Source organism: Algibacter ulvanivorans, from assembly GCF_048381495.1.
GTDB lineage: Bacteria > Bacteroidota > Bacteroidia > Flavobacteriales > Flavobacteriaceae > Algibacter_B > Algibacter_B ulvanivorans.
In genome coordinates, this window is record NZ_JBLWGD010000002.1 from 519042 (window position 1) to 634384 (window position 115343).

Annotated in this window: 101 protein-coding genes (2 of these 101 cut by a window edge); 55 read left to right on the forward strand and 46 right to left on the reverse strand. The window is 30.2% G+C overall.

The features are described from left to right. The 9 genes in view from ACNG5D_RS07775 to ACNG5D_RS07815 are tightly spaced (at most 52 nt apart) and all read right to left on the reverse strand, a layout consistent with a single transcriptional unit that may run on beyond the window. Positions 1 to 100: the beginning of a serine O-acetyltransferase gene (locus tag ACNG5D_RS07775; RefSeq protein WP_418182932.1), read on the reverse strand. The gene continues 476 nt to the left of window position 1, outside the view; 100 of the gene's 576 nt are visible here — the first part of the coding sequence; its start codon is at positions 98 to 100; the stop codon falls past the left edge of the window. Next, a complete protein-coding gene (locus ACNG5D_RS07780) occupies positions 97 to 1299 on the reverse strand; it encodes an O-antigen ligase family protein (RefSeq protein WP_418182933.1) in 1203 nt (400 codons plus the stop codon). Before ACNG5D_RS07780 ends, ACNG5D_RS07775 begins: the two co-directional genes overlap by 4 nt. A 5-nt stretch (positions 1300 to 1304) precedes the next feature. Continuing rightward, on the reverse strand, positions 1305 to 2375 hold the full coding sequence (locus tag ACNG5D_RS07785; protein WP_418182934.1) for a glycosyltransferase family 4 protein: 1071 nt from the start codon (positions 2373 to 2375) through the stop codon (positions 1305 to 1307). A 3-nt stretch (positions 2376 to 2378) separates the two neighbouring features. Further along, positions 2379 to 3347 carry a glycosyltransferase gene (locus ACNG5D_RS07790; protein ID WP_418182935.1) on the reverse strand — a complete coding sequence of 323 codons (969 nt, stop codon included), beginning with the start codon at positions 3345 to 3347 and terminating at the stop codon, positions 2379 to 2381. Between the two features lie 12 nt (positions 3348 to 3359). Beyond that, positions 3360 to 4319: a glycosyltransferase gene (locus ACNG5D_RS07795; protein ID WP_418182936.1), complete on the reverse strand. Its 960-nt coding sequence runs from the start codon at positions 4317 to 4319 to the stop codon at positions 3360 to 3362. Next, on the reverse strand, positions 4316 to 5860 hold the full coding sequence (locus ACNG5D_RS07800) for a lipopolysaccharide biosynthesis protein (protein ID WP_418182937.1): 1545 nt from the start codon (positions 5858 to 5860) through the stop codon (positions 4316 to 4318). The genes ACNG5D_RS07795 and ACNG5D_RS07800 overlap by 4 nt, the downstream gene beginning before the upstream one ends. Before the next feature lie 52 nt (positions 5861 to 5912). Then, the gene (locus ACNG5D_RS07805) at positions 5913 to 7193 is read right to left on the reverse strand and encodes a nucleotide sugar dehydrogenase (protein ID WP_418182938.1); all 1281 of its coding nucleotides are present in this window, start codon (positions 7191 to 7193) and stop codon (positions 5913 to 5915) included. Between the two features lie 9 nt (positions 7194 to 7202). Continuing rightward, a complete protein-coding gene (locus tag ACNG5D_RS07810) occupies positions 7203 to 8582 on the reverse strand; it encodes a nucleotide sugar dehydrogenase (RefSeq protein ID WP_418182939.1) in 1380 nt (459 codons plus the stop codon). A gap of 4 nt (positions 8583 to 8586) precedes the next feature. Next, positions 8587 to 9570: an SDR family oxidoreductase gene (locus tag ACNG5D_RS07815; protein ID WP_418182940.1), complete on the reverse strand. Its 984-nt coding sequence runs from the start codon at positions 9568 to 9570 to the stop codon at positions 8587 to 8589. A 477-nt stretch (positions 9571 to 10047) separates the two neighbouring features. On the opposite strand from ACNG5D_RS07815, the gene ACNG5D_RS07820 reads away from it, so the two are divergent. Continuing rightward, positions 10048 to 11877: an Ig-like domain-containing protein gene (locus tag ACNG5D_RS07820; protein WP_418182941.1), complete on the forward strand. Its 1830-nt coding sequence runs from the start codon at positions 10048 to 10050 to the stop codon at positions 11875 to 11877. 54 nt (positions 11878 to 11931) lie between these two features. Here the strand turns inward: ACNG5D_RS07820 and ACNG5D_RS07825 are convergent, their stop codons facing one another. The 3 genes from ACNG5D_RS07825 to ACNG5D_RS07835 all read right to left on the reverse strand — a co-directional run bounded on the left by ACNG5D_RS07825 (position 11932) and on the right by ACNG5D_RS07835 (position 15506). Further along, entirely contained in the window at positions 11932 to 12828 is an 897-nt protein-coding gene (locus ACNG5D_RS07825; protein ID WP_418182942.1) for a glycosyltransferase family 2 protein, read from the reverse strand. 147 nt (positions 12829 to 12975) lie between these two features. Beyond that, positions 12976 to 14493 (reverse strand): O-antigen ligase family protein, encoded by a 1518-nt coding sequence (locus ACNG5D_RS07830; protein WP_418182943.1) that lies wholly within the window; start codon positions 14491 to 14493, stop codon positions 12976 to 12978. 38 nt (positions 14494 to 14531) lie between these two features. Beyond that, entirely contained in the window at positions 14532 to 15506 is a 975-nt protein-coding gene (locus tag ACNG5D_RS07835) for a glycosyltransferase family 2 protein (RefSeq protein ID WP_418182944.1), read from the reverse strand. Positions 15507 to 16054: 548 nt separating this feature from the next. Here ACNG5D_RS07835 and ACNG5D_RS07840 point away from each other — a divergent pair. The 4 genes from ACNG5D_RS07840 to ACNG5D_RS07855 are packed head-to-tail and all read left to right on the forward strand — an operon-like array spanning position 16055 to position 22375. Further along, positions 16055 to 17185, forward strand: a complete 1131-nt coding sequence (locus ACNG5D_RS07840; RefSeq protein WP_418182945.1) for a DegT/DnrJ/EryC1/StrS family aminotransferase — start codon at positions 16055 to 16057, stop codon at positions 17183 to 17185. Next, a complete protein-coding gene (locus ACNG5D_RS07845) occupies positions 17182 to 19140 on the forward strand; it encodes a polysaccharide biosynthesis protein (RefSeq protein ID WP_418182946.1) in 1959 nt (652 codons plus the stop codon). Before ACNG5D_RS07840 ends, ACNG5D_RS07845 begins: the two co-directional genes overlap by 4 nt. A 43-nt stretch (positions 19141 to 19183) precedes the next feature. Continuing rightward, on the forward strand, positions 19184 to 19960 hold the full coding sequence (locus ACNG5D_RS07850) for a polysaccharide biosynthesis/export family protein (protein WP_418182947.1): 777 nt from the start codon (positions 19184 to 19186) through the stop codon (positions 19958 to 19960). A 6-nt stretch (positions 19961 to 19966) separates the two neighbouring features. Then, positions 19967 to 22375: a GumC family protein gene (locus ACNG5D_RS07855; RefSeq protein ID WP_418182948.1), complete on the forward strand. Its 2409-nt coding sequence runs from the start codon at positions 19967 to 19969 to the stop codon at positions 22373 to 22375. Positions 22376 to 22420: 45 nt separating this feature from the next. Here the strand turns inward: ACNG5D_RS07855 and aroB are convergent, their stop codons facing one another. Then, positions 22421 to 23488 carry a 3-dehydroquinate synthase gene (aroB, locus tag ACNG5D_RS07860; protein WP_418182949.1) on the reverse strand — a complete coding sequence of 356 codons (1068 nt, stop codon included), beginning with the start codon at positions 23486 to 23488 and terminating at the stop codon, positions 22421 to 22423. A 96-nt stretch (positions 23489 to 23584) separates the two neighbouring features. Here aroB and ACNG5D_RS07865 point away from each other — a divergent pair, with 96 nt between their 5' ends. Continuing rightward, entirely contained in the window at positions 23585 to 24760 is a 1176-nt protein-coding gene (locus tag ACNG5D_RS07865) for a proline dehydrogenase family protein (RefSeq protein WP_418182950.1), read from the forward strand. 13 nt (positions 24761 to 24773) lie between these two features. Here the strand turns inward: ACNG5D_RS07865 and ACNG5D_RS07870 are convergent, their stop codons facing one another. Genes ACNG5D_RS07870 through ACNG5D_RS07880 form a run of 3 tightly spaced genes read right to left on the reverse strand, consistent with a single transcriptional unit; the run spans position 24774 to position 26984 of the window. Further along, positions 24774 to 25367, reverse strand: coding sequence for a sugar transferase (locus ACNG5D_RS07870; protein ID WP_418182951.1), 594 nt, complete (start codon positions 25365 to 25367; stop codon positions 24774 to 24776). A 4-nt stretch (positions 25368 to 25371) separates the two neighbouring features. Beyond that, positions 25372 to 25746: a hypothetical protein gene (locus tag ACNG5D_RS07875; protein ID WP_418182952.1), complete on the reverse strand. Its 375-nt coding sequence runs from the start codon at positions 25744 to 25746 to the stop codon at positions 25372 to 25374. A 35-nt stretch (positions 25747 to 25781) separates the two neighbouring features. Continuing rightward, positions 25782 to 26984, reverse strand: a complete 1203-nt coding sequence (locus tag ACNG5D_RS07880; protein ID WP_418182953.1) for an alanine dehydrogenase — start codon at positions 26982 to 26984, stop codon at positions 25782 to 25784. Between the two features lie 162 nt (positions 26985 to 27146). Between ACNG5D_RS07880 and ACNG5D_RS07885 the strand changes: the two genes are divergently transcribed. After that, entirely contained in the window at positions 27147 to 29564 is a 2418-nt protein-coding gene (locus ACNG5D_RS07885) for a TonB-dependent receptor domain-containing protein (RefSeq protein WP_418182954.1), read from the forward strand. A 6-nt stretch (positions 29565 to 29570) separates the two neighbouring features. Here ACNG5D_RS07885 and ACNG5D_RS07890 read toward each other — a convergent pair whose 3' ends face one another. From ACNG5D_RS07890 to porX, 4 genes are all read right to left on the reverse strand, one after another. Further along, a complete protein-coding gene (locus ACNG5D_RS07890; RefSeq protein WP_418182955.1) occupies positions 29571 to 29798 on the reverse strand; it encodes a hypothetical protein in 228 nt (75 codons plus the stop codon). A gap of 256 nt (positions 29799 to 30054) precedes the next feature. After that, the gene (locus ACNG5D_RS07895; RefSeq protein WP_418182956.1) at positions 30055 to 30198 is read right to left on the reverse strand and encodes a hypothetical protein; all 144 of its coding nucleotides are present in this window, start codon (positions 30196 to 30198) and stop codon (positions 30055 to 30057) included. A gap of 192 nt (positions 30199 to 30390) precedes the next feature. Next, complete coding sequence (gene tsaE / locus ACNG5D_RS07900; protein WP_418182957.1) at positions 30391 to 30801, reverse strand: tRNA (adenosine(37)-N6)-threonylcarbamoyltransferase complex ATPase subunit type 1 TsaE; 411 nt, start codon at positions 30799 to 30801, stop codon at positions 30391 to 30393. Positions 30802 to 30894: 93 nt separating this feature from the next. Next, on the reverse strand, positions 30895 to 32442 hold the full coding sequence (gene porX / locus ACNG5D_RS07905; RefSeq protein ID WP_418182958.1) for a T9SS response regulator signal transducer PorX: 1548 nt from the start codon (positions 32440 to 32442) through the stop codon (positions 30895 to 30897). An 89-nt stretch (positions 32443 to 32531) separates the two neighbouring features. Between porX and ACNG5D_RS07910 the strand changes: the two genes are divergently transcribed. From ACNG5D_RS07910 to ACNG5D_RS08015, 22 genes are all read left to right on the forward strand, one after another. Then, the gene (locus ACNG5D_RS07910; protein ID WP_418182959.1) at positions 32532 to 33752 is read left to right on the forward strand and encodes an HD domain-containing protein; all 1221 of its coding nucleotides are present in this window, start codon (positions 32532 to 32534) and stop codon (positions 33750 to 33752) included. Positions 33753 to 33808: 56 nt separating this feature from the next. Continuing rightward, on the forward strand, positions 33809 to 34834 hold the full coding sequence (gene lpxD / locus ACNG5D_RS07915) for a UDP-3-O-(3-hydroxymyristoyl)glucosamine N-acyltransferase (protein WP_418182960.1): 1026 nt from the start codon (positions 33809 to 33811) through the stop codon (positions 34832 to 34834). After that, positions 34821 to 36227, forward strand: coding sequence for a bifunctional UDP-3-O-[3-hydroxymyristoyl] N-acetylglucosamine deacetylase/3-hydroxyacyl-ACP dehydratase (locus tag ACNG5D_RS07920; RefSeq protein ID WP_418182961.1), 1407 nt, complete (start codon positions 34821 to 34823; stop codon positions 36225 to 36227). The genes lpxD and ACNG5D_RS07920 overlap by 14 nt, the downstream gene beginning before the upstream one ends. Before the next feature lie 2 nt (positions 36228 to 36229). Continuing rightward, complete coding sequence (gene lpxA / locus ACNG5D_RS07925) at positions 36230 to 37015, forward strand: acyl-ACP--UDP-N-acetylglucosamine O-acyltransferase (RefSeq protein WP_418182962.1); 786 nt, start codon at positions 36230 to 36232, stop codon at positions 37013 to 37015. A 4-nt stretch (positions 37016 to 37019) separates the two neighbouring features. Beyond that, positions 37020 to 37586 carry an elongation factor P gene (efp, locus tag ACNG5D_RS07930; RefSeq protein WP_418182963.1) on the forward strand — a complete coding sequence of 189 codons (567 nt, stop codon included), beginning with the start codon at positions 37020 to 37022 and terminating at the stop codon, positions 37584 to 37586. Between the two features lie 2 nt (positions 37587 to 37588). Then, positions 37589 to 38521, forward strand: a complete 933-nt coding sequence (locus tag ACNG5D_RS07935) for a UDP-3-O-(3-hydroxymyristoyl)glucosamine N-acyltransferase (protein WP_418182964.1) — start codon at positions 37589 to 37591, stop codon at positions 38519 to 38521. 66 nt (positions 38522 to 38587) lie between these two features. Continuing rightward, positions 38588 to 39460, forward strand: coding sequence for a succinate--CoA ligase subunit alpha (sucD, locus tag ACNG5D_RS07940; RefSeq protein ID WP_418182965.1), 873 nt, complete (start codon positions 38588 to 38590; stop codon positions 39458 to 39460). 89 nt (positions 39461 to 39549) lie between these two features. Further along, the gene (locus tag ACNG5D_RS07945) at positions 39550 to 40014 is read left to right on the forward strand and encodes a hypothetical protein (RefSeq protein ID WP_418182966.1); all 465 of its coding nucleotides are present in this window, start codon (positions 39550 to 39552) and stop codon (positions 40012 to 40014) included. A gap of 183 nt (positions 40015 to 40197) precedes the next feature. Next, positions 40198 to 40944 (forward strand): 3-oxoacyl-[acyl-carrier-protein] reductase, encoded by a 747-nt coding sequence (gene fabG, locus ACNG5D_RS07950; protein ID WP_418182967.1) that lies wholly within the window; start codon positions 40198 to 40200, stop codon positions 40942 to 40944. Positions 40945 to 41016: 72 nt separating this feature from the next. After that, on the forward strand, positions 41017 to 43050 hold the full coding sequence (locus ACNG5D_RS07955; RefSeq protein WP_418182968.1) for a VWA domain-containing protein: 2034 nt from the start codon (positions 41017 to 41019) through the stop codon (positions 43048 to 43050). Positions 43051 to 43060: 10 nt separating this feature from the next. Continuing rightward, positions 43061 to 43873 carry a prohibitin family protein gene (locus tag ACNG5D_RS07960; RefSeq protein ID WP_418182969.1) on the forward strand — a complete coding sequence of 271 codons (813 nt, stop codon included), beginning with the start codon at positions 43061 to 43063 and terminating at the stop codon, positions 43871 to 43873. A gap of 323 nt (positions 43874 to 44196) precedes the next feature. After that, positions 44197 to 45054 (forward strand): ATP phosphoribosyltransferase, encoded by an 858-nt coding sequence (hisG, locus tag ACNG5D_RS07965; RefSeq protein ID WP_418182970.1) that lies wholly within the window; start codon positions 44197 to 44199, stop codon positions 45052 to 45054. Between the two features lie 56 nt (positions 45055 to 45110). Then, entirely contained in the window at positions 45111 to 46394 is a 1284-nt protein-coding gene (gene hisD / locus ACNG5D_RS07970; protein ID WP_418182971.1) for a histidinol dehydrogenase, read from the forward strand. Beyond that, the gene (gene hisC / locus ACNG5D_RS07975) at positions 46391 to 47443 is read left to right on the forward strand and encodes a histidinol-phosphate transaminase (protein ID WP_418182972.1); all 1053 of its coding nucleotides are present in this window, start codon (positions 46391 to 46393) and stop codon (positions 47441 to 47443) included. Before hisD ends, hisC begins: the two co-directional genes overlap by 4 nt. Before the next feature lie 10 nt (positions 47444 to 47453). Beyond that, on the forward strand, positions 47454 to 48590 hold the full coding sequence (gene hisB / locus ACNG5D_RS07980; RefSeq protein WP_418182973.1) for a bifunctional histidinol-phosphatase/imidazoleglycerol-phosphate dehydratase HisB: 1137 nt from the start codon (positions 47454 to 47456) through the stop codon (positions 48588 to 48590). Further along, on the forward strand, positions 48590 to 49177 hold the full coding sequence (hisH, locus tag ACNG5D_RS07985; protein ID WP_418182974.1) for an imidazole glycerol phosphate synthase subunit HisH: 588 nt from the start codon (positions 48590 to 48592) through the stop codon (positions 49175 to 49177). The genes hisB and hisH overlap by 1 nt, the downstream gene beginning before the upstream one ends. Positions 49178 to 49186: 9 nt before the next feature. Then, positions 49187 to 49921 (forward strand): 1-(5-phosphoribosyl)-5-[(5-phosphoribosylamino)methylideneamino]imidazole-4-carboxamide isomerase, encoded by a 735-nt coding sequence (gene hisA, locus ACNG5D_RS07990; protein ID WP_418182975.1) that lies wholly within the window; start codon positions 49187 to 49189, stop codon positions 49919 to 49921. Positions 49922 to 49951: 30 nt separating this feature from the next. After that, positions 49952 to 50707, forward strand: a complete 756-nt coding sequence (hisF, locus tag ACNG5D_RS07995) for an imidazole glycerol phosphate synthase subunit HisF (RefSeq protein WP_418182976.1) — start codon at positions 49952 to 49954, stop codon at positions 50705 to 50707. Between the two features lie 43 nt (positions 50708 to 50750). Next, on the forward strand, positions 50751 to 51344 hold the full coding sequence (gene hisIE / locus ACNG5D_RS08000) for a bifunctional phosphoribosyl-AMP cyclohydrolase/phosphoribosyl-ATP diphosphatase HisIE (RefSeq protein ID WP_418182977.1): 594 nt from the start codon (positions 50751 to 50753) through the stop codon (positions 51342 to 51344). Positions 51345 to 51583: 239 nt separating this feature from the next. After that, the gene (locus ACNG5D_RS08005; protein ID WP_418182978.1) at positions 51584 to 52837 is read left to right on the forward strand and encodes a hypothetical protein; all 1254 of its coding nucleotides are present in this window, start codon (positions 51584 to 51586) and stop codon (positions 52835 to 52837) included. 24 nt (positions 52838 to 52861) lie between these two features. Continuing rightward, positions 52862 to 54709, forward strand: a complete 1848-nt coding sequence (locus ACNG5D_RS08010; RefSeq protein WP_418182979.1) for a WG repeat-containing protein — start codon at positions 52862 to 52864, stop codon at positions 54707 to 54709. After that, positions 54709 to 55878, forward strand: coding sequence for a hypothetical protein (locus tag ACNG5D_RS08015; RefSeq protein ID WP_418182980.1), 1170 nt, complete (start codon positions 54709 to 54711; stop codon positions 55876 to 55878). Before ACNG5D_RS08010 ends, ACNG5D_RS08015 begins: the two co-directional genes overlap by 1 nt. Positions 55879 to 55955: 77 nt before the next feature. Here ACNG5D_RS08015 and ACNG5D_RS08020 read toward each other — a convergent pair whose 3' ends face one another. Beyond that, the gene (locus ACNG5D_RS08020; protein WP_418182981.1) at positions 55956 to 56375 is read right to left on the reverse strand and encodes a hypothetical protein; all 420 of its coding nucleotides are present in this window, start codon (positions 56373 to 56375) and stop codon (positions 55956 to 55958) included. Positions 56376 to 56473: 98 nt separating this feature from the next. Between ACNG5D_RS08020 and ACNG5D_RS08025 the strand changes: the two genes are divergently transcribed. Then, positions 56474 to 57250: a tRNA pseudouridine synthase A gene (locus ACNG5D_RS08025; RefSeq protein ID WP_418182982.1), complete on the forward strand. Its 777-nt coding sequence runs from the start codon at positions 56474 to 56476 to the stop codon at positions 57248 to 57250. Between the two features lie 90 nt (positions 57251 to 57340). Next, on the forward strand, positions 57341 to 58024 hold the full coding sequence (locus tag ACNG5D_RS08030) for a DUF2461 domain-containing protein (protein ID WP_418182983.1): 684 nt from the start codon (positions 57341 to 57343) through the stop codon (positions 58022 to 58024). On the opposite strand, the gene ACNG5D_RS08035 is transcribed toward ACNG5D_RS08030, so the two are convergent. After that, a complete protein-coding gene (locus ACNG5D_RS08035; RefSeq protein WP_418182984.1) occupies positions 58025 to 58441 on the reverse strand; it encodes a glyoxalase in 417 nt (138 codons plus the stop codon). It lies immediately after the preceding gene. Between the two features lie 122 nt (positions 58442 to 58563). On the opposite strand from ACNG5D_RS08035, the gene ACNG5D_RS08040 reads away from it, so the two are divergent. The 6 genes from ACNG5D_RS08040 (at position 58564) to leuB (ending at position 64839) form a co-directional block, all read left to right on the forward strand. After that, a complete protein-coding gene (locus ACNG5D_RS08040) occupies positions 58564 to 59451 on the forward strand; it encodes a DUF72 domain-containing protein (RefSeq protein ID WP_418182985.1) in 888 nt (295 codons plus the stop codon). Between the two features lie 3 nt (positions 59452 to 59454). Beyond that, complete coding sequence (locus ACNG5D_RS08045) at positions 59455 to 59838, forward strand: acyl-CoA thioesterase (RefSeq protein WP_418182986.1); 384 nt, start codon at positions 59455 to 59457, stop codon at positions 59836 to 59838. Between the two features lie 179 nt (positions 59839 to 60017). Further along, positions 60018 to 61412 (forward strand): 3-isopropylmalate dehydratase large subunit, encoded by a 1395-nt coding sequence (gene leuC, locus ACNG5D_RS08050; protein WP_418182987.1) that lies wholly within the window; start codon positions 60018 to 60020, stop codon positions 61410 to 61412. A 103-nt stretch (positions 61413 to 61515) separates the two neighbouring features. Beyond that, on the forward strand, positions 61516 to 62112 hold the full coding sequence (gene leuD / locus ACNG5D_RS08055) for a 3-isopropylmalate dehydratase small subunit (protein WP_418182988.1): 597 nt from the start codon (positions 61516 to 61518) through the stop codon (positions 62110 to 62112). A gap of 3 nt (positions 62113 to 62115) precedes the next feature. Further along, on the forward strand, positions 62116 to 63636 hold the full coding sequence (locus ACNG5D_RS08060; protein ID WP_418182989.1) for an alpha-isopropylmalate synthase regulatory domain-containing protein: 1521 nt from the start codon (positions 62116 to 62118) through the stop codon (positions 63634 to 63636). A 147-nt stretch (positions 63637 to 63783) separates the two neighbouring features. Beyond that, positions 63784 to 64839: a 3-isopropylmalate dehydrogenase gene (leuB, locus tag ACNG5D_RS08065; RefSeq protein WP_418182990.1), complete on the forward strand. Its 1056-nt coding sequence runs from the start codon at positions 63784 to 63786 to the stop codon at positions 64837 to 64839. 62 nt (positions 64840 to 64901) lie between these two features. On the opposite strand, the gene ACNG5D_RS08070 is transcribed toward leuB, so the two are convergent. The 3 genes from ACNG5D_RS08070 to ACNG5D_RS08080 form a co-directional block, all read right to left on the reverse strand. Next, entirely contained in the window at positions 64902 to 66149 is a 1248-nt protein-coding gene (locus ACNG5D_RS08070) for a mechanosensitive ion channel family protein (protein WP_418182991.1), read from the reverse strand. A 1-nt stretch (position 66150) separates the two neighbouring features. Beyond that, positions 66151 to 66441, reverse strand: coding sequence for a DUF3817 domain-containing protein (locus tag ACNG5D_RS08075; protein ID WP_418182992.1), 291 nt, complete (start codon positions 66439 to 66441; stop codon positions 66151 to 66153). Positions 66442 to 66530: 89 nt separating this feature from the next. Then, positions 66531 to 67142 carry a YqaA family protein gene (locus tag ACNG5D_RS08080; RefSeq protein ID WP_418182993.1) on the reverse strand — a complete coding sequence of 204 codons (612 nt, stop codon included), beginning with the start codon at positions 67140 to 67142 and terminating at the stop codon, positions 66531 to 66533. 944 nt (positions 67143 to 68086) lie between these two features. Here ACNG5D_RS08080 and ACNG5D_RS08085 point away from each other — a divergent pair. Then, complete coding sequence (locus ACNG5D_RS08085) at positions 68087 to 68542, forward strand: hypothetical protein (protein ID WP_418182994.1); 456 nt, start codon at positions 68087 to 68089, stop codon at positions 68540 to 68542. Between the two features lie 258 nt (positions 68543 to 68800). Here ACNG5D_RS08085 and ACNG5D_RS08090 read toward each other — a convergent pair whose 3' ends face one another. From ACNG5D_RS08090 to ACNG5D_RS08110, 5 genes are all read right to left on the reverse strand, one after another. Continuing rightward, complete coding sequence (locus ACNG5D_RS08090) at positions 68801 to 69772, reverse strand: HNH endonuclease (protein ID WP_418182995.1); 972 nt, start codon at positions 69770 to 69772, stop codon at positions 68801 to 68803. Continuing rightward, on the reverse strand, positions 69750 to 71993 hold the full coding sequence (locus tag ACNG5D_RS08095; RefSeq protein WP_418182996.1) for a hypothetical protein: 2244 nt from the start codon (positions 71991 to 71993) through the stop codon (positions 69750 to 69752). The genes ACNG5D_RS08090 and ACNG5D_RS08095 overlap by 23 nt, the downstream gene beginning before the upstream one ends. A 144-nt stretch (positions 71994 to 72137) precedes the next feature. Beyond that, positions 72138 to 76346 carry an NACHT domain-containing protein gene (locus tag ACNG5D_RS08100; RefSeq protein WP_418182997.1) on the reverse strand — a complete coding sequence of 1403 codons (4209 nt, stop codon included), beginning with the start codon at positions 76344 to 76346 and terminating at the stop codon, positions 72138 to 72140. Between the two features lie 521 nt (positions 76347 to 76867). Then, entirely contained in the window at positions 76868 to 80152 is a 3285-nt protein-coding gene (locus tag ACNG5D_RS08105) for an ABC transporter permease/M1 family aminopeptidase (protein ID WP_418182998.1), read from the reverse strand. Between the two features lie 2 nt (positions 80153 to 80154). Beyond that, positions 80155 to 81042, reverse strand: coding sequence for an ABC transporter ATP-binding protein (locus tag ACNG5D_RS08110; RefSeq protein ID WP_418182999.1), 888 nt, complete (start codon positions 81040 to 81042; stop codon positions 80155 to 80157). Between the two features lie 211 nt (positions 81043 to 81253). Between ACNG5D_RS08110 and ACNG5D_RS08115 the strand changes: the two genes are divergently transcribed. Both ACNG5D_RS08115 and ACNG5D_RS08120 read left to right on the forward strand, forming a co-directional pair. Next, positions 81254 to 82045: a sensor histidine kinase gene (locus ACNG5D_RS08115; protein WP_418183000.1), complete on the forward strand. Its 792-nt coding sequence runs from the start codon at positions 81254 to 81256 to the stop codon at positions 82043 to 82045. Beyond that, positions 82042 to 82746, forward strand: a complete 705-nt coding sequence (locus ACNG5D_RS08120; RefSeq protein ID WP_418183070.1) for a LytR/AlgR family response regulator transcription factor — start codon at positions 82042 to 82044, stop codon at positions 82744 to 82746. The genes ACNG5D_RS08115 and ACNG5D_RS08120 overlap by 4 nt, the downstream gene beginning before the upstream one ends. Before the next feature lie 37 nt (positions 82747 to 82783). Here ACNG5D_RS08120 and ACNG5D_RS08125 read toward each other — a convergent pair whose 3' ends face one another. The 7 genes from ACNG5D_RS08125 to nfsB all read right to left on the reverse strand — a co-directional run bounded on the left by ACNG5D_RS08125 (position 82784) and on the right by nfsB (position 89369). Next, positions 82784 to 83257 (reverse strand): thioredoxin family protein, encoded by a 474-nt coding sequence (locus ACNG5D_RS08125; protein ID WP_418183001.1) that lies wholly within the window; start codon positions 83255 to 83257, stop codon positions 82784 to 82786. 7 nt (positions 83258 to 83264) lie between these two features. Continuing rightward, positions 83265 to 84281 carry a serine hydrolase domain-containing protein gene (locus ACNG5D_RS08130; protein WP_418183002.1) on the reverse strand — a complete coding sequence of 339 codons (1017 nt, stop codon included), beginning with the start codon at positions 84279 to 84281 and terminating at the stop codon, positions 83265 to 83267. 386 nt (positions 84282 to 84667) lie between these two features. Further along, positions 84668 to 86557 carry a monovalent cation:proton antiporter-2 (CPA2) family protein gene (locus ACNG5D_RS08135; RefSeq protein ID WP_418183003.1) on the reverse strand — a complete coding sequence of 630 codons (1890 nt, stop codon included), beginning with the start codon at positions 86555 to 86557 and terminating at the stop codon, positions 84668 to 84670. A gap of 3 nt (positions 86558 to 86560) precedes the next feature. Further along, positions 86561 to 87154, reverse strand: coding sequence for an NAD(P)H-dependent oxidoreductase (locus ACNG5D_RS08140; RefSeq protein WP_418183004.1), 594 nt, complete (start codon positions 87152 to 87154; stop codon positions 86561 to 86563). Positions 87155 to 87168: 14 nt separating this feature from the next. Further along, on the reverse strand, positions 87169 to 87474 hold the full coding sequence (locus ACNG5D_RS08145) for a hypothetical protein (RefSeq protein ID WP_418183005.1): 306 nt from the start codon (positions 87472 to 87474) through the stop codon (positions 87169 to 87171). A 381-nt stretch (positions 87475 to 87855) separates the two neighbouring features. Then, the gene (locus tag ACNG5D_RS08150; protein ID WP_418183006.1) at positions 87856 to 88692 is read right to left on the reverse strand and encodes a DUF4437 domain-containing protein; all 837 of its coding nucleotides are present in this window, start codon (positions 88690 to 88692) and stop codon (positions 87856 to 87858) included. A gap of 17 nt (positions 88693 to 88709) precedes the next feature. Next, on the reverse strand, positions 88710 to 89369 hold the full coding sequence (gene nfsB / locus ACNG5D_RS08155; RefSeq protein WP_418183007.1) for an oxygen-insensitive NAD(P)H nitroreductase: 660 nt from the start codon (positions 89367 to 89369) through the stop codon (positions 88710 to 88712). A gap of 253 nt (positions 89370 to 89622) precedes the next feature. Here nfsB and ACNG5D_RS08160 point away from each other — a divergent pair, with 253 nt between their 5' ends. Both ACNG5D_RS08160 and ACNG5D_RS08165 read left to right on the forward strand, forming a co-directional pair. Then, positions 89623 to 89970 (forward strand): winged helix-turn-helix transcriptional regulator, encoded by a 348-nt coding sequence (locus tag ACNG5D_RS08160; RefSeq protein ID WP_418183008.1) that lies wholly within the window; start codon positions 89623 to 89625, stop codon positions 89968 to 89970. 57 nt (positions 89971 to 90027) lie between these two features. After that, positions 90028 to 90933, forward strand: coding sequence for an EamA family transporter (locus tag ACNG5D_RS08165; RefSeq protein ID WP_418183009.1), 906 nt, complete (start codon positions 90028 to 90030; stop codon positions 90931 to 90933). Between the two features lie 24 nt (positions 90934 to 90957). Here ACNG5D_RS08165 and ACNG5D_RS08170 read toward each other — a convergent pair whose 3' ends face one another. From ACNG5D_RS08170 to ACNG5D_RS08195, 6 genes are all read right to left on the reverse strand, one after another. Further along, on the reverse strand, positions 90958 to 91572 hold the full coding sequence (locus ACNG5D_RS08170; protein WP_418183010.1) for a hypothetical protein: 615 nt from the start codon (positions 91570 to 91572) through the stop codon (positions 90958 to 90960). 123 nt (positions 91573 to 91695) lie between these two features. Beyond that, positions 91696 to 92742: a glycosyltransferase family 9 protein gene (locus tag ACNG5D_RS08175; RefSeq protein WP_418183011.1), complete on the reverse strand. Its 1047-nt coding sequence runs from the start codon at positions 92740 to 92742 to the stop codon at positions 91696 to 91698. Between the two features lie 72 nt (positions 92743 to 92814). Then, the gene (locus ACNG5D_RS08180; RefSeq protein WP_418183071.1) at positions 92815 to 93627 is read right to left on the reverse strand and encodes a DMT family transporter; all 813 of its coding nucleotides are present in this window, start codon (positions 93625 to 93627) and stop codon (positions 92815 to 92817) included. Positions 93628 to 93643: 16 nt separating this feature from the next. After that, positions 93644 to 94558 (reverse strand): EamA family transporter, encoded by a 915-nt coding sequence (locus ACNG5D_RS08185; RefSeq protein ID WP_418183012.1) that lies wholly within the window; start codon positions 94556 to 94558, stop codon positions 93644 to 93646. A 51-nt stretch (positions 94559 to 94609) separates the two neighbouring features. Then, a complete protein-coding gene (locus ACNG5D_RS08190; protein WP_418183013.1) occupies positions 94610 to 95062 on the reverse strand; it encodes a cold-shock protein in 453 nt (150 codons plus the stop codon). Positions 95063 to 95226: 164 nt separating this feature from the next. Beyond that, positions 95227 to 96786 (reverse strand): DEAD/DEAH box helicase, encoded by a 1560-nt coding sequence (locus tag ACNG5D_RS08195; RefSeq protein ID WP_418183014.1) that lies wholly within the window; start codon positions 96784 to 96786, stop codon positions 95227 to 95229. Between the two features lie 187 nt (positions 96787 to 96973). On the opposite strand from ACNG5D_RS08195, the gene mgrA reads away from it, so the two are divergent. After that, positions 96974 to 97987, forward strand: a complete 1014-nt coding sequence (gene mgrA, locus ACNG5D_RS08200; RefSeq protein ID WP_418183015.1) for an L-glyceraldehyde 3-phosphate reductase — start codon at positions 96974 to 96976, stop codon at positions 97985 to 97987. A gap of 20 nt (positions 97988 to 98007) precedes the next feature. Here the strand turns inward: mgrA and ACNG5D_RS08205 are convergent, their stop codons facing one another. Then, a complete protein-coding gene (locus ACNG5D_RS08205) occupies positions 98008 to 98673 on the reverse strand; it encodes a hypothetical protein (protein WP_418183016.1) in 666 nt (221 codons plus the stop codon). Positions 98674 to 99246: 573 nt separating this feature from the next. On the opposite strand from ACNG5D_RS08205, the gene ACNG5D_RS08210 reads away from it, so the two are divergent. Next, complete coding sequence (locus ACNG5D_RS08210; protein ID WP_418183017.1) at positions 99247 to 99381, forward strand: hypothetical protein; 135 nt, start codon at positions 99247 to 99249, stop codon at positions 99379 to 99381. 252 nt (positions 99382 to 99633) lie between these two features. Here the strand turns inward: ACNG5D_RS08210 and ACNG5D_RS08215 are convergent, their stop codons facing one another. After that, positions 99634 to 101637: an alpha-ketoacid dehydrogenase subunit alpha/beta gene (locus tag ACNG5D_RS08215; RefSeq protein ID WP_418183018.1), complete on the reverse strand. Its 2004-nt coding sequence runs from the start codon at positions 101635 to 101637 to the stop codon at positions 99634 to 99636. A gap of 134 nt (positions 101638 to 101771) precedes the next feature. Between ACNG5D_RS08215 and ACNG5D_RS08220 the strand changes: the two genes are divergently transcribed. The 6 genes from ACNG5D_RS08220 (at position 101772) to ACNG5D_RS08245 (ending at position 107257) form a co-directional block, all read left to right on the forward strand. Then, a complete protein-coding gene (locus tag ACNG5D_RS08220) occupies positions 101772 to 102719 on the forward strand; it encodes an isopenicillin N synthase family dioxygenase (RefSeq protein ID WP_418183019.1) in 948 nt (315 codons plus the stop codon). A gap of 68 nt (positions 102720 to 102787) precedes the next feature. Then, the gene (locus ACNG5D_RS08225; RefSeq protein ID WP_418183020.1) at positions 102788 to 103117 is read left to right on the forward strand and encodes a translation initiation factor; all 330 of its coding nucleotides are present in this window, start codon (positions 102788 to 102790) and stop codon (positions 103115 to 103117) included. A 4-nt stretch (positions 103118 to 103121) separates the two neighbouring features. Then, complete coding sequence (locus tag ACNG5D_RS08230; protein ID WP_418183021.1) at positions 103122 to 104066, forward strand: DUF1835 domain-containing protein; 945 nt, start codon at positions 103122 to 103124, stop codon at positions 104064 to 104066. Continuing rightward, positions 104056 to 104925 carry a nucleoside phosphorylase gene (locus ACNG5D_RS08235; RefSeq protein ID WP_418183022.1) on the forward strand — a complete coding sequence of 290 codons (870 nt, stop codon included), beginning with the start codon at positions 104056 to 104058 and terminating at the stop codon, positions 104923 to 104925. The genes ACNG5D_RS08230 and ACNG5D_RS08235 overlap by 11 nt, the downstream gene beginning before the upstream one ends. 11 nt (positions 104926 to 104936) lie before the next feature. Next, on the forward strand, positions 104937 to 105791 hold the full coding sequence (locus ACNG5D_RS08240) for a substrate-binding domain-containing protein (protein WP_418183023.1): 855 nt from the start codon (positions 104937 to 104939) through the stop codon (positions 105789 to 105791). A gap of 92 nt (positions 105792 to 105883) precedes the next feature. Then, positions 105884 to 107257: a TlpA family protein disulfide reductase gene (locus ACNG5D_RS08245; RefSeq protein ID WP_418183024.1), complete on the forward strand. Its 1374-nt coding sequence runs from the start codon at positions 105884 to 105886 to the stop codon at positions 107255 to 107257. 56 nt (positions 107258 to 107313) lie between these two features. On the opposite strand, the gene ACNG5D_RS08250 is transcribed toward ACNG5D_RS08245, so the two are convergent. Beyond that, on the reverse strand, positions 107314 to 108861 hold the full coding sequence (locus tag ACNG5D_RS08250) for an NAD(P)H-hydrate dehydratase (RefSeq protein WP_418183025.1): 1548 nt from the start codon (positions 108859 to 108861) through the stop codon (positions 107314 to 107316). Positions 108862 to 109201: 340 nt separating this feature from the next. On the opposite strand from ACNG5D_RS08250, the gene thrA reads away from it, so the two are divergent. From thrA to gcvT, 5 genes are all read left to right on the forward strand, one after another. Next, on the forward strand, positions 109202 to 111646 hold the full coding sequence (thrA, locus tag ACNG5D_RS08255) for a bifunctional aspartate kinase/homoserine dehydrogenase I (RefSeq protein ID WP_418183026.1): 2445 nt from the start codon (positions 109202 to 109204) through the stop codon (positions 111644 to 111646). A 38-nt stretch (positions 111647 to 111684) separates the two neighbouring features. Next, positions 111685 to 112605 (forward strand): homoserine kinase, encoded by a 921-nt coding sequence (locus ACNG5D_RS08260; protein ID WP_418183027.1) that lies wholly within the window; start codon positions 111685 to 111687, stop codon positions 112603 to 112605. Between the two features lie 3 nt (positions 112606 to 112608). Beyond that, positions 112609 to 113901: a threonine synthase gene (thrC, locus tag ACNG5D_RS08265; RefSeq protein ID WP_418183028.1), complete on the forward strand. Its 1293-nt coding sequence runs from the start codon at positions 112609 to 112611 to the stop codon at positions 113899 to 113901. Positions 113902 to 113909: 8 nt separating this feature from the next. Next, on the forward strand, positions 113910 to 115037 hold the full coding sequence (locus ACNG5D_RS08270; protein ID WP_418183029.1) for a putative porin: 1128 nt from the start codon (positions 113910 to 113912) through the stop codon (positions 115035 to 115037). Between the two features lie 128 nt (positions 115038 to 115165). Beyond that, on the forward strand, positions 115166 to 115343 hold the 5' end (the start) of the coding sequence (gcvT, locus tag ACNG5D_RS08275) for a glycine cleavage system aminomethyltransferase GcvT (protein ID WP_418183030.1). The gene runs 902 nt beyond the window's last position; only the first 178 of its 1080 coding nucleotides appear in the window; the start codon lies at positions 115166 to 115168; the stop codon falls past the right edge of the window.

Sequence of the window (115343 nt, forward strand, 5' to 3'; positions counted from 1 at the left end):
TAGGTGCAATAATTTTTCGAAAAAAGTTATTACTATCAACTCCTAAAGCAACTTTATCTTGCTTTATGTATTTATAATAATCTGCTTTATTCTGTATCATGCTAAATTTGTGTTTTTAGGGGTGTTAAAATCAATAAAGTAAGCCAAATAGACAAAGATAACTAGTAAATATGCTTGATTAATAATGGTTTGTAGACTAAGCATAAATAAACAGAAACCAAAGAAAATGGCCAAAGCATAGAATTTTTGGTTGTAATCTATTTTTAAAATATTTATAAAATACTTGAATAATAAAATTAAAAATAGAATTAATGGAAATATTCCTGAATCTGAAAAAATAGAAAGGTAGGTATTATGACCATGATGATGTGCTCCAAAATCGAGCCCATTACCTAAAAAAGGACTCTCATAAATATACTCTAATAACTGTTCTACAAATACATCTCTACCTGAGCTATCAACATTGTCAAAATCCAATTTTAATAGGTTAACAAAATTTTCTATTTTACTTAGTTGTCTTGGGTTTAAATCTACGCCATCCAATAATGAATTTAAATTTATTAATGTTAAATAAAAACCAATTAGACAAAAGGGGAGGAGTAATAATCTTATTTTGTTTAAGTATTTAAAGTTCAGTAAAGCAAAAGACAACATAAAAACAACAAAACCAGTTGTTGAATATGTTAAAAACATAGCATAAGTTGACATTAATAATAATGCTATTTTTAAAGTTAATTGAAATTTGTTTTTTGGGTTGAAACATTTATACAAAAACACAAAACCAAGAATAGCTACAAACGAGGCATTATTTGCATCGCCATAAATACCTTGAGCCCTATCAAGGCCATAGCTTAGTTGTATACCTTTTAAATAAAAATCATAATCAAAATTTATAATAACAAAGTAGATTAGCATTATGTTAGCAATAGAAAAAGCAGACATGATTACTATTTCAAATTTTCTAATGTTTTCTTTAAATCTGAAATAACTTAAATATCCCACACAAAAAATAACAGGAACAATTGAGGCTAATATTGAAAAAGGATAATCATTTAGCACACTAGCAAGACTTACCATAATATAAAAAATAAAAAAATAAGGAAGCCATAAATTACCCGTTACCGTATATGGTGCTTTTTTTTTGACTAACAGCACAAAGCCTAATAAAATAAATAAAATATTGCCATAGGCTAATAGCTGACCTAAAGTATTTGAAAAAAACATTCCCGCCAAGCCTTGAAAATTTAAGGCATTAACCACTAAAGGATATAAAAAGCAGAAATCTATTATTTTTTTCAATTTATCTATAAGTTTTTAATTAGGGTTTCCCACTTATCACAGATTAGATTCTCATCAAATTTAGCAATTACTTCACTTGATTTATCTGATAATTCTAACCTTAAATTAGGGTTTTCTATTAAATTATCTAAACACTTCCTCATCTTGTCTTTATTTTGATTTTCTACTAGTATACCATTAATGTTATGAGATATAATATCTGAAGGTCCACTAACACAGTTATAAGCAACGCAACACATACTTTGAGACATAGCTTCTATTAATACCATAGGCAAACCTTCTGTTCTTGAGGATAGCACAAAAATTTCACAATTAGACATTATTTTTTGCATATCGTTTCTTAGACCAGCAAAAACTACTTGATTACTTATTTTTAAAGTTTCGGATAGTTCTTTTAAAAAATCATATCCGTCATTTGAAGAATCACCAACTAACATGAGCTTCCAATCCTTATGTTTGTGCAAAATTGGCTGTACTATATTTAATAAATTATCAAATCCTTTTATATAGTATTTATCTAGGCTTCCTACAGCTAATATTGTTTTTTGTTTAATTGATTTAATATTTTTATTCTTTTTAAAAGAACAAGGATTAGGAAGTATTACAACATCACTACCATGTTTTTTATAAAAATCTTTATCATAGCTGGTTAATATGGTTATTTTATTAGCAAATTTATAAATGAATTTTCTAGTAAAATTAACTAAGGCTTGATTAGTACTCGTTCTTGAATGATTTGTATGCTCTGAAGCAATAACTTTTATTTTAAATAAATTTGCAACTAAAATGGCACTTAAACTAGTTTGAGTCATAAAAGAAATTAGAACATGAGGTCTAGTTATTTTCTTTTTATAATATTTATAAAGTTCATTTGTATACCTTAAAGTTTGATTGGAAAAATTACCTGTATTAAGTTTTACTATATTTATTTTTTTATTTATTTCATACTCAATCGAATCATTAAAAATAATAATACTAATATCGTGATTTCTATTAGCTAAATTATTAGCCAAAGTTACAAGCACTCTTTCTCCACCTCCTTTTCTTAACGAACTTATAGCAAAATCTACTTTCATGAGTTAATTGTTTTGTAACCTATTTCTTCTTATTTTTTCTAATTTATGAAAAATGCGATAAACCCATATAGGACAATATCTGGCTATTTTCGTATAAATATTATTGTTTTCTGTATTATCGAAATTTTGTGTAATTATTTGTTTAATTTTTTTACGATGTTTATAATCTAAATCTAATTTTTTATTATCGAAAAGTTGTTGATAGTGGTGTAAAACAAAGAATAAAACATACTTTTTAGATGCTTTTAATATCTCTTTACTTTTAAAACAGTTTTTTATGTTATCCTGAAACTTATCAATAGCATCAATTGATTTTAAGTTTTTTACATTATAACTACCATGCATTATACTAGAAGTGTTTTCTATAAAATAGTTGTAATACGGTGTATTAATATAACCTACTTTATCTAAATTACATAGTAAAGATGATGTAAACATCATATCTTCATAGATATAGTTTTCTATAAACCTTTTTTTTAATATAACATCCTTTTTGTATATTCTTCTGCAAACCGAAAATTGTTGATTCTTTATAATTCTAAGTGCTAGCTCTTCTTTTGTTTGAACAATAAAATTTGGTGTTCGTTTAATAACGGGATCCATTGTTGATTGGATGTCGCACTCTACTATATCTAGATTATATTTAACGGCATAATTTAATAAGTCTTCATACATTGATAGTTCAATCCAATCATCACTATCTACAAAAGAGATAAAATCTCCAGTTGCATACTTTAAACCTGTGTTTCTGGCCGCACTTAATCCACCGTTTTTTTGATGAATAACTTTAATTCTAGAATCTGTTTCTTTTATATTATCACAAATAAGTCCACTTGAATCTTTTGAGCCATCATTAACTAAAATAACTTCTAAGTTTTTATGAGATTGCTTTAATATACTTTGCAAACAACGTTCAAGGTATTCTTCAACATTATATACCGGAACAATTACACTTACAGTTAAATTTATCATATCAAGGTTCAATTAATTAAATTTATTTATCCTGTAAGTGTTTACTTTATGAAAAATTTCATAAAACTTAGTAGGAAAAAATTTTATTAGTAAAACATAAAAGTTAAAATCTTTTATGGTTGCTTTTTTCTTAATAATTTGTTTGATTTTTTTTCTATAATATATATCTTTATCTAGGTTTGAATTGTTGTATAACTGAACGTAATTAAAAACTAAATACTTAATTAGTATTTTATTTAATAATACTTTGTTTTTTTTATTGTTTGTAACCTCCATGAGGTTGCTATTTGTTTCTAATATAACATCAATACCTTGAACTTTTTTTATATTATAGTTGGTTCTAGTAATACTTTCGTTATCTGATGTATAAATGTAAAGAGGTACTTTTACGTAACCAATCTTCTCTATACTCTTGTATACTTCAGAAACAAAGAGGGCATCTTGATGAATTTTACCATAAGCAAACCTAATGTTTTTTAATAATTTGGCTTCAAATAATTTTGTCCAAACATTATAAAAACCAGGTTTTTCTATTCTTGAAATAGCTTCGTCTTTACTTTGAATAACAGTTCTTATTTCATCAAATTTAAATTGTTTATATGTATTACTTTTTATAAAATCGCATTCAACAAACTTTAAATTATGTTTTAGTATTGAAAGTATTAAAATTTCATACATTTCTTTTTCTATTACATCATCTCCATCAACAAAACCTATATAATTTCCTGTAGCAATTTCTAAACCTTTATTCCGCGCGCTACTAGTTCCTTCATTTTCTTGATTAATAATAATAATTCTAGAATCTATATTTTTGTAAGTATTGCATATGGCTAAGCTATTATCCTTAGAACCGTCATTAATTAATATAACTTCTAAGTTTCTATAAGTTTGATCCAAAATACTTTCTATACATTTTGCAATGTATTTTTCGGCATTATAAACTGGAACAATAATACTGATCTTCGGATTCATAAAAATGGCACGTATTTTTTTAATCTTAAAGAAAAATCTCTGAAACCTTTACTTAAAACAAATAATAAAGGAGTAAATATTAAAACCAACAATACATTTGTTTTGATACCTAATAAAATTAAATCAAAAAAAGTAAGTACTGTTGCATTAGCCCCCAAACAAGTGTTGTTAATATAAACTATTGCATAGTAAGCTAAAATAAACGCTATTATATTTTTTGTGAATGTTAACCAAAAAAAGGTAATTACGTTTAATTTAAAACCGTTTTGAAACAAATAATAGGTTTTCCAAATAATTATTACTATCGACATACTAACTGTTGTGCCAAACATAATACCTGCAATACCCCATTTTTGACCAAAATAAATTGACACAAAAAGATTTATTATAATTTGGACAATAGGAGCCCAAGTATCAGCAAATAAACCGTAAGCATTTATAAAATTATCTATTGGGTTTCTAATAGTTAATATAAATACGTTTATTAAAATTAATATTATAATTTTATTATCCAGTATATATTCTGCACCGAGCCACACTTTAATAAATGGAGTTAATAAAAAATATAAGTTTATAAATATAAAACCCGCAATAAAAAAACGTATAGCTATTAATTCCCAAAATACTTTTATTATATTTTTTTTATCATTCTCTGCCACTAAATTACCAACACTAGCATTAGTGTTTCCAAATATTTGTGCTATTAGATTATTGAGGTATATAATTATCATATTATAATTATCAAATAGGGCTACACTTTTAATGTTTACCAAAGAAAATATTAATAATTGATCGGTTCCAAAACTTATAAATGTTGATATTTTATGAACAAATATTTGTTTGATTTTAGTTATTATAACCTCATATTGCGCTTTGCCTTCAGATAAATCAAACTTTTTATTTATATCTAGCCATGGATATATTTTTTTTATTTTGTATCTTATAATTATCGTGTAAATTATTGAAAATACTAACTCTAATGTTATCCAAAGAACGACATCCTCATAATAAAAAGCTAAAAATGCTTGTAATAGCTGTTTAACTAATTTTGAAGATTGTAAGTACGAATTTATTAGATATCCTTTTTGGTCTGCATACAATAAACTTTGATGATAATTATAATAATATCCTAAAAGAGATGCTATTAAAAAAGAATAGAAACAGTAGTTTATTAATAAAAGGGAAAAGGTTGATTCGTTAAAAATTTGTCCAAAAAAAAGAGACAAAACAAAACTTGCAACTAAAATGATTAAGCCAACTCGTTTATAGAGATAGCCCATTAAGGCAATAATTTTATTGATTTCTTCTTTATTGTTATCAAACAAAGGTTTGTATAAAGCAAACCCAATAGCTGTACTTACACCAAGCTCTGCCAGATTAAGGAATTGTAAAATACTTCCAATGGTGCCCGTAAGCCCCATAAAATTAACCCCTAGTTTGTCTAAGAATATTTTTCTAGTAAAGAAAACTACAAAAACAGATAAAATGTAAAAAAACACATTTACTTTAGCGTTTAAAAGTGTTTTTTGTATCCTAGACATTTTTAATTAAGTTTGTTTTGAGTGGTAAAAGCTTATAGAATAGTGTGTCTGTCTATAAGCTTTTATCTGCTATATTTTTTAAAACGCCTTTAACATCGTAAACTACGCCATTGGGTTTTAATAAAGATCTTAAGTCTTCTTTTAAAAATTCTTTATGAGCTACTGTTAAAACGATAGCATCATATTTTTCGCTAGGCAATTGTTGAACAGTTTTTATGTTATATTCATGCTTAACTTCATCTGGATTAGCCCAAGGATCGAAAACTAAAACTTCTGGTCCATAACTTTTTATTTCATTAATAACATCAACCGCTTTAGTATTTCTAACATCAGGGCAATTTTCCTTAAAAGTTATTCCTAATACAAGTACCTTTGAGCCTTTAATTTTAATGTCTTTTTGAATCATTAATTTCATGATTTCTGAGGCTACATATTGTCCCATGCCATCGTTAACTCGACGTCCAGCTAATATTATTTCGGGATGATAACCAACCTCTTGTGCTTTTTGAGCTAAGTAGTAAGGGTCTACACCAATACAGTGTCCGCCAACTAAACCAGGTTTAAATGGGAGGAAGTTCCATTTAGTTCCAGCGGCTTCTAAGACTGAATGTGTATCAATATCCATTAGATTAAATATTTTTGCAAGTTCGTTTACAAAAGCAATATTGATATCACGCTGTGAGTTTTCAATAACTTTTGCAGCTTCTGCCACTTTAATAGTAGGAGCCAAGTGAGTTCCTGCGGTAATTACACTTGCATATAAATTATTTACTTTTTCTCCAATTTCAGGAGTAGAACCAGCAGTTACTTTTAAAATTTTATCAACAGTATGTAATTTATCTCCTGGATTTATTCTTTCAGGAGAGTATCCTGCATAGAAATCTTTATTAAATTTAAGACCACTTATTTTTTCTAAAACGGGAATGCATTCATCTTCTGTTACACCTGGGTAAACAGTAGATTCATAAATTACAATATCTCCTTTTTTTAGTACTTTACCTACGGTTTCGCTAGACTTATATAACGGTGTTAAATCTGGTCTGTTATTTTTGTCTATTGGAGTAGGTACTGTAATAATATAAATGTTTGAGTCTTTAATATCATCAAGATTTGATGAACAATAAAGCCCATTGTTTTTCTCTTCTTTAGGTTTTAAAACCGCTTGTAAAATGTCTTGTTCAACTTCTAATGTAGAATCAATTCCTTTGGATAGTTCGTCAATTCTATTTTGGTTTATATCAAAACCAACGACATCATACTTAGTTGCAAAAAGTCTAGCTAAAGGCAAGCCAACATATCCTAAACCAATTATAGTAATTTTATTTTTATTCATAATAGTATATTATTGGCCAATTGAATAGTATTCAAATCCAATGGTATTCATTTTTTGTTTATCTAATAAATTTCTTCCATCAAATATAAAAGCGGGTTTTTTCATATGCTTATATATTTTTTCCCAATCGTAACTAACAAATTCATCCCATTCAGTCATTATGGCAATGGCATGAGCTCCTTTAGAGGCTTCATAAGGAGTTGTTTCGTAACTAATATTGTTATGGTTTTCTTCCTCAGTCCTAGTATTTAAATAGTTTATGTCTATTAAGACTTTTTCTTTTGAAACTTTTGGGTCGTAAACAGCAATTTTTGCTTGCTCACTTAATAAATGATCGGCGACGTATATAGCTGCCGATTCTCTGGTGTCATTAGTATCTTTTTTAAATGCCCAACCAAGTAATGTTATTTTTTTTCCAGAAACAGTATTGTAAAGAGTTTTTATTAATCTATCTGAAAAACGTCTTTTTTGGTAATCATTTATTAAAATAACTTGCTCCCAATAATCTGCAACTTGATTTAAGTTATAACTTCTAGCTATATAAACTAGGTTTAATATATCTTTTTGAAAACAAGAACCACCAAAACCTACAGAAGCATTTAAAAACTTAGACCCAATTCTAGAATCCATACCTATTGCTTTTGCAACTTCTTTTATGTTAGCTCCAGTATGCTCACATAATTCTGATATAGCGTTAACAGAAGAAACTCTTTGCGCTAGGAAAGCATTTGCTGTTAACTTAGATAGCTCAGAAGACCATATATTTGTTCTTAATATTTTATCATCATCAACCCACGAATTATATATGCTGGCTAAGCTTTCTATGGCGTTATCAGATTCGCCACCAATTAAAACTCTATCTGGGTTTAATAAGTCTTGAATAGCAGTACCTTCTGCCAAAAACTCAGGATTTGAAAGAATTTGAAAATTTATATCACCCCCCGTATTATGTAAAATGCTTTTTATTGCTTCAGCTGTTCTTACAGGTAAAGTAGACTTTTCAACCACAATTTTATCAGTTGTTGCTACTTCGGCAATATTTCTAGCGCAAAGTTCAACATACTTTAAATCGGCAGCCATACCTTTACCTTTCCCATAAGTTTTAGTAGGTGTATTTACTGAAATAAAAATCATTTCAGAATCTTTAATATTTTTATCAATATCTGTTGAAAAAAATAAATTTTCACCTCTTGTTTCTTTAACTATTTCAGCCAAGCCAGGTTCGTAAATAGGAAGTTTTGATAAATCTTCATCATTCCAAGCTGCTATTCGCTCTGCATTAATGTCAACAATAGTAACTTTAATATTTGGGTTTTTTTTAGCAATTACTGCCATTGTAGGGCCTCCTACATAACCTGCACCAATGCAGCAAATTTTTGTAATTTTCATCTAACTATAAATGTTTCCAATACCAATTAACGGCTTCTTTTATACCATCATTAATATTATATTTAGGATTGTAGTTTAACAGCTTTTTAGCTTTCTCAACAGAAGCTAGCGAGTGAGGAATATCACCAACTCTATTTTCTCGGTGTTTTATTTCAATGTCTTTGATAGAACTGTCAAATTTTGAAAGATGCTTTTTTAATAATGTAGTTAATTCTAGTAGTGTTGTTCTGTCTCCAAATGCTACATTATAAACGGTATTTAAGGCCTTTTTATTTTCAGTTGTTATAGCTAGCAAATTCATTTGAACTACATTGTCTATATATGTAAAATCTCTAGAATAACTACCATCACCATTAATCATTGGCGATTCATGGTTTATAAATTGTTTGACAAATAGAGGTATTACAGCTGCATATGCTCCATTCGGATCTTGACGCCTTCCAAAAACATTAAAATAGCGTAAACCAATAGTGTCTAATCCATATGCGTTTTGGAAAATATCTGCATATAATTCATTTACATATTTAGTTATGGCATATGGTGATAATGGTTTGCCTATTACTTCTTCAACTTTAGGTAATGCCTCATGGTCACCATAAGTTGATGAACTAGCTGCATAAACAAAGCGTTTAACCTTAGCATCTCTTGCGGCTACAAGCATATTTAAAAAACCAGAAACATTTACATCGTTAGTTGTTATAGGGTCGTTTATAGATCTTGGCACAGAACCTAAAGCAGCTTCATGCAGAATAAAATCTACCCCTTTACAGGCCATGTTACAGTCGTCTATATTCCTAATATCACCTTCAATAAGTTTAAAGTTATTGTTTTCTAAAAAAGGTTTAATATTTTCTCTCTTACCTGTTGAGAAATTATCTAAGCATACTGTTTTTACATTGTTTAAAAGAAGTGTTTCGCAAAGGTTAGACCCTATAAATCCAGCACCTCCAGTAACTAATACAGTTTTGTTTTGTAGATTTTTAAACATTAAATTGGGGTTTGTTATTAATAGCTGTCGCAAATATGTAAAAAAATATTTAAACCTAAGCTATTATTATATCAAGTTGATGTTTTTTACGATTAAAACCACATAACTCTATTTTTGTTTAATTTAATCGATAATTTAAGCTATATAACCATTTAATTTTATTTGTAAGCACTTCTAAATATAGGTTGTTTTAATTTTATAAACACTTAGCTATTTTTTTTATTACTAGGTTATTAACAATGCTTTTTTTTATTCAATTTACTACTTATTTTCGCAAAAAAAATTATAAATAATCCAAATCAAATTTTTAATCGTATATAAAGCTTTATGCTTGAAACACGGATGAAATACGTAATTTATCGATAAAATACATTTTTTATTAATTTTCTTACGTAAAATTTGTTTTTTTTCGATGAAAAGCACATAAGTTCGTTAAAAAGTATATATATTTGTTACCCCCCATAAATCTATAAATAAATGAAAAACCTACGATTAAACCTAAGAACATTGACTATTTTATTATTATTCTTGATGTTGTTACCTTCATGCAATAATGAAGAAATTTTTGTTGCAGAATCTACAATAATTGCTGATGAAACTGACGAGGAAAATGAAGAAGAGAATGAAGATACAGATAACGAAGATGTTGCACCGCCAATTGAAACGATTGATGATGAATTTACTACATCAGAAAACCTTTCTGTAGATATTGAACTTCATATAAATGATATCAATATTCCAGAAAGTGTTGAGTTGTCTAATACTAACCCATCAAATGGAACTTTATTAGTTAATGACAATGATACACCAAATAATATTTTAGATGACACTATAATTTATACCCCGAATCCAAATTTTTCTGGAGTCGATTCTTTTGAGTATACAATTTGCGATGCTCTAAATACAGATAATTGTGATACAGCATTAGTTACCATAACTGTAGAGGCTAATCCTGATGATATTGCTACAGAATTAAAAGCATTTCCAACAGCATATGGTTTTGCTTCTAAAGCAACCGGTGGTCGTGGAGGTGTGGTATTACATGTTACAAACTTAAACGATAGCGGACCAGGTAGTTTTAGAGAAGCATGTGAAACTGTAGGGCCAAAAACAATTGTTTTTGATGTTAGTGGAACAATAACATTACTTTCGCCTTTAGCAAACGAAAGAGATTGTACAATTGCTGGTCAAACTGCCCCTTCAGGAGGAATAACTATTAGAGGGCAACGACTTAAAGCAAGAGAAAATACAATTATTAGGTATATTAGATTTCGACAAGATAGGGAAGATGGTAGTATGTCTATGAGTGGTATTGCTGCTTGGAGTCAAGATGACCTGATTCTTGATCATTGCTCTATATCTTATGGTAGAGATGAATCTATTTTATTTTGGGACGGTGGTACTAAAGCGGGTGCTCACACAATTCAAAAATGTATTGTTGCTGAAGGTAAAACTGGAGTTATTCTAGGTTCTGGTGTTAGCGATGATAGAAGAGGAAATGCTGGGCAATACTCATTTCATCAAAACTTAATAGAACACATGCATAGAACGCCTAATACTGCAGGAGATGGTGATTTTGAATTAGTTAATAATGTTATATATAACTGGCAAATAAGGTTAAGTTCTGTTTACAATTCTGGCAGAATTAATCATATAAACAATTATTATAAAGCCGGAAGTGCAAGCGAAGCTGCTCCACCAAATATTAATGGTCATTATTTTAATAAAATTGGAGGTGTTAACGGAAGTGGGTTCGATAGTAAGGTTTATACTGAAGGGAATATTTATGAAGGCTTTACTGCAGCAAATGAGGACAACTGGAATGCTTGGTATTATTTTTCATCAAATCAACTTGCTGATGAATCAAGATTTAGAGCAAATTCACCGTATAGCTTTTCACAAGAATTTCCATTAAGCCCAGATAATGCTAATGAAGCATTTCAAAATGTTTTAGCAGATGTTGGAGCTAATGCTAGTTTAAATGCAGATGGCTCTGTTACTAAATGGCTAGACAGTAATGATACACTTTATATTAGTGATGCCTTAAACGGTGAAGATAGTTTTTCTGTTAGAGATGGATCAAACGGAATAACTCCTAGATGGTATGCAGCTGAGCCTTACTTAAGTTTAAATTTCCCAGTAATTCCTGAAAATACTCGCCCAGCTGGATATGACACAGATAGAGATGGAATGGCAGATGAATGGGAAAGAAGAACCTATGGAGATTTATCTAAAACAGGAAAAGATGATACTGATGGCGATGGATATACTGATCTTGAAGAATTTTTAAACCTAGTTGATAATTAATATTTATAAATTATGATTAAATAAAAAAACTCAGAACTTTAGTTCTGAGTTTTTTTATTTGTTTCTAGTATTATCCATAAGATATACTAATATCGCTACAGGTAATGATAATAAAACTATAAATCTTGCTAGATTATTATGTAAATTTTTAAAAAATACAGCGTTACTATGAAACGTAAATCTTGAATAATGTACACCTGTTTTTAAAAAAGCCATAGGATTATATTTAAAATAGTCTATACAATCATTAAGAATACTGGTGTGCCAAATTGCGGATGCTTTAGCAAATTTTTTAATGGGAGCTGTTGTATAGCTATCTTCTCCTGGAATGTATATTCTTAATGTTTTATTTATAAATCTAGTTTTATATTTTCTTGAAATTTTACTCCAAATTACTGCTTCAGGATAAAGTTTTAAATCTTTAGGTTCGGGGAAAGGAAATTCTTTTAAAACATCAGTTTTTTGAAACCCCCATTTTTCTCCATTAACGTTATGAATATATTTTAACTCAATAGAATCGGAATCAAAAATGTCTTGGGGGTATTTTTGGCCTACCACTTTACCGTTTTCATCTTGACATAAAGCTGTAACAGCAGAAAAATTTTGTTTGTTTTCTATCGCTTGCCAAGTTTCATTAAAAATATATAGAGCCTCAGGAACACAACTATCATCACTATCTAAAGGTAGAAAAAGTTCGCCATTTGCTTCTGCAACACCAACATTAAAAGCTGTATGCTTACCTCCGTTACTTTTTTTTATATATCGAATTGGAAATTCTGCTTCAGTAATCCATTTATTAACTATATCTTCTGTATTATCTATAGAGCCATCATCTACAATTAACCACTCAAAATCTTTAAATGTTTGGTTTTTTAGGCTATCGTAAACACGATGGATTTTATTTGCTCTATTATAAGTAGCGGTAAAAACTGTAAAAGTATATTTACTCATTTTGCTTTAGTTGAAATTGTTTATCTGATTAAATTGGAAAAAATATAGTTAAAAATATTAGATTAAAATTACCTAAAAAGATAAGTTAACGGTTTTTCGATAACATGTTTAGTTTTTCCTTTAGATTGAAGCAAACAAGGATAATTATTAATGATCAACCTTATATAAGAAATACTTTTCGTTTTTATAAATTAAATTTAGGTGGTCTTTTTTGTGTTTATTTTCACTTAAGAAATAATCAATTCTATATTTTTTAGTCAACTGTTTTAAAGAATCACTATTCTTTAGAACGACCTCTTTAGCCTCAACGCGATAATACCATTCATGAATTTTACTTAAGTCTGCTGGAACAAATTTATGTAAAACAAACCTGCTGCGCTCCATTTTCCTAGTCATATCATAAGCTTCTATTGGGCTAAATATAATGGCTTGTTTTTCAGTATTCTCGTTAATGTATTGACATATTTCATCTAAAGGATTAGTTTTTAAATACTCAACAGATTTCTTCAATCTAGATAAAGTTAAAGGTAAAATAGATAAGAAAAGTAATAAAATCACAAAAAAGTAAACTTTATTATAGTGTTTTTTATTAATTGCATTAAATGCCCACCTTACTATTAACATTGTTAAAATAAATGTTGAAACTGTATTTATTCTGTAAGGGTAATATTTTAAAAAGGTTCCTGATTTATCAAAATACGAAAGCGGAATTATTAATAATGTGATAAATAAAGAAATTATTGCAAAATTATACAGAACATTTAATTCAAAACTTTGTTTTTTTTGTGTTTTTAAGGATATTAAAAATATTAAACCAAAAACAGCATACGTTACACCAAATAAGTGATTGTGAAGAAAATAGTCTAAAGATTTAAAAATTGCAGTATGGTGCGAGTTTCTGTAGTATGTATATATCCAATCAGAATTTGGTTTTAAATTAGGGTCTACATGCATTGAAGACAATAGGTAAATTACAAATGGTAAAATTGCTATAGTATATAAAAGCCCTTTAAGTACAATACTTTTTATATTTTTTATAGTAATTTTATCTAATGTAATCATGGTTAGAATAAGATAAAAAAACATATAAAAACCAACCAAAATATGAAAGTATGTAGCTATAATAAGAAATAAAATTGCTAAATAATTTTTTTTGTTTAAAACATTGTATAGAGCTAACAAGGCAAATAAGTAAGCAAACCCTTTAGCTTCTACACTTATTAGCATCCAAGAACCGCCAAAAAAGGATTGATTATCTATAAATAGAAATACTAAATGAACTGCTATACATAAATTAGAACATTTTATTTTTTTATAAATATTGCTTAATACAAAGGCGTATAAAGTAATTAATATGAGTCTGAATAAAATTGTTACCGTTTCAAATGAAAAATAATTTAGAAAAAAACCAACTATATATTGATATAATATTCTTGCACCAGAGGATTCTGAAAATATAAACGAATCTTTAATCCATTCGGGGTTAACAAAAGCTTTGGCTAATTGTAAATAATTTTCTTCATTATCATTAGGTATAAAACCTAAATAATAAATAGATAGAATTATTATTATTACATGCCAAGATTTTATTCTTTCTATAAAACTATTAAAGTCTAGATTTTGTAAATAAATATTGAGATTATTTATTAATAAATGTGCTTTCATAATTTAAAAAATAATTTAGTTGATTATAAAGTTTATTTTTAAATTAATTCTTCTATAATAAATCTAGGACGTTTTTTAGTTTCTTTATATATTTTGCCTATATATTCGCCTAAAACGCCCATACTAAGCAATTGTATACCACTAATAAAGTATATAGGAAGTGTGATAGATGTCCAACCAGGAACTGTGTCTTTAAAAAAGTATGAGTACAAGGAGTAAAATGCAAGCAAAATACTTATAAAAAAAACCAACATCCCCAACCTTGTAACTAATCGTAAAGGCTTTATGCTAAAAGAAGTAATGCCTTCCCAAGCAAAGGCTAACATTTTTTTGAATGGGTATTTAGATTCTCCAGCTGTTCGCTCTAAGCGACTATAGTATACATTAGTAGATTTAAAACCAATTAACGGAAACATACCCCTTAAAAACAAATTAACTTCATCAAATTTAAAAAGGTTTTTAATGACATCATTACTCGCTAACCTAAAATCTGCGTGATTGTAAACAATTTCTACACCTAACCCTTTTATAAGTTTATAAAACATTAGTGCCGTATTCTTTTTTATAAAAGTATCTGTAGCCCTTTCATTTCTAACTCCGTAAACAATTTTATTCCCTTCTTGATATTTTAATATCATGTCCTTAATTACATTTATGTCATCTTGAAGGTCAACATCTATAGAAATAAGACAATCGGTTTCTAGATATGCTACTTCTAAACCAGCTAAAACAGCATTTTGATGCCCGAAATTTCTAGACAACTTCACACCTTTTATGTTATTGTGCTTTTCAGACAGACTATTAATTATGTTCCATGTTTCATCTTTACTTCCGTCATCAATAAACAATAGGTAACTAGAGCCTGTTATAATTTGATCTTGTTTTAATGAATCTAGCAACCCTAATAGTTTTCCAGATGAATAGTTTAAAATTTCTTCTTCGTTATAACAAGGTAAGATAATAGCAACTTTTGTTTGCTTCTTGTTTGGGCTATTTGTTTTTTTTTCTATCATTTTGTAGGGGGTTTAATTGTAAATCATTATAAATGTGATAAATAGTAAAATACAATAGTAAGAAACATAATACGAAAATTAAAAACAAATGTAATAACAAAAGGTTTTTATGATTTAACAAGTACAGCTTTTTCGACAACATGCTTGGTTTTCTCTGTATTTAAATTTAATCATGTATTTAACCGATTTTAATCACTCTTTTAGCGAAATAACTTTATTCTCCTCTGGTTGCATTAAAACAATTATTAAATTTACACCGTAAACAAAATTGAATTGATTAGTAGCACATTAATTTAATTATTTAAAAGATTAAAAAATATTTTATTAAACTCTCATTTATAATTTATTAACACTTAGAGTGTATTTTGGATTATTAATATTTTAAATCTTTTATTATATAAATTAAATTTAATTATTAATAGAAATTAGTTTTGTTTAATGTATAAGAAGAGGGAATCATTTAAATTTTATTTATGCTCATATAAACGTAGCTTAATTGTTACGCATGTTAACTTATACCAAAAACTAACCAAGAATTATAATTTTTAATGTTGACTAAAACAAAAATATATTTATCATCACCTCATATGGGTGGGGCAGAGCAAAAGTTTGTTAATGAAGCGTTTCATACAAATTGGATAGCGCCTTTGGGACCTAATGTTAATGGTTTTGAGGAGGATATAAAAAAGTATTTAGGACAAAACAAACAAGTTGCTGCTTTAAGTTCTGGTACAGCATCAATTCATTTAGCGCTTCAATTATTAAATGTTTCTAAAGGAGACGAAGTATTGTGCCAGAGTTTTACATTTTCTGCTTCAGCAAATCCAATTTTATATCAAGGAGCTACACCTATATTTATAGATAGTGAGTCTGAAACATGGAATATGTCTCCTGAATTATTGGAAATTGCAATTAAAGATAGAATTGAAAAGTATAAAAAACCTAAAGCCATAATTGCTGTTCATTTATACGGAATGCCTTATAAAGCTGAAGATATTAATGCAATTGCAAACAAATATAGTATTCCAGTTATTGAAGATAGTGCAGAAGCCTTAGGGAGTACATATTTTAATCAAAAATGTGGTACACTTTCAGATATGGGTATTATATCATTTAATGGTAATAAAATAATAACCACATCTGGTGGAGGGGCTTTGGTTGTAAACTCAGAAGAGTTAAAGCAAAAAGCTGTTTTTTTATCGACTCAAGCAAGAGATGATGCACCACATTATGAGCATTCGTCTATAGGTTTTAACTATAGAATGAGCAATGTTTTAGCAGGTATTGGTAGGGGGCAAATGGAAGTGATTGATGATAGAGTGAAAGCTAGAAGACAAAATTTTGAATTTTACCAAAAGCACTTGGCTAAATATAAAGAAATCACCTTCTTACAAGAGCCTAAAGGTTTGTTTTCAAACAGATGGATAACTTGTATTAAAACAGATTCTTACGAATTAAGAGAAAAAATTAGATTAGAACTACTTAAAGATAATATAGAGTCCAGACCATTATGGAAGCCAATGCATATGCAGCCTATTTTTAAAGATTATCTGCATTTTACAAACGGAGTTTCAGAAAGGCTATTTGACACAGGATTGTGTTTACCTAGCGGGTCTGATTTAACTAAGGATGATTTAACAAGAATTCTTGAAAACATTATTAATACCCTCAAATTATGATAAATAACTACTTTGCCTATTACTCTCAAAAGTATGCATCTAAATGGCTTGTTTTAGCTATTGATTTAGCTTTAATATTATCAGCCTTTTTTTTAGCATATTTTATAAGGTTTAATTTTACTTTAAATTTTGATCTAAACCAGTTTTTCGTTGAAGTTCCATTTGTGTTAATGGTTTCAATTGTAAGTTTTTTAATTATTGGTTCTTTTAAAAGCGTTATACGACATACAGGTTTTACCGATGTTGTAAATGTTTTTAAATCAATATGTTTATTTGCATTTATATGTAGTGCTTTTGTTTTGACAAATAGGATTACGAATATTATTCCTGGATTTACAATTCCAGGCTCAATAATTGTAATTCATGCTTTAATAAGTTTTGTTGTTTTAAGTGCAAGCAGATTGCTTTTTAAAATGACTTATAAGTATTTAAAATGTAAGTTACTATTAAAGAAACGAGTATTGATATATGGCACAAAAGATTCGGCTATAATAACATATAATGCGTTATTAAGTAACGAGAATACAAGTTATAACATTTTAGCATTTGTTGATAATACTATTGATAAAAACGGAAAACATATTAATGGTGTGCCAGTTTTATCATTTAAGAATTTGAATGAAACTTATGTGACTTCAAATAATATTGATGAAATTATTGTTGTAAATAATACTGATACAAATAAACTATTGAAGTTAGTTGATAATTTATCAAAATCTGAAGTAAAAATAACAAAAGTTCCTCCAATAGAACAGTGGATAAATGGAGAGTTAAGTACTAAGCAAATTAAGCAGGTACAAATTGAAGATTTATTAGGAAGACCACCAATTGAAATAGACAACCCTAATTTATTAAATGAATTTAGAGGAGAAACAATACTTGTCACAGGAGCTGCTGGGTCTATTGGAAGTGAGTTAGTTAAGCAATTATCAAATTTTGATGTTAAACATTTAATACTTGTTGATCAAGCAGAGTCTGCATTATATGATGTTCAACAAGACTTAAAACGTGATAAAAAGCATAATTATACAGCTATCGTTGCTGATATTAGAGACGGATTGAGAATTGATTCTATTTTTCAAACTCATAAACCAACAATGGTTTTTCATGCCGCCGCTTATAAACATGTTCCATTAATGGAGAAGTCGCCTTATGAAGCTATTAAAATAAATGTAAACGGAACAAAATTATTGGCCGACACATCCTCACGTTATAATGTTAAAAAATTCGTTTTTGTTTCAACAGATAAAGCAGTAAACCCAACTAGTGTTATGGGAGCTACAAAACGAATGGCTGAGATGTATATAAGTTGTTTACAAAAAGAAAGTAAAACAAAGTTTATTACAACACGCTTTGGTAATGTTTTAGGATCTAATGGTTCAGTAATACCTTTATTTAAAAAACAAATTGAAGCAGGTAGCCCTTTAACCTTAACTCATAAAGATATAACTCGTTTTTTCATGACAATACCTGAAGCCTCTCAACTAGTTCTTGAGGCTGGTACCATGGGGAAAGGAGGAGAAATATTTATATTCGATATGGGTGAGTCTGTAAAAATTTACGACCTAGCTAAAAATATGATTAAACTTTCTGGATTAAGATACCCTGAGGATATTGATATTAAAATTACAGGTTTAAGACCAGGAGAAAAATTATATGAAGAATTATTAGCTAACGGTGAAAACACATTATCAACTTATCATAAAAAAATATTGATAAGTAAAACAAGAGAATTGGATTATGTAAATGTAAAGTCTGAAATAGAAGCACTTTGTATTACAAACCGTTTTCAAAACAATAATATTGTAATGAAAATGAAAAGTTTAATACCTGAGTATAAATCAAATAACTCTGAATACGAAAAATTTGATACTCGAGTTAAAGTATATAAAAAAGCTAAAGGCCTAAGTCGTTCTAACTCAAAAGAATCTAAAGTTTTTAAATCTGTTCGATAAAATTCATTTAAATTCTCGTATTTTACCCCCAAATTTATTTAAAATGAAATTTAATTGTTATAAATTTAAGTTTACACTTGTTTTCATAATTCAACTCTTTTTATTTTCATCTTGTGTAAGTAAAAAAGAAGTTGTATACTTTCAAAATGCAAAAGACTTTGAAACCATTGTCGATACAGATACATTCACACCCAAATTTAAAGTAAATGATATTGTTAGTATATTTGTTTCTACATTTGATTTAGAAGCTGTAAAACCTTTCAATTTATTTATCGAAGGCTCTGGTAACTCTGGACAGCCTCAATTAATTCAATATTTAATTGATATAGAAGGTAATATTGACTATCCTGTATTAGGCAAAATTAAATTGTTAGGATTATCTGTTCAAGAAGCTCAAGAATTATTTAAAGAAAAATTATCTGTCTACTTAAAAGATCCGATAATTAATATTAGAATTTTAAACTTTAGAGTTTCCATAGTTGGCGAGGTTCAAAGACCTGGAAGGTATGATGTTTCTGGTGAGCGAATAACCATTCTAGAAGCTATAGCATTGGCAGGAGATTTAACTATTAAAGGCAAACGTGAAAATGTAATGGTTATAAGAGACTTTAATGGTACAAAAACCTATACTAGAATAAATTTAACTAATAAAGAATTGTTTAATTCGCCTGTTTATTATTTAACTCAGAATGATATTGTTTATGTAGAGCCTAATAACTCAGCAAGAAGTAGTGCTTCTGGAGATACTAGAATAGGCACTATAATTAGTATTTCATCTTTTTTAATTACAACAGCTTTAATATTTGTAACGAGAAGGTAGAAGTTTATGGAAAACAACAACAAAAATATTCTTTCTAGTAATCAAGACGAAATTGATATAAAAAAGATAATTTTATCTTATCTAAAACATTGGAAATGGTTTGTATTAAGCTGTATCGTGTTTTTTACTTTAGCCTTTTTTCAACTTAGATATGCTATACCGCAATATAATGCTTACGCCAAAATAATGTTGGTTGAAGATAGTGGTGTTTCTAATCCTGCAGAATTATTGCTTAAAGATTTAGGACAGTTTTCAAATTCAGAGAGTAAAAAAATTGAAGATGAAATTCAAATTTTAAAATCTAGAAAGTTGATGAAAGGAGTTGTAGATAGTTTAGATTTAAATTTACAATTTTTTGTTAAAGGTAGGTTTCATGATACTCAATATTTCCCTAATGATACTTCGCCTGTTCAAATAACATTCGATAATGCTGAAAATAAAATACACGAGTCTAGTTTTACTTTTAGTGTACTAATTACTTCTGCAACAAGTTTTGAGTTTATTTACACTCCAAAATCTTCTGAAGAAGAAGTAATAAAAAAACATTCTTTCGGAAAAGAGTTTTCAACTCCAATTGGCCCTATAACGTTAACACCAGATATTAAAAAAATAGATAACTTAGTAGGACAAACTATTTATGTTAAAATAAGGCCTCTTGAAAGTTTAGCAGAACATTACAAAAACAAAATAAGTATTTCTCAAACATCAGAACTTTCTAAGGTAATAAATTTATCTTTAACTGATGCTGTAGCAAATAAGGCTAAAGCTATAATTAACACTTTAATAAATCATTATAATTTTACATCAATTGAAGCGAAAAACTTAAAATCTAATAATACAGCTGATTTTATAAATAAGAGAATTGATTTAATTGCAACCGATTTATCTAAGGCAGATGACAAAATACAACAATTTAAAACTGGCAATAAGTTAACTGATATTACGTCTGAAGCTGATTTGTATCTAAATGCGAGTACTCAAACAGAACAAAGTTTAGCGTCAAGCAAGACACAATATAGCATGATCAATTTTATGAAAAGCCAAATTAGCGATAATTCACTAACTCGTATACCTAGTAATGTTGGGTTAGCTGATGGCTCTGTAAATACTATGGCTTCAAAATATAATGAATTATTAGACCGCCGAGACAAACTTTTAAAAAGTTCGAACGAAAAAAACCCAATTATAGTAAATTTAGATCAACAATTACATAGCTTGAAGAGTAGCTTGAAACAAAGTTTAGATAATTCTGCTGAAGCCGTAGGTCTACAAATTAGAAGTTTAGAAAATCAATCAGCAAAAATTAGTTCTAAAATATATGCTGTACCTGGTCAAGTTAGAGAGTCAAGAGATATACAAAGAGAACAGGGTATTAAAGAATCTCTATATCTATATCTTTTGCAAAAAAGAGAAGAAGCAACAATTTCTTTAATTTCTACTTCACCAAATGCTAAGATTATTGACGAGGCACATACAAATTATTCTCCAGTATCTCCAAATAGAAAAATAACTTTTTTGGCATCAATAATTATTGGTTTGTGTATACCTTTTGGAATTATTTTTATATCTCAATTATTAGATAATAAAATACATAACAAAGAAGATTTAGAAAAAATCACCAAAGGTATCATGGTTTTAGGTGAAATACCTAGAGTTGATAATAGTAATAAAACATTAATAGAAAGTAACGATAGGTCTATATTATCTGAATCTTTTAGAATAATAAGGACTAATTTCGATTTTATAAAGCGTAGTAGAAATAATCAGAGGCATAATAATATTATTTTTATTACTTCTACAATTAACGGAGAAGGTAAATCGTTTTTTAGTTTAAATATGGCACTAACTGTTGCTAATACAGGAAAAAAAGTGCTACTTATTGGAGCAGATGTAAGAAATCCTCAAATTTACTCAGCATTTAATCAGAAAAAAAACAACAATATTAATAAAACCTCAAAAATAGGGTTAACTGAATATTTAGCTGATAATTCCATTAGTATTTCTGAAACTATTAATAATTATAAAATTAACAACATAAATATAGATATATTACTTTCAGGTAAAGTACCACCAAATCCTGCAGAATTGTTAATGAGTGATAGAATGAAAAACTTATTTACTTCTGTTGAAAAAGATTATGATTACGTAATTGTTGATACTGCCCCATCAATGCTTGTTACGGATACATTACTGATTAGTCAATATGCTGGGCATACTATATATATAACAAGGGCAGACCACACAGAAAAGAAAATACTAAATTTTGCAAAAGAATTACATGCAGAAAACAAGCTAAATAACATGATGCTTGTTGTAAATGATGTAAAACAATCTAATTTTGGTTACGGAGCTAGATATGGTTATTATGGAGCACCAGAGAAAAAGAGTTTTTTTAAAAAATTAAAAAAAGGCTAAAAAATAAAGAAAGAAAAACAGATTGTAATTTTCTTTCTTTATTTTTTATTTAGAATAAAACTCAAAGGCATCAATAATAATAGCATTGCTAACCAAACAATCTATTTTACATTTCCCAATAGCCTCTAAAAGCACAAAATTTATATTACCATGGTTGTTTTTCTTGTCGTACTTAAGCAATTCAATAATAGATGGGTAGTCGCTAGGTTCTATTAATACTTTATCATAGTAACTTAGCAACAAATTTTTAATGCTTAAAGTAGTAGCCTTAGGAAAGCCAACCAATTCTGTTGAAATGTAACTAGCTAAAATCATACCTATAACTATGGCTTCACCATGTAATAATGTTTTTTTATTAGGGTTGCTTAGATAGTAAGATTCTATAGCGTGCCCTAGGGTGTGTCCAAAATTTAAAGTTTTACGAATACCATCCTCAAAAGGGTCTTCATCAACTACATTTCGTTTTATAATCACAGATTCGTGTATTAGCTCATCTAAATCATCAAGAGAAAGTTTAGATAAATCTTGAAACTTATTCCAGTAATTCTCACCTGTAATAAGCCCATGTTTAAGCATTTCTGCCAACCCAGAACGCATTTGCGATTTAGGTAAAGTATCTAGAAACGTGGTGTCAATCAATACTAAATCAGGACTACTTATTACTCCAATTTGGTTTTTTAAATGCCCTAAATCTACTCCTGTTTTACCACCTACAGAAGCATCAACCATAGAAAGTAGGGTAGTAGGCACATTTATGTATGCAATACCACGTTTAAAAGTACAAGCTACAAAACCTCCTAAATCTGTTATAACACCACCGCCAATATTAATCATTAAACTTTTTCTGTCGGCATCAAGCTCAGAAAGTGTATTCCAAACCCCAACACAGGTATCTATAGTTTTATTAATTTCACCAGATTCTATCTCTATAATTTCAATAGTAATATTGGTCTCTATATTTTTTAAAAAGTTTGGCAAACAAAATTTATGCGTATTCTCATCAACTAAAATAAAGATTTTAGAAAAATTATTCTCTTTAATGTGTTGGTTTACTGAGTTATAGCATTTCTCATTAAAATGTATCAAACTATTATTTGCCTTAATAGATTCCATAAAATAGAAGTTGTTTTTTAAGGTTGTGAAATTAAGGAGTTTTTATATAAAATGATAACTTAGCTATAATTATATTTGCGCAAATTTTTTATTAATATGAATACAGATTTAATTTTTGATAACACAGAGGTTGCATTTTCGTTAAAAACAGACTCTGAACTGGAAAGAGCTTATTTTCTATTTAAAATGATTTCAATTGAACCTTTAGTACGTATTGGAACCGCTGCAACAAATTTTGCCATTAAAGCGCATTTACCAATTGAGGGTTTAATTAGATCTACCGTGTTCGATCACTTTTGTGGTGGTGTTAATGAAGATGATTGCTTGTCTGTAATTCATAAAATGCATAAAAAGGGGGTAAGTTCTGTTTTAGATTATTCTGTAGAAGGAAAAGAAAGTGAAAAAGAGTTTGATTCTGCAAAAGATAAAGTTTTAAAAATTATCGATTTTGCCAAAGAAGTAAATGCTATTCCTATTGCTGTTTTTAAACCAACGGGATTTGGGCGTTTTGCTCTTTATGAAAAAATAGGAAAAAATGAAGCTTTATCTGAAACAGAAAATGAAGAATGGAATAACGTAGTTAATAGGTTTGATGAAGTTTGTAAAAAAGCTAAAGAAAATGATGTTGCAGTATTAATTGATGGAGAAGAAAGTTGGATGCAAGATGCGGCCGATGCTTTAGTTACAAAAATGATGCAAAAGTATAATACAGAAAAACCTGTTGTTTATAATACTTTGCAAATGTACAGACACGATAGATTAGCATTTTTAAAAGAAGAACATAAAAAAGCTAAAGAGGCAAATTATTTTTTAGGCTATAAATTGGTTCGAGGTGCTTATATGGAAAAAGAAAATGATAGGGCTCAAGAAAAAGGCTACGAATCTCCTATTTGTAAAAGTAAAGCCTTAACCGACGAGAATTTTAATAAAGGCTTACATTATATAGTTGATAATTTAGATATTATGTCTCTATTTGCTGGTACACATAATGAAGATAGTTCGTATCTATTAATGCAATTAATGAAAGAAAAAGGCTTGCTTAATAACGATCCTAGAGTTTGGTTTGGTCAACTTTATGGCATGAGCGACCATATAAGTTTTAATTTAGCAGATAAAGGTTATAATGTTGCTAAATATATTCCCTTTGGTCCAGTAAAAGATGTTATGCCTTATTTAATAAGAAGAGCAGAAGAAAACACCTCGGTAGCAGGGCAAACCGGTAGAGAATTAGCATTACTTTCTAGAGAGAAGAAGCGTAGAAAACAAAAATAATTAGTGTAAATTTTTAATCGTTAATTACTTTTATAATTGTAAGGCCAATAAGTTTTAAATCAAAAAGGAAACTTTGTCGCTTTATATATTCTTTATTATATTTTAATTTGTCTGGAATTATTGTTTTAATAAAATACTCTTCAGGGTTTTTGGCTGCTTTTAAAAGTTCTACTTCATTTCTATATTTTAATGATGCTAAGCCAGTAATTCCAGGTCTTACCTGTAATATCTTTAAATCGTCTTCATTATAAAAATTAACATAATAACGAAGTTCTGGTCTTGGGCCAACAAAACTCATATCACCTTTAAATATATTAATAAGTTGAGGGAATTCGTCAATTTTATAGCGTCTTAAAAAATAGCCTATTTTAGTTACTCTTGCATCATTATTTCCTAGAGTTAAAAGTCCTTTTTTGTTAGATTCCACTTTCATGGTTCTAAATTTATAAATATTAAAATCGCTATTGTTTTTGCCAACCCTACTTTGAATAAATAATACAGAGCCTTTCGAATCTAATTTTATTAAAATAGAAATGATTAAACAAACAGGAAAAATTAAGATTATTCCAATTAAAGATAAAATAACGTCGAATAGTCGTTTTATCATATTATTATTTATGAATAATTAAACGTTGCAAAGTTGCAATGCTATCGCAGTTTTTAACGGTAAGACTAACATTATTTTTATTTAAAACACTCTCAATTGTATAAACACCACAGGGTTCTTGCCTTGGGTAACTTTTAGCAAAGTTAATGTCTCCTTTTTTTAAAATATTAGTTAAATCAGAAGAGTCTATAATGTTATTATTTAGATAGTTTGAAATGTTTTCACTATAAATAATTTTTTTCGAGTTAATATTTTTTATAACTCTAGATTCTGGACCATAACTGCACGACGTTTTTTTTCCATTTAAAAAAAAAGCCAAAATAACTAATCCCATAGAAAAACCACCTAGATAATAACCAATACGCTGAATAAGTTTCATTAAAAATATTTAGTGTTTATAAAAACTGTTGCAAATTAAAATATTAGCAAATTTACATCGCTATACTTTAAATCGAACCATTCTGCAACAGGTTTACTTGTTAAAATACCGTGGTAAAAGTACAATCCATTTTTTAAACCTTTGTCAAATCTTAAAGAATTTTCTATACCACCATCTTCGGCAATTTTTAGCAGGTAAGGAGTAAATATATTACTTAACGAAACTGTAGCTGTTCTAGGGTATCTTGCAGGAATATTTGGCACACAATAATGCACCACATTATGCTTTATATAAGTAGGATGTTTATGCGACGTAACATCGCTAGTTTCAAAACACCCACCCATATCTATACTAACATCAATAATTATAGCACCTTTTTTCATAGACTGTACTAAATTTTCAGTAACTACAATTGGCGCTCGGTTAGTTCCTCTAACAGCACCAATAACAACATCGCATCGTTTTAATGCCTTGAGTAAGTTTTTAGGTTGAATTGTAGAGGTAAAAAGAGGCCGACCCAATTGCGATTGTATGCGTCTTAATTTAGTAATAGAATTATCGAAAACTTTTACTCCTGCACCTAACCCTAAAGCACTTCTTGCAGCAAATTCGCCAACTGTACCCGCACCCAAAATTACAATTTCTATTGGAGGTACACCACTTATATTACCAAACATTAAACCGTTTCCGTTTTTAGTATCAGATAGTAATTCTGACGCAATTAAAACTGAAGCTGTTCCAGCTATTTCGCTAAGCGATCTAACAGCAGGATAACTACCGTCTGTATCTCTAATAAACTCAAAAGCTAAGGCTGTAATTCTTTTTGAAGCTAAGGCTTCAAAATACTTTTTTTCTTGCGTTTTTAATTGTAGAGCAGAAATTATAATGGTTTGCGGATTCAATAATTTAATTTGATCTAGAGTAGGAGGTTCTACCTTTAAAATCATAGGGCATGAAAAAACTTTTGCTGTGTCTTTAGTAATTTCAGCCCCAGCTTCACTATAGTCTTTATCACTAAAATTGGCTCCGTTGCCTGCTCCAGATTCTATTAAAACTCTATGCCCATTACTTACTAAGGCATATACAGCATCTGGGGTTAAACAAACACGCTTTTCTTGAAACGCAGTTTCTTTAGGAATTCCTATAAAAAGTTCTCCTTTTTTCTTAAAAACCTCTAGTGTTTCTTCTTGGGGGATAAGTTGTTGCTTAGTAAAAGGAGAAAGTAATTGTTTAGACATGGTTAGTTCGATTATTAAAATTCAAATTACAAATAATATTTTTAATTATTATAAAAATTTAACAACTCAAATTTCACGGTAGGAAAAAACATCAAATTACATGCGGTATAACCCCAAAAAACATTTAATTAAAAATTCTAAATTTGTAACATAAATTGCTACATGACTACAAAATATTTTATCTGCCTATTTTCTCTTTTATCTAGTTTAATGTTTTCTCAAGAATTTAATATTTCTGGAAAAATAATTGATGCTAACAAAACTCCAATTGCTTATGCCAATGTTGTTATATATAATTCCGATTCTACTGTTTTAAAGGGAGTTATTACAAATGAATCTGGTATTTTTGAAATTAACCATATTGTTAATGGTAATTATACGTTAAAAATAAGTTTTCTTGGATTCGAGAATTATTTACAAGAAGTTAAACTAAATGAAGATATAAGTTTAGGAGATATTATACTTAAAGAAAATATTGAAGAACTTGACGGAGTAAAAATAATTGCAAAAAGGCCTACGGTAAATCGTATGGTTGATAGGTTAGTTTTTAATGTAGAAAATTCTACACTTTCAAACAATAACGTTTTAGATGTTTTAAAACATACACCGGGTGTTTTAGTTAATAATGGAGAAATAACTATAAAACAATCTGTACCAACTATTTATATTAATGACAGGAGAGTGCATTTATCTTCAAGCGAAATACAACAATTGTTAGAAGGCACTTCTGCTACTAATATAAAATCTATAGAAGTTATTACCAGTCCTCCTGCTAAATACGAAGCCGAAGGCGGATCTGTTTTAAATATAATAACTACAAAAAATATAATAGCTGGCTATAATGGTAGTGTTTTTGGAAATTATAAACAAGGTAGCGAATACCCAAAATATTCGGCTGGAACAAGTCATTTTTTTAAAACTAAAAAATTAAATAGCTATATAAATTATAGTATTAGCCCTAGGAAAGACTATAGAGATAATGATGAGTTTGTTAATTTCATAGATAATAACCAAGTATCATCTAGTTGGGAAACAGACTTTAAACGAACACGAGAAACGGCTAACCAAAATATAAATGCTAATTTTGACTATCAATTTAACGATAATAATAGCTTAGGGTTTTCAACAAATATGCTTATTGCTCCTAGAAAAAAAACTCAAACACACGTTAACTCAACAACAGATGTTTTTAGTAGTAATAAAACTTTAGACTCTACTTTTATAACAAAAAATAAGTTGGTTGATGAAACTTTTAATTTTGCTTTTACTTTAGATTATTTACACAAATTTAAAAAAGCAGGCGAAAAACTATCTATAAGCACGCATTATACAACTTACGATTTTTCAAGCTTTCAAAATGTTGATACAGACTATTTATTTCCTGACAAATCGTTAATACGAAATAATAAATTCCAAACATTTTCTAGTCAAGTAATTAAACTTTATACAGGGCAATTGGATTATGAATTACCTTTAAATGATAATTCGGCAGTATTTGAAACAGGATTTAAAATATCTAACATAAATTCTGAAAGTGTATTAAATCAGTTTAATTTTGAAAATGATGCCTTTGAGAAAGACGCCTTAAATTCGGATACTTTTTTATACGATGAAACCAATTATGCAGCATACCTAAGCTATTCTCAAGACTGGAATTCGTGGAGTTTAAAATTAGGTTTAAGGACAGAATTAACAGATATTAAAGGAAACTCAATATCTACCAACACAAAAAACGATTCAAAATATGAAAAGTTTTTTCCGTCATTCTATGTTTTACATACTTTAAATGATAAAAACGAAATTTATTTTAATTATAACAAACGTATTTTTAGACCCAGATATAATCAATTAAATCCTTTTAAATACTTTTTAAACGATAATGCTTACTTAACTGGAGACCCTAATTTAAAACCTCAAATTGATGATGTGTTTACATTAGGTTACACATTTAATCAAAAATATACTTTCGAAGCTTATTATCGTTATGAAAATACTCCTGCAATAGAGATCGTATTTCAAGATAATGAGAGTAACTTGTTAAAAATTATAAACTCAAACATAGATAGAAGTATATCTTATGGTTTAGATTTTACAACCTACACACCTGTTGTTAATAATTGGAATTTATATGTGTTATCATCAATATTTTATTATGATAATCAATTTTTTGCCTTAGAAAGTAATAACGAGCTTTTTAACACAGAGCAATGGAGCTTGTATGCGCAAATAATTAATTATTTTTCGTTTTTAAAAGATAAAAGTTTAACAGCCGATGTATCTTATTTGTATATTTCGTCGGTTGCCGACGGCACATCGAATGTTAGTGAACGTTCTAGTTTTGATATTAACTTAAGAAAAACCTTATGGAATAATAGGGCTTCAATTAGTATAGGAATAATAGATATGTTTAATAATCAGAACTTTAATCAAGAAACGAAATATTTAAATCAAGATATTTTACTTAAATCTGGATTAGAAAATAGGTTACTTACTTTTGGTTTTAATTATAAGTTTGGTAATTTTAGATTACATACCAATAAAAAGGAAATTGAAAATAACGAACGGAATCGATTAAATTAAAATTAATTAAAAATACTCTTTTATTTTCCCCCAAATACCTTTTGGGCTCATTTTGAATTCTTCTTCAAGTTCTTCTAACGATTTCTCAGCATCATTTATTTTATTAAAAATTCTAGCCCTTATTAAGTATATAGATGGAATAACTATAGCCATTACAGGAATCATATATATTAATTGAAACTTATCTAATTCTTGATCTTGAAAAAACAAATCAAATATTTGGAAAATATACATGATTATAGGAACCAACAAAGAGTGAACCCACCAGTGTCTATTTGTGAAGAACCATATTAGCAATAATAATAAAGGGATTAATTTACTTGTGAAAATCCACATTACTAAATTGGCATTTTTCCAACTTTTACTATCATAAACAAATAAAATAGCGTCCCAGATTTGTGTCTCCGGAACGCTATCATGTATTGAATATAGATATGGTGTTAAAGCTATTAAAGTAGCTAAAATTGACCCCAATACTAATCCATTTCTCTTAGTAGCTTCTTGGCTTTTTGAATGGTTTTCTTTCGATTTTTGATGTTTGTTCTGCATCTAAGTTATACTGTGTTGCAGCTGATGCCATAAATAACATGCCTCCGAAAATTGCTATTGCAATTAAGTACTTTTTAGTCTTCATTTTTTAAGGGATTTTTAATTAATTAATACTCCAAAAATATGTAAAGACTATCTTGAAGTTTATCGTTAAATGTTAAAATTATGTTAAAAACAATGATTTTTAAAATTTTCGATGTGGGTTTCCCGTAAAACTTCAAAACTAAGAGGGGAAAAGGTTGTTTTTATGCCATAAGCTATTTGGTTACAGGGTTATTTAAGGGTTATATAAACTTAAAATTCGGTTATTATTATCATCTAATTTTATTTTAATAACATCAAAATTATCATATAGCATAGGTTCAATTATTTCTGGCCATTCAATTAAGTTCCAGTAATTGGAATCTAAATAATCTTCAATTCCAAAATTATATGCTTCATCGATGTCATTAATTCTATATAAATCAAAATGAAAAATTTTTTCATTTAATAATTTATATTCATTAACTATTGAAAATGTTGGACTGCTAACGTCGTCTTTGCTTCCTAAAATTTTTACAATGGTTTTAATAAGTGTGGTCTTTCCAACTCCCATATTACCATAAAATAGTAATGTTTTAGATTTAGCATTTTTTATAATTTGTTTTGCAACTTGCTCAACCTCATTAATTTTGTAACAAATTTCCAATTTTCAATAAAATTTATATACAAGTATAAGTATAATAGTTTGAAAAACCTAATAAATAGTGTATTTCGTCGGATGTTTTTTGCATTTAATAGATTATTTAGGATTAAACACAGCAAAAGGAATTATCATTTCTTCTAAAGATACGCCTCCATGTTGGTAGGTGTTTCTGTAATAACTAACATAATGGTTGTAATTGTTTGGGTAAGCAAAAAACAAGTCGCTTTTTGCGAATATATAAGAACTACTCATGTTTATTGCAGGTAAGTGCAGTTCCTTCGGGTTTTTGCTTTCTAAAACATCTTTTTGTTCGTAGGTTAAACTACGCCCTGTTTTATATCGAAGGTTTAAACTAGTGTCTCTGTCTCCAATAACTTTAGATGGTTTTTTAACATTTATAGTACCGTGGTCTGTAGTTAATATTAGTTTAAATCCTAAATGCTGCGCTTGTTGAATCATTTCTAATAATGGAGAGTTTTTAAACCAACTTAATGTTAACGACCTGTATGCTTTATCGTTTGATGCCAACTCTTTAACAACTTCCATTTCTGTTTTAGAATGCGAAAGCATGTCTACAAAATTATATACAATTACAGATAAATCGTTGTTTTTTAAAGACTTAAAGTTATCGGCTAATTTTTTGCCATTTTTTAAATTGGTAATTTTATGGTACTCATAATTTAAATGAGTTAGGCCTAATCGTTTTAATTGAGTTTCTAAAAAATCGGCTTCGTGCATGTTTTTCCCTCCTTCATCGGTATCATTTTTCCAATATTGAGGAAATAACTTTTCCATATCGCTAGGCATTAGCCCAGAAAATATAGCATTTCTTGCATATTGAGTGGCTGTAGGCAATATGCTATAAAAGGCTTCTTCTTTATCTTTTTTAAAATAATTGTTTATTATGGGCTCAAAAACTTTCCATTGGTCGTATCGTAAATTATCAATTACTACAAGTACTGTTGGTTGTTCTTTACTAATTTCAGGAACTATTTTTTCCTTAAAAAGCGTATGCGACATTACAGGTGCATCAACATGAGGTTTAAACCAATTGGCATAATTTTTTTCAATAAATTTTCCAAACTGTATGTTAGCTTCGTTTTTTTGAGACTCTAATATTTCAAACATTCCTACATCTTCAATATCTTCTAATTGTATTTCCCAGTAAATTAATTTTTGGTAAAGGCTAGCCCATTCTTCATAGCTATTAACCATAGATAAATCCATGGCTATTTTTCTAAACTCTTGTTGGTAGTTTGATGTGGTTTTTTCTGAAACTAATCTAGAATGATCTAAATTCTTTTTTAAACTTAATAGAATTTGATTTGGATTAACAGGTTTAATTAAATAATCGGCTATTTTGTTTCCAATAGCTTCTTCCATAATATATTCTTCTTCACTTTTTGTTATCATAACAATAGGAAGGTTGTCCTTTTTTTCTTTAATTTCGTTTAAAGTTTCAAGACCCGTAAGTCCTGGCATATTTTCATCTAAAAATACAATATCAAAATTTTCTTCATCTAAAATATCAATAGCTTCAGTACCGCTATTGCAGGTTGTAACTTCGTAGTTTTTTTTCTTAAGAAATAATATATGAGGTTTTAGTAAATCAATTTCATCATCAACCCAAAGTATTTTTATCATATTGTTATAATTATTTATATTATTAAAACGTTTTCTTTTAAATGCCCATTATGGGCTTATATTTGTATTTTAATGTAAAAAAATAAAGTTTGAACAAACTTAAAATATTAAACGACCCAATTTACGGATTTATTACAATTCCAAATTCGTTAATATTCGATTTAATCCAGCACAAAAGCTTTCAGCGATTACGCAGAATTACCCAAATGGGCATGTCTTATTTGGTATACCCCGGAGCGCATCACACAAGATTTCATCACGCTATAGGCTGTGTGCATTTAATGCAACAAGCAGTTAATGTGCTTCGTTTTAAAGGAGTTACCATATCTGAAGAAGAAGAAACAGGGCTTTACGCAGCTATACTTTTGCATGATATTGGCCATGGTCCTTTTTCTCATGCTATGGAACATAGCATAGTAAATAACGTGTCGCATGAAGAAATATCGTTACTTTTTATGGAGCGTTTAAATGAAGAATTTAACGGAAGTTTAACGCTTGCCATTCAAATTTTTAAGGGTGAATACTCAAGAAAATTTATGTGTCAGTTAATTTCTGGGCAGTTAGATATGGATAGAGCCGATTATTTAAAACGCGATAGTTTTTATACCGGTGTTGCAGAAGGCAATATAAATAGCGAGCGTTTAATTACTATGTTAAATGTAGTTGATGATAAATTGGTTATTGAGGAAAAAGGTATATATAGTGTAGAAAAATTTATTATAGCCAGACGTTTAATGTATTGGCAAGTGTATTTACATAAAACAAGTTTAGTTGCCGAGCAATTACTTATAAGAGTGCTAAAACGCGCAAAAGAATTACATGATTTAGGACGTAACTTACAAGCTAGCAAAGCCTTAATGTATTTTTTAAATAATAAAATTACTATTACTAATTTTAATGATGAAACACTACAAGTTTTTTCTCAACTAGACGATTATGATATTGTATCTGCAATGAAACAATGGCAATACCACGACGATTTTGTTTTAAGCAATTTATGCGAAATGATAATTAACAGAAACTTGCTTAAAATTAAATTAAAGAACAAAAAAATTAAAGAAAACAATTTAAAAAAACATATAGAAGCCCTTGTAAACGACTATAATATTTCTGAAGACGAAGCAAAATATTTTGTGTTTCAAGGAAGCATATCAAACCAAGCCTACCAACTAAATACAAAAAGTATAAACATACTGCACAAATCTGGAAAAATTGAAGATATTGTAAAAGCCTCAGATCAATTAAACCTTAAAGCGCTTTCAAAACCAGTTACTAAATATTATATATGTTACCCAAAGGTTAAACTTTAGTACATTTTTCCTATTTTTGCGTCAATCAAACAAAAAACAATCTCAAACCACAAAGTGTGAAATTTACAGCACAACAAATAGCAGGAATATTAGAAGGCGATGTAGTAGGTAATCCTGATATTGAAGTATCTAAATTAGCTAAAATAGAAGAAGGCTTTAAAGGCGCTTTAACCTTTTTAGCAAACCCTAAGTATACTTCACATATATATACTACAAAAGCATCAATAACCATTGTTAACAAAACTTTCGAGCCAGAACACAGCCTAAATACTACATTAATAAAAGTAGACGATGCATATTTAGCGTTTTCAAAAATTTTAGAATATTATAACTCGGTAAAGCTTAATAAAACAGGTATTGAACAGCCTTCTTTCATGGCAGAATCATCAAAATATGGTGATAATGTTTATATAGGAGCATTTAGTTATATTGGCGAAAATGTTGTACTAGGAGAAAACGTAAAAGTTTTTCCAAATACATATATAGGAGACAATGTAATAATTAATGATAATTCAATTGTTTTTTCAGGAGCAAAAATATATTCTGAAACTATAATAGGCAAAAACTGTGTTATTAGTGCTGGTGCTATTTTAGGAGCCGACGGGTTTGGTTTTGCACCAAATGAAGACGGAAGCTACAGTAAAATTCCGCAAACAGGAAACGTAATAATAGAAGATTTTGTTGATGTTGGCGCAGCAACCACTATTGATAGAGCCACTTTAGGCTCGACAATTATTCGATCTGGAGTTAAACTCGATAATCAAATTCAAATTGCTCATAATGTAGAAATTGGTAACAATACCGTAATTGCAGCTCAAACGGGTATAGCAGGCTCATCAAAAATAGGTAGTAATTGCCAAATTGGAGGCCAAGTAGGTATTGCAGGACATATAACTATTGGTAATAATGTAAAAATCCAAGCGCAATCTGGAATAAGCCGTCATGTAAAAGACAATGAAATTTTACAAGGCTCTCCAGCTATAAAGTTAAGCGATTACAATAAAGCGTATGTTCATTTTAAAAACCTGCCAAGTATTGTAAAAAATATAAATGATTTAGAAAAAATAAATGGGAATAGTTAATACTGAAATTAAACAAAAAACTATTAAAGAAGCCGTTTCTTTAACAGGAGTTGGGTTACATACCGGTAAAGATGTTACTTTAACTTTTAAGCCAAGCATAGCTAATTCAGGATTTTCTTTTAAAAGAGTAGATTTAGAAGGCGAACCTGTTATCGAAGCAGATGCTAACTATGTTACTAATACACAGCGTGGTACTTGTTTAGAAAAAAATGGGGTAACCATTCAAACATCAGAGCATGTTTTGGCTGCTCTAGTTGGGTTAGATATTGATAACGCTATTATAGAACTTAATGCTTCAGAACCGCCTATTATGGACGGCTCTTCTAAGTTTTTTGTTGAAGCTATAGAAAAAGCAGGTATTGTAGAGCTTGATGCGTTTAGAGAAGAGTTTGTTATCACAGATATTGTATCGTATGTTGATGAAGAAACAGGAAGCGAAATTCTTGTAATGCCTTCTAAAGAATATCAAATTACAACAATGGTCGATTTTGGCACCAAAGTTTTAGGTACACAAAATGCAACCTTAAATCAAATTTCAGACTTTAAAAAAGACATTTCAGACTCTCGTACATTTAGCTTTTTACATGAAATAGAAATGCTGTTAGAACATGGTTTAATTAAAGGAGGCGACCTAAATAATGCTATAGTTTATGTAGATAAAGCCTTGTCTCCAGAAACAATGGAGAAGCTTAAGGTAGCATTTAAAAAAGACTCTATTGCTGTAAAACCAAATGGTATTTTAGACAACTTAACATTACATCATCCTAATGAAGCTGCAAGGCATAAACTACTAGACGTTTTAGGAGATTTAGCTCTAATTAAAACAAGAATTAGAGGAAAGGTAATAGCAAATAAACCAGGTCATTTTGTAAACACACAATTTGCAAAAAAACTATCAAAAATAATTAAAAACGAGCGCCGTAATAATGTTCCAAATATAGATTTGAATAAACCACCATTAATGGATGTTGTTCAAATCATGGATATGTTACCGCACAGACAGCCGTTTTTACTAATAGATAAAGTGTTCGAACTTACAGAAAATCATGTAATAGCCACTAAAAATGTGACTATGAATGAAGAATTCTTCAAAGGGCATTTTCCAGGTGCACCAGTAATGCCAGGAGTTTTAATTATTGAAGCTATGGCACAAACTGGAGGTGTTTTAGTTTTAAACACAGTTCCGGATCCAGAAAATTATTTAACATTTTTCATGAAAATGGATAATGTTAAATTTAAACAAAAAGTTAGCCCTGGAGACACCTTAATTTTTAACTGTTCACTAATAACACCTATTCGACGCGGAATTTGCCATATGCAAGGCTACGCATACTCAAACGGTAAATTATGTGCAGAAGCCGAATTAATGGCTCAAATTTCAAAAGTAAAATAAACATGAACCAACCTTTAGCTTACGTACATCCCGGAGCAAAAATTGCAAAAAATGTAGTTATCGAGCCATTTGCAACCATCCATAACAATGTAAAAATTGGAGAAGGCACATGGATTGGCAGTAACGTTACAATAATGGAAGGCGCTAGAATTGGTAAAAATTGCAATATTTTTCCAGGTTCGGTTATTTCAGCAGTTCCTCAAGATTTAAAATATAATGATGAGGATACAACTGTAGAAATAGGCGATAACGTAACCATTAGAGAATGTGTAACCATTAATAGAGGTACAACAGACAGAATGAAAACCGTTGTAGGCGATAATTGCTTAATTATGGCATATTGCCACATTGCACACGATTGTGTAGTTGGAAACAACTGTATTTTTTCAAACAATAGTACGTTGGCAGGCCATATAACTATTGGCGATTATGTTGTATTAGCTGGTATGACAGCTGTGCATCAATTTGTATCTGTTGGTAATCATGCCTTTGTTACAGGAGGATCGTTAGTAAGAAAAGATGTACCTCCATATGTAAAAGCTGCTAGAGAGCCTTTATCGTATGTTGGAATAAATTCTGTAGGTTTAAGACGAAGAGGTTTTACAACCGAAAAAATAAGAGAAATTCAAGATATTTTTAGAATATTATATCAAAAAAATTATAACAACACACAAGCTGCAGAAATTATTGAAGCAGAAATGGAAGCCACTCCAGAACGCGACGAAATTCTTCAGTTTATTAAAAATTCACATCGAGGTATCATGAAAGGGTACTTCAAATCAAATTAATTATATGGCAACTACAAGTGATATTAGAAACGGATTATGCATTCGTTATAACAACGACATTTATAAAGTTATTGAGTTTTTACATGTAAAACCAGGTAAAGGCCCTGCGTTTGTAAGAACTAAACTTAAAAGTGTAACCAACGGAAAGGTGATAGATAATACTTTCTCTGCTGGTCATAAATTAGAAGATGTTCGTGTTGAAACACATAAATTTCAATACCTATACAACGATGGTGAATATTATCACTTTATGAATGAAGCAGACTATTCGCAAATTCAATTAACAGAATCTGCTTTAGATAGAGCCGATTTAATGAAAGAAGGAGAAGTTGTTACCATTCAATTAAATTCTGAAGATAACATGCCATTATCAGTCGATATGCCAGCTACCGTAATTTTAGAAGTAACACATACCGAGCCTGGTGTAAAAGGAAACACAGCTACAAATGCCACAAAACCAGCTACGGTTGAAACTGGTGCAGAAGTTAACGTGCCACTTTTTATTAATGAAGGCGATAAAATTAAGGTAGAAACCGAAAAAGGAACTTATAAAGAACGCGTTAAAGAATAAATTTGAAATTCCCTAAACCACATACTTTAAAGCAAATTTCAAAATTAATTAATTGCAAATTTGTTGGCGCTGATAATTTTCAGGTATTAGGCATGAACGAAATTCATGTTGTAGAACCCGGAGATATTGTTTTTGTAGATCATCCAAAATATTACACAAAAGCTTTAGAATCAGCAGCAACAATTATTCTAATAAATAAAGAAGTAGATTGCCCAGAAGGGAAAGCATTACTTATTAGCGACGACCCGTTTAGAGATTTTAATAAGCTTACAGATTATTTTAAACCTTTTAAAGCTTCAAATGCTGCTATAGCAGATTCAGCTAAAATTGGAAATAATACCATTATTCAACCCAACTGCTTTATTGGAAACAATGTAACGATAGGTAATAACTGCACAATACATTCTAATGTAAGTATTTATGATGATGCTGTTATTGGTAATAATGTAACCATACACGCAGGAACAGTTTTAGGAGCCAATGCCTTTTATTATAAAAATAGACCAGAAGGTTTTGATAGGTTGAAATCTAGCGGACGCGTAGTTATTCAAAACAATGTCGACATTGGCGCAGGTTGTACAATTGATAGAGGTGTTACAGGAGATACGCTTATAGGTGAAGGCTCTAAATTAGATAACCTTATTCAAATTGGACATGATACTGTTATTGGAAAAAAATGCTTAATGGCATCGCAAGTAGGAATAGCCGGTTGTGTTATAATAAAAGACGAAGTTACTATTTGGGGACAGGTAGGAACAACAAGCGGAATAACTATAGGTAAAAAGGCTGTTATTCAAGGTCAATCTGGAGTAACAAAATCAATTGAAGGCGGAAAAACATATTGGGGAACACCAGCTCAAGAGGTTCGTAATCAATTAAAAGAAATGGCATCTATTAAACAAATCCCTAATATTTTAAAGCAAATAAAAAATTAAAGGAAATTAATTTAATAAGTGCGTTCAAAAAATTACATTTGTAAAACAATATCCAAATAAGAAAATATGAGTGTTTTAGTTAACAAAGATTCAAAAATTATAGTTCAAGGATTTACAGGTAGTGAAGGTACATTTCACGCTAGCCAAATGATAGAGTATGGCACCAATGTTGTTGGTGGTGTAACTCCAGGAAAAGGCGGGCAAACCCATTTAGATAAGCCTGTTTTTAACACAGTACAAGAAGCTGTAGAACAAGTAGGAGCAGATACAACCATAATTTTTGTACCACCAGCTTTTGCTGCTGATGCCATTATGGAAGCTGCAGATGCAGGTATAAAAGTTATTATTACTATAACAGAAGGTATTCCTGTAGCCGACATGATTACGGCATCAAATTATATTAAAAATAAAGATTGTAGATTAATTGGACCTAACTGTCCTGGTGTTATAACTCCTGGAGAAGCTAAAGTTGGTATTATGCCAGGTTTTGTTTTTAAACAAGGAAAAGTAGGTATTGTTTCTAAATCTGGTACATTAACTTACGAAGCTGCAGACCAAGTTGTAAAACAAGGTTTGGGTATTACTACAGCTATAGGTATAGGTGGAGATCCAATTATTGGAACAACAACCAAAGAAGCTGTAGAATTATTAATTAACGACCCAGAAACAGAAGCTGTTGTAATGATAGGCGAAATTGGAGGGCAATTAGAAGCCGATGCTGCAAACTGGTATAAGGCTAGCGGTAGCAAAAAACCAGTTGTAGGTTTTATTGCAGGCGAAACGGCTCCTGCTGGACGTACAATGGGGCACGCAGGTGCCATTGTAGGAGGAAGTGACGATACAGCACAAGCTAAAAAGAAAATTATGAGAGCTTGCGGAATTCATGTTGTAGATTCACCTGCCGAAATAGGCAAAAAAATAGCTGAAGTTTTAGCATAATAGCTTATAAATAATATTAAAAAATCCCCAGTATTGGGGATTTTTTTGGTTTAATCTATAAAGTATATTTGGTTTAAAATTTATCTATTATGAAATTTAAACTAACTGTATTTCTATTTTTTATTCTTTTAGTATTTAATTGCACAATTGAAATAGAAGACGATGAGAAGCTTATTGAACATTTAAATGGAAAATGGGAGTTAGTCTCAATAACATTTGATGGCGACCAACAAATAACCGATTGTGATAAAACAACGGTCTCTGAGTTTATAACAAATAGTGCATACAAAGGAAGTTATACAGGTACGGTATATTTTTGGACAGAAGTACTGAATTCATGTAATCCAGAAACCTTTACTGGCACATGGAAGTCTGACGATGGAGATTTTGATTTAACCTTAACTATTAGCAGCGCAAATAGAACTTACACTAATAATTTCGATGTGTCATATACATCTTATAACGAAGATCCTGAAATTGTTAGTATAGATTTAACATTTACTAATGAAGACGAAGACTTTGAAAGAATATATACATACAGGAAAATAAATTAGTAACAAAGAAATTATTTAGTAATAAATATTAAAAAAACGAAAAAGACCTTACAAAACTTGTGAGGTTTTTTTATTTGATACAACTTGTATTTATTATATTTGAATTAAAATTAATTAACAAAATAGAAGAGTGTTTTTTAAGAAAAAAACAAAGTACTTTTCATACATATAAAATAAACAGAAATGAAATTACTAGAAGGAAAAACTGCTATAGTAACAGGAGCTAGTCGAGGAATAGGAAAAGGAATTGCACAAATTTTTGCAGAACAAGGTGCCAATGTTGCATTTACATACAGTTCTTCTGTTGATGCTGCTAACGCATTAGAAAAAGAACTTAATGCTTTAGGTGTTAAAGCAAAAGGTTATAAAAGTAATGCGGCTAGTTTTGAAGAAGCACAACAATTAGCAGCAGATGTATTAGCCGAGTTTGGTAGTATTGATGTGTTAGTTAATAATGCCGGAATTACAAAAGACAATTTATTAATGCGTATCTCTGAAGAAGATTTTGATACAGTTATTGAAGTGAATTTAAAATCGGTTTTTAACATGACAAAAGCCGTTCAAAGAACCATGCTAAAACAACGCAAAGGCTCTATCATTAATATGAGTTCTGTTGTTGGTGTTAAAGGAAATGCAGGACAAACAAACTATGCAGCTTCAAAAGCGGGAATAATTGGTTTTTCAAAATCTGTAGCTTTAGAATTAGGTTCACGAAACATTAGAAGTAATGTCGTAGCTCCTGGATTTATAGAAACCGAAATGACAGCCAAATTAGACGAAGAAGTTGTAAAAGGTTGGCGCGCAGGAATTCCGTTAAAAAGAGGCGGAACACCAGAAGATATTGCTAATGTTTGTGTGTTTTTAGCTAGCGATATGAGTGCTTATGTTACAGGACAAACACTTAATGTTGATGGTGGTATGTTAACCTAAAAAAGCACTTTCTCCTTTTATTAATAATTTTTAATAACAAAAAGGAAACCTCATACAGAAGTTTAAGCTTTAATGCAAACAGAAACTCTTATATATATTATAATTGCTGGAATTATAGCGCTTGGTTTAGCGCTATTTCAGTATTTCGAAAAAAGAAAAAGCATGACTAAATTAAACATGCTTTTTTCTTTTTTAAGATTTATAAGTGTTTTTGCTCTATTATTACTAATTATAAACCCAAGTTTTAATAAAATTAAAGTATCTGTAGAAAAGCCAAACCTGGTTTTAGCTATAGATAATTCAAGCTCTATAAAGCATTTAAAACAAGATAAAAATGTGGTTAATTTTGTTAATAAACTTAAAGAAAATAAGGCTATTACTAATAAATTTAATGTGAGTACATTTTTGTTTGGCAAAAACCTAAAATCATCAGACAGCATTTCCTTTTTAGATAAAGAAACTAATATTTCTGAAGCTTTTATAAAATTAAATCAAATTTATAAACAAACCGTAACGCCAACTATTTTAATTTCAGATGGTAACCAAACTTACGGAAACGATTATCAATACACTACAAACACATATAAACAACCAATTTATTCAGTAATATTAGGAGACACAATAACTTATACCGATTTAAAAATTGAGCAGCTTAACGTTAATAAGTATGCTTTTTTAAAAAATAAATTTCCGGTAGAAGCCATTTTAGTTTATAATGGCAATAACAAAGTAAATTCAAAATTTATTATAAAAAACGGTAATACAACTGTATATTCTCAAACAATAAATTTTTCAAAAAACGATAATTCAAAAATTATAAATTTCACGCTTCCTGCTAATAAAGTAGGCGTAAGTAATTACAATGCAATTTTAGAACCTTTGTCTCTCGAAAAAAATACGATTAATAACACTAATCATTTTGCTGTAGATGTTATAAATCAAAAAACAAAAATAGCTATAGTTTCAAATTTCTCACACCCAGATTTAGGAGCGCTAAAAAAAAGCATTGAGAGTAACGAACAACGATTTGTCTCTATACTAACACCAGAAAATTTTATTTCTAATAAAAATGATTTTCAATTAGTTATAACTTATCAGCCAAACAACAACTTTAAATCTGTTTTTAATAAAATTGAAGCATTAAATATAAATAACTTTATAATTATAGGACCAAAAACAAGTTTAAGTTTTGTAAATCAAACTATAAATAATTTTACGCATAGCATTACAAATCAAACAGAGCATTATCAAACCTTTTTAAACCAAAATTATTCACCTTTTATAATTGAAGATATTAATTTTGAATCTTTCCCTCCGTTGTTATCAAATTATGGCGATGTAATGTTTAATGTACCAATTCAAACTATTTTAAATAAAACACTTAATGGTAATCCAATAGGGCAGCCACTTTTAATTACGTTAGAGAATAAAGAAAACCGTCAAGCTGTATTATTTGGCGAAAACATTTGGCAATGGAGAGCACAAAATTATTTAAACGAAAAATCTTTTAATGGGTTTGATAATTTTATTGGTAAACTAATTCAATATTTAGCTTCAAACAAGCAAAAAAGTAGGCTGAATTTAGATTATGAATCATTTTACAATGGAAATGGAGCCATTATTATAAAAGCAGATTTTTTTGATGAAAATTATGTGTTTGATACACGAGAAGCACTAAGCATAACAGTAACTAACAAAAATACAAAAGAGAAAAAAACCTTTCCTTTTATATTAAAAAACAATAATTACCAAGTTGATTTAAGTAGTTTACCACCAGCTATTTATAACTTTACAGTAAAGGCTGTAAACAATAATATATCAAAATCTGGTAGTTTTCAAGTTTTAGAATATAATGTAGAACAACAGTTTTTAAATGCTAATGTAACAAAGCTGCAAAAAATAGCGACCAATAGTTCTGGTGCTAGTTTTTTTATATCAAACACAGAAAATTTAGCAAACACCTTATTAAACGACAAACGATTTGTACCCATACAAAAAAGCAATAAAATTACCATACCTTTGATAGATTGGAAATATCTTTTGGCTTTAATAGCTTTAAGTTTAGGTTTAGAATGGTTTATAAGAAAATATAATGGATTAATTTAAATAAATAGAAATGGAAAAATTACCAAAAATTGCAATGCCTTTTATAATTGGAGCAGTTATATTAGTTATCGTGTTATCAAAATCATTAGTTACTATAGGCCCAGGAGAAGGTGGTGTTTTATTTGAGCCACTTGGAGATGGTATAAATACAGAAAGAACTTATGGCGAGGGATTTCATATAGTAGCACCATGGAACGATATGATTGTGCAAAAAGTGCGTCAACAATCTATATCAGATAATATGAATGTACTATCTGTAAATGGACTAGATATTACAGTAAGCGGGACAATTTGGTTTGAACCAGAATACACAAACTTAGGAAAACTAATTAAAACAAAAGGAGAAGATTACATAAGAGAGTTATTAAGTCCAGCTATTAACGCCGCAGCAAAAAGTGTTGTTGGACGTTATACTCCAGAACAATTATATTCTAGTAAAAGAGATATTATAGAATTAGAAATTTTAGAACAAGTTAGAGAAGAGTTAAAAGGGCAATATGTAAATGTAAAACGCGTACTTGTTGAAAATGTAAAACTGCCAACCACTATAAAAGATGCCATCGAGCGTAAACTAAAACAAGAGCAAGAATCTTTAGAGTACGAATTTAGGTTGGTTACAGCAAAAAAAGAAGCCGAAAAAGTAATTATAGAAGCTCAAGGTAAAGCAGATGCAAATAAAATACTAAATTCGTCTTTAACAGATAAAATTCTTCAAGACAAAGGTATAGAAGCTACAGTAAAATTATCAGAATCGCCAAACAGTAAAGTTATTGTTATAGGTTCTGGAGATAGCGGTATGCCAATTATTCTTGGTAATCAATAACAAAGCATTAAATAATTTCAAGATTTAATATAATCTATTACTAAATATTAATTTTTTACTAGACAAATATTAAAAATATTAAAATGTTATAATAAATGTATTTATAATTTGGATTTAATCATATAAATTATAGATATTTGTACAAACAAAAAATAAGACATGACTTTTATTCAAACACATCATCATTTTCATATTTGCTCTCAAGCGAAATGAAAATGTATTGAATAAAATTTACATATATTTTTAAACCCGTTTGAGACAATCAAGCGGGTTTTTTAATTATAACGCCAACAAGATTGTTTCAAACTCATAAAAACTATAAAATGAGTAAACTAAGAATTGCAGTACAAAAATCGGGTCGATTAAATGAAGACTCGATGAAAATTTTAAAAGACATTGGTATTTCTATTGATAACGGTAAAGACCAATTAAAAGCATCGGCTAGAAATTTCCCAGTAGAAGTTTTTTATTTAAGAAATGGCGATATTCCGCAATATTTAAAAGATGGTGTGGTTGATGCCGCTATAATTGGCGAAAACGTATTAATTGAAAAAGGTAACGACTTAAAGTTTGTAGAACGTTTAGGTTTTTCTAAATGCAAAGTTTCAATAGCTGTTCCAAAAGATTCTAAAGATAATTCTTTAAAAGATCTAAACGGAAAAAAAATAGCAACATCATATCCAGAAACGGTAAAAAAGTTTTTAAAAGAGCAAAATATAAATGCCCAATTACACATAATTAATGGCTCTGTAGAAATTGCTCCAAATATTGGTTTAGCCGATGGTATTTGCGATATAGTATCAAGTGGTAGCACCTTATTTAAAAACGGATTAAAAGAAATTGAGGTTTTATTAAAATCTGAAGCTGTTTTGGCTGTTTCACCAGTTTTAAATGCCGAAAAACAAGCCATTTTAAATACAATTCAGTTTAGAATACAATCTGTTTTAAAAGGCAGAAATTCTAAATACGTATTGTTAAACGCGCCAAACGATAAGCTAAAAGAAATTATTAGTGTATTACCTGGTATGAAAAGCCCAACAGTTTTGCCATTAGCCCAAGAAGGCTGGAGCTCTGTACATTCGGTAATTAGTAAAAATGAATTTTGGGAAGTTATAGACGATTTAAAAGCTAAAGGAGCGCAAGGTATATTAGTGTGTCCTATAGAAAAAATGGTATTGTAAGTCGTATAATTATTATCTAAAATTTTCGCTTTCGCCGAAATAAAAGCACTTAATTCATGCAAATAATTAACAAGCCTAATAAAACCAGTTGGAAACAAGTTTTAAAACGTCCAACCCAAACGGTTAATGATATAGAAGATATAGTTAATCAAATTTTTAATGAAGTTTCTCAAAAAGGAGATGATGCTATTCGAAATTACACCACTAAATTTGATGGTGTTAACCTAAGTTCGAATACCGTAACTTTAAAAGAAATTGAAAACGCTACCAAACAAGTTCCTGTAAAACTTCAGGAAGCCATAAAACAAGCTAAACAAAATATTGAAGCTTTTCATTCGGCTCAAAAAACAAGTAAAGTTGAAGTTGAAACCACTAAAGGTGTGCAATGTTGGCAAGAAAAACGACCTATACAAAAAGTAGGGTTGTATATTCCTGGTGGCACGGCACCATTGTTTTCAACAGTTTTAATGTTAGCAGTTCCGGCTCAAATAGCTGGTTGCAAAGAAATTGTTTTATGTTCGCCACCAAATAAAAAAGGCGAACTTGCACCAGAAATATTATTTGCAGCTCAGTTATGTGGCGTAACTAAAATTATAAAAGTAGGAGGTATTCAAGCCATTGCAGGATTAACATTTGGTACAGAAACAATACCACAAGTATACAAAATCTTTGGTCCAGGAAACCAATATGTAACTGTTGCTAAGCAACTAGCAACAAAATACGGTGTTGCTATCGATATGCCGGCAGGGCCAAGCGAGTTGTTGGTGGTTGCAGACCAAACCGCCAATGCAGCATATATAGCTTCAGATTTGTTAAGCCAGGCAGAACATGGAGCAGATAGTCAAGTTATTCTAGTAGCAACATCAAACACGTTAATTAATAAGGTGTCTGATGAAGTTGAAAAGCAATTAAAATTACTTCCGCGAAAAGCTATAGCCGAAAAAGCCATAGCAAACTCAAAGTTAATTTATGTAGAAAACGATACCATAGCCTTAGAATTAATTAACGAATATGGTCCAGAACACTTTATTATTTGCTCTAAAAATGAAGATTTTTATGTAAACGGAATAAACAATGCTGGCTCTATTTTTATTGGCGATTATACACCAGAAAGCGCTGGCGATTACGCTTCTGGAACCAACCATACACTACCAACAAATGGGTTTTCTAAAGCTTATTCTGGAGTGAATTTAGATAGTTTTTTAAAGAGCATGACGTTTCAAAAAATATCTAAAGAAGGCATCTTAAATATTGGTGAAACTATAGAGTTAATGGCAGAAGCCGAAGGTTTACAAGCACATAAAAACGCGGTAACTATGCGTTTAAAAGATTTAAAATGAAAACTTTTAACATTCAAAATATAATTAGAGAGAACGTAAAGGCTATGAAAGCTTACAGTTCTGCCCGAGACGAATATGTTTCAGATGGTTCTAAAATGATTTTTTTAGATGCCAACGAAAATCCGTTTGAAAATGGAGTAAATCGTTACCCCGATCCTTTACAGCGGTCATTAAAATCGGTTTTATCAGAGCAAAAAAACGTTCCCGAAAATCAAATTTTACTAGGTAACGGAAGCGATGAAGTTCTAGATTTATTATTCAGAGCCTTTTGCGAGCCAAAGCAAGATAACATCATCACTTTACCACCAACATACGGTATGTACACCGTTTTATCTAATTTAAACGAAGTTGAAGAACGAAAAGTTGAGTTAAACACAAATTTTCAACCAAATGTTGATGCCATATTAAAAGTTATTGATGAAAACTCAAAAATGCTTTTTATTTGTTCGCCTAATAATCCAACAGGCAACCTTATAGCTTCAGAAAACATTAAATTATTACTTAAAAATTTTAACGGCTTAGTTGTTATTGATGAAGCTTACATCGATTTTTCAAATCAAAGTAGTTGGATTTCAGAATTAAATAATTATCCAAATTTAATTGTAACTCAAACGCTTTCCAAAGCTTATGGTTTAGCAGGAATTCGTTTAGGTTTATGTTATGCTTCCGCAGAAATTATTTCAATTTTAAATAAAATTAAACCACCATATAACGTTAATGAGCTAACACAAAAGCGTGCGTTAAAGCGTGTTTCGAGTATAGAAACTTTAAATAAAGAAGTAAAATTAATATTAGAAGAACGCGAAACGCTAATTGAAGCTTTAAAAACCATCCCTTTTGTAAAAACCATTTTCCCTACCGAAGCTAATTTTGTTTTGGCCAGAGTAGACAATGCAACAAAACGATACAACGAGTTAATAGAAAAAGGTATTGTAATAAGAAACCGAACCACACAACCACTTTGCGAAAACACATTACGTTTTACAGTTGGAACTAAAACCGAAAATAAAACATTAATTTCTGCTTTAAAGCAGTTAGCAAAAAGCTAAAAGCATAAATATGAAAAAAGTACTTTTTATAGACCGAGACGGCACATTAGTTTTAGAGCCACCAGTAGATTATCAACTAGATAGTCTAGAAAAACTAGAATACTACCCAAAAGTATTTCAATACATGGCTAAAATAGCCAATGAGTTAGATTACGAGTTAGTTATGGTAACCAATCAAGATGGCTTAGGTACAGATAGCTTCCCAGAAAACACATTCTGGCCTGCACAAAATAAAATAATTAATGCCTTTGCCAAAGAAGGTGTTGTGTTCTCTGAAGTGCATATAGATAAAACGTTTCCGCACGAAAATGCAAATACACGAAAACCAAGAACAGGTTTATTAACCAAATATTTTTCTGAAGACTATGACTTAGAAAACTCTTTTGTTTTAGGCGATAGAATTACCGACATGGAGCTGGCTAAAAATTTAGGTTCTAAAGGTATATTTTTATCTGAAGATCCAGATTTAGGAGCAGATGAAATTGAAACATCAAAGCAAGATATTTTAAAAAGCATTGCACTTACAAGTACAGATTGGGCCGAAATATATGAGTTTTTAAAACTTAAAAATCGTATTGAAGAAATAACACGTAACACCAATGAAACCCAGATATATATAAAACTAAATTTAGATGGTTCTGGCAAGAATAACATCAATACAGGTTTATCGTTCTTTGATCATATGTTAGATCAAATTGGGCGTCATGGCGCTATGGATTTAACTGTGAAAGTAAATGGCGACTTAGAAGTCGACGAACACCATACCATTGAAGACACCATGATTGCCTTGGGAGAGTTATTTAATAAAGCTTTAGGTAATAAACTAGGCATAGAACGTTACGGATTTTGCTTGCCAATGGACGATTGTTTAGCTCAGGTAGCGGTAGATTTTGGCGGTAGAAACTGGCTAGAGTGGGACGCCGATTTTAAACGTGAAAAAATAGGAGATATGCCTACCGAAATGTTTTTTCATCTATTTAAATCGTTTACAGATGGCGCTAAATGTAATTTAAACATAAAAGCAGAGGGTGTAAACGAACACCATAAAATTGAAGGCATTTTTAAAGCCTTTGCTAAAGCTATGAAAATGGCTGTAAAAAGAGATGCTAATAAAATGTTTTTACCATCAACTAAAGGTTTGCTTTAATGAAGTTAGTTATTATTAATTACGGTGCTGGAAACATAAAAAGTATTCAGTTTGCATTTAAACGTTTAGGTGTCGAGGCTATTTTATCTAATAATCCTGATGAAATTAAAGCTGCCGATAAAATTATTTTCCCTGGTGTTGGTGAAGCTAGCTCTGCCATGAAAATGCTTAAAGAAACTGGGTTAGATAAAATAATACCAACTTTAAAGCAACCCGTTTTAGGTATTTGTTTAGGTATGCAATTACTTTGTAAACATACTGAAGAAGGCAATACAAATGGTTTGGGCATTTTTCAAACCCACGTAAAACGTTTTAAAAACCATGTAAAAGTACCGCAAATGGGGTGGAATGTTATAAAAGATTTAAAATCCGATTTATTTAAAGGTATCAAAGAAAACGAATATATGTATTTGGTACACAGCTATTATGCAGAACATTGCAACGAAACTATAGCGAAAACAGATTACGGACTTAATTACGCATCAGCTTTACAACATAAAAACTTTTATGGTGTGCAATTTCATCCAGAAAAGAGTAGTTTAGCAGGAGAAAAAATATTAAAGAATTTTTTAAACTTGAATATTTAATATTAAAAAATGAGAATAATACCAGCAATAGATATTATAGACGGAAAATGTGTTCGCTTAACTAAAGGTGATTACGATACTAAAAAAGTATATAATGAAAATCCACTAGAAGTAGCAAAAATGTTTGAAGCCTCTGGCATTGAATATTTACACCTTGTAGATTTAGATGGCGCTAAAGCCAAACATATTGTAAACTATAAAGTTTTAGAGCAAATCGCATCAAAAACTAAATTAAAAATAGATTTTGGAGGTGGTTTAAAATCTAATGAAGATTTACATATAGCATTTAATTCTGGAGCAAAACAAGTAACTGGCGGTAGTATTGCTGTTAAAGATCCCGAAACTTTTCAAGGCTGGATAGATAAATATGGTGGCAATAAAATTATTTTAGGAGCCGATAGCGATGCAGGAAAAGTATCTATAAGCGGATGGATGGAACAAAGTAAAGAAGATGTTATTCCCTTTATAAAAGCATATCAAAAAAAAGGTATTAAGTATGTTATTTGTACAGATATTTCAAAAGATGGTATGCTTGAAGGCCCAGCTTTCAACTTATATAAAAATATTATAGAGGCTTGTAGCAATAGTAGTAAAAACCAATCTGTAAAATTAATTGCTTCGGGAGGTATTTCTCATATTGATGAGTTACCAAAATTAATTGAATTAGGTTGCGAAGGTGTTATAATTGGTAAAGCTATTTATGAAAACAGAATTAAACTTCACCAATTAGAAAAATTTGTATAACCATTATTTTAATAGCAAAAAGTATAAAAAATGCTTACAAAAAGAATTATACCGTGTTTAGATATTAAAAATGGGCGTACAGTTAAAGGTGTAAATTTTGTTGATTTGCGTGATGCTGGAGACCCTGTAGAACTAGCAAAACAATACGCGCAGCAAGGTGCAGACGAACTGGTTTTTCTAGATATTGCAGCAACCCTAGAAGGTCGCGGTACGACTTTAGATATGGTGTTACATGTAGCAGAACAGGTTAATATACCATTTACTGTAGGTGGAGGTATTTCTAGTATAGAACACGTAGATGCTTTATTACAATGCGGAGCAGACAAAGTCTCAATTAACTCATCGGCAGTAAAAAGACCCGAATTGATAAACGAATTATCAAATAAATTTGGTAGTCAATGCGTTGTAGTTGCCATCGATGCAAAGCAAGTAAATGGACAATGGAAAGTACATTTAGCAGGCGGAAGTATTCCTACCAATATCGATTTGTTTGATTGGGCTAAAGAGGTTGAAACCCGAGGTGCTGGCGAAATTTTATTTACTTCTATGGATCATGACGGTACAAAAGATGGATTTGCAAATAATGCTTTAGCTAAACTATCAGAAACATTAAACATTCCAATTATAGCATCTGGTGGCGCAGGAAACGTACAGCATTTTATAGATACATTTATAGAAGGAAAATCAGATGCTGCTTTGGCTGCAAGTGTTTTTCATTTTGGTGAAATTCCAATTCCTAAATTAAAAAAAGAGCTAAAAGCTAATAATATAGAAGTACGACTGTAGTTGTTTTAATAAGTACATGTTCAGCTTCATATAAAATAAGACTATGACAATAAAATTTGATTCAAACGGTTTAGTTCCTGCTATTATTCAAGACGTTACAACAAAAAACGTATTAATGTTAGGGTATATGAATGAGGAAGCTTACCAAAAAACAATAACAACAAAGCAAGTTACTTTTTTTAGCAGAAGCAAACAGCGTTTATGGACAAAAGGCGAAGAAAGTGGTAACTTTTTAAATTTGGTAAATATAAAAAACGACTGCGATAACGATTCGCTTTTAATTCAAGTAAATCCTGTTGGACCAACTTGCCATAAAGGAACTGGTAATTGCTGGGGAGAAGATAATAAACCAAATTACGGTTTCTTTTCTACACTTGAAGATGTTATTACAGAACGTATTGCAAATAAAGACACCAAAAAATCTTATGTAGCAAGTTTATTTTCAAAAGGCATTAATAAAGTCGCTCAAAAAGTAGGTGAGGAAGCTGTAGAAACTGTAATTGAAGCCTTAGATAATAATGACGAGCTATTTCTATACGAATCTGCCGATTTAATGTTTCATTACCTTATGCTATTACAAGCAAAAGGATTTACCTTAAAAGACATAGAAGAGGAGCTTAAAGGAAGGCATAAATAAGACAGAAATAATAGTTACATTTTATTTTAAAACAGTAAAATCTCTATCTAAAATTAAAAACTCTTATAATGCGTAAAAAATCCACGAAAGGCATAAAATAACGCTAAAAAAACCAGAAACATCGATGAAATGCATATTTTTTGATTTTTTTATTATAAAAAAGATTACAAAACTATCGTTTTAAAAATTTTATTGCTTTATTAGTTTTTTAATAACTATAAACCAAAAATTTTAAAACCATGAGTAAAGTAAGAATACTTTTTATAGCTTTATTTACGCTACTATTTTCAATTACTAATGCACAATATGCTTCATCGTCGATGGATTTGCTTGTTGCCTACCAATATTCTAAAAGTGATACTGTCGCATTTTTAAAAGGCGAAAGCGGTGAGTTAGTAAGCAAAGCAACTGTAAGCGAGCCTATTTTTTTTGTAAGTATTGATAAAGAAACTGATATATTCTATATACAAACACGTCATTTTATTTATAAAGGTAATATTTCAACCGGAAAAATTATAGAAGAACAACGTGTTTATGAAAACGAAGAAGTTATAGCCAACATAGATTATAACATTAATATTATTCCTTCTGGAGTAAACAATAAAGGTATTGCTTTATGGACTTATCATAAAGAACTAGTTGAAGTACAAAAAGAAATGGCAAGAACTACTAAGCCATTAAAACAACTAAAGATTGCGAATAAAATGAACAAATTGGTTCAGGCACCAAAACCTTATGTTCAATATAGTTTTGATACTAAAGCATTAACAGAATACGGTAGTTATGTTATGACCGATAAATATCCGTTTGCATTACAAAGCGATGATAATTTATGGTTTATAAACCTTACCGATGGAGCTATAGAGCTTAAAGGCAGAGAAAATAAAAACATAGTTAAATCTTATGATACTCAAACACCACTAAAATTTAACCCAAAACTTAAAGATTTGGTAGGTAAAGGTAACGCACCATCTATAATTGGAGGCGATTTATTTGCTCTAACATTTTATGCTACTAACCCTAACAATATAGACGAAACAACAACTGTTATTTGTAATAATAAATTAAGACGTGTAATTACTACTTATAAAGGAACACAATCTGCTGGATCGCAATATCCACTTTCTTTTGTTGATAGTGATAAGTATGTGTTTGCAAAAACAGTAACAACTTTTAAACAACCAAAACCAGAAATGCCTCCACAACCTAAAATAGGAGCTTTTGGAGCTAAGAAAAAGTTAAAAGAATACCAGGCACAACTAGACGCCTATCAAGTAGAACACAAAAAATGGCTAGACCAAAAGTATTTACCTGAAAATAATAACATACTTTTCTTTAACGACAAAGATATGAGTGGAGAACCTGTACTTGTTGTAGAAGGCGGAGTACACGCACAAGTTTATAATAATACAAATATTTTTGTGATAAAAAAGGATAAAGTTGTAATGTATGATTTAGATAGCGCTTCAGAAAAATGGACTGTTAAGCTTTAATATTTATAAAGTAAGTTCGTAACAATGAAAAAACTACTTGCAATTATAACTTTAACTTTTTGTGTTATATTAAACAGTAATGCACAGGAAAGTGATCGAGACTTATTTTTAAATGATGCTAAGCAACTTTTAAATGATGGGCAATATGAAAATGCGTTAGCGCAGTTAAATTATTTTCTATCTCTTGGAACAGATATTTCTGATGCCGATATAGAATATGTATACGTCATGTCTTGGATAGGGCTAGAAAACTATTTTGAAGCCAACAGGCATATTGCTAAATATATAGAATATGCTAAAGATAACCATGAAAATTATCCAGAAATACAAAGCATAAAAACCGATTTAGAAGAAGAAATTAAAAACGTTAAAAGCTATTTAGTTAACCTAGCGGCTAATGCTACAAAAAATGGTTTGCCATATAATTGGGAGCAGCATAGCGGGCTTTATCCCGTTGGTTTTGCTCCTAAATATGCTTGGTGCGGTTATATTAATAAAGCTGGCGAAATAATAATTCCGTTTAAATACAAAGTTGCTAGCCATTTCGAAAATGGTATTGCTTATGTAGAAAATAAAATTAGTGGCGATAAAGAACTAATTAATCCGCTAGGCAAGGTCACAAAAAAACTACCGCAAAGTATAGCTACAGTATTTCCTTTTCAAAGTGGGTATGCTGCAGTACAATTAAAAGAACTTAATTATGATAAACAAATTGTATACGGTATTATTAATGAAAAAGGAGAGCGTATAGATGCTAATACAATTACGGGTTACGACCAAAAATATATTTTTTCAGACGGAAGCAGATATCCAATTTTTCGCGACGGTAATTTCGGAGCCATTTCTGTAGAAACTGGCGAAAGTGTTATAAACGAAGATGTTTATGCTATTGTTTCAACCTACCATGATGGAAAAATTTTAGTAAGGCCAAAAGATTATTTAGTAAATCAATATATGGCAAGTCTACCTTCAGATTTTGGAATGTTAGATCAAAAAGGAAATGAAATAATCCCAATAAATTCATATCCTGCTCTAGAACCTTTTTATAACGAATATTCTATTGCTGGTAAAGCTGGTAAAGGCTATGGTGTTATAAATAAGCAATTGGAAACTGTTATTCCGTTCGAGCATAGCCTATTAGGTAGAGCTTTTGATCCTGACGAGTTTGTAATTTTTGATGGAGGAGACCTACGTGGCAAAGCTAGAGTATATAATGCACGACTAGATAAAATGTTATCTAGATCTGTACAAACCACATCAAAAAAAGCAGCATTTCCAGATTTTACCATTACTTACCCTAGTTTTAAGCATAAATACATGCCTCTTGTAACTAAAAAAGGGAAAGTTCGATATTATGATCATGACCTTAATGATGTTTTTGAAAAAGATTTTGCATTTGCAAAAGATTTTAGCGAAGGTATGGCTGCTGTAATGACTAAAGAAGGTAAAACAGGTTATATTAATGAAGCGGGAGATCTGGTTATTGATTACAAGTATAATATAGGGCAATTATTTTCGCAAGGTCTAGCTGCTGTTGCCATTGGATCTGCAGAATCAGAAAAGTATGGGTTTATTAATAATAAAGGTGAAGAAGTAATAGCGTTAGAATACGATTACGCCGAGCCTTTTTTTGATGCTACAGAAATTTTTAAATACTACTATTCGCCAAAACAATTAAATTTAATTCCTGTTGGCGACATGAATGTTAGTACACTTGATATTACTTTTGATACAAACGAAGTGTTTTTTCATTTATTAGAAGGCAAAAAATTAGCCTTAGTAAAAAAGAAAAACAAACTTCAGTTTATCGATCAAAACGGAAACGTTTGGTTAGAAAGATTATGGAGTGAACAAATTATAGCAGATAAATAATGTTAAATAAAAAAACATACATAATACTTTACTTTTTATTTTTATGTGCTGCTACTTTATTAGCTCAAAATGAAAACGACGCTAAGGTAGACTATATGAGGAGTTCTTTGTATCTAGATTTAATATATTTAGATAAAGATTTTAGTCATATTATCCCTGATATATTAAACGACATACCTTTTCCAGACAAGTACAACAATCATAATAATTCTAAAACAGAAGGCACTAATTTTCTACAATTAATGCAAAATTATTCGCAGCTTAATGTAGAGCCAGACTTAGACAAACTGTTTCAAAATTATATCGATGAATCTAATCTTGAAAATAAACTTATAGAAACATGGTTTAGCAGAAAAAGAGATGGCACCTTCGATATGAGCGTTGTAGCCCAACGAGGTTTTTATAATGCCTCTCAATTAGAATCTGATCTGGCAGAAAACACCACGAGAGGACGAGCTAGTATTGCTGATGCTGGCGAAAACCTAATTAAAAACACGTTTGTTGTTCTTGGTTTAATGTATGTTAACGGTAATCATAAAAAATTTGTTATCGGTTCGCAAGTAAGGCTATATAAATTAGATTGGAATAACGAAAAAGCAATAAAGTTTTATAATAATTATTGGATACCAAGAGGTAAGTTTGATTTTAAAAAGCGAAAAGCTTTTAAAGAGTTAGACCTTTTTAATTTAGAATTTATAGGCGCCCAATCGCACACAAACATTATTAAAGTTACCCGTCAAGAACCCATTCTAGAATTACCAGACAGAAGGCATTTTAGCGCACGATTACCAAGAAGAATTGAAGATAAAGATCGCTTTTTTGAAATTGTAACCCGTCATTTTGATGAAGTTTACGCAAATCTTCAAAAAGAATTCGAAATCTTTAGGGTTGTTTCTCCTCTTATAAGTACAGAACCTTTAACCGCTCAAATTGGCATGAAAGAAGGTTTAAAAGGAGGTGAAAAATTTGAAGTTCTTGAAAAAATATATAATGAAGAAACAGGCACTACAAAGTATAAAAGAAAAGGGATAATAAAAGTTGTTGCAGGAAAAATTTGGGACAACAGATACAATGTTGGCGAAAAAGGTACCCAGAAAAAGGAGGGAGCAACCCAATTTAGTGGTAAAGGCAATTTTTACCCAGGTATGTTAATTAGGCAAATAGATTAATAACTCTGGCTTAGTAAATAAGAGGCATTAGATTTTAATCTAATGCCTTTTTATTTTAAATCTATAAAGTTAGGAGGTTATAATAACCATCCTTTAGCTTTACTCATTCTGGAAAACAAAACAAATATTAAAGCAAAAATTATTATCATAATAGTCATGACCATACTAGATTCATAACCATTAAATACAATATAACCCATTTGAGCTATAACAGCAATTAAAGACAATAGCCATAATTTAACAGACCAACTTTTTCTTAATAAAAGCCCAATGGCCGCTAAAGCACCAGCAAATACGGCAATAGCAAACGCAGCAGTAACCCAAGTAGGCATATTAGCTGCAATTTCTAATTGTTCGTCGCTATACATAGCCCGATAACTCTCTGTATTATAAGCTTGTTGTAAATAAGCATTTACACCCATACCATTCCAAATAAGCGCAATAACGCTTACAAGCCAAAACCAAAACGGTGGCTTGTTAGTTAATGTGTTTGTCATAATTTTAGTTTTTAGTTAGTAATTAGTATTACAATGTATAATTTTTTTGTCACATTCAATAAAAAACCTATTTTCAAAATCTATTTTTATTTCAAAAAATGAAGAAATATTATTACGTTTTAAACATTCAATATTTAGGTTATCGTTTTCATGGTTGGCAAAAACAACCTCAAGTAAAAACCTTACATTTAATGGTAGATAGAACATTAAACTTTATACTAGAAGGTAAGTATTTTAAAAGTTTAAGCTCTGGCAGAACAGATGCTATGGTATCGGCAGAAAGTGCTTATTTCGAGTTGTTTTTAAAAGAACCCATTGAAAATGAAGACGCCTTTTTAAAGCTGTTTAATACCAATTTGCCGCAAGATATTAGAGCACTATCAATAAAAGAAGTTGATGCTCAATTTAATATTATTAATCATTCAAAAATAAAGGAATATTTATACTTATTTACTTACGGTGAAAAATGCCATCCCTTTTGCGCACCAATAATGACAACCATTCTTGATGATTTAGATATCGATATAATGAAAAAAGGAGCAAAACTTTTTGAAGGCGAAAATTACTTAAAAACGTATTGCTACAAACCTACAGATAACGGCATTTATACACGAACAATTTTAACCTGCGAATTGGTTGAAAACACGATATACAAAGCCAATTATTTTCCTAAACAATCTTATATTTTAAGAGTTAGAGGCAAAGGGTTTATGCGTAATCAAATTAGGTTAATGATGGGTACATTAATTGATTTAGGCAAAGGTAAACTATCAATCAAAGACATTCAAGAAAGCTTAAAAGCAGATAACAATATAAAAATGAATTACATAGCACCGGCCTCTGGTTTAATTCTTAATGCTATAGAATTTGAATAAACGTAAAATTATTTTCTTGTTAAGAATTTAAAAAAAATCACGATGCATTCTGGACTTTTTGTATTTTAGATTCATCCTTAAAAAAATGGTATGAGTACAACAATTCCAAAATCTGTTTTTACATTTTTTAAAAAATTAGAAAAAAATAATAATCGCGATTGGTTTAACGAAAACAAACCAGAATTTAAAACTATTGAAAAAGAGGTAAAAATAGTATACAATAGTATTCTAGAAAACCTAAATAAACATGACGATATCGATAAATTAAAAATATTTAGAATTTATCGAGATGTACGCTTCTCAAAAAATAAACTACCCTATAAAACACATTTTGGAGGCTCGTTTCATAGAACAAAACCTAAGTTAAGAGGCGGTTATTATTTACACATACAGCCAAATAATAAAAGCTTTATTGCCACCGGATTTTGGGAGCCTGCCAAAGAAGATTTATTGCGTATTAGAAAAGAGTTTGAAATGGACGACTCTGAAATTAGAGACATACTAGCTAATAAAAAGTTTAATACCATTTGGGGAAATACCTTTGTAGGCGACGAAGTAAAATCTGCTCCGAGAGGCTTTAGTAAAGACGATAAGGCTATAGATTTAATAAAAAAGAAACAATTTATATTCACTAAAAACTTTACAGATAAAGAAGTTTTAGATGCTCAATTTTTAAATGAAGTAGATGTTGCATTTAAAGCCATTCGACCGTTTTTTAATTATATGAGCGATGTATTAACTACAGATCTAAATGGAGTATCTTTAATAGATTAGTTAAACAGCAGTAAGCATTTCTGGTTTTTCAAAAACTTGTATATGGCTTAATAAGCGCTCTTTCACAATATTCATCATGCGTTTATTTAAAGCCGAAGAGTTTTGAATATAAAGCGTATATTCTTCAACGGTAAACAACCCTATAATCATACCTTTCATAGAGTTACGAAGTTTCATATCTTTTTGAATAGCATTTTCAATATAAACCATTCGTTTTTCTAAAGACAAATCATAAAACACAGACTTATGCTTTTTTATGTAGTTTTTAAACACAGCAATAAGTAAATCGTGCTGTAATTTAATAATAGGGCGTAATACCAAATTCTGAAAACGCTCGTCGCTACTCATATTATCATTAATTGTTGTACTTAAAATGTCTGGGCGAATACTTCTAAGATTCAATGCTCTAGAGTCCATAATATTGTAGATTTTCAATAAAAATATTGAATAAACATCTTGTTTTAAGCGAATCTATTTATAATTGTTAACTAGGTTATCAACATTTAACTTTTTTTTACCTTTGAATAAAATAACGACACATGAAGTTTGGAAGCGTAGACCATCCAGAATTAATAGATTTTTCATTTCCTAAAGATCATCCAGATACAAAACGAGTACTAAAAAAATTTAAAGATGATAATGTTCCAGAAATTTATGTAGGGTGTGCCAAATGGAATAGAGCAGATCTTAAAGGCTTTTATCCAAGAGGTACAAAAGATGAGTTAGCCTATTATTCATCACAATTTAACGCTATTGAAATGAATGCGACGTTTTACAGAATTTTTCCTGCAGAACAATTTTTAAAATGGAGAGAAAAAACACCTAAAGGTTTTAAGTTTTTTCCAAAATTAAACCAAGAAATTAGTCATTGGAAACGTTTAAATGAAACCCAAGAAGTTGTTAATAATTATTTGTATAATGCTTCCAATTTAAAAGAAAAATTAGGCACTATATTTTTACAATTACATTCTAATTTTGCTCCAAAAGACTTTAATAGAGTTATAAAATTTGTTGAAAACTGGCCTAAAGAAATACCATTAGCTATAGAGTTTAGACACACTAATTGGTATAATAACAAAGCAATTGCAGAAGATTTATATCAACTTTTAGAGGCTAATAATATTTCAAACATAATTGTAGATACTGCAGGCAGAAGAGATTTAATGCATATGCGATTAACCAATGCTACTGCTTTTGTACGTTATGTAGGCGCCAATCATAAAACAGATTATTCGCGTTTAGATGATTGGATAGAGCGCTTAAAACTATGGAAAGACCAAGGCGTTAAAGAAATAAACTTTTTTGTTCACCAAAATATCGAAAAAGAATCTCCTTTGCTATCGGCCTACTTTATAAAAAAACTAAATGCTGAATTAGGCTATAATTTAACCATACCTAATGAAGATAAACAACAAAAATTATTATAACACATGAGATTTCATACAAGAAAATGGATTAAACCCGAAGATTTAAATGCAAACGGCACATTATTTGGTGGCCGATTATTAGAGTGGATTGATGAAGAAGCAGCATTGTATTCCATTGTTCAGTTAGAAAACCAAAAGGTAGTAACCAAGTATATAAGTGAAATAGACTTTAAAGCTTCTGCAAAACAAGGCGATGTTGTTGAAATTGGTATAGAAGCCATAAAATTTGGAACCGCATCCTTAACTCTAGCATGCGAAGTTAGAAACATGAGAACGCGAGAAACCATAATAACCATATCTAATATTGTTATGGTAAATATTGGACCCGATGGTAAAGTTTTACCTCATGGAAAAACACAAGTAGAATTTGTAAAAGACAGATTATAAATTAATGCGCTAATGTTTCTTTAAAAATTATAGCCATTTTTTTGTTTTCATTGAAAATAATGCAATTAATTATGCTTGTATTGGATATTTTATAAAAATAAAATATCAATGAGGTGTTAAGTTTCAATTATCTGTAATAAAATTTAAATTTGTAAACCTTTTTTAAATTTAAATTATTTATGAGCAAATCATTGTTTGACAAAGTATGGGATTCGCATGTTGTGCGAAACATTGAAGATGGACCAGATGTATTATATATAGACCGCCACTTAATTCACGAAGTTACAAGCCCTGTAGCATTTGTTGGGTTAGAAAGCAGAGGCTTAAGCGTTTTATATCCTGAACGTACATTTGCTGTTGCAGACCATAATACACCAACTATAAACCAGCATTTACCAGTACAAGATCCGTTATCTGCTAATCAATTAAAAACATTAGAAAATAACGCCAATAAATACGGTATTAGTCATTGGGGTTTAGGTCATGAAAACAATGGTATTGTTCACGTTGTAGGACCAGAAAATGGTATAACACTTCCTGGAGCTACCATAGTATGTGGAGATTCGCATACATCTACACACGGTGCTTTTGGTGCTATTGCATTTGGTATTGGTACATCGGAAGTAGAAATGGTGTTAACCACACAATGTATTATGCAACCTAAACCTAAAAAAATGCGCATAAGTGTAAATGGTGCATTAAACAAAGGAGTAACACCTAAAGATGTAGGTTTATATATCATATCTAAATTAACAACTTCTGGAGCTACCGGATATTTTGTAGAATATGCTGGCGATGTTTTTGAAAACATGACTATGGAAGGCCGTATGACGGTTTGTAATCTATCTATCGAGATGGGTGCACGTGGTGGTATGGTTGCCCCAGACCAAAAAACATTCGATTATATTAAAGGGCGCCCAAAAACACCTAAAGGTGCAGAATGGGATAAAGCCATGGCATATTGGAAGACTTTAAAAACTGACGACGATGCTGTTTTTGATAAAGAAATAACTTTTAATGCTAGCGATATTGAACCTATGATTACTTACGGTACAAATCCAGGAATGGGCATTGGTATTTCAAACAACATTCCAACAGCAGAATCGGTTGAAGGAGGTAAAGCAACTTACGATAAGTCTTTAGCTTACATGGGATATGCAGAAAATGACCAAATGATTGGAAAGAAAATCGATTACGTATTTATTGGCAGTTGTACTAATGGGCGTATTGAAGATTTTAGAGCATTTGCATCTATTGTAAAAGGCAGAAAAAAGGCCGATAACGTAACCGCTTGGTTAGTACCAGGATCTCACGTTGTTGAAGCTAAAATTAAAGAAGAAGGCTTACTAGATATTTTTGAACAAGCAGGTTTTGTTTTAAGAGAACCAGGTTGCTCGGCTTGTTTAGCTATGAATGATGATAAAGTACCTGCTGGTAAATACGCCGTAAGTACATCAAACAGAAACTTTGAAGGGCGTCAAGGGCCAGGTTCTAGAACTTTATTAGCTAGCCCATTGGTTGCTGCCGCTGCCGCTGTTACAGGCGTAGTAACCGATCCAAGAGAATTACTTTAAAATAGCTGTTAGCTATTGGCTGTTAGCCTTTAGCAATATATAACGCTAATCAAATTATAAAACTTGCCAATAGCCAGAAGCTAGAGGCCAAAAGCAAAATAAAATGGCTTACGATAAATTTACAACATTAACAAGTACTGCAGTTCCTTTGCCTATTGAGAATGTAGATACCGATCAAATTATACCAGCACGCTTTTTAAAAGCAACTAAACGCGAAGGATTTGGAGACAACTTATTTCGCGATTGGAGATTTAATGGTGACGACACACCTAAACAAGATTTTGTTTTAAACAACCCTATTTACAAAGGAAAAATATTAGTAGGAGGAAAGAATTTTGGTTCTGGATCGTCTAGAGAGCATGCTGCTTGGGCAGTTTACGATTACGGTTTCCGTTGTGTGGTTTCTAGCTTTTTTGCAGATATTTTTAAAAATAACTGTTTAAATATTGGTGTTTTACCGGTGCAAATTAGTCCAGAATTTTCAAATGAAATTTTTGAAGCTATTTATGCCGACCCAAATACCGAATTGGAAATTAATTTAGAGGCTCAAACAATTACATTATTATCATCAGGAACTCAAGAATCTTTTGATATTAATGGCTATAAAAAAGGAAACATGTTAAATGGTTTTGATGATATAGACTATTTACAAAACATGAAAAGTGAGATAGAAACATTTACAGAATCTCGCCCTTTCTAAAATATGAGTATAAAACATATAGAAATAATGGATACGACATTGCGCGATGGTGAGCAAACCTCGACGGTGTCGTTTTCTGCTTCAGAAAAACTAACTATTGCTAAGCTTTTACTTGAAGAATTAAAAGTTGATCGCATTGAAATTGCTTCGGCAAGAGTATCGCAAGGCGAGTTTCAAGCTGTAAAAGATATAACACATTGGGCTTCTGATAATAATTATATTAACAAAATAGAAGTACTCACTTTTGTTGATAAAGGCATTTCTATTAATTGGATGATTGAGGCTGGAGCTAAAGTACAAAACCTGCTCACTAAAGGCTCATTAAATCATTTAACTCATCAACTAAAAAAAACTGCAAATCAGCACTTTAAAGAAATTGAAGAAGCTATTTTACTAGCCACTAAAAATGGCATTACTACCAATGTTTATTTAGAAGATTGGAGCAATGGTATGCGAAACTCTAAAGCCTATGTTTTTGAGTTTTTAGCCTTTTTGCAAACTCAAAATGTTGCTAGAATAATGCTGCCAGATACTTTGGGCGTTTTAACACCTAAAGAATCTTACAATTTTATAAAAGAAATTAAAGACACTTATCCAGACTTACATTTCGATTTTCATGCGCATAACGATTACGATTTAAGCGTATCGAACGTTATGGAAGCCTTAAAGGCTGGTGCAGATGGTTTACATTTAACAGTAAATGGTATGGGCGAACGTGCTGGTAATGCGCCTATGTCTAGTACTATTGCTGTTATAAACGATTTTATGCCAGAAATAAAAGTTGGTGTAAACGAAAAAGTACTTTACACGGTTAGTAAATTGGTTGAAAACTTTTCTGGAGTTATGATTCCTGCTAACAAGCCTATTGTTGGTGCTAATGTTTTTACACAAACAGCTGGCATACATGCCGATGGAGATAATAAAAACAACTTATACTTTAGCGATTTAATGCCCGAGCGTTTTGGTAGAACACGCCAATATGCATTAGGAAAATCGTCTGGAAAAGCCAATATTCAAAAAAACTTACAACAATTAGGGCTTCAGCTTAACGATGAAGATTTAAAGAAGGTAACGCAACGTATTATTGAGTTAGGCGATAAAAAGCAAGTGGTTACCAAAGAGGATTTACCTTATATTATTTCGGATGTTTTAGATAGAACTTATGAAGAAAAGGTAACCGTTAATGCTTATGTTTTAACACACTCTAAAGGTTTAAAACCATCAACCACAGTATCGTTAACCATTGAAAATGAAACTTTTGAAGAGCATGCACAAGGCGACGGACAGTTTGATGCTTTTATGAATGCGATAAAAAATATTTTTAAAAGTAAGAAAATAGTTTTGCCTAATTTGATAGATTATGCGGTTAGAATACCTCCTGGTAGTAACTCGGATGCGTTATGCGAAACCATTATTACTTGGAAAAATGCCGAAAAAGAGTTTAAAACACGTGGTTTGGATAGTGACCAAACCGTTTCGGCCATAAAAGCAACCGAAAAAATGCTGAATATAATTGTTAGTTAAACTTATTTGCTAACTATTTTGCGTTAGGGATTGAACGGTGTGTTTGAGCTCGCCGACCTTAGGAGGCAGCGAGTAGTGAAAGCCCGACCCTTGGGGTAACGCCCATACAATTAAAATTATAGAATATAAAGATTAAAATAAATAAACATGAAATTTAATATTGCCCTTTTAGCCGGAGACGGAATTGGACCAGAAGTTATAGATCAAGCTGTAAAAGTAAGTGATGCTGTGGCTGCTAAATTTGGACACGAAATTACTTGGAAACCTGCATTAACTGGTGCTGCTGCTATTGATGCGGTTGGCGAACCTTATCCTGATGAAACGCACGAGATTTGTAAAAGTGCTGATGCTGTATTATTTGGAGCTATTGGACATCCTCGTTTTGATAATGATCCTTCTGCAAAGGTAAGACCAGAGCAAGGTTTATTAAAAATGAGAAAGGCTTTAGGTTTATTTGCTAATGTACGCCCAACGTTTACTTTTCCATCTTTATTAGAAAAGTCGCCTTTAAAAAAAGAACGTATTGAAGGTACAGATTTAGTGTTTTTACGTGAATTAACTGGTGGTATTTACTTTGGTGAAAAGGGTAGAAGAGAAGGTGGAGAAACTGCTTTTGACAACTGTGTTTACACGCGTGAAGAAGTACAACGTCTAGCTAAAAAAGGTTTTGAATTAGCCATGACGCGTGGTAAAAAACTGTGTTGTGTTGATAAAGCTAATGTATTAGAAACTTCTAGACTTTGGAGAGAAACTGTTCAAGCTATGGAAAAAGATTATCCTGAGGTTGAAGTAAGTTATGAGTTTGTTGATGCTGTTGCTATGCGTTTGGTACAATGGCCAAATAGCTACGATGTTTTAATTACTGAAAACTTATTTGGAGACATTTTAACAGATGAAGCTTCTGTTATTTCTGGATCTATGGGATTAATGCCATCGGCATCTTTAGGATCTGATATTGGTTTATTTGAGCCTATTCATGGATCTTATCCGCAAGCTACAGGTTTAAATATTGCAAACCCAATGGCTACTGTTTTATCTGCCGCTATGATGTTTGAAAACTTTGGTTTACAAGAGGAAGGTAAGGCCATTAGAAATGTTGTTAATGAGGCTTTAAATAAAGGTATTGTTACTGAAGATTTGGCCGACGGCGGAAAAGCTTATGGTACTAAAGAAGTTGGAGATTGGTTAGCTGCTAATATCTAAATTTAGATTATAACATATTTTTAAAACCCTGTAAATTTAAAATTTACAGGGTTTTTATTGTTTTATACTTTATGAAAACTTGAATGACTTGGAAGCTCAAAAACTTCTAAATCGAAATAGGGAAGTGCAGCTATTAAATGATCGAAGATGTCTGAAATTATATATTCGTAATTTTCCCATCGTTTATCACTACTAAAGGCATAAATTTCTAACGGAATGCCTTGTGTTGTTGGTGCTAATTGGCGTGCCATAATCATCATGTCTTTATTTATGGCCGAATGGTGGTTTAGATAAGCATCAATATACTTTCTAAAAACCCCAAGATTTGTCATATTTCTGCCGTTAAGCAACAAGGTTTTATTTACATTATTTTCGGTGTTATATTTTGAAATATCGCTTTGTCTGTTTTCTAAATATGATGAAATTAATTGTATGTCTTTAAGTTTATTAACCTCTGTAGTGGTTAGGTATTTTACACCATCTTGTTTAATATATAACGCTCTTTTTATACGGCGTCCGTTAGAACTCGTCATACCTCGCCAGTTTTTAAACGAATCTGAAATTAAGGCATATGTTGGTATTGTGGTAATGGTTTTATCGAAATTTTGAACTTTTACGGTGGCTAAATTAATTTCGGTAACATCGCCATCGGCTCCATACTTCTGGAAAGTTATCCAATCGCCAATTCTAACCATATCGTTTATAGATACTTGAATGCTGGCAACAAACCCCAAAATAGTATCTTTAAAAACTAAAATAACAACCGCAGAAATGGCTCCCATTCCGGTTACAAATTTTAAGAATGGTATATTAGTTATTATTGCTATGGCAGACATAATACCGCCTAACCAAGCAAATATCATAAATACCTGTATATAACTATCAATGGGTTTATCTTTAAAACGGGCTAAAGTTTTTAAGTAATCTTTTAAGGTATTTAAAAGGCTTCTTGCTACCCAAAGCGTTAATAAAATAGCAAATACTTTAAGGCCTTTTTCTATAATAATTTCAAAATTATAGAAATCTGAAAATACATCGGGCACAAACTCTAAAGCGATTAAAAGCGGAATAATGTGTGCAATATTTCTAGGAACTTTGTTGGTAATTAAAAGGTCGTCGAAATTGGTTTTTGTTCGTGATGCAAATTGTGTAAATGTACCTATTAGAAGTCTTCTAATTATTACATCGACAATAACAATAATTAATAATAAAGCTACGAGTAGAATCCCCATGTTTAAATACTGAGCCGCTTGCTCAGAAATGCCCAAATCAATCAAATAATCGTAAGCCAAATGCTTTAAGTTTTCCATTTTACTTAGCTGGCTTTAAATACTTTTTATCAATATAAAAGGTGCCAAACGGAATAATAGAAGCTAGAACAACAATTAAAAACTCTTTATTAGACCACGAAAACTCTTTTTTAAATAATACTGCCATGGCTACATAAGCTACAAATAAGATACCATGAGGCATACCTAACATTTTTACATATTGTGGGTCGTTTAATAGGTATTTAATTGGTGTTGCAATAAATAACAAAAGGATATATGAAACCCCTTCTAAAAGCGCTACTATTCTAAAAATATTTAATGATGAAAGCATACTATTATTTTTTATGTAAAAATAAACCAGAAAAAGAACTTTTTGTCTGATTTATAAAGAAATAATTACTTAAATATAGATTATTAAATTTATAGAACGTTAAAAATAATAAGTCCATAAATTGCAAAACGCACAAACCTTAAAGCTCCATAAAGCATTACGTTTTTAAAAGGGAATTCTATAATTCCTGCAGCTAAACAAGCTATTGAAAAGGGTAGTGGCAATACAGCACCAACCATTATTAAAAAACCGCCCCATTTTTTTGAGTTTTTTAGCTGTTTTTCCATTTTAGTTTCTAGGTAATTATGTACCGATGGCATTTTTGTAATTGAACGCCCCATCCAATAGGAAAGTAAACCGCCTCCGTAAGACAAAACAGCTAAAAGCGATAAATAAAACCAAGGGTTGTACATTTTACCCGCCCAAGCAATAAATATTTCTGGAGGAACAAGACCTAAAAGTGTTTCGGAAACAAAAAAGAAACTTAATACACCATAAGCTGGTAGTATTTCGGTTAAACGAACTAAAGCTTCGTTAATATTGAAAAAATGATTTATAGCATAAATAGCAACAACTATAGCTATAATATATGGCAACGATTTTTTTACAGCTTCCCAAACAAATTTATAAAACCCTGTATAGTTATAATACTGGTGCAATAATTGCAAACGTGTTTTTTTTTCTTTTTGTTTAGGTTTCATTCTATTATAAATAAAGGGGAAACAAAGATAATGCTAGATTTTAATATGAACATGTTAATGTTTTAATTTTATATGAAATTTAACATGATAAGAGGTTAAATGATTTTCTATTTTACATAATATAAATTATAATACAAATTCACTCCATTAAAATTTGATAGTTATAATGTAGTATTATGTAAAATATCCCAGAAAGTCTCGTTTCCACAAGAAGCCTTAGTACTTGGGTCATTAAACATTATCGATTTACTTCTCGTATAATTTTAATATTCTGTACAATTGTTCAAGTTTTTTTAAATAAGCGATTCACGAGAAACTTCACGTTTACAAATTTGTATTATAATTTGTCGTTATGTCAAATTGCCGCATGCCAATGCGCTCGATTGCTTTTTAAAAATTTAAATGCCTTATATGGCATTTATTTTTAAACACAATTTCCAACCGCTTTGCCAGCGCCAAAAAAAAGCTAGCTTTTAGATGTTATCATAATTCTCGTAATTGGGTATTTATAGGTAATATTTTTTTTACACGATTCTCGTGACTTGCCATAAGAGCTTAAATTTTATGAAATCGACTTTTTAGGAGATTCACGAACACATTTGAAGTTTCTGCAAATAATTAAATATGTGAGTAATGATAAAATTCTAAGCACTTATTCTATTCTCGTTATTATTTAAACTTTTTTAATTGTAACTATTAATATTATGTAAAATAGAATTTAAATCTTTATAGCTCACCTATTTGTTGATAAAAAAACATTCAGTCTTAAAATTAACTCAAACAAATTGTTTAAATTTGGAAAGGTTCTTATGGTATGCCTGCTCGTTCGTGCAAAGATTTCATCAACCATAATTGATAATATAAACCATCAAGGCTTATTATCCGACAAAAGTATACGAACGCACAATCTCTTGGATAATAATCTTTGAACAAAGGATTATATTATGAATACTATTGATTTCTTTAAACTTCAATCTAAAAACTTACACAGAGATTTTAAAACTAGAAAACTTGTTTTTAACAATGAATTTGGCAAATTATCATATGAATATGAGCCAAAGCATTTCGATATTGAATTAGTTATTTACGATTACAATCTTGATGAAGAAAATTTTACTCTAATGAAGGCTCAACATGTCATAGCTCAAATGGCTGGATTTGAAAAGTGGACAGTTTTAATTAAAACTTCTGAGACTGATTTGAAAATTACAAAAATCCTATACGAAAATCAAGATATAATTGATTTACGAATGTGGTTAGATTACATTTCGGAAGCAGAAAGAATGAACCAAACTGATTTTGACTCAGAAACTAAATTAGCTATTTGTGAGCAAGCATTTGAAATGGGAGTTTTCAATAATGATACTTTCTTTGATTGTTACCTTTTAGATAAAAAATAGTGATTAGGAATTGAAAATTCCTTTCTTTTTTTCTTGGATAAAAAAAGAAACAAAAAAATCATGACTGCATAAACTTTTGGAAACAATTACGGCTCGTTACGCTATATTTTAGGAAACATTGTAACTAATTAAGATTGCTTTGAAATCCCATTTATACTTATAACTCTTAAGAAACTGTATTACTAGACCCCTAAAATATGTACGCTCCACTCACCTATTGTTTAACCAAAATTTTCTGAGGTCGTACTGAGTTTCAATTTATATTAAATCTAAATTTTTAGCTACATCCATTACTATCTTACTCATAGGTCTTTTATGTATGTCTTTGTCTTCTGTGTAATTACCAACTAATGTTCTTTTAAACAACTCCGGATGTAAAGAGAGTTTATTGAAATTCAACTTTAATGTTTTTAAATATGACTTATTATATATCTGACTTTTAATGATTAATTCTTCAATTAAATCATTTTGGGTTTCATATATACCTTCAATATGGAAGATTTCATTGAATTTTTTTGCTCCAACTAAATTATAAATTGGCTCACTAAAAGTAAAAACAATATCCTCTGCGTTTTTTGTTGTAAGGTATTTTGATTTTGAATAAGGACTTAATTCAAACCTATAATTTGATTTTACTGTCTTACTTGCATTTTTAGTATATAATTCAAATTCAATTTTATTATTACTTTTAGCCCTATTGCATGAGGAACATGCTGGATACAAGTTAAATAAACTAATGCTTAAAAAAGGGTAATCGTCTTTTGAATGGTAATGGTCTACATCAAATTTAGCGGAGTAGCCACCTTTGGATTTTACAGCAGTAATCGACAATTGTGAATTACAATAAACACAAGATTTTATGCCTATTTCTTTAAAGTATTTTGGATAAAAGGAACTTCTAAGGTCTTTATAACCTAAGGCTATTAATATAGAGTTCTTTATTGGGCTCTTTACTTGTTTTGTTGTGCCATTTTTATATGTTCTAGTAATAAGAGGTACATTAGTAATAATACCTTTATTACTGTTTATTTTGTCTGAACTCCAAAGTAAAATATCTATATTATCTTCAAATAATAAAATAACACTTTCTAAATAAGCCTTATCATTAATATCGACCGTTTTAGCATTTAAAGCATTTAATTTATCAATAGCTTTTATTCTTTGATTTGCTATATCCTCTGAGAAAAGAGCTTGTACTGCTAAAACTTTATTTTGATGAATTGCTATCATTTTTTAACTGTTTTAATTTTTCTATTTGATCATCAATGAATTCATTTTTTGACTCTTTAAATGTTTCAGCATATAAATCCATCAAGCTCATGTATAAAATTGGCTCACCAACAATATCAATAATATCTTTGCATTTTTGTTTAAGGTTAGCCGATTCGTCCAGTTTGTATTTTTTTTGCTGAACATTATTCATTATTTCAATTATTTCTTTTATTTTTTCTTTCGCAAACTCTCCCATAAATCCTTCTTTTAAGAAAAAATCGTTAGCTAGTAAATCATGTATATTTGCTCCAAATGTTTGTTGATCTAACGTTTCAACCTTTCCATCATTTAATCTTAAGATATTTGAAGATGGAATATCTGATAATATAAAAGGGGAATGGGTTAGATAAATAATATGAATTGATTCAATACCAACTTCTCCTTTTTCTTTTATGTTTTCAAGAGCACTTAAAATATTTGAAGTCAACTCTCTTTGCATATCTGGATGGTAGTAGATTTCGATTTCATCAAGAATAATAGAAATGTTTTTATATGGCAACCTTATAACTTTGTTTTCATCCTTTTCTTTATTCTTAGTTTTATCAATTTTATGAGAATGAACCGATTGTAAATTATATAAATGGTAAGTAATTGTATTAATGTTAAATATCATCTGTTGCTCACCGGAACTCAATTCACTTAATCTGATGGGCTTAACGTTTGAATCATTTTTTACAGACAAGTCGAAATCAATATTAAAAAAACCAGGCAATGCAAATTCCATTAATGCGGAAGCACTCATATTCTCATAGTTTGGATCACATTCTGATAACCAAGTCCTAAATTTTGATATATCAAACTCTGCGTAGGAATAGTGATTCTTTTTATTCCAGATTGACCAAGGATTGTTTGTGTATTTTATAAAATTTAAAGTCTGTCTAAGTTTTTTTGTTATATGGCTCATATCGTTTCTTAAAAAAGCCATAAACTTATTGTGATTATGATTTGACTTTTTGTCAAGAAATAAATCGGAATAATTATTCTTTATTTTTTCTATTTTCTTTTCTATATAGCCAAGAGCAAAATCCTGATAATTTGTAAATCTAGTCAGATAATCAGAACCTAGTTTAGACCTAACAAAGACTACTGATTTTAGTTTATCAAAATCCTCTTTTGAGTAAGATTTTGTTAGTGGTTGTTTTAAATCTCTATTTTCATCATCAAAACCATTACAGGTTATCAATTCAAAATCCTTTTTAGCGAAGAATAAAAATTTCTGTAAATGGTATTTATCGAGCAAACTTATTTCTGATTTTTTTGCTGCTTCAAATGATAAATTTGACATTACTCTTTCATTAGAAAGATGTAATTCTCTATTAATATTAAAATTCCCATTGTCCCTCATTGGGTTAATAACGACAGGCGTAGCATAACCATCATTTTTATGAAATAAACTATTTATCCAATTACCCATAACATCTGAATTCAATGAATGATGCGAATAATTGAGACAAATAGAATAGAAAAAAGGGTCAAAAAAGAAGTTCTCTATCTTTTCTATTTCTCCATTAGGATTATATTTATAACAGTTAAATTCTTTGTTAGAAAAACTTATTGAATAAATCCCTTCAGATGTTTCATAAACCATAGCTACTGCGAGCTTATTTTTAATAGCACGTTCACTTTTTATGTCATCTTGTTCTTGACCAAGTAAGTGTTCTAAGCGATTTTTAATAATGTTTTTTAATAAAGTTTGACCGTTTGTTATACCTGTTAACTCCTTTTTGTTTAAACTAAGTTCATGGTCGTTTAGAATCTTAAACAGCTCAATAGGTCTGATTTTTCGTTCTGAGTCATATAACTTTTGAGCATCTTTTTGAACTCTTTTAATCTGCTGATTTATATGTTTTGAATGTTCTTTCAAAAGTGGTTTTTCACTATTGTATATACTCATTGTATAAATCAAATAATATAAAAGTTCGATTATAGCACTTTTACCCGAACCATTTAAACCAACTAAAGCTGAAATTTCTACTGTAATTCCATTTTCTAAATCGTATAAGTTATCTATGTTTTTTTTATCTTCCTTTAAAACCTTTATAATTTTACTTTTATCAGCATCTAATTCTATTGTGAAATTGTTTTTAAACTTATAAGCTTCTCCAATAACTAGATTCTTTCTGAATTTTTCATCACATCCATTTAATGGAATAATACTGAGAAGTTTAAATTGATTCATTTGACTATTTAGTTATTATATTAATTTTAGTTATTCTCTGGTTCTAATTCCATATACGTCACCGTCATTTCTTACAACAACATATTACGCTCAACTCACATATTGATTTAGCCAAAATTTTAAGAGATCGAATGAGTTACTAAATCACATCAAAGATAGAAATCCTATTATTAGGCCTAAGAGTGTGAGGATTGCTAAAATTATATCTATAGATGTTTTATTAGACTCCCAAAAGACTTTAAACTTTGATTTTTTTATTTTGGGAAAAATACCTTTTCTATTAAATAATTCTTTAGCCTCATCAAACGTTATAGATTGCATTTTATTTGAATAATACAATTGTTCTAATTTTTGTAATTGATAATGTAGGAACTTCATTTCACTATATTTATTAAGCCAATCATTTAGTTTTGATTTCACCAAAAAATAATCATCTTCATTTTTACTTCCTAATTCTACTAATGCTACCAAGTAATCATTTCTACTAGTCCAAACATCAGTTCCATATTTATTAATTAATGAATCTTCAAATATTTCAATTAAGTCATTCAGTTTTGCTCCTTTTAAACCTTTTAAACCGAAAATTCTATCTGGCAATTGTTTGTTTTTGAGCACCCATTTTTTCAATAAAGTAAAGGCTTCTTCTTCCTTTATCATCGAAATTCTTTGTATATAACGTAAACAAGTTTCTTCGTTTTCTTCAACATCTATCTTAGCTTTAAGATATGCTATTACTGGAACAAATTTCTTTTCAGCAAGAAGATTAGTTGCATGAAGTTGAACATCAATTGAAAAATCATTTATAATATCGAGAATGTCAGTATTGCTACCACCAAGTTCGAGATATTGAGTAATAAGTTGATTGACCTCAAATTTATCCTTATTAGAGTCTTGTATTTCTTTAAATATTAAAGGAGTTGCTTTTTTTAAATTTAGCTCTTGACAATATTTAAAGTGGTTTTGCTTTACTATTGGTGTGATTTCATCTTTTTCTAAGTTTTGAAGAATTTGTTTAGCAACTTTATCTAGACCTAATTTTTCTATTAAAAAATTTCTAGTTTTTGGAATTTTAGAGTCATTTTCATCTTGTTTAACTATATTCTTAACAGGAAGAAAATAACAATCTACATAAAGAAAATCTAAATAATTTCTCTCGGATAATTCAATATTCAGTCTTTGTGAAAAATAAGATATAAAGAGTTCAGTATATCTGTAATCATAACCATTAACAGAAAATTTTATGGCTGTTTTAAAATTTGCCGTCAAAATTTCCTTATTTACCCAAGCTTTAATATAAGTTGTCTCCTTTTCATTATATTCAAAATCAGAATTATTCTTATCAAATTTGACAAGATTATGTAGAGTAAACCATTTCCATCTATCTTCACTTTCAACTAGTTCTTCAATTTCTGTAAATTCAACATACTCTTTTCCTCTAGCTTTATCTCTAAGAGTATCAACAACAATCTGATTTGACATTTCTTCATCATTGAATCTTTTTTTCTTCCAATTATATAATTCTTTCGAAGTAATTTTTGATTTATCTTTTGCATCTTCTTCAAACACTAGTTTTGCTTCATTTAAAAACGCATCTTTGTCAAAAAGCAATTCTATATCTCTTTTTAGTCTTGATTTTTTTAAAGCCTCATGGTCTATCTTATTATAACTATATTTTTCTTTATCAATTTTGACTAATTCATTATGGTATAAATCATGTATTTCACTTCTACCATCAAAAGCAAGGAAATTACGAATACGCCATGTTTCAGGGTCAACAAGCTTCCCATCCTTAATTTCATTTATTAGGAATTTTACACCATCTTCATTGCATACAAGTGTTAATCCATAGTCAAAATGAGAATCTGTTCCATTTAATTTTATTTGGTAATCTTTATATAACTTTATAAATGCTTTAAACTCTGTATTTGTTTCTATAAAAAACTGCTTAAAATCATTTCCTAACTCACGATAATATCGTCTCGAAAAGACTTCCAAAAGATTTAAGACACCGTCATAGACTTCTTCATAACCATCTAAATAAACTTTTGTAGCTTTCTTTAATGTCGATTTGATTTGTTCAAAATAAATATCTTCAATGTAAGAGTTTTTGTCATGAGATGCTGACCATTCTAGGAGTCTCAATACACCCTTAGGAGAATCTATTTTAGTAAGCAATAATTCAAGATTATATTTTTCATCCGAAAGTCTTGTTTCAGTATTTTCGGAACGATTATTAATTCTAACAATTGGTTTTTGTATAAGATCTATTCCTTTCAATAAAACTTCAATATGTTCATCAATTTGATTAGAATTTTCTAGATATTTATAAAATCCAGCTCGAATGTATTGTCCAGATTCTAAAGAATTAAATTTTGCGATTTCTTGAGTTAATTCTGAGTCAAATATTTTGAGCTCAGACAACGCATATAAGCAATGATACTTAATTTTACCTGACAACTCTACTTCAGAAATTTTTGATAATAAAACATCTCTTATTTTGCTTTTATAATTATCAATGTTCATAAAAGATGGAAGCATTCGTAAAGCCTCAGATATAATAAGCATATTACTTGTTCCATCAATTTTTGCTATTAAATATTCAATAATAGTAAAGCTATCTGAAACAAACAAAGCCAAATCTTCAGATTCAAATTTTTCGTTACGGATTATTATTTCTTTAGATTCATACTCCTCATAAATATCTTTAAATAGTTTCTCTCTTATTTTTAAATCAATTTTATCTTTTTCAAATCTTATTAAAATATCAGGTTCTATAGTCTTAATCCAAACAACTAAATCATCTAGTTTTTCACTTTTGGGTTCTACAATACTAAATAGAAATGATAAAGTATTTAACCAAGAGGGTTTTATTTTTTTAAATTCAGGTTCAAATGATACGAATTCTTGAATTTGATCAATTCTAAGTCTAGATAGAAACTTTGCTGCTAAATATTCTTGAAAATTATTATGCTCAAATTCCCATTGAGTTAGTTTTGGCGTCTTATTAAATAAAAATGTTCTTTTTATAATTTTTAAAAGATGCTCATCAGATAGCAATGGAAATACTTCTGTTCTCTCATCTAAATAATTCTTGCCCATACTTTCAGCAATAACAGCCAATTGCTCAATAAATGGTTCTATTTTTATTGAATAATCTAGAATACTTACACCAGAATTCTCATATTTATCATAATCTGTTTCTATCCTTTGCTTTATTAAAAAATCAAATACCGTTTTCTTTGATTCTGGGATTTTCTTATTAGAATTATAATAGTCAACTAAATTAACTAAGTAAAAAGGAGAATATAATAAGTCATAAAACTTTTTTTTACGTAAGTCTTCAATAAATCTTTCAGGTTCAATATCAATCTTACCTTTTAAATAAGAATGGACTGAAAAATAGTCTAATGGCTTAATTAAGTATGTTGAAAAGCCTTCAAGTTTTGCTCTTCTTTTATCAGTTTCAGCAATATAAAAGTTGTTTCTACATGAAACTACTATTTTGGCATCATTATACTTTTTACTCAAAATAGTTATATTATTAACCGCAATATCTAGATAGTCAACATGTACTTCGTCTAAGGCATCCAATAATATTAATAACTTTTTATGAGGAATTTTTTTGAATTCTGGATATTCAAGTTCTAAAAGTTCTTCAATATTTTGATTGGTCAGAGTATTAAGTCTAATTTTTATTGGATAAAAATCACTATTTCCATGAGAGTGTTCAAAGGCTACATTTGCCAGTTCAATACTTTTTCCTGAACCTGCAACTCCTAAAACTGTAATCCTTTTTTTATCATCTATAACATCCAAAAGAGTTTTAGATTCAAGACTGAACTCTCCTTCTCCTCTTACTGTTGTCACATACCTAGTTATATAATCCTTGGTTTCAGTATAGATTTTTTTTTCTGGCAATGCTTCATGTACCTCTATTTTTAATGAAGCATCTATGGCTTTAAGTTCTTCTATTCGGTCTGAATCAATGCCATGAGCCGTTTCTTCAAATAACTCGTCAAATTCACTCGCTTTATTGTAGAATTTGTTTTCATGATTAGCTTTCATTTCACGAAGAGCAGATGAATCATATTTTTCAGCATTTTTATCAATAAATGCATGATGATTAGGGCAAAGAAGTAAAAGATTATCAAAAGAATTGATTTCATCAATTGGAAGTTCAGAGTCATACCTTGCTCCATTTGGATTAACCGCATTTATATGACACATTTCCCCAAGTAAAACATCTTCTTCCAAATTATAAACTCGTTCTGTACAATTAGGAAAACAACATTGATTACCAGATAAGGCAAAAAGCTTCTTCTTTACTGCATCAGTTATAGCTTTCCTTCCCATATTATTTACCGAAATCAATTTTGATTAAACGAAAAATAAATATATTACTTAAATCTTGACAATTAAAATCTAAATTGTAATAAAAATCATAATATTATGAACATATATTTCATTCCACACACATTCCACTACACTCCTATCGTCGCTTCGTAAAAAGAGTGTTCCATTAACATCGCAGAGAAACATTTGTAAAGAAAAAAATAAAGAGAATAATGTATTAAACTTTCGCTTTTGCCAAAGCAAAGTTACATAACGCAGAACATTATAGTACACTTTTAATATTGGACTATCCTGTGGATGATTCAATATTAAAACAGCTTTTAGTTATAGATTTGATGTGTGTTACTATGTAGCTATATTAGAAATCTGGCGAATAATTATCCATCACTTGCCTACGCCAAAAAAAGCAAACGCTTTTAGCTTCGTATTTGTAATTCTTCTGTAATTAAAATTCTCGTTGTAAAAAATTTTCAGAAAACACTATATAATATAAATATGCAATTATAAACAGAGTTAATGTATTACAACTCTAGTGGCTCAACTTTTTCAAACAGTTCAGTTATTAAATACTGCAAATTATCTGGTGTAACTTCTCTAAAATACCCCAATAGATCTTGCGATGTGGCATATCTATCAGTTTTTGTTTTTAGTTTACCATTGGTTGTATTCCAATCTTCAAGAAAGCGTTTTAAGGCTTTATTTACTTGCTCCTCTCCTATTGTTTTTTGAAGCTTATACATGTTGATTGCGCCTTTAGCATAATATATGTAGTCTTGGTTTTCAACCAAAGCAAGCGATGGTTCGTTAGCAGATTCTCTATTTTGTCCGTTTTTATAATCTTCGTTTTGAACTTCTAAAAACTGAAACAATTTTTCTTCGGAATATGCTTGTTTTAACACCATCATTGCAGCGTATTGCGACAAGGTCTCTAAAACAAAATATTGTCCTTTTACATTAGCTGCTTCTACTTGCATACCAAACCATTGGTGTGCAATTTCGTGGGCAGTTACAAAAAATGCCATATCTACATCTTTTTCATCATCTATATCTAACACAAAGCCAATAGATTCTGAAAACGGAATGGTGCCCGGAAACGATTGTGCAAATTTTGAAAATCGCGGAAACTCCATGATGCGCAAATGCTGATACTGATACGGACTGAAATGTTTGCTATAATAACTCAAAGAAGCTTTCATTGATGCCATCATTCTATCAATATTATAAGTGTGTGATTTATGATAATAAATCTCAAGGTCAACAGGTTTTGAAATGGTGTCTTGGTTAGCAATCCAAGTGTCCTTTTTTATGTCGTAAGTTGCGGAAACTATGGAATAAAAGTTAATCATAGGAATATCCATTTTATAATGAAAATAATTACGATTATTTGTTGTCCATTGCTTTAATACATCTCCAGGAACAATGGCTGTTTGGTCTATAGATGTGCCAATAATCATTTCAAAATTAATACCATCCGAATCACTTCCAGAGCGTGCATTTACGAGTTCGTTTTTATCATTTCTGTCAGCTCTATTTGAACGAACAGGTAAACCATATTCTTTACGTTCGTCAGCATCATTAAGTTCGTATTTTTTGTTATAACCTATGGTTGGTAAATCGGTATTATTAAAAAATGTGCCATTGTTGTTGATGTTTACATTTCCGTTTCCAGATTCAAATCCATTAGAAGTAAAGCTTTGCTTAAAGTACATTTTTACAGTCTCATCTGGTTTTAATGCCTCATTCAAATTGAAAACGGAATATTCAAACCTTTCATATAGATTATCGGTTGTGAATCCGCCTTCAAAAGCAATACTATCCAAGGTTACATTCTCCTCAATGAGCTTCTGAATGTGAATAGATTTAATACTTTCAGCAGTCGTATTTTTCAATATATAATAGCCTTCTACAGTATAATCTCGGGTTTCAGGATATAATTCTAGTTGCAAATTAACATCTACCAATTTTGGCTGTGGCATATATTCAAATTGTTTGAGTTCCTTTTCATAGGCAATTCTAAAAGCTGTGGCTTCTGAGTTTGTCCAATAGGTATTTAAAATATTCGTGTTATAAAAGATAAAACTTCCAACTGCAACAAACAAGATAAGTACCATACTCGCAAATTTTAAAAGTGGCTTACTTAATCTATACTTGCTGGCTTTTATTCGCTTTAGCAAATTAGTTTCAGTACCTCTAACATATACCAAAGACCCCATAATCAGTAATAATAATCCGAAAAGAAACCAATAGGATTTAATAATTAGATAGGGTTTTAATTGATGACCGTAACCATTCATATCGGAATAAGCACCTAGAGAATTCCCTCCAAAAAAGTATAACACGTGATTAAAGCCAAACATACCAAAGGCGATATTGGCAATAAAACATACAATTACCAGCATAATGCCTACAAACTTATTATTCACCACCGACTGAATAAAAAATGCTACACAGGTGTACAAGGCTAAAAACGGAAAAATCTCAAGAAAAAAGCCGTAAAAATAGACTTTAGGCTCGTAGTTATAATAGCCGCTTAAGGTTTGGAATATAACTCCGGAAAGAATTAAAGCAAGTATTAAAACCACATAAATTAAGTTCAACCCAATATACTTTCCCAGAAGTTTTATAAAGCTAGACATTGGTGTAGCATCGTAAATTAGGTTGAGTTTAGCGCCTCTTTCTTTCCAAACCAATTCGCCAGAATAAAAGACCAAAATGATGATGAAAAAATAAATGGATGTTTCTTGAAGTTCTTCAACAATAAAATAGGTCGCTGGATAACTATCTACGCCATAGACAGTACCTAGATTTACCGAGTTGATAAGAATGATAATCATACCACAAATAACAATACCCCAAAATGATGATTGCTTGCAAATGCTTACAAAATAAAACCACGAAAACTGTTTTAATTGCGTCCATTTAGCTGATAATCCATAGTGTTTTTCGGCAGTTGGGATAACAACATGACTAACTTTATTGGTGGTTTTAACGGCTAATGCTTTCTTTTTTTTATTTCGCTTTTCATTAACGACATTAAAATTGAATTTTCTATAGCCGTAAGTAAGTGCTAGTATTCCTAGAAGTACCCAAAATAATTTGTTATACAAAAGCGCACCTGCAAAAGGAATACTTTGTGTACTCTTCTCTACAACCGACCAAGATGCTGTAGCGAAAGTTGTGGTAGTTAACGAAAACGGATCTAAAATGGCTTGCCAAAAATCGTTAGTAATGGCTTTGGTTAACATAAAAACGACAAACACAAAAATTCCTTGTGTGTAAACAACCACTAAATTTCGGCTTAAAGCTCCAGAAACAAAAAATAGTGCAGCACCAAAAAAGATAGTTGGTAAGGCTACCATTAAAAAGGTCTTGATATAAATCATTGCGTTGAAGTCTAAAAAGTCTTCTGAATTTTGCCAAGGCATGAACTCTCCAAGTATCATCCCGAATAAAATACCAGAAAATGCAAATAGTAGCACCGCAAAAGAACCTAAAAAGCGCCCTAATAAATAATCTTTTTTGCGGATTGGTGTTGAATACATTAAGGATTCTATGTTGTATTCAAAATCGCGTAATACCGAAACTCCCATAATCATAGAGGCCAAAATCATAAAGAGTCCTGTAATGGCGCCCATAGTTTTTGCGATGACTATAGGTGAATTCTTTTTCATGAGTCCCATTTCAGAACCTTGAAAAATAAAATCGACGCCAACTATTGAAAATAGTAGTAGAAATAGGAAAAACACGTAAGTATCTGGTCGTTTAATACGATACTGCAACTCGAACTTAAAAATATTATACCACATAACTAGTTAGATTTGGCGTTAGTTGTATTGAATATTTCCGAGAAATACACATCTTCCAATTCGGCATTAATCTGCGAAAACCCATTCCCTGGGTTAGACTCACTTAAAATATGAATGGTTGGTTTTCCGAGAAATAATTTTTCACTAATCACCTGATAGTTTTGCTTGTATGCATTCAATTCGGGTTTTTCAATGGTTTTCTTATAAACCTTCCCTTTTAAGTTTTCTAGTATTTGTAACGGATTCCCTTGCAAGCAAACTTGCCCTTGATTAATAATGGCCATGTTTGTACAAAGCTCTTTAACATCGTCCACAATATGAGTTGATAATATCACAACAGTATGCTCACCTAATTCACTTAATACATTGTAAAATCGGTTACGTTCGACAGGATCTAATCCTGCAGTTGGTTCATCTACAATCAATAATTTAGGATTGTTTAATAAGGCCTGTGCAATGCCAAAACGCTGTTTCATACCACCAGAAAACCCTTTAAGATTTTGATGTCGCACCTCATACAAATTGGTTTTATGTAAAAGCGCTTTTACGAGTTCTTTACGTTCATTTTTGTTAGCAATGCCTTTTAATACGGCAAAATGATTAAGTAATACTTCGGCAGAAATTTTGGGATACAATCCAAATTGTTGTGGTAAGTAACCTAAAACCTGTCGTAACTCATTTTTCTGTGTTAACACATCTATGTTTCCAAGTGTTATGGTGCCTTGATCCGCATCCTGTAAAGTCGCAATGGTTCTCATTAAAGTAGATTTACCTGCGCCATTTGGTCCCAACAAGCCAAACATTCCTTTAGGAATTTCTAAAGAAATATTTTGAAGCGCCTTAACGCCATTAGCATAGGTTTTTGATAGATTGTCAATAATGAGTTCCATAGGGTTCGTTTTTTAATTGATTATTGATGCAAACTTATATGGTATGGCCGTTGCGTAAAATAAAATGGGATACATGTACGCTTACCTGTGACACAAACACTTTTGAAGCGCATAAACGTCCTTTATCCCAGTTAAACCATCTTTCAAACCCGCACAGCTATTGTTTATCAACTAATTTGTACACGGTTATTTATTTAAGTAATATTGGCTTATGAATTTGAAAATATCAGATAATAGAAAGAAAATTATAACGCGATTTTATAAAATTGCGCTAGTAATTATTGGTGCAATCCTCATCATTTTTAATGATGCTCTTGGCAAAATTGAAGGCTTTGTAGAATTTCTGGCCTTGTACTTTATCTTAATATTTGTCACTATTGCTTACTGGATTTTTAAGCAAATCAAATCCATTATCCGATTAAAGAATGAAAAGGCTAAAACAGAATTGTTGCATTTAAAAAGTCAAGTGAATCCACATTTCTTCTTTAATACACTAAATAATTTATATGGATTAATGGAAAAGGATTCAAAAGAAAGAAAGATGGTGCTTAAATTGTCTGATATGATGCGCTATAGTATATATGAAGGCGAAAAAGATTGGGTGAGTTTAGAAGATGAAATTACATACCTAAACAACTATATTGAGCTTCAAGAAATTCGATACCACAAAAAGTCTGATGTACAATTTAAGCATCAGGTTGAAAATCCGCAAGGCAAAATCATGCCACTCTTATTCATCATTTTAGTGGAAAATGCGTTTAAACATGGTTTAGAAAACTTGGATAAAAACGCGTATATTCATATTTATTTAACCGAAAGCAACAATAACGTGACATTTACAATTGAAAATAATTTTGAATCACAACAATCATCAAGTGAAATTGGAATTGGTTTAAAAAACTTAAAACGACGTTTAGAATTGGTATATCCAAAGCAACATTCGCTTTCTTTTAATATTAATAAAAACATTTATAGTGTTACACTTACTTTAAAATTAAAATAATGCGGTATTTAATTATAGATGATGAACATATAGCCCACAAAATTATAATGGAATATTGCGACATGTTGCCTCATATGCAGCTTCAAAAAAACTGTTATAATGCTTTAGAAGCGCTTGAATATTTAAACACGCATCAAGTAGATTTAATTTTTTTAGACATCAATATGCCAAAACTTAAAGGCTTTGATTTTTTAAAAACTTTATCATCGCCACCAAAAGTTATTGTAACTACCGCCTATAGTGAGTTTGCTTTAGAAGGTTATGAATTGAATGTGGTGGATTATTTATTGAAACCCTTTAGTTTAGAGCGTTTTTTAAAGGCTGTGAATAAAGCTACAGATTCTAATTCGTCAAATACGACTACGAATGCTTCAATTTCAAAAGAACATGATACTTCAGAAAAGCGTATGTTTTTCCGTCAGAATAAATCTCATATACAAGTAGAAGTTGATGCTATTTTATTCATAGAAGCTGCTGGCAACTATACCAAAGTAGTTTGTAAAAATGAAACAATTACCATACGAGAAAAAATATCGGATATATTAGAATCACTCCCAACAAAAGATTTTATACAAGTACACAAATCGTTTGCGGTAGCCACAAAATACATTAAAAAAATTGATGGCAATAGGATTTATATTGAGGATTATACTATTCCGATTGGGAAATTGTATAAGCACAATTTGAATAAAATTCTATAAATTAATGATATATAGCAATAAAGTCAGGTATTATTTTTTACTTCTTATGCTTATCAAGCATTTTAAGAAATTCATCTTTCTCTATTTTACCAGTAATATACTCAAGCATTTTTCCTTGAGGATCTATAATGATTGTTGTTGGTGTTATATTAATTTTATACTGTTTTACGAGCTCTGAAGAACTAGGATCATCGATATCAATTATTACTGAGACTACTTCAGAATTAATGATTTCCATAACTTCCTCATCTGCAAACACTTCACGTTTCATAATGCGACATGGAGCACACCATTTTCCTGTAAAAAAGATAAGTATGTTTTTGTTAGATTCTTTCGACATATTTTTAGCAGACGTAAAATCACTAGCCCAAGCAATATCGTTAGATGGCACATAAAACGAATACCAAGCATAAGAAAGTGAAAGCACTAAAAAAGTTAACCAAAACCATCTCCAAAATGGATGTGACCTCTTTTTTGATTCCTTTTGTGTAGAGTGATTTGTTTTCGACATGTTATGTTTAGTTATTCTTTTTTATAATTTTTGTAATTTTTTTATATAAGGTTTCCATTTTAGTCCAAGAATTAGCGCCACTTGTGCTTATAAATAAAACAATTACAGCATCTAATTCTTTATGATAACGAGCTATACTTTGATATCCTGGTAATAAACCTGTATGCTCAAACGTATATATTGATGTATAGATTTCTTGTTCTTTTTCAGTTAAAAGAGAGCCATCGTTTAAAGCTCTTAAAAACACACCTACATCGCTAATGGTTGCCACCATAGAACCTCCTGGATTAATATAGTCGTTGTATTTAACATCTTTTTCGTAACCCACAAAATAGCCGCTCATTACATCTTCTAAATCTACTTCACTCAACAAACTATAGGTATTCTTTAAACCTAATTTTTCAACAATCACTTTTCTTATGTATTTATGATGACTATAACCTAAGGTGTTATCTAAAATCTCTCCAATGAGTAAATAATTGGTGTTAGAATATTTGTATTTTTTATTAGGTTTAAAATCTGCAGGCATATCGTAAACCAAACTGTAGGTTTCGTTATTTGTTTTAAATGGCGTATTCCAAGGATAGTCGGGATGTCTGGTATAATCGGGAATTCCGCTTTTATGTTTTACCAATAATTCAAGTGTAATTTCATCTGCATTTTCTATTCTAGACGCTCTTTCTGGCAAATAGTCTTTTAAGGTTTTGTTTAGCGATAAACTATCTGCCGCTACTAATTTAGCTACTGTTGCCGCAATATATAATTTAGAAATACTCGCGATTTTAAATAGCGAATTAGGATCTGCAGGAATTTGATTCTCACGATTTTTCCAACCGGAAGCATATTGTTTTGTATTTCCTTTTTGGTTTATATATAAAATAGCGCCATCAAACCCATATAGTGAAACTTTATTAATCTCCTCTTGAACAGTATTTGATTGAGGCGATAATTTAACTTTTAAAATATCCCAAGGCACAAAGTAAAGTGATGCTATGGAAGCTACAATAAGTATAATTCGAAACATTTTTTTTTTGGTTGTTTTCATCTTGTTTTTAATTATTGTTGCAAATGTCTATATACTTTTCAAACAGGAAAAAAAGGATTTACTGAAGTGTAAAATATCTATACCGAACTGTTTGCTTTAATTTTTAACTTGTAAAATAGTATTTTCAATAGCCTTAAAATCTTGATACTAAATCGTACTTTGAATTTTAAAACAATATTATTTTATGTAATGAAGAAAGATTTTTTACTCTTTTAATTATTTTTCACCAAAAAACATAATGCAGTTGTTTTCGTTTTTTGGTAAAGTATGGAATTGCTTTTTAAGGTATACTGTTGCAAACAATAAAATGTAGCCTATTAATTATTAGGCATTTTTGAAGGCATTTTTTCCTTTACATGATTATTTTACGCTTCATTAGATTTTTCTAGTTGCTGTCTAATATGTTCACTATCCCAATGATTATCGTAAGAGACAATACCTCTTTTAAAATCGTTTTCTAGTAACTTTTCTTGCTGTTCGAGTTCTTTTCTGGCTTTAAAAATGTAGTTATCATCTCGCTTAGGTGCAGTTGCCAATCTTCGCAAACTAGCTTCATCATATTTAATAAAATTTTGCACTTGGCGGTTTAGTGTATATTTTCTAAAGCCTAATTTATTAAGCGCATCACTCGCTAACGCTAACGAAGTGTCTAAAGTTTCACGATAAATATTAGTAACATCTATATTTAATAATTCATAAGCATCGTAACGGTTTTTAGTACGAACCAACATCTCAACGTGCGGATATTTTTCTTTTACAATTTTACTAATGGCTTTTGCTACAGAGACTTTATTAGTGGCGCAAATTAATAATTTAGCTTCGGCAATTCCTGCAGATTCTAACAAATCTTCGCGTGTGGCATCACCATAATATACTTCAAATCCCATTTTACGAAGAAAATCTACTCGATTAGAATCGAAATCTAAAATTGTAGCTTCAACACCATGAGAACGTAAAAACCGGCCAACCGTACTACCAAAATGCCCGAAACCTACTAAAATTACTTTTTGCGATTTGGCAATATGGTCCATTGGACGTTTTACAGATTCTTTTGTACCTATTTTAGGAAGAATAAAACGCTCATTTACCAATGCTAAAATTGGTGTAAGCGACATAGATACCGCAGTAACTACCAGCATCATATCCATTTGCTCTTGCTCTAAAATATTAAGCTGAAAAGCAAACGAGAGTAATACAAAAGCAAACTCACCAACTTGAGCTAAACTAAATGTTAGTAATATATTTTGGTCTAATTTTAATTTAAAAACACGTCCTGTTATAAACAATACCAATGCTTTAATTATAATAATGGCTAATAAAATACTACCAATTGTTAATGGACTAGTAGCAATTACTACAAAGTTGATGGATGCACCAACGGCCATAAAAAAGAGGCCGAGTAATAGGTTTTTAAAAGGTTCTAGCGTACTTTCTAACTCGTGCTTAAATTCGCTAGTTGATAATACAACGCCGCCTAAAAAAGCACCTAAAGCAGGACTTAAACCAACAAATTCCATGAGGTACGAAATACCGAAAACAATTAAAAACGCAGCCGCTATTAACAATTCTCTAACGCCTGTTTTAGCCACTTTACGAAGCATTGGTACAACTACAAAACGACCAGCTACGACTATTAAAACTACCGAAAGTATAATTGCTAAAGTTTGTAATCCTATTGGCAAACTTTCTATTAAAGTTTCTGTAGAATGTGAATTAGTAGATGCTGTTTCTTCTGATGAATTACTCAATAACGGTAAAGCACCAATCATAAAAATCACAATAATATCTTGAAATAATAATATTGAAAATGAGCTTGAACCAAAGGTCGTATTCATTAAGCCTTTTTCTTTAATGGTTTGCAATGCAATTGCAGTAGATGATAAAGCTACAGCCATACCTATTACCAATGACACACGCCATTGGTACCCTAAAATCGCAAATAATATATACGTTAGTCCAACGGTTAATACCACTTGTATACCTCCCATTCCTAGTATAGATTTTCGCATATTCCAGAAGTTTTTGGGTTCAATTTCTAATCCTATTAAAAATAGCATTACAACAACACCAAACTCTGCAAAATGTAGTATATCTTCACCTTCTTCTCCTATAAAACCTAGTACATAAGGCCCAATAATAACACCAGCCAACAAATAGCCAATTACCGAACTTAACCCTAAACGTTTAGCTAAGGACACGCAAATAATAGCACCTGCTAAAAATACAATCGCTTCAAATAATAAACTTCCAGACATATATTAAGCGGTTAAAATTTCTAAATCATTAAGAAAAAAACAATTTGATAATTGTATTGTATCAAAACTACCTTGAAGCAAATTAATAAGTTGTTCGTATTGGTTGGCGTAATTTACTAAGTCTTTATCAGACAAATTATGTGTTCCCATTACAGCAAAAGGCGGCAAATAGGTCATGCCGCATAATTTTGCAGTTTGCTCGTAAGGTCTTAAAAACTCGTTAATGGTATAGGTGTTATAACCTTCAGAACAATAAACCTCTTTAGAACCACCTGTAGTAATAACATTAAAAACTGTTTTGTTTTGAAGTACTTTACCATTGGGGCCATAAGCCCAATTAAACTCTAAAACCAAATCTTTCCATTGCTTTAAAATAGCAGGACTACTATACCAATACAATGGGTGATGCCAAATAATAATATCGTGTTCTGCCAACAATTCTTGTTCGCGTTGTACATTAATATGAAAATTTGGATAATGCTCGTATAAATCGTGAAACGTAACGTAATCTTTATCTTTTAAACGTTCTATTAAAGCTAGGTTAGCTCTAGACTTTTCAAATTTTGGATGAGCAAAAAGAACAAGTATTTTTTTCATTGGTTTTTAGGTGGCTAATTAAAATTTTTATCGCTTATAATGGTTTTTATTAAAGTTAATAATAATTTTACTGTGTTATCATCATAAGCATCTGGATGCGCATTTGCATACATAGCTTTATCATTGTCAAAATATGTGCCCGATTGGTTTATATGACGTTCTGACATTGTTAAATCATGAATAACATTAACACCTTTTTCTGCTGGCGACCAATGTTGTCCGTAAGCTTCGTTAGCCATTTTGGTATTTAATAAAGAACCTAGATTAATTGCTATACTTATAATTTCTTTATGTTGTTTAGCAAAATGAAACGACCACATTGTTAACGCTAATTTGCTTTGCGCGTAGCTTTGCATTTACTATCTTACTCGTCGTGGTTTTAGCTTCAACAATATAAATATCATCTGGTATAAAAACAAAAAAGCTATTTGGTATATAGTTTATTGTTTTATTATTTGTTTTTATACAACCACTACCCTTTTCAATATATTGAATTTCAAAAAAACGAATATTGGTATATTCGCAAAACGAAAAAAATGTTTGGTTTTCGTGTTATTGTATTACAATGTCTTTTAAAATGGTTCTTGGCATGAATATGCTTTTTAATAAAGTTAATATATATCTATAATAGAAAAAGCCACAATGTTGCGGCTTCTTCTTGCTATTAATCAATATTTAAGATTCAATTATGATTAAATTTATTATATGATTACATTAAAATTACCGTTACTTCTTATGTAGATTACTGTTTCTTTTTCTGCTGAAATTTTTGAAACTACATTTTCTTTAACACCAAAGTAAGAACCTGGTGTTAATTTATTTTCAGCTTTGTCTTTAAAAAACTGATGTATTAACTCTCCAGAAATTATAACTGCTCTAAAATTAGAACTTAAATTTTTAATGCTGCCGGTAAATCCTGCTGGTAATTTTAAAAGTACTGCTCGTAATTCATTTTTTTTGTGGCTTCCCCATAAAAAAGCAGTTTGCACATTACTCTTTTTAGAAATCCATTCAATATCGTTTGCATTTAGCCAAACCAGATTCGTTTTATCTACATTAATTGGTTTCTCGCCATTATTAAAAACTTCCGTTGTTGGTTTTACCAAATATGGACCTTCTTGAATATCTAAAAACGCTAAATTATCATCGCCATCTGCTGCTGTAATGTGAGCTTCACCTGCTGGTTGTTGCCAGTAAGAACCTGCTGATAACCATTGCTTTTCGGCATTTTCATCATCGTTATGCAATAAGCCTTTAATAACCACTCCGCGGTAGGTAATGTTATGAATATGTGGTGGCGAAGAAAATCCTTTTTTAAATTTCACCAAGAAACCTGCAGGTTCGTTTTTAGTTCTATCTCCCCAAAGTTTTCCTGCTGCCGGACTTTTATTGCCACGTAACGGATTTAACCAACCCCACTTAATATTCTCTGCAGTTACTACTTCATTTTTGGTTTTTATTGCATCAGTTGTTGGTGTTTGAGCATTTATAAAAACTGTAAATAGTATTGCAATTAGAAACAAAATACTTTTTTTCATAACTATCAGTATAAAACTTATATTTCTGTAAAAATCTCGTTTTCAGTTAATCTTGCTTTTGGTGTTTTATCTGTAGAATTAAAATCTGATTCTGCTCTGTATCCTATAGATACAGCAACTAAAGCCGTATAGCCTTTCTCTCTTAAACCAAATTCTTCGTCTAAGGCTTTTACATCTATACCTTCCATTGGTGTTGCATCAATCCCTAAACTAGCTACGCCTAACAAAAAGCCTCCTATGTTTAAGTAAACCTGTTTTTCCATCCAATGTTGAAGATCTTTTAAATCGTATTTATGTATACCTGCAAATGTTTTAACAGCACCTTCAAAACCTTTTTTTATGTCTTCATTAGGAAATCTTCCATTTTTATCTTCTGTATCTGCAATGTGCTTATAATATGTGTCATCAGCAGTAATTTTAGAACAAAATAGTATTACTGCAGAAGCATTGGTTACTTTTGGTTCATTAAAATGAAAAAAACCTTGTGTGCCTTTTGCCATACGTGCTTTACCTTCTGTAGTATTAGCTATTATAAAGTGCCAAGGTTGAAGGTTTACGCTTGAAGGACTCATTCTTAATAAGTTTTTTACCTCTACCATGTTTGTTTCAGATATTTTTTTGGTTGGGTTAAACTCTTTTGTTGTGTATCTCCAGTTTAATGTTTCTTTTAAATTCATTTTATATTTCTTTTAAAGTTGATTTTAATTATACTATAAAAAGTATAGTGCAAATGTAATTGGTGTATTCAAAATTTACAATAACGGTCAAAAATGATAGTATAAAAAAAGTTACATATAAAAGAATAAAACGTAGTTATAACAAGGCATTTGAAAGAATGTTAAAAATACTATAAAAAGTATAGTTGTGTAAAAAACTATAGTGTTATATCTTTGTGTAATTATAAGTTTAAAATAATTATCTTTTTCAATTATGTATAAATTTAAAAATAAAGAATACCCTTGTTGTGCAAGCTTAACTATGGGAGTTATAGGTGGAAAGTGGAAAACAGTTATTTTATATCATTTAATGAGTGGTACACTTAGGTATAGCGAGTTGCGAAAAGAAATGCCAACCGTTACTGAGCGTACATTAAGTTTACAATTAAAAACTTTAGAAGAAGATGGCATAATAAAAAGAAAAGTATACACAACCAAACCTCCTTTAAAAGTAGAGTATTCTTTAACCAATTTTGGCAAAACTTTAATTCCTGTTGTACAATCCATTGCCAATTGGGGTATTTTTGCTGTAGAAAAAAATAAAGGCACATTAATAAAGTAAAAAAATAAAAGATTAACTTAAATTAAAATATAATAATCTAATATCTTCGCGCGCATTATGTGGATATACTTAGGATTATTAGCCGCTTTATTTTTAGGCTTGCATAATTTATGCAAAAAACATGCAGTACAGGGTAATGAAGTTTTTCCGGTACTATTTGGTACTATTTTTTCGGGTTTTTTATTAATTCTGCCATTATATATTGGCTCTGTATTTTATCCCGAATACATGATTAAAACACAGTTGTACATTACAGATATTTCATGGAAAACACATGGGTTTATTTTTATAAAATCTGCAATAATGGCTTGCTCATGGATTTTAGCATACCAAGCTTTAAAACATTTGCCCATAACCATTGTAACTCCAATAAGATCTGCTGGGCCTTTTTTTACTTTTATAGGCGCAATTGTTATTTATAAAGAAAGCCCTAACCCTTTGCAGTGGATTGGCTTTTTCCTTATTATTTTTTCGGTAATATTATATTCTAAAATAGGAAAAAAAGAAGGTATAAACTTTAAGAAAAATAAATGGATATTTGCTATTATTGGCGCTACATTTTTAGGCGCGTCAAGTGGTTTATACGATAAATTTTTAATACAAAACTTAGATTTAAATCCTCAAACTTTACAATTTTGGTTTTGCTTATATACTATAATTATTTTACTAGTTATTTTAGCTATTAATTGGTTTCCATATCCAAATAAAAGAAACGCATTTAAGTTTAGATGGTCTATAATTGCTGTTGGTATTTTGTTACAAATGGCCGATTATTTTTATTTCAAGGCGTTACAAGATCCAGACGCCCTAATTATGCTACTCTCTGCAATAAAACGTAGCCAAATAATAATTGCTGTTGTTATTGGTGGTTTGCTTTTTAAAGAACAAAATAAACGCAAAAAATTGGTGCCTTTGCTGGGTATAATGATTGGTGTTTGTTTAATTTTGTATTCAAGTAGCTAAAAATAAAAGTGCTATATATTTAGTTTAATAAGATGCTGTTTCTTCTTTTCCTAAAATAATATCTCTTTTTGCTTCAAACAAACCTTCTTTTTTGTTTAGTTTTAAAATTCTGCTTGGGTTAGTATCTTCAACCTTAGCTCTACACTTTCCTGTTAATTGAGGATCATCGTCAAACAAAAATGTTTCAATTTTATATTCTGGTTTATTAGGCTCTTTTACTATAGGTAAAATTTGTTTTAACTCATTACCATAAATGTATTGTCCAGGAATAAAGGTGTAAAAGGTATACTTACCATCTGCATCTGTTTTTATCCAACCTCTATGATGAACGTATCGTTTTTTATTTTGTCTTCTTAATTCAAAATTTCCATTTTCATCTGTTTGATGGATAAATAACATGACATTTTTTGCCGGTGTAATCCCATCACTTTCATAAATAGTTCCGGTAATTTTTAATTTTTGAGATTGTGAAACAAAATCAGGAATTGTATCGACATTATTAAGCTTTTTTTCAGAATAGTCGTAAATAGGACTTCTCTTTTTATAATCTTTCGAATTATTACTTGTTTCTTGTGCCTGAAGTATATTTAGGTTTATAAATAAACAAATAAAACTTAATAGGGTAATTGTTTTTTTCATTTGTGGTAAATTTTAATTACCTCAAAACTAATTAACTACATATATTTTACATAAAAAATCGATTGAATTGTAATATTATACGATGAATAGATGAAATACATCTGCATTTACCAATACTAACTATTATTTTAAAATGCCATTAATAGCATTTATCCAATCTTCAATATTAGTTTCATTTGTGTGTAAAGCAATACTGCCATTTCCGTATGGCGCATAAATTTTTGGATTGGTTACCGAAAAGAATCCAACACATGGTGTTAACGAGGCACTTGCTAAGTGCATAACCCCATTGTCTGCTGCAATAAAAATACTTGTATTATGTATTATGGCTCCCATTTCTCTTAAGTCTTTACTATAAAAGTGTGGTGCTTTAAAATTTATTTTCGAAATGTTTTCTATTGGTAGCATTTCAATAATATTATAGTCTGAGTATTCTTGCTTTAATCGATTATAAAATGTTTCCCACCAAGTTTCAGAATAACATTTATTGCCAGTTGCATTGGTGTATATACAAATTGTGTTTTTAGTATTTTTTATAATTTTATTTAATGTTTTTTTTCCATTTTCAATTTCTTTATTACTTAATTTAATATCTAAAACTGGCATCGTATTGTGTTTAATAGATATATCTAATTTAGATAAGTAATGTCTTAAATTATAAATGGGATATTTAGAAATATGTTCGTGGTCTGAATAGTTTTTTTGAATAACCTCATTAACATCTCCAAATACTTTAACCTTTGCCTTAGCCATTTGGGTTAATAAACGCCCTGATGAAGAATTTTTATCTCCATTTATAACCAAATCGTAAGTTTTTTGCTTAATAGATAACCAACTCTTAGCGTATTGAAATAGATTATTAAAGGGTTTTTTGGGCAGTTTTATAATTTTATTTATTTGGCTATAATTTTCAAAAACAGGATGAGCCACACCTCCTTTTACAAATAGATCGATTTCGCAATCTTTAAATGTATTTATAACTTCTTGTACAAGAGGTGTAAGCAGTAATTGATTACCAAGTCTATGATTTGGTCTTATAATTAAAATACGCTTAATATCTGTAATTTTAATTTCTCCTTTAGTAGGCTCTAAATACGCATTACCTATATTTTTGGTAATACTTCGCATTACTTTCCTTCTGTAATGATTAATTCTTTTTTTTAATGACATTAAAATTAATTTTTCAAAAAATAATTGCGGCAAAATTACAAATTATAATTTCAAGGTTTATTGAAGGTATATCTATTTTTTACCCTTATATAGAGCATTTAAAACTAAACCTGCGATTATTAATGCAATTCCTAAAAGACTATATATTGTATATACTTCACTAAATAGTATAACACCCAATAATAAGGTGAAAATAACTTCTAGATACTTTAATGGCGCCACTTGATTTGTTGCTGCAATCTGGAATGCCTTAGTCATATAAACTTGACCAAAATATCCAAACAAACCTAAACCAATTAACATTGGCCATTGTAAACGATCTGGATTAACCCAATTATTTATAGATAATAGCCCACCTAAAATGGTAGATATTACCATAAAATAGTTAACTACAACAACGGGATGGTCGTCTTTTCCTATTTTACTAATTACAATATAAACCAAACCACTAAAAAGAGCTGAAATGAAAATTAGCAAGAGTCCATAACTATTTAAATGAGTATCAAACCCTTTTAAAATTAAAACACCAATAAAAGCCATTGCAAAAAATAGCCATTGATATACTTTTATTTTTTCTTTTAAAAAGAAAATTGCCAATACAGCTGCAAAAATTGGTGCCATATAACGTAATGAAACTGCTGTGCCTATAGGTAAATATTTAGTAGACATAAAAAACAATGTCATGGAGGTTACCCCTACTAAGCCTCTTAAAACTAATAGTTTTTTTTGGTTTCCTAATACGGGAATTTTGTTTTTTAATAAAAATCCAAATGTAAAAAAAAGTGTGCTTACAGATCTAAAAAATACAATTTGAAATGCACCTATATTAGTTAGTTGTTTAACTATAGCATTCATACATGCAAAAGCAAGGGTGCTTATTAGCATGAATTTTATAGCTTGTTTAGCGTCCAATACTTCTTATTTTAAATTGGCGCTTGGTATTAATAAAATACACGCCTGTTAATAAAATAGCTGCTGCTATAATAGATTGTAGTGTTATCTCTTCCTCTAGGATCCACCAACCTAAAACCAAAGCTATTATTGGGTTAACATAGGTTGACGTTGCTACCTTTTCTGGAGAAACCGCTTTTAATAGATAATTAAATGCTGTAAAAGCAACAATACTACCAAAAATTATTAACCCCAACATAGACCATTGCACATTGGTTTGCCAGGCATTTGGTAATAACCAAGATTCGTTTAAAAATAAACTAACAGTGCCTAGCATAATACCTCCTGTTAGCATTTGGTAACCAGTATTTACAAAATGATTTGTTGGCAAATCTGCTTTACCTACAAAAATACTAGCATAAGACCAACACAGCATACAAGCAAATATTAATATCATCCCTAAAACTTGTCCTTCTTTTGTTATTATTTCTTTTTGGCTTACTAATAAAAATATACCTATAAAACCTAAAATAACACCAATGTAAGACATGGTTTTAATTTTTTTACCTTGTAAAATTCGCATCATTATAAGTACAACAAGTGGTTGCGATGATATTTCTAACGCAGCAAAACCGCTATCTATATATTTTAAAGCAACAACAGCTAACCCATTACCTAAAGTTAAAAACAATAGGCCTGCAATACATATATTTTTAAATTGTTTTCGGGTAATTTTTAGACTAATACCTAAAGATTTTGCTATTATAAAAATAATTACACTAGCTACAAGAAACCTAATTGATGCTAAAAAAAAGGGATCTAATTGAGAAACTGCTATTTTGTTAAGCAAATATGTTGCTCCCCATATAACATAAACAGCAAAAAAGGCTAAAATAATAAGAACCGTTTTACGTGTTACACTCATATTTAGCCTTTTAAATATTTTTATATTCTAGATATTATTCTAGAAAAATTATTAAATTTTCTTAACCTTTACAGCATTCATACCTTTTAACCCACGCTCTAACTCGTAAGTTACTTTGTCGTTTTCTTGAATATCTTCAAGTAAACCGCTTACATGAACAAAATATTTTTCTTGGTTTGCATTGTCTATAATAAAACCAAAACCTTTAGAATGATCAAAAAAAGAAACTTTCCCTTCATTATTTGTTGGCTCTTCCTCTACTCTATCTTCTTTTTTGGGTATTCCTAATTCAATACTTTCTGCTTCAACCTTTTCTCGCATTGCAGGATCTGGTGGTGTATCGGTTAAATTTCCATTAAAATCTACATATGCAAACTGAATACCTTGAGGGTTTTCTTTAGCTTCTGCTCTTCTAGCCTCTTTTCTTTTTTGTTTCTCTTCTCTCTTCTTTAAGCGTTTTTTTTCTTTTTCAATTTTGTTAAATGTTACTTGCGATTTTGCCATAGTTTAAATATTCCTATCTGGGTTTTATATATTAATATACGGTAAAGATACACCTAATTTTCATGATGTTATAATAATCATTCCTATTAATAGTCTTTTTACAAATTAATGGGTTTAAAACACAATTATATAGGTAATACTAAGTATTGTTTTATTAAAAACACTTAATCTTCTGGCGGATAGCCATGAATTTTTTCAAATACTTCGTCAAAATTTGTGCGTAAATATGAATTTAATTTTTTTCTATAATCGCCCTTTAACCAATCGACAAAATTATACGTACTCTTACTAATGCATTTGGTGTAACGTTGAATTCTAAAATCTATATCATCGCCCAATTGTTTTGCTAAGGCTAATGCATCATAAACATCTTCGCTATTTTCAATACAAATTTTAGCATGTTGTTCTATAGAACGTTCTAAAACAACTTTTGACGATTCTCCTGCCCTTATAGAATCTACATAGGTTTTTTGAATATCGAAATACACATCTTCAGATTTTGCAAACTCTGCTCGTAAAGCATCGGGCATTTCGTATCTAAAATTACTTTCTAACTCATCATCAGTTAAAATAGAATCTAAATAATAGGTTGGCGATTTAAATATTCGCTGCCAATCTAAATCATCTCCCCATGGCCCGAATCTATGGAAATTATTACCTAAATCTATAACCGAAAAAGTTTTTTTATTATTCAGTATTCGCGAACCACGACCAATCATTTGGTAGTATAATGTTAACGATTTTGTGGCTCTATTTAAAATAATACTTTCTACTGTAGGCTCATCAAAACCAGTTGTTAAAATACTAACTGAAGTTAAAATGGCATCGGGTGTTTTTTTGAACCATTTTAATATCATGGCACGCTCTTTTTTTGTATTGGTATTATCTAAATGCGCTATTGGATAACCTGCACGTTTAAAGGTGTCGTAAACATGTAAAGATGTGGTTATACCGTTATTAAAAATTAATGTTTTTTTGCCTTTAGAGCGTTCTTCATAAGCTTGTAAAAGTTTAGATAACATATCGTTATCTGTATACAAATCTTCTGATGACTTTACTGTGTAATCGCCATTTGCACCAACTACTAAAGAGGTTAATCCTACATTGTAGGTAAACATTTCAGCACGAGCTAAAAAACCATTTTCTATAAGAGATTCTATGCTTTCTCCAACAATTAACTCGTCGTAATTATCGGTCATTGGTAATTCTATGCTCGAACTTAAAGGTGTTGCTGTAACCCCTAAAATAAACGATTTACTAAAAAACTTAAAAAGTTTTGTAAAAGAATTGTAATGTGCCTCGTCAATAATAACCAAACCAATATCAGAAATATCAAGCTTATCATCATTTAGCCTATTATTAAGAGTTTCTACCATGGCAACAAAACAACTATAGTCGGCTTGATCACTTAAATCTGCCTTACTATCTACAACTTTGTTATACACACCAAACTCTGTTAGCATGTTTGAGGTTTGCTTACACAACTCTATACGGTGAGTCATTACCAAAACCTTTTTTTTATGAATTTTTAAATATTGTCTTACTATTTCAGAAAAAATAACTGTTTTACCACCACCTGTTGGTAATTGATATAGTAAGTGATAATCTTCTGGAGATTCTTCAAATGCTGTAAAAATTTTATCTATCGCTCCTTTTTGATAACTGTATAAATTTTTACCTTCTGCTCTTTCTTCTAATTCTAACTCTGCTTTTGTGCTCGACATACTTTAAATTTTACAACGTGCAAAAATAACATGTTTAAAGGGTTTATCAAGCATGATTAACGTGAAATTATTAAAGTAATATTAACAGTTAAATTAAATTTAATATTTCCTGTTGATATAAATATTTATTTTCACGAAATTATTATTAAAATGAAACATACATTTGTAATTTAAAATTATTACTATTATGAGAATTAATGACAAATCTGAAGTAAAACCATATTTAGCCAACCAAGCTAGGTATGATTCTATGACATACAATCGCTCTGGGAATAGCGGTGTACTTCTACCTGCAATATCTATAGGTTTGTGGCATAATTTTGGGTTTGTTGATTCTATACAAAATGGCAGAGATATTTTAAGAACTGCCTTTGATTTAGGAATAACTCATTTTGATTTAGCTAATAATTATGGTCCGCCATACGGATCGGCCGAAGAAAATTTTGGAACCATTTTAAAGAAAGATTTTAAATCTTATAGAGACGAGTTATTTATTGCTACAAAAGCAGGGTATGATATGTGGCCAGGGCCTTATGGGAATTTTGGCTCTAGAAAATATTTAATCTCTAGTTTAGACCAAAGTTTAAAACGCATGGGGCTTGATTATGTTGATATTTTTTATCACCACAGACCAGATCCAGATACGCCTTTAGAAGAAACTATGGGTGCATTGGCCGATATTGTTCGACAAGGTAAAGCGTTATACGTTGGTATTTCTAATTATGATTATAACGACACCCAAAAAGCGGCTGAGCTTTTAAAAGCTTTGAAGGTTCCTTTTATTTTACATCAAGCAAGATATTCTCTGCTAGATCGTTGGGTTGAAGATAAACTTTTAAATACTTTAAAGAATAATGGTGTTGGGTGTATTGCTTTTTCGCCTTTAGCTCAAGGCATGCTTACAGATAAGTATATTAACGGTATACCAGGTGGCTCTCGCGCATCAAAAAAATTAACCTATTTAAATAAAGAAGTAGTAACTGAAAATTTAGAAAAAATTAAAAAACTAAATGATGTTGCTAAGGCACGAGGACAAAAACTATCGCAAATGGCTATTGCATGGATTTTAAGACAACCTCAAGTGGCATCGGTTTTAATTGGTGCGAGCTCGCCAAATCAATTAAAAGAAAATGTAAAAGCTTTGGATTTCTTAGAGTTTTCCGATGAAGAATTAAGATTAATTAATTCAATTATCAACTAATTTATAAAAAGGTATAAAGTTTATTCTTTTACTATAATTAAGGTAACTCTAACACCTGCAGCCAACGCCCATACTTTACTAGAAATAACTTTTATGTTATCATCTACAATTTTGTACGCTGCTGTATTTGGACCATAATCGCCAGTATTAATAGCAAAAAAATCAATTTTATTAATACCTTCTACCAAATTTAGCTTAAACCCTGTGTAACCTTGAGTTAAATAAATGTCAGATTTAATAATTTCATCATTTACATATACACGAAGTAAATCGCCATCTACTTCAGAGTAATCTCTTAATAAAATATTTATATACTTTGAAGTTGTTCTATAATCTCCCCAAAAAGCATCTTTCTTTAATCCAGAGTTTAAACCATGGCCTTCTGGTAAAAGTTCCTTTTGTTTTTTAATTAGTTTTTTTGAATATAATTCGCCAGGATCACCAAACTCTTCTGCAGGAAGCATTGAAAATTTTTTTTGAGGTTCATCAAGTTTAGGAGCTACTTTTGGACTATTTATCTCAAATGTATTAGTGTTTTTATTTGATTTTGACGGCGTAATTGCCTTTGAAGCTGTTTCGCTTTCAATAGCTGGTATAGCAATAGATTTCTTTTTACTATTATCTATTTGGGCTTGCATTGCAAGTGAAACATTTATTAAAAAAAGAAATAAAACTAAAGGTTTCATTTGTTTCGTGTTTTTTAATTAAGATTTTTAATTAGTCAAATATATTTCATTCTTAGAAATACTACTATTTTATTCAAATTATTTAGTAATTGATTAGCAATAACCGTTCCTAAAACTCATATATCTGTTTATTTTATACTTTTTAAGGCTTAAAATAGTTAAAAAATGTTAATTTATTACTTTGTTATGCATAGTACTGTAACAAAATTGAATTACTGTCGTCTATCTAGTATAATCAAAAAACAAAAAATAATTAATCATCAATTAAAATCAAAATTATGAGAACTTTAAACAACAATGAAATTACAGGAACTTTAAACGGAACTAAAAGTAATACTTGGAATAGTAAAAGACGTTACAGATAATTACTTAACTTATAACATAAGAAACTTTCATCAATCACTTTCATCAATCAAAAATTAAAAATCATGAGAACTCTAAACAACAATCAAATTACAGGAACTTTAAACGGAACTAAAAGTAATACTTGGAATAGTAAAAGACGTTATAAATAATAGAATCTTTTTGCCAAATTATTCATCAATCAATCAATCAATCAATCAATCAATCAAAATGAAATCAATCATCAAAATATCAAGACATATAAATAATGTTACTCGGCAAAACTTGTTAAGCAACAAACGTATTATAGCTTTTCAAGTTGGACATCCGGAACTTTGGAAAGGAACAAAACGATATGCTCATTAATTAAACAGCCTTGTATTTATTTGCAAGGCTGTTTTTTTTACATATCATCAAGATATATAATTTGTATTTTTAATTAAAACGCCTAAAGTTACTATATGCTTTAATACCGGCTAAGCAAACTGTAATTTACGAATTAGCATTTATAGATTTCTAAACATAGCTAATGTTTACTATTTTTTTTACTTCTTTATGATTTAATTAAGTTTAGTGTAAAAAAATAGTATGGATTATAAAAATACATTCTATCAAGTTTTAAAAAGCTAAAAGTGTTTTTAACTCTTTTTCAAATCTATTTTTTGCAAGGTATTGCTGTTCTAATTGTTTAGCAAATGGTATTGGAGTATTTAAACTGGCTACCCGTTTTACTGGCGCATCTAAATATTTAAAACAATGCTCCATAATTCCTGCTGCGATATCGCTTGCAATTCCTCCAAAAAGCGAATCTTCTTGCAAAATTATAGCTTTTCCTGTTTTCTTTACAGAATTATATATGGTTTCAACATCCAAAGGTTGCAATGTTCTTAAATCAATAACATCAGCAGAAATTTCTGGGTTCTCTGTTAAAGTGCCTAACGCCCAATGTATTGCCGCTCCATAAGAAATAATTGTTACATCTTTTCCTTGTTTTAATACAGAAGCTTTTCCTAAAGGAAGTGCATAATAATTATTTGGAACGTTTTGACGAATACTTCTGTAGAGTTCTTTATGCTCGTAAAACAACACAGGATTAGGGTCGTTAATAGCTGTATTTAGCAAACCTTTAGCATCAAACGGAAATGCTGGATAAACTACTTTTAGTCCAGGTGTTTTTGTAAACCATGCTTCGTTTGTTTGCGAATGAAAAGGCCCAGCAGCAACGCCTCCGCCACAAGGCATCCTTATTACAACATTGGCGTTTTGATTCCATCTATAAAACGATTTGGCTAAATAGTTAACAATAGGATTAAACCCCGAACTTACAAAATCTGCAAATTGCATTTCAACTATACTTTTTATTCCTGCTATAGACAACCCCATGGCTGTTTCTACTATTGCAGATTCGCAAATAGGTGTATTTCGTATTCTATCTTTTCCAAATAGCTCTACAAAACCATCAGTAATTTTAAACGCTCCACCATATTCAGCAATATCTTGCCCCATAATAATTAAATCGGTGTGGCGCTCCATACTTTGCTTTAAACTTTCTGATATAGCATCAATAAAACGAATTTCCTTACTGTCATCATCACACTTATAATCCTGAAAATCAAATTTTTGAAAAACATCATTTAACTCTGTAGTTTCATTAGGCGTAATATCTTCTTCGGCAAAAGCAATTTCTATATGTTCGTTAATTTCATGAACAATAGTTTCCTTAATCTTAACTTCATCTACATCATTTAAAATATTATTCTCTTTTAAAAAGGCTTGATAGTTTGTTATAGGGTCTTTTGCTGCCCAAGCATCCAAAAGTTCTTGCGGTACATATTTAGTTCCACTAGCCTCTTCGTGGCCGCGCATTCTAAAGGTTTTAAACTCTACTAAAATAGGTCTTGGCTTTTTGCGTATATCTGCAATAAGAGCGCTTACTTTTGTATAAACCTCTACAATATTATTGCCATCAATTATGTGCGATTCTATACCATAGCCTAAACCTCGATCTGCAATATCTTTACAGTTGTATTGCTCGTTTGTAGGAGTAGACAGTCCATAGCCATTATTTTCTACACAAAACAAAACTGGCAACTGCCAAACCGATGCCACATTTAAAGCTTCATGAAAATCGCCTTCGCTAGTACCACCTTCACCTGTAAAAACAGTAGTAACTTGTTTTTTGTTTTTTAATTTTGATGCTAGTGCAATACCGTCGGCCACACCTAATTGAGGGCCTAAATGCGAAATCATACCTACAATTTTATATTGCTGTGTGCCAAAATGAAACGATCTGTCTCTCCCCTTGGTAAACCCCGAAGCTTTCCCCTGCCATTGGCTAAAGAGTCTGTATAACGGTATTTTTCTAGTTGTAAAAACCCCCAAATTTCTGTGCATTGGTAAAATATATTCATGGTTTTCCATAGCCATGGTTACACCTACCGAAATAGCCTCTTGACCAATACCAGAAAACCATTTACTTATTTTACCTTGACGCAATAGAATAAGCATTTTTTCTTCAATTAATCTGGGTTTTAACATGTTTTTGTATAATGCTAAAAGCGTATTATTATTTAGCTGCCCAATAGAATAACTTATATTTGAAGAAGAATTTGTTACTTTCATAAAAAAACACATGTTTCATTATCAAATATACTATAAATAGTCCTTATTAATTAAAAAAAATGCACACAACCCAACGTTAATAACTTTGAATGTTTTTGTACATTTGTGTTACTTGCAATTAAAAATTATAAAATATGAATACTATACCTAGTGTTAATTTAAAAGACTTTCTTTCTAATGATGCTGAGCGTAAACAAAGCTTTGTAAACGCCATAGGAAAGGCTTATGAGGAAATTGGTTTTGTAGCGCTTAAAGGTCATTTTTTAGATGACTCTTTAGTTGATAGTTTGTATACCGAAATAAAAAACTTTTTTAGCTTACCAACAGAAACAAAGCAGAAATATGAAATTCCTGGAATTGGAGGGCAAAGAGGTTATGTATCTTTTGGTAAAGAAAGTGCAAAAGGTAAAAAAGAAGGCGATTTAAAAGAGTTTTGGCATTTCGGTCAATATGTTGAAGATAATGATGCTTTAAAAGCAGAATACCCTGCAAATGTTACTGTAAACGAACTTCCAGAATTTAATAATATAGGAAAGCAAACTTATAAAATGCTTGAGAAAACGGCTAAATATGTTTTAAGAGCTTTAGCATTACATTTAGGCTTAAATGAAACTTATTTTGATAATTATATTTACAACGGTAATTCTATTTTAAGACCCATTCATTACCCGCCAATTACCCAAGAACCTGACGAGGCTGTTAGAGCAGCTGCACATGGCGACATTAACTTAATAACGCTTTTAATGGGCGCACAAGGAAAAGGGTTACAAGTACAAAACCACAAGGGCGAATGGATTGATGCTATTGCCAAACCCGATGAGTTAATGATTAATGTTGGCGATATGCTATCAAGGCACACCAATAACAAACTAAAATCTACAATACATAGAGTTATAAACCCACCAAGAGAGCTTTGGGGAACATCGCGTTACTCAATTCCTTTTTTTATGCACCCAGTTAGCGAAATGAAATTGGATGTTTTAGAAGAATGTATAGATGAAAAAAATCCTAAACAGTTTGATGATATTACTGCGGGCGAATTTTTAAATGAACGTTTAATTGAATTAGGGTTAAAAAAATAGCTTTCTATTACAACCCTGAATGTAAACAACATGTAGTGTAACATGATGCTAATAATTAAACTAAATTCATGGATTTAAAAGATCAACTTAAAAACTTATTTCCAGACCATGTTGAAGAAAAAACAACTACTAAAACCAATAATAGTTCTGGAATTTGGATACAAGACGACCCAATACTTTGCAAATACGAAAAACGCAAAGGCAAACCAATAACAATTCTAGAAGGTTATACAGGAGCTACACAAGATTTTAAAATACTAGCTAAAGAAATTAAAACAAAACTAAGTGTAGGTGGTAGTTTTAAAGACGATAAAATAATCATACAAGGCGATTATCGCGATAAAATTATGCAAATGTTAAAAAACAAAGGGTTTAATGTAAAACGTGTTGGCGGATAATTTTATGGATAAACGTCCCCTTCATATTACAAATGGTGGTAGTCTTACCAAATATTTAAACGAATTAAAAATTGTTGGCGAAAAACTAACATGGCAAGAAATGCTTTGTGAAGGGCCAACAAAAGAAACTATTCATACCACAGAACATATTAAACTTAGAGATTCCTTTTTAAACGAATTTTATCAAGTTAATTTAGATTTAAATCAAGTAGATTACGCATTAAACGAGCAACTAGCTAATACTAACCGCTATTCAGAAATTATACTTTGGTTTGAATACGATTTGTTTTGCCATATTAATATGATTGCTGTAATAAGCCTACTACAACAAAAAAAAATAAAACACCCACTTTATTTAGTTTGTAGCGGTAGGGTTTCTGGCAGTAAAACTCTAAAAGGTTTGCCAGAATTAAATTCAGAGCAGCTTTTAAATCATTACAAAAACAAAATACTTTTAACAGAAAACGATATTGAAATAGCAACTACTGTTTGGGGTATTTACTGCGGAAAAGACCATAATTTATTAAAACCCTTTATCGTACAAAGCTCTTCTTTTAAATACTTAAGTAATTGCTTAAAAGCGCACCTAGAGCGTTTTCCAGACTCTATAAATGGTTTAAATATTTTAGAAAAAAACATTCTAGAAATTGTTAGAGATAACACCATTAAATCTAAGCATCATTTATTAGGGTATGCTTTAAACTACCAAGGGTATTACGGATATGGAGATATGCAATTAAATAGGTTAATTGATAAATTAAGTATTTTCATGACCGAAGAAAATAACACCTTAAAATTAAACCGAACAGGGCATGAAGCTCTAATTGGTCAATTAAACTTCTCCAACAAAATGGATAGTAATATGACTTTTGGAGGTGTAAATAAATACGATTTTTACTTTAGTAAAAAATTAAATAAACTTGTTAAAACAGTTACAAATGCAGATTAAAGAATCTGAACTTATTTTAAATCCAGATGGTAGCATTTACCACCTTAATTTAAAACCCGAACATATAGCCAATACTATTATTTTTGTAGGCGATCAAGACCGTGTTAGTAAAGTAACATCACACTTTGATTCCATTGAATTTGAAACCCAAAAACGCGAATTTAAAACGCAAACAGGGTTTTATAAAGGGAAGCGTATTTCTGTAATTTCAACAGGAATTGGCCCTGATAATATCGATATTGTTTTAAACGAATTAGATGCGCTTGTAAACATCGATTTTAAAACCAGACAAATAAAAAGTAAGCTAACAACACTTAATATAATAAGAATTGGTACTTCTGGATCATTACAAAAAAACATTCCTGTAAACTCCTTTTTAATAAGCAATTACGCACTTGACATTAACGGGATGCTTCAATCATACAAAACCGAAACTATTAGAAATATCGATATAGAAAATGCTTTTATAGAACAAACAAATTGGTATTCTGGAAAAGCTAACCCTATTGTTATTAATGCTAGCGAATATTTAGTAAAAACATTTGAAAGCTCTCAAACTTTTAAAGGGTTAACCGCTACAGCAGGTGGCTTTTATGGCCCACAAGGACGCGTGCTTCGCTTACCCATTCAAGATAGCAACTTAAATGCAAAAATGGATAACTTCAATTTTAACGGTATAAAAATAACAAACCTAGAAATGGAAACATCGGCCATCTATGGATTATCAAAATTATTAGGTCACCAAGCCATATCCTTAAATGCAATTATAGCCAACAGAGCTCTAGGAACTTTTAGTAAAAATTCAAACTTAGTTATAGAAAATTTAATTTCTTACGCGCTAAATAAAATTATAGAATAAACATTGATTTAATGAAGAAAGTAAATATTGGCGGTGTACCAGAACATTTTAACTTAGCATGGTATTTAACGTTAAAAAATGGAGAATATAAAGACAAAAACATTAACCTACGTTGGCACGATTATTATGGCGGTACGGGCGCAATGTGTAAAGCTTTACGTAATGGCGATATAGATATTGCAGTAATTTTAACCGAAGGTATTATAAAAGATATTATAGACGGTAACCCAAGCAAAATTGTACAAACATTTGTTGAAACACCATTAATTTGGGGTGTGCATGTTGCCCATAATTCTAATTATAAAAAAGTTGAAGAGCTAAAAGGCACAAAAGCAGCTATAAGCCGCTATGGTTCTGGATCGCACTTAATGGCATACATAAATGCAGAAAACCATAATTGGGACTTAGAAAGTGATCTAGATTTTGAAGTTATAAAAAACCTTGATGGTGCTGTAGATGGATTAACAAACGGCAAAGCCGATTACTTTTTATGGGAAAAATTTACAACAAAACCCATAGTCGACAATGGTGTTTTTAGACGCATAGATAACTGTCCTTCACCTTGGCCATGTTTTGTTATTGCTGTAAGAAATGAATTTATTGAAAATAACGAAAAGGACTTAAAAACCATTTTAAACATTATAAATAACACGACCATAGATTTTAAAAATATTCCAAGTATAGATAAATCTATAGCCAACCGTTACGAACAACAATTGGAAGATGTTAAAGAATGGCTAAGTCTTACTGAATGGTCTCAAGAATTAATTGACGAAAAAACAGTAATGAACGTGCAAAAAGAACTATTTGCTTTAAATATTATTCCAGAAATTGTCGATTATAAAAAATTAACACATAAATTATAATTACATTTCGATATCAATTTTGTTAATAATTTATAAAAACAAACAAATTTACTTAACATTATAGTTATTTTTAAAACTTAAAATAATAAACCATGAAAAACATACTTTATATAGCTTTAACTTTAGCTTTAGTTGGGTGCAAAAAAGAAATAAAACCTAATTATGCAATAATTTCTGGAAAAATAAGCAATAAACCCGTTGGAGAACTTACCATAAATAGTGAAGATCGTTCTTTTAAAGAAGCCCTAAAAGTGGCAGATGATGGCACATTTATAGATACGTTAAGTACCGATATAGAATCTTATGTGCTTTATGATGGTGCAAACCCTGTTTTTCTTAACATAGCGCCTGGTTTTAACCTAAATGTTACTTATGATGCTAAAGATTTTAGTAATACGTTATCTATTACTGGAGAAGGTGCAGAAATAAACAATTATTTAGCTGCAAAAAGAAAAAGCGAAATGGAATACTCTAAAAAGCGTCATGAAATTTTTGTTCTTAATGAAGCGCAGTATAAAGAAAGTATATTAAAACTTAAAAACACTCAAGAAGAATTATTAAAAAACACTAAAAACATTCCTAGCGATTTTGTTTCAAAAGAATTAAGAAATTTAAAATACGGATATTTAAGCAATTTAAACACCTACGAAAGAGGTTATAGATACTACACTAAAAACCAAAATTTTAAAGTTTCAGAAAAATTCCTAGAAGAATTATCAGATGTAGATTATAATAATACTGAAGATTTTAAATTTTCTAGTAACTATAAAGCCTTAGTAAATGATTATTATACAAGTAAAGCTAGAAAAACAAGCGAAGCAGACTCAACAGCCTTTGATTTAACTTTTCTAAAAACAGTAGGCGCTATAGAAAATGATATTATTAAAAACACATTGCTTTTTGATTTTGCAAACTTTAACTTAAACTATTCTGAAGATGTTGATGCTTTTTATAAACTTTATAACAACAATTCATCAAACGAAAAAAACAATAATATAATTTCAGAAAAGTATAATAAACTAACAGCTTTAAAACCAGGCAATCCATCGCCAAAGTTTGTTAATTACGAAAATTATGCTGGAGGAAAAACATCTTTAGACGATTTAAAAGGAAAATATGTTTATATTGATGTTTGGGCTACTTGGTGTGGACCTTGCATACAACAAATACCACATTTACAAGAAGTTGAAAAAAAGTATCATGATAAAAATATTGAATTTGTAAGTATTTCTATTGATAAGCCTAGCGATTATGAAAAATGGAAAGCAATGGTTAACGATAAACAACTTGGCGGAATTCAATTATATGCAGATAACAATTGGAACTCTGCTTTTGTAAAAGATTATCAAATAGAAGGTATTCCAAAATTTATTTTAATTGATACCGAAGGTAATATTGTAGACTCTAACGCTCCTAGACCTTCTAGCGAAAAATTAATTGAATTATTTAAAAAACACAATTTATAATCTTTTAAACATAAAAAAAAGCCGCTATTTAAGCGGCTTTTTTTTATACTTTAATTTTACTGTGTTTGTTCTTGTTGCTGTTGCGGTGGTTCTGGTTGTTTAAATAAATCTAAATAAGCCTCGCCCAAATAATCAATAACATGGCTTGCAATTAAACTTTGGTAACCAAAATCTTCAACGGCAATATCGGCCGATTTTCCGTGTAAATAAACCCCAAAAATTGTAGCAACCAATGGGTTATACCCTTGAGATATAAGTCCTGTAATAACGCCTGTTAAAACATCGCCACTACCCGCTGTAGATAATCCAGGATTGCCCGTTGTATTAACATAAAGCTTATCATTAAAAACGGTAATACTATTTGCACCTTTTACTACAATAATAATCTTATACTTTTTAGAAAATGCCTTTATCTTATTAAGTTTATCAAAATCGTCATTCCAACTACCAATTAAACGCTCTAATTCTTTAGGGTGTGGTGTTAAAACTGTAGCCTCTGGTAATAATTTTAGTAATGCCTTCTTTTTAGATAATATATTTATACCATCGGCATCAATAACTAATGGTAATGTGTTTGCTTTTAAAAAAGTTTCAAAAGCAGTTATTGTTTTTTCATCGGTTCCTACTCCAACTCCAAACCCAATAACTGTTGGTTTAATATTAAATGTAATATTTGTAATTATTTCTTCTTCTGTATCTGTAATAACCATAGCTTCAGGAAAAGCCGACTGCAATATATTATAACCGCATTTTGGTATATAAGCCGATACTAAACCAGCACCTGCCGATAGTGTTGCTCGACTTGCTAAAGTAACGGCTCCTATTTTGCCATAGCTACCGCCTATAATTAAAGCATGTCCAAATTGCCCTTTATGAGAAAACTTTTCTCTAGGCATATAATTTGGTAATACCTCGTGTTTACCAATTAATTCAACTTCGGTTTGCGTGGTATATAAAAATTCTTGATCTAGACCAATATCTAAAACTTCCCATTGCACAGTATATTTAGCAGTTTCGGGTAAAAAGAACACTAACTTTGGTGAAGCAAAACTTAATGTAAAACCAGCCCAAACTACAGCATCATCATCTTCAACAGCTTTATCAGGAAAAAGCCCAGAAGGAATATCTATAGCCAATGTAAAAGCTTTACTTGCCCTAAAGTGCATAAATAATTTTTTAACCCACGCATCTACAGGACGATTTAAACCTATACCGAAAACAGCATCAACTATAATGTCTTCAGGTTTAATTTCAGGAAAATCTTCAGCACAATTTAAAAGTACTGGCCAATTTTTTGTTACATTTTTTATACGATCGTAATTAATTAAAAAATCTTTAGAGCGTTTATCGCTACAATTAATAATAAATGTGTTTACATTGTAACCATGAGTTATTAAATGCCTGGCTAATACAAGGCCATCACCTCCATTATTACCAATACCACAAAACACATGAATAGGTACTTGAGCACCTTGCATGCGGGCATGCATCCAATTAAAAATTTGCGTACCAGCACGTTCCATTAAATCTGTAGATGATATGTTTTGTCTTTCTGCTGTTAATTTATCGCCTTTATAAATCTGTTCTTTAGAAAATACTTTCATGTTATATTATAGATTTTTCATTTCTCATTACAATTTGTCGTTTTTTTTAAACGAAATGTTATTGCTAATAAGAATATAGTAAAAAAGTTATTTTAGTTTTTTTATAAGGCTAAATGTAATACTTTTGAAGAGTATTATATAACTATAATGAATCATTTCAACCAAAATATACTTCAATTAGTTTCTTTTCTTACAAAAGAAACAACTTCTATTTTTGGTACAACTACAAATATTACAACCCTTTGGGGTTGCTAGATATATATATTCCGCAGACTATTTTTGTAATTTTAAAAAATTACAACATTTCAAACATTATTTTTAATTATACAAGTATTAAAACATGAAGGTTTTAAAATTCGGAGGCACTTCGGTAGGCTCTTCAAAAAACATAAATAAAGTTATTAACATATTAGAAAACTATGGCAAAACAGACAGCTTAACCTGTGTAGTTTCTGCTATTGGTGGCATTACAGACAAATTACTTTTAGCTGGCAAACAAGCTCAAAATAAAGACCAAGCTTTTCTAGATACTTTTAAAAGTATAAAAGAAAAACATTTTAGCGTTATTAATGAATTGAATCCTGAAAATGCCAAAACCATTTTAACTTTTGTTGAAAGTCAATTACATAGTTTAAAAAGTTTATTAGATGGTATTTATTTAATTAATGAATTATCGCCTAAAACATCGGACAAGTTAGTAAGCTATGGCGAATTATTATCCTCTTTTATTATAGCAGAAACAATGAAAAACAGAGGCATATCTGCCGATGTTAAAAACTCTCAAGAGCTCGTAATTACTAACTCAAACTTTACTAAGGCCGAAGTTAATTATAGTATTACTAACAAAAATATTCGCGATTATTTTAAATCTGCCAAACACAATATAACCATACTTCCTGGTTTTATTTCAAAATCTAAAATAGGTGAAATTACAACCTTAGGTCGTGGTGGTTCAGATTTTACAGCAGCCATTGTGGCGGCAGCTTTAAATGTAAAGCAATTAGAAATTTGGACCGATGTAAGTGGCATGTATACAACCAACCCAAAATTAGTAAAACAAGCCTACCCTATTAAGAAAATTTCGTATCAAGAAGCTATGGAATTATCACATTTTGGTGCAAAAGTGTTATATCCTCCAACAGTACAACCTGTATTAAGTTTAAATATACCAATTCATATAAAAAACACTTTAGAACCAGAGGCTGTTGGTACAGTTATTTCTAATGAAGATGCTAAAACTACATCGCCCGTAAAAGGAATAAGTAACATTAGTAATATTGCATTATTAACTTTAGAAGGAACAGGAATGGTTGGAATTCCTGGTTTTTCAAAACGTTTGTTTGAAACCTTATCGCAAGAAAAAATAAATGTGATAATGATAACTCAAGCATCATCAGAACATTCTATTTGCTTAGGCATTGAAGATAAAGAAGCGAACAATGCAAAATTAGCCATTGATGCCGCTTTTGAAAACGAAATTGCCTTAGGCAAAATAGAACCTTTAAATGTAGAAACTGGTCTTTCTATTATTGCATTAGTTGGCGATAATATGAAAAACCATCAAGGTATAAGCGGTAAAATGTTTAGTAGTTTAGGACGAAACAATATTAATATTAGAGCTATAGCACAAGGGGCTTCAGAAAAAAATATTACCGCAGTTATTGATGAAAAAGACGTAAAAAAGGCTTTAAACACATTGCATGAGCAATTTTTCGAGTCTAAAACAAAACAACTTAATGTATTTATAACTGGGGTTGGTAATGTAGGCGAACGTTTGGTTGAACAAATAAAACAACAAAAAAAGTTTTTAAAAGAAAACCTTAAAATTAACCTTAGAGTTGTTGGATTATCTAATTCTAGAACTATGGTTTTTAACGATTCTGGAATTAACTTAAAAGACTGGAAAACACAGTTAGAACAAGGAGAAAAAGCTTCATTACAAGGTTTTTTCGAAAATGCAAAATCGTTAAACCTACGCAATAGCATTTTTGTAGATGTTACTGCAAATGCATCTGTTGCTAACTTATACGCTCAATATTTAAGAGAAAGTATTGGTATTGTAGCCTGCAATAAAATAGCATGTTCAAGCGCGTTTTCTAATTATAAAGAATTAAAGAGACTATCTTTAAAATACAATGCTCCGTTTTTATTTGAAACTAATGTTGGTGCTGGTTTACCTGTAATAGATACTTTAAACAACCTAATTGCTTCGGGTGATAAAGTAAACTCTATCCAAGCTGTGTTATCGGGTAGTTTAAATTTTGTTTTTAATAACTTTAATGATTCTACAAAATTTCATGATGTTGTAAAACAAGCTGGTGCAGAAGGCTATACAGAACCAGACCCACGAATTGATTTAAGCGGTGTAGATGTAGCTCGAAAAATTTTAATTTTAGCCAGAGAAAGTGGCGTAGAAATGAATTTAGAAGATATAGAAAATACTTCATTCTTATCGGCTGCTGGTTTAAAAAGTGATACTGTAAATGATTTTTATCAAACTTTAATTAATGATGAAGCCCATTATCAAAGTTTATACGCTTCGGCAAAAGCAAACAATTGCCAATTAAAATATGTTGCTAAATTCGATAACGGAAAAGCAAGCGTAAGCCTACAAGAAATTCCAGAAGGACATCCTTTTTATAATCTTGAAGGAAGCGATAATATTGTAATGTTTTATACAGAACGCTACCCAAAACAACCAATGATTATTAAGGGAGCTGGTGCTGGAGCAGATGTAACAGCGTCTGGTTTATTTGCAGATATTATTAGACTTGGTAATGATTAAATTTTATTGTTTTAAAGAAAATTAAAAAGATAATTTTAATGAACGAAATAAAAATATTTTCACCAGCAACTGTAGCTAATGTATCTTGTGGTTTCGATGTTTTAGGCTTTTGCTTAGATAGTATAGGTGATGAAATGGTTATTAGAAAAACCAATAAAAAAGGCATTCATATTACTAAAATTAAAAACTTTGATTTACCATACGAAACCGAATTAAATGTTGCTGGTGTTTCGGCATTAGCTATGTACGAAGCTATTAATGTCGATTTCGGATTTGAAATTGAAATTTACAAAAACATAAAACCAGGAAGTGGTATTGGTAGTAGCGCAGCCAGTGCAGTAGGAAGTGTTTTTGGCATGAACGAGCTATTAGGAAAACCTTTTAATAAAACACAGCTAACAGAATTTGCTATAAAAGGTGAAGCCTTAGCTAGTAAATGTGAACATGCAGATAACCTTGCTCCTGCCCTATTTGGTGGTTTTACTTTAGTAAAAAGCGTAACACCTTTACAAGTTTTAGAAATACCATCACCCAATAATTTGTACGCCACAATTATTCATCCGCAAATAGAAATTAAAACATCAGAATCTAGAGCCATTCTACCTAAAAAAGTAGCATTAAACGCAGCAATAGAACAATGGGCAAATCTAGGAAGTTTAGTACATGCATTACATACTAGTAATTATAATTTAATTAGTAATTCGCTAAACGATGTAATTGTAGAACCATACAGAAGCCAGTTAATTCCTCACTTTAATACAATTAAAACAACCGCAATTAATGCTGGTGCCTTAGGAGCAGGAATTTCAGGCTCTGGGCCTTCTATTTTTGCATTAAGTAAAGGCTTAGAGACAGCAAATAAAGTTAAGGACGCTATGCAAAATGTGTACTCAAAAACAGACATTGCATTCGAAATACATGTTACAAAAATAAACACGCAAGGTGTTATAATTATTTAAAAAATGAATTATTATTCACTAAACCATAAAGCTCCAAATACAACATTTAAAAATGCCGTTATAAAAGGTCTTGCTCCAGATAAAGGCTTGTACTTTCCCGAAAGCATTACGCCTTTACCTAAGGCATTCTGGGATAATTTTGATAATTTATCGTATACCGAAATTGCTTTTCAAGCTATTAAACAATTTGTATCTCCAGATATTCCAGAAAAAGTTTTAAAAACAATAGTTGAAGAAACACTTTCATTCGATTTTCCTGTGGTTGAGTTAAATAAAAACATTTCAACTTTAGAGCTATTTCATGGACCAACCATGGCATTTAAAGATGTAGGTGCTCGCTTTATGGCACGATGCCTAGGCTATTTTAATAAAAACAACGCAAACGAAGTTACAGTTCTTGTTGCTACTTCTGGCGATACTGGAGGTGCCGTAGCTAACGGATTTCTAGATGTTAAAGGTGTAAATGTTGTTATTTTATATCCTAGCGAAAAAGTTAGCGATATTCAAGAAAAACAATTAACCACTTTAGGTAAAAACATAAAAGCTTTAGAGGTTAATGGCACATTTGATGATTGCCAAGCCATGGTAAAAACAGCTTTTTTAGACGAGAGTTTAACTAGCAAAATGCAACTAACATCTGCAAATTCTATTAATGTAGCGCGTTGGTTACCACAATTATTCTACTTTATGTTTGCATACAAACAATTGCATAAAAAATATAGTAATATTGTGTTTTCTGTGCCAAGCGGAAATTTTGGAAATATCTGCGCAGGAATAATGGCGCAGCAATTGGGCTTACCTATTAAACATTTTGTAGCTTCAAATAATGCTAATAACGTTGTAACTCGTTACTTAGCATCGCAATTATATCAACCAAAACCATCTGTACAAACTATAAGTAACGCAATGGATGTTGGTGCACCAAGTAATTTTATAAGGATACAAGAAATTTACAAAAACAAATTTGATACTTTAAAAGAAAATATTTCCTCTTATAGTTTTACCGATAGTAAAACTAAAGAAGCCATGTTAGAAATTTATAATAATTATAATTATGTAGCAGATCCGCATGGCGCAGTTGGTTATTTAGGTTGTAAAGCCTATCTAAAAAATAACCCAAAGGCACATACTGTGTTTTTAGAAACCGCACACCCAACCAAGTTTTTAGATGTTGTTGAAGAAGTTATAAAAAAAGAACAACCTTTACCAAAGCAAATACAATCTGTAATGGGGAAAGAAAAAGTATCTGTTACAATTACAGATTATAATGATTTAAAAGCTTTTTTGTTAAAATAAATTAACGAATGAATTTTAAATTTTTCCTTTTTATATTCTGCTTAGTATTTTCCTTGACATTAAAAGGGCAAAACAATGCTGCTTCTAAACTTAAATTTAATGCAGATTTTAGGTTTAGAGCCGAACAGGATTGGAACTCACAAAAACCCGATGGTAGTTTTAGAGACAATCGTTCTCGCTTACGCTACAGAGTAAGAGCAGGATTTAATTATAATTATAATTCATGGGCTTCATTTGGAGCTAGAATAAGAACAGGAAACCCCATAAAACAACAAGATCCGCAATTAACCTTAGGAGACGAGTTTAACATTTTGCCTATTGGGTTTGAAAAAATTTATTTTAATGCAGAACAAGACAACTATAAGTTTTGGATAGGAAAAAACACCTTTCCCTTCGAAAAATTAAACGAACTATTTTGGAGTGATAATGTTTACCCAGAAGGTGTTTTTATTAAAAAGAAATCTAAAAATACATCCAGCTTTTTTAGTAAACTAAATATTAGTGCAGGACATTTCATATTAAAAACAAATGGAACCAGTTTTAATAAAGACAGTTATTTTCAAGGCATACAAATATCTACTTTAACCCATAACAAAAGCATAAAACTCTTTACATCATTTTACAACTTTAAAAACATACCTAATATTCCAGATGGAAACGAAACTTTTACATTTAACTATGCTATTGTAAATATAGGTTCGCAAATTAAACTTTCTAAAAAAACTAATCTAACTTTAGAAACCGATTATTATGCCAATTTAAAAGACTACTCCAACAACAATTTTATAGAAGATAAATTTAAAAATGAAAAAAATGGAATAGTTACCGCCCTAAGCATAGGTCATTTAAAACAAAAAAAAGACTGGAAACTTAAAGCAACCTTTAGCTATATGGAACGTTATGCGGCAGTCGATTTTTTAGCACAAAACGATTGGGCAAGATGGGATTATTCTAATTACAACTCTCCAGACGGACGATTAACAAATTTTAAAGGCATAGAATTAGTAGCAAATTATCTATTAGAAAAAAACATTAAACTAACTTTAAAATATTATAAAGTAAAACAAATCCTGCCTTTTGGTGTTTCTAATGAAACCGGAGATAGATTACGTCTAGATCTTGATATTAAAATATAAAATAATTTATCATTTTATATTTTCCTCAATACAGAAGCAAAGCTATTTACTTAAATTTTGTATACATTTGTTTTTCAAAAAAAGTAACACATAATCCTTAATTTAATAAGGAATAAAAAATATTTTCAATGAAAAACACAGCATTAACAGAAACTCACAAATCGCTTGGCGCAAAAATTGTTCCTTTTGCAGGTTATAACATGCCCGTACAATACGAAGGTGTAAACATAGAACACGAAACCGTACGCAATGCCGTAGGTGTTTTTGATGTATCGCACATGGGAGAGTTTTTAATTGAAGGTGAAC

Excerpts from the sequence above, each read along its gene's own strand:
- ACNG5D_RS07785 (WP_418182934.1), bottom strand. The coding sequence starts at position 2,375 with ATGAAAGTAGATTTTGCTATAAGTTCGTTAAGAAAAGGAGGTGGAGAA.
- ACNG5D_RS07790 (WP_418182935.1), bottom strand. The coding sequence starts at position 3,347 with ATGATAAATTTAACTGTAAGTGTAATTGTTCCGGTATATAATGTTGAA.
- ACNG5D_RS07795 (WP_418182936.1), bottom strand. The coding sequence starts at position 4,319 with ATGAATCCGAAGATCAGTATTATTGTTCCAGTTTATAATGCCGAAAAA.
- ACNG5D_RS07800 (WP_418182937.1), bottom strand. The coding sequence starts at position 5,860 with ATGTCTAGGATACAAAAAACACTTTTAAACGCTAAAGTAAATGTGTTT.
- ACNG5D_RS07805 (WP_418182938.1), bottom strand. The coding sequence starts at position 7,193 with ATGAATAAAAATAAAATTACTATAATTGGTTTAGGATATGTTGGCTTG.
- ACNG5D_RS07810 (WP_418182939.1), bottom strand. The coding sequence starts at position 8,582 with ATGAAAATTACAAAAATTTGCTGCATTGGTGCAGGTTATGTAGGAGGC.
- ACNG5D_RS07815 (WP_418182940.1), bottom strand. The coding sequence starts at position 9,570 with ATGTTTAAAAATCTACAAAACAAAACTGTATTAGTTACTGGAGGTGCT.
- ACNG5D_RS07820 (WP_418182941.1), top strand. The coding sequence starts at position 10,048 with ATGAAAAACCTACGATTAAACCTAAGAACATTGACTATTTTATTATTA.
- ACNG5D_RS07825 (WP_418182942.1), bottom strand. The coding sequence starts at position 12,828 with ATGAGTAAATATACTTTTACAGTTTTTACCGCTACTTATAATAGAGCA.
- ACNG5D_RS07830 (WP_418182943.1), bottom strand. The coding sequence starts at position 14,493 with ATGAAAGCACATTTATTAATAAATAATCTCAATATTTATTTACAAAAT.
- ACNG5D_RS07835 (WP_418182944.1), bottom strand. The coding sequence starts at position 15,506 with ATGATAGAAAAAAAAACAAATAGCCCAAACAAGAAGCAAACAAAAGTT.
- ACNG5D_RS07840 (WP_418182945.1), top strand. The coding sequence starts at position 16,055 with ATGTTGACTAAAACAAAAATATATTTATCATCACCTCATATGGGTGGG.
- ACNG5D_RS07845 (WP_418182946.1), top strand. The coding sequence starts at position 17,182 with ATGATAAATAACTACTTTGCCTATTACTCTCAAAAGTATGCATCTAAA.
- ACNG5D_RS07850 (WP_418182947.1), top strand. The coding sequence starts at position 19,184 with ATGAAATTTAATTGTTATAAATTTAAGTTTACACTTGTTTTCATAATT.
- ACNG5D_RS07855 (WP_418182948.1), top strand. The coding sequence starts at position 19,967 with ATGGAAAACAACAACAAAAATATTCTTTCTAGTAATCAAGACGAAATT.
- aroB (WP_418182949.1), bottom strand. The coding sequence starts at position 23,488 with ATGGAATCTATTAAGGCAAATAATAGTTTGATACATTTTAATGAGAAA.
- ACNG5D_RS07865 (WP_418182950.1), top strand. The coding sequence starts at position 23,585 with ATGAATACAGATTTAATTTTTGATAACACAGAGGTTGCATTTTCGTTA.
- ACNG5D_RS07870 (WP_418182951.1), bottom strand. The coding sequence starts at position 25,367 with ATGATAAAACGACTATTCGACGTTATTTTATCTTTAATTGGAATAATC.
- ACNG5D_RS07875 (WP_418182952.1), bottom strand. The coding sequence starts at position 25,746 with ATGAAACTTATTCAGCGTATTGGTTATTATCTAGGTGGTTTTTCTATG.
- ACNG5D_RS07880 (WP_418182953.1), bottom strand. The coding sequence starts at position 26,984 with ATGTCTAAACAATTACTTTCTCCTTTTACTAAGCAACAACTTATCCCC.
- ACNG5D_RS07885 (WP_418182954.1), top strand. The coding sequence starts at position 27,147 with ATGACTACAAAATATTTTATCTGCCTATTTTCTCTTTTATCTAGTTTA.
- ACNG5D_RS07890 (WP_418182955.1), bottom strand. The coding sequence starts at position 29,798 with ATGTATATTTTCCAAATATTTGATTTGTTTTTTCAAGATCAAGAATTA.
- ACNG5D_RS07895 (WP_418182956.1), bottom strand. The coding sequence starts at position 30,198 with ATGAAGACTAAAAAGTACTTAATTGCAATAGCAATTTTCGGAGGCATG.
- porX (WP_418182958.1), bottom strand. The coding sequence starts at position 32,442 with ATGATAAAAATACTTTGGGTTGATGATGAAATTGATTTACTAAAACCT.
- ACNG5D_RS07920 (WP_418182961.1), top strand. The coding sequence starts at position 34,821 with ATGGGAATAGTTAATACTGAAATTAAACAAAAAACTATTAAAGAAGCC.
- lpxA (WP_418182962.1), top strand. The coding sequence starts at position 36,230 with ATGAACCAACCTTTAGCTTACGTACATCCCGGAGCAAAAATTGCAAAA.
- efp (WP_418182963.1), top strand. The coding sequence starts at position 37,020 with ATGGCAACTACAAGTGATATTAGAAACGGATTATGCATTCGTTATAAC.
- sucD (WP_418182965.1), top strand. The coding sequence starts at position 38,588 with ATGAGTGTTTTAGTTAACAAAGATTCAAAAATTATAGTTCAAGGATTT.
- ACNG5D_RS07945 (WP_418182966.1), top strand. The coding sequence starts at position 39,550 with ATGAAATTTAAACTAACTGTATTTCTATTTTTTATTCTTTTAGTATTT.
- fabG (WP_418182967.1), top strand. The coding sequence starts at position 40,198 with ATGAAATTACTAGAAGGAAAAACTGCTATAGTAACAGGAGCTAGTCGA.
- ACNG5D_RS07955 (WP_418182968.1), top strand. The coding sequence starts at position 41,017 with ATGCAAACAGAAACTCTTATATATATTATAATTGCTGGAATTATAGCG.
- ACNG5D_RS07960 (WP_418182969.1), top strand. The coding sequence starts at position 43,061 with ATGGAAAAATTACCAAAAATTGCAATGCCTTTTATAATTGGAGCAGTT.
- hisG (WP_418182970.1), top strand. The coding sequence starts at position 44,197 with ATGAGTAAACTAAGAATTGCAGTACAAAAATCGGGTCGATTAAATGAA.
- hisD (WP_418182971.1), top strand. The coding sequence starts at position 45,111 with ATGCAAATAATTAACAAGCCTAATAAAACCAGTTGGAAACAAGTTTTA.
- hisC (WP_418182972.1), top strand. The coding sequence starts at position 46,391 with ATGAAAACTTTTAACATTCAAAATATAATTAGAGAGAACGTAAAGGCT.
- hisB (WP_418182973.1), top strand. The coding sequence starts at position 47,454 with ATGAAAAAAGTACTTTTTATAGACCGAGACGGCACATTAGTTTTAGAG.
- hisH (WP_418182974.1), top strand. The coding sequence starts at position 48,590 with ATGAAGTTAGTTATTATTAATTACGGTGCTGGAAACATAAAAAGTATT.
- hisA (WP_418182975.1), top strand. The coding sequence starts at position 49,187 with ATGAGAATAATACCAGCAATAGATATTATAGACGGAAAATGTGTTCGC.
- hisF (WP_418182976.1), top strand. The coding sequence starts at position 49,952 with ATGCTTACAAAAAGAATTATACCGTGTTTAGATATTAAAAATGGGCGT.
- hisIE (WP_418182977.1), top strand. The coding sequence starts at position 50,751 with ATGACAATAAAATTTGATTCAAACGGTTTAGTTCCTGCTATTATTCAA.
- ACNG5D_RS08005 (WP_418182978.1), top strand. The coding sequence starts at position 51,584 with ATGAGTAAAGTAAGAATACTTTTTATAGCTTTATTTACGCTACTATTT.
- ACNG5D_RS08010 (WP_418182979.1), top strand. The coding sequence starts at position 52,862 with ATGAAAAAACTACTTGCAATTATAACTTTAACTTTTTGTGTTATATTA.
- ACNG5D_RS08015 (WP_418182980.1), top strand. The coding sequence starts at position 54,709 with ATGTTAAATAAAAAAACATACATAATACTTTACTTTTTATTTTTATGT.
- ACNG5D_RS08020 (WP_418182981.1), bottom strand. The coding sequence starts at position 56,375 with ATGACAAACACATTAACTAACAAGCCACCGTTTTGGTTTTGGCTTGTA.
- ACNG5D_RS08025 (WP_418182982.1), top strand. The coding sequence starts at position 56,474 with ATGAAGAAATATTATTACGTTTTAAACATTCAATATTTAGGTTATCGT.
- ACNG5D_RS08030 (WP_418182983.1), top strand. The coding sequence starts at position 57,341 with ATGAGTACAACAATTCCAAAATCTGTTTTTACATTTTTTAAAAAATTA.
- ACNG5D_RS08035 (WP_418182984.1), bottom strand. The coding sequence starts at position 58,441 with ATGGACTCTAGAGCATTGAATCTTAGAAGTATTCGCCCAGACATTTTA.
- ACNG5D_RS08040 (WP_418182985.1), top strand. The coding sequence starts at position 58,564 with ATGAAGTTTGGAAGCGTAGACCATCCAGAATTAATAGATTTTTCATTT.
- ACNG5D_RS08045 (WP_418182986.1), top strand. The coding sequence starts at position 59,455 with ATGAGATTTCATACAAGAAAATGGATTAAACCCGAAGATTTAAATGCA.
- leuC (WP_418182987.1), top strand. The coding sequence starts at position 60,018 with ATGAGCAAATCATTGTTTGACAAAGTATGGGATTCGCATGTTGTGCGA.
- leuD (WP_418182988.1), top strand. The coding sequence starts at position 61,516 with ATGGCTTACGATAAATTTACAACATTAACAAGTACTGCAGTTCCTTTG.
- ACNG5D_RS08060 (WP_418182989.1), top strand. The coding sequence starts at position 62,116 with ATGAGTATAAAACATATAGAAATAATGGATACGACATTGCGCGATGGT.
- leuB (WP_418182990.1), top strand. The coding sequence starts at position 63,784 with ATGAAATTTAATATTGCCCTTTTAGCCGGAGACGGAATTGGACCAGAA.
- ACNG5D_RS08070 (WP_418182991.1), bottom strand. The coding sequence starts at position 66,149 with ATGGAAAACTTAAAGCATTTGGCTTACGATTATTTGATTGATTTGGGC.
- ACNG5D_RS08075 (WP_418182992.1), bottom strand. The coding sequence starts at position 66,441 with ATGCTTTCATCATTAAATATTTTTAGAATAGTAGCGCTTTTAGAAGGG.
- ACNG5D_RS08080 (WP_418182993.1), bottom strand. The coding sequence starts at position 67,142 with ATGAAACCTAAACAAAAAGAAAAAAAAACACGTTTGCAATTATTGCAC.
- ACNG5D_RS08085 (WP_418182994.1), top strand. The coding sequence starts at position 68,087 with ATGAATACTATTGATTTCTTTAAACTTCAATCTAAAAACTTACACAGA.
- ACNG5D_RS08090 (WP_418182995.1), bottom strand. The coding sequence starts at position 69,772 with ATGATAGCAATTCATCAAAATAAAGTTTTAGCAGTACAAGCTCTTTTC.
- ACNG5D_RS08095 (WP_418182996.1), bottom strand. The coding sequence starts at position 71,993 with ATGAATCAATTTAAACTTCTCAGTATTATTCCATTAAATGGATGTGAT.
- ACNG5D_RS08100 (WP_418182997.1), bottom strand. The coding sequence starts at position 76,346 with ATGGGAAGGAAAGCTATAACTGATGCAGTAAAGAAGAAGCTTTTTGCC.
- ACNG5D_RS08105 (WP_418182998.1), bottom strand. The coding sequence starts at position 80,152 with ATGTGGTATAATATTTTTAAGTTCGAGTTGCAGTATCGTATTAAACGA.
- ACNG5D_RS08110 (WP_418182999.1), bottom strand. The coding sequence starts at position 81,042 with ATGGAACTCATTATTGACAATCTATCAAAAACCTATGCTAATGGCGTT.
- ACNG5D_RS08115 (WP_418183000.1), top strand. The coding sequence starts at position 81,254 with ATGAATTTGAAAATATCAGATAATAGAAAGAAAATTATAACGCGATTT.
- ACNG5D_RS08125 (WP_418183001.1), bottom strand. The coding sequence starts at position 83,257 with ATGTCGAAAACAAATCACTCTACACAAAAGGAATCAAAAAAGAGGTCA.
- ACNG5D_RS08130 (WP_418183002.1), bottom strand. The coding sequence starts at position 84,281 with ATGTTTCGAATTATACTTATTGTAGCTTCCATAGCATCACTTTACTTT.
- ACNG5D_RS08135 (WP_418183003.1), bottom strand. The coding sequence starts at position 86,557 with ATGTCTGGAAGTTTATTATTTGAAGCGATTGTATTTTTAGCAGGTGCT.
- ACNG5D_RS08140 (WP_418183004.1), bottom strand. The coding sequence starts at position 87,154 with ATGAAAAAAATACTTGTTCTTTTTGCTCATCCAAAATTTGAAAAGTCT.
- ACNG5D_RS08145 (WP_418183005.1), bottom strand. The coding sequence starts at position 87,474 with ATGTGGTCGTTTCATTTTGCTAAACAACATAAAGAAATTATAAGTATA.
- ACNG5D_RS08150 (WP_418183006.1), bottom strand. The coding sequence starts at position 88,692 with ATGAAAAAAAGTATTTTGTTTCTAATTGCAATACTATTTACAGTTTTT.
- nfsB (WP_418183007.1), bottom strand. The coding sequence starts at position 89,369 with ATGAATTTAAAAGAAACATTAAACTGGAGATACACAACAAAAGAGTTT.
- ACNG5D_RS08160 (WP_418183008.1), top strand. The coding sequence starts at position 89,623 with ATGTATAAATTTAAAAATAAAGAATACCCTTGTTGTGCAAGCTTAACT.
- ACNG5D_RS08165 (WP_418183009.1), top strand. The coding sequence starts at position 90,028 with ATGTGGATATACTTAGGATTATTAGCCGCTTTATTTTTAGGCTTGCAT.
- ACNG5D_RS08170 (WP_418183010.1), bottom strand. The coding sequence starts at position 91,572 with ATGAAAAAAACAATTACCCTATTAAGTTTTATTTGTTTATTTATAAAC.
- ACNG5D_RS08175 (WP_418183011.1), bottom strand. The coding sequence starts at position 92,742 with ATGTCATTAAAAAAAAGAATTAATCATTACAGAAGGAAAGTAATGCGA.
- ACNG5D_RS08180 (WP_418183071.1), bottom strand. The coding sequence starts at position 93,627 with ATGCTAATAAGCACCCTTGCTTTTGCATGTATGAATGCTATAGTTAAA.
- ACNG5D_RS08185 (WP_418183012.1), bottom strand. The coding sequence starts at position 94,558 with ATGAGTGTAACACGTAAAACGGTTCTTATTATTTTAGCCTTTTTTGCT.
- ACNG5D_RS08190 (WP_418183013.1), bottom strand. The coding sequence starts at position 95,062 with ATGGCAAAATCGCAAGTAACATTTAACAAAATTGAAAAAGAAAAAAAA.
- ACNG5D_RS08195 (WP_418183014.1), bottom strand. The coding sequence starts at position 96,786 with ATGTCGAGCACAAAAGCAGAGTTAGAATTAGAAGAAAGAGCAGAAGGT.
- mgrA (WP_418183015.1), top strand. The coding sequence starts at position 96,974 with ATGAGAATTAATGACAAATCTGAAGTAAAACCATATTTAGCCAACCAA.
- ACNG5D_RS08205 (WP_418183016.1), bottom strand. The coding sequence starts at position 98,673 with ATGAAACCTTTAGTTTTATTTCTTTTTTTAATAAATGTTTCACTTGCA.
- ACNG5D_RS08210 (WP_418183017.1), top strand. The coding sequence starts at position 99,247 with ATGAAATCAATCATCAAAATATCAAGACATATAAATAATGTTACTCGG.
- ACNG5D_RS08215 (WP_418183018.1), bottom strand. The coding sequence starts at position 101,637 with ATGAAAGTAACAAATTCTTCTTCAAATATAAGTTATTCTATTGGGCAG.
- ACNG5D_RS08220 (WP_418183019.1), top strand. The coding sequence starts at position 101,772 with ATGAATACTATACCTAGTGTTAATTTAAAAGACTTTCTTTCTAATGAT.
- ACNG5D_RS08225 (WP_418183020.1), top strand. The coding sequence starts at position 102,788 with ATGGATTTAAAAGATCAACTTAAAAACTTATTTCCAGACCATGTTGAA.
- ACNG5D_RS08230 (WP_418183021.1), top strand. The coding sequence starts at position 103,122 with ATGGATAAACGTCCCCTTCATATTACAAATGGTGGTAGTCTTACCAAA.
- ACNG5D_RS08235 (WP_418183022.1), top strand. The coding sequence starts at position 104,056 with ATGCAGATTAAAGAATCTGAACTTATTTTAAATCCAGATGGTAGCATT.
- ACNG5D_RS08240 (WP_418183023.1), top strand. The coding sequence starts at position 104,937 with ATGAAGAAAGTAAATATTGGCGGTGTACCAGAACATTTTAACTTAGCA.
- ACNG5D_RS08245 (WP_418183024.1), top strand. The coding sequence starts at position 105,884 with ATGAAAAACATACTTTATATAGCTTTAACTTTAGCTTTAGTTGGGTGC.
- ACNG5D_RS08250 (WP_418183025.1), bottom strand. The coding sequence starts at position 108,861 with ATGAAAGTATTTTCTAAAGAACAGATTTATAAAGGCGATAAATTAACA.
- thrA (WP_418183026.1), top strand. The coding sequence starts at position 109,202 with ATGAAGGTTTTAAAATTCGGAGGCACTTCGGTAGGCTCTTCAAAAAAC.
- ACNG5D_RS08260 (WP_418183027.1), top strand. The coding sequence starts at position 111,685 with ATGAACGAAATAAAAATATTTTCACCAGCAACTGTAGCTAATGTATCT.
- thrC (WP_418183028.1), top strand. The coding sequence starts at position 112,609 with ATGAATTATTATTCACTAAACCATAAAGCTCCAAATACAACATTTAAA.
- ACNG5D_RS08270 (WP_418183029.1), top strand. The coding sequence starts at position 113,910 with ATGAATTTTAAATTTTTCCTTTTTATATTCTGCTTAGTATTTTCCTTG.